General features: G+C 50.8%; 79 protein-coding genes and 1 pseudogene. 42 read left to right on the top strand and 38 right to left on the bottom strand.

Annotated elements, in window-relative coordinates:
- Positions 1-170: EF-Tu C-terminal domain-related protein (locus DXV75_RS15470; protein WP_483964194.1), on the top strand; the 170-nt coding region annotated here is incomplete at its 5' end.
- Between the two features lie 106 nt (positions 171-276).
- Here the strand turns inward: DXV75_RS15470 and DXV75_RS15465 are convergent.
- Positions 277-516, bottom strand: coding sequence for a hypothetical protein (locus DXV75_RS15465; RefSeq protein ID WP_115594326.1), 240 nt, complete (start codon positions 514-516; stop codon positions 277-279).
- A gap of 304 nt (positions 517-820) precedes the next feature.
- On the opposite strand from DXV75_RS15465, the gene DXV75_RS15460 reads away from it, so the two are divergent.
- Both DXV75_RS15460 and DXV75_RS15455 read left to right on the top strand, forming a co-directional pair.
- Complete coding sequence (locus tag DXV75_RS15460) at positions 821-3,127, top strand: glycoside hydrolase family 3 N-terminal domain-containing protein (protein WP_220272540.1); 2,307 nt, start codon at positions 821-823, stop codon at positions 3,125-3,127.
- A 120-nt stretch (positions 3,128-3,247) separates the two neighbouring features.
- Positions 3,248-4,936 carry a carbon starvation CstA family protein gene (locus DXV75_RS15455; protein ID WP_115594324.1) on the top strand — a complete coding sequence of 563 codons (1,689 nt, stop codon included), beginning with the start codon at positions 3,248-3,250 and terminating at the stop codon, positions 4,934-4,936.
- Positions 4,937-4,979: 43 nt separating this feature from the next.
- Here the strand turns inward: DXV75_RS15455 and DXV75_RS17330 are convergent, their stop codons facing one another.
- Positions 4,980-5,204, bottom strand: a complete 225-nt coding sequence (locus tag DXV75_RS17330; RefSeq protein WP_483964193.1) for an FAD:protein FMN transferase — start codon at positions 5,202-5,204, stop codon at positions 4,980-4,982.
- 259 nt (positions 5,205-5,463) lie between these two features.
- On the opposite strand from DXV75_RS17330, the gene DXV75_RS15445 reads away from it, so the two are divergent.
- Positions 5,464-6,528 (top strand): CNNM domain-containing protein, encoded by a 1,065-nt coding sequence (locus DXV75_RS15445; protein ID WP_115594322.1) that lies wholly within the window; start codon positions 5,464-5,466, stop codon positions 6,526-6,528.
- Between the two features lie 47 nt (positions 6,529-6,575).
- Here DXV75_RS15445 and pdsS read toward each other — a convergent pair whose 3' ends face one another.
- Positions 6,576-8,744 carry a proteobacterial dedicated sortase system histidine kinase gene (gene pdsS, locus DXV75_RS15440; RefSeq protein ID WP_115594321.1) on the bottom strand — a complete coding sequence of 723 codons (2,169 nt, stop codon included), beginning with the start codon at positions 8,742-8,744 and terminating at the stop codon, positions 6,576-6,578.
- Positions 8,745-8,749: 5 nt separating this feature from the next.
- Positions 8,750-9,439, bottom strand: a complete 690-nt coding sequence (gene pdsR, locus DXV75_RS15435) for a proteobacterial dedicated sortase system response regulator (RefSeq protein WP_115594320.1) — start codon at positions 9,437-9,439, stop codon at positions 8,750-8,752.
- Positions 9,440-9,739: 300 nt separating this feature from the next.
- Between pdsR and pdsO the strand changes: the two genes are divergently transcribed.
- From pdsO to trmB, 4 genes are all read left to right on the top strand, one after another.
- Positions 9,740-10,459: a sortase-associated OmpA-like protein PdsO gene (pdsO, locus tag DXV75_RS15425; protein WP_115594318.1), complete on the top strand. Its 720-nt coding sequence runs from the start codon at positions 9,740-9,742 to the stop codon at positions 10,457-10,459.
- Positions 10,460-10,724: 265 nt separating this feature from the next.
- Positions 10,725-11,657, top strand: coding sequence for an ABC transporter ATP-binding protein (locus DXV75_RS15420; protein WP_115594317.1), 933 nt, complete (start codon positions 10,725-10,727; stop codon positions 11,655-11,657).
- Positions 11,658-11,667: 10 nt separating this feature from the next.
- Positions 11,668-12,441, top strand: a complete 774-nt coding sequence (locus DXV75_RS15415) for an ABC transporter permease (protein ID WP_115594316.1) — start codon at positions 11,668-11,670, stop codon at positions 12,439-12,441.
- Between the two features lie 3 nt (positions 12,442-12,444).
- A complete protein-coding gene (trmB, locus tag DXV75_RS15410) occupies positions 12,445-13,128 on the top strand; it encodes a tRNA (guanine(46)-N(7))-methyltransferase TrmB (protein ID WP_115594315.1) in 684 nt (227 codons plus the stop codon).
- A gap of 13 nt (positions 13,129-13,141) precedes the next feature.
- On the opposite strand, the gene DXV75_RS15405 is transcribed toward trmB, so the two are convergent.
- Positions 13,142-13,870: an EAL domain-containing protein gene (locus DXV75_RS15405; protein WP_115594314.1), complete on the bottom strand. Its 729-nt coding sequence runs from the start codon at positions 13,868-13,870 to the stop codon at positions 13,142-13,144.
- A 454-nt stretch (positions 13,871-14,324) separates the two neighbouring features.
- Here DXV75_RS15405 and panP point away from each other — a divergent pair, with 454 nt between their 5' ends.
- The gene (panP, locus tag DXV75_RS15400) at positions 14,325-15,950 is read left to right on the top strand and encodes a pyridoxal-dependent aspartate 1-decarboxylase PanP (protein WP_115594313.1); all 1,626 of its coding nucleotides are present in this window, start codon (positions 14,325-14,327) and stop codon (positions 15,948-15,950) included.
- Between the two features lie 57 nt (positions 15,951-16,007).
- Here the strand turns inward: panP and panC are convergent, their stop codons facing one another.
- The 7 genes from panC to sfsA all read right to left on the bottom strand — a co-directional run bounded on the left by panC (position 16,008) and on the right by sfsA (position 21,993).
- The gene (gene panC, locus DXV75_RS15395) at positions 16,008-16,856 is read right to left on the bottom strand and encodes a pantoate--beta-alanine ligase (protein WP_115594312.1); all 849 of its coding nucleotides are present in this window, start codon (positions 16,854-16,856) and stop codon (positions 16,008-16,010) included.
- A 3-nt stretch (positions 16,857-16,859) separates the two neighbouring features.
- Positions 16,860-17,657: a 3-methyl-2-oxobutanoate hydroxymethyltransferase gene (panB, locus tag DXV75_RS15390; protein ID WP_115594311.1), complete on the bottom strand. Its 798-nt coding sequence runs from the start codon at positions 17,655-17,657 to the stop codon at positions 16,860-16,862.
- Between the two features lie 43 nt (positions 17,658-17,700).
- A complete protein-coding gene (folK, locus tag DXV75_RS15385; RefSeq protein WP_115594310.1) occupies positions 17,701-18,210 on the bottom strand; it encodes a 2-amino-4-hydroxy-6-hydroxymethyldihydropteridine diphosphokinase in 510 nt (169 codons plus the stop codon).
- Entirely contained in the window at positions 18,197-19,507 is a 1,311-nt protein-coding gene (pcnB, locus tag DXV75_RS15380) for a polynucleotide adenylyltransferase PcnB (RefSeq protein WP_115594336.1), read from the bottom strand. Before pcnB ends, folK begins: the two co-directional genes overlap by 14 nt.
- Positions 19,508-19,607: 100 nt before the next feature.
- Entirely contained in the window at positions 19,608-20,516 is a 909-nt protein-coding gene (gene gluQRS, locus DXV75_RS15375) for a tRNA glutamyl-Q(34) synthetase GluQRS (protein WP_115594309.1), read from the bottom strand.
- A 106-nt stretch (positions 20,517-20,622) separates the two neighbouring features.
- Positions 20,623-21,072: an RNA polymerase-binding protein DksA gene (gene dksA / locus DXV75_RS15370; protein WP_115594308.1), complete on the bottom strand. Its 450-nt coding sequence runs from the start codon at positions 21,070-21,072 to the stop codon at positions 20,623-20,625.
- Positions 21,073-21,291: 219 nt separating this feature from the next.
- Positions 21,292-21,993 (bottom strand): DNA/RNA nuclease SfsA, encoded by a 702-nt coding sequence (gene sfsA, locus DXV75_RS15365; protein ID WP_115594307.1) that lies wholly within the window; start codon positions 21,991-21,993, stop codon positions 21,292-21,294.
- 128 nt (positions 21,994-22,121) lie between these two features.
- Here sfsA and pepB point away from each other — a divergent pair, with 128 nt between their 5' ends.
- Entirely contained in the window at positions 22,122-23,405 is a 1,284-nt protein-coding gene (gene pepB / locus DXV75_RS15360; protein ID WP_115594306.1) for an aminopeptidase PepB, read from the top strand.
- Positions 23,406-23,451: 46 nt separating this feature from the next.
- On the opposite strand, the gene DXV75_RS15355 is transcribed toward pepB, so the two are convergent.
- Positions 23,452-23,634 carry a helix-turn-helix domain-containing protein gene (locus tag DXV75_RS15355; RefSeq protein WP_115594305.1) on the bottom strand — a complete coding sequence of 61 codons (183 nt, stop codon included), beginning with the start codon at positions 23,632-23,634 and terminating at the stop codon, positions 23,452-23,454.
- Between the two features lie 214 nt (positions 23,635-23,848).
- On the opposite strand from DXV75_RS15355, the gene DXV75_RS15350 reads away from it, so the two are divergent.
- Complete coding sequence (locus tag DXV75_RS15350; RefSeq protein ID WP_115594304.1) at positions 23,849-24,457, top strand: YhgN family NAAT transporter; 609 nt, start codon at positions 23,849-23,851, stop codon at positions 24,455-24,457.
- A complete protein-coding gene (locus DXV75_RS15345; protein WP_115594303.1) occupies positions 24,454-25,035 on the top strand; it encodes a YjaG family protein in 582 nt (193 codons plus the stop codon). The genes DXV75_RS15350 and DXV75_RS15345 overlap by 4 nt, the downstream gene beginning before the upstream one ends.
- On the opposite strand, the gene rsmD is transcribed toward DXV75_RS15345, so the two are convergent.
- A complete protein-coding gene (gene rsmD, locus DXV75_RS15340) occupies positions 25,028-25,627 on the bottom strand; it encodes a 16S rRNA (guanine(966)-N(2))-methyltransferase RsmD (RefSeq protein ID WP_115594302.1) in 600 nt (199 codons plus the stop codon). The genes DXV75_RS15345 and rsmD overlap by 8 nt on opposite strands.
- An 87-nt stretch (positions 25,628-25,714) precedes the next feature.
- On the opposite strand from rsmD, the gene ftsY reads away from it, so the two are divergent.
- From ftsY to ftsX, 3 genes are read left to right on the top strand one after another with little or no spacing between them, the layout of a single operon-like run.
- Complete coding sequence (gene ftsY / locus DXV75_RS15335; protein WP_115594301.1) at positions 25,715-26,983, top strand: signal recognition particle-docking protein FtsY; 1,269 nt, start codon at positions 25,715-25,717, stop codon at positions 26,981-26,983.
- 39 nt (positions 26,984-27,022) lie between these two features.
- On the top strand, positions 27,023-27,712 hold the full coding sequence (gene ftsE / locus DXV75_RS15330) for a cell division ATP-binding protein FtsE (protein ID WP_115594300.1): 690 nt from the start codon (positions 27,023-27,025) through the stop codon (positions 27,710-27,712).
- The gene (gene ftsX, locus DXV75_RS15325; protein WP_115594299.1) at positions 27,709-28,689 is read left to right on the top strand and encodes a permease-like cell division protein FtsX; all 981 of its coding nucleotides are present in this window, start codon (positions 27,709-27,711) and stop codon (positions 28,687-28,689) included. The genes ftsE and ftsX overlap by 4 nt, the downstream gene beginning before the upstream one ends.
- Positions 28,690-28,718: 29 nt before the next feature.
- On the opposite strand, the gene DXV75_RS15320 is transcribed toward ftsX, so the two are convergent.
- Both DXV75_RS15320 and DXV75_RS15315 read right to left on the bottom strand, forming a co-directional pair.
- The gene (locus DXV75_RS15320; protein ID WP_115594298.1) at positions 28,719-29,957 is read right to left on the bottom strand and encodes an EAL and HDOD domain-containing protein; all 1,239 of its coding nucleotides are present in this window, start codon (positions 29,955-29,957) and stop codon (positions 28,719-28,721) included.
- Positions 29,958-30,130: 173 nt separating this feature from the next.
- Positions 30,131-31,381 carry an EAL and HDOD domain-containing protein gene (locus DXV75_RS15315; protein ID WP_115594297.1) on the bottom strand — a complete coding sequence of 417 codons (1,251 nt, stop codon included), beginning with the start codon at positions 31,379-31,381 and terminating at the stop codon, positions 30,131-30,133.
- 362 nt (positions 31,382-31,743) lie between these two features.
- On the opposite strand from DXV75_RS15315, the gene rpoH reads away from it, so the two are divergent.
- Positions 31,744-32,598 (top strand): RNA polymerase sigma factor RpoH, encoded by an 855-nt coding sequence (gene rpoH / locus DXV75_RS15310; protein WP_115594296.1) that lies wholly within the window; start codon positions 31,744-31,746, stop codon positions 32,596-32,598.
- 71 nt (positions 32,599-32,669) lie between these two features.
- Here the strand turns inward: rpoH and DXV75_RS15305 are convergent, their stop codons facing one another.
- From DXV75_RS15305 to pip, 3 genes are all read right to left on the bottom strand, one after another.
- Complete coding sequence (locus DXV75_RS15305; RefSeq protein ID WP_115594295.1) at positions 32,670-33,593, bottom strand: bifunctional GNAT family N-acetyltransferase/hotdog fold thioesterase; 924 nt, start codon at positions 33,591-33,593, stop codon at positions 32,670-32,672.
- A 138-nt stretch (positions 33,594-33,731) separates the two neighbouring features.
- Positions 33,732-34,169 (bottom strand): D-aminoacyl-tRNA deacylase, encoded by a 438-nt coding sequence (gene dtd, locus DXV75_RS15300; protein WP_115594294.1) that lies wholly within the window; start codon positions 34,167-34,169, stop codon positions 33,732-33,734.
- Positions 34,166-35,140: a prolyl aminopeptidase gene (pip, locus tag DXV75_RS15295; protein ID WP_115594293.1), complete on the bottom strand. Its 975-nt coding sequence runs from the start codon at positions 35,138-35,140 to the stop codon at positions 34,166-34,168. The genes dtd and pip overlap by 4 nt, the downstream gene beginning before the upstream one ends.
- Before the next feature lie 153 nt (positions 35,141-35,293).
- On the opposite strand from pip, the gene DXV75_RS15290 reads away from it, so the two are divergent.
- Together DXV75_RS15290 and DXV75_RS15285 are read left to right on the top strand one after the other, a co-directional pair.
- The gene (locus DXV75_RS15290; protein ID WP_115594292.1) at positions 35,294-35,530 is read left to right on the top strand and encodes a hypothetical protein; all 237 of its coding nucleotides are present in this window, start codon (positions 35,294-35,296) and stop codon (positions 35,528-35,530) included.
- A gap of 1 nt (position 35,531) precedes the next feature.
- Positions 35,532-36,182 carry a DUF2959 domain-containing protein gene (locus DXV75_RS15285; protein ID WP_115594291.1) on the top strand — a complete coding sequence of 217 codons (651 nt, stop codon included), beginning with the start codon at positions 35,532-35,534 and terminating at the stop codon, positions 36,180-36,182.
- Positions 36,183-36,184: 2 nt separating this feature from the next.
- Here DXV75_RS15285 and DXV75_RS15280 read toward each other — a convergent pair whose 3' ends face one another.
- Positions 36,185-37,066, bottom strand: a complete 882-nt coding sequence (locus DXV75_RS15280) for a virulence factor BrkB family protein (protein ID WP_115594335.1) — start codon at positions 37,064-37,066, stop codon at positions 36,185-36,187.
- Positions 37,067-37,182: 116 nt separating this feature from the next.
- Entirely contained in the window at positions 37,183-38,067 is an 885-nt protein-coding gene (gene metF / locus DXV75_RS15275) for a methylenetetrahydrofolate reductase (protein WP_115594290.1), read from the bottom strand.
- Positions 38,068-38,215: 148 nt separating this feature from the next.
- Here metF and metJ point away from each other — a divergent pair, with 148 nt between their 5' ends.
- The gene (metJ, locus tag DXV75_RS15270; RefSeq protein WP_115594289.1) at positions 38,216-38,533 is read left to right on the top strand and encodes a met regulon transcriptional regulator MetJ; all 318 of its coding nucleotides are present in this window, start codon (positions 38,216-38,218) and stop codon (positions 38,531-38,533) included.
- Between the two features lie 71 nt (positions 38,534-38,604).
- On the opposite strand, the gene DXV75_RS15265 is transcribed toward metJ, so the two are convergent.
- Positions 38,605-39,846 carry a malic enzyme-like NAD(P)-binding protein gene (locus DXV75_RS15265; protein ID WP_115594288.1) on the bottom strand — a complete coding sequence of 414 codons (1,242 nt, stop codon included), beginning with the start codon at positions 39,844-39,846 and terminating at the stop codon, positions 38,605-38,607.
- Positions 39,847-40,287: 441 nt separating this feature from the next.
- Positions 40,288-40,500, bottom strand: a complete 213-nt coding sequence (rpmE, locus tag DXV75_RS15260; protein ID WP_115594287.1) for a 50S ribosomal protein L31 — start codon at positions 40,498-40,500, stop codon at positions 40,288-40,290.
- 264 nt (positions 40,501-40,764) lie between these two features.
- On the opposite strand from rpmE, the gene priA reads away from it, so the two are divergent.
- The 4 genes from priA to hslU all read left to right on the top strand — a co-directional run bounded on the left by priA (position 40,765) and on the right by hslU (position 45,691).
- Entirely contained in the window at positions 40,765-42,933 is a 2,169-nt protein-coding gene (priA, locus tag DXV75_RS15255; RefSeq protein WP_115594334.1) for a primosomal protein N', read from the top strand.
- Positions 42,934-43,050: 117 nt separating this feature from the next.
- Complete coding sequence (locus DXV75_RS15250) at positions 43,051-43,629, top strand: SPOR domain-containing protein (RefSeq protein ID WP_115594286.1); 579 nt, start codon at positions 43,051-43,053, stop codon at positions 43,627-43,629.
- Positions 43,630-43,780: 151 nt separating this feature from the next.
- Positions 43,781-44,305, top strand: coding sequence for an ATP-dependent protease subunit HslV (gene hslV / locus DXV75_RS15245; RefSeq protein WP_115594285.1), 525 nt, complete (start codon positions 43,781-43,783; stop codon positions 44,303-44,305).
- A 57-nt stretch (positions 44,306-44,362) separates the two neighbouring features.
- Positions 44,363-45,691, top strand: a complete 1,329-nt coding sequence (hslU, locus tag DXV75_RS15240) for an ATP-dependent protease ATPase subunit HslU (RefSeq protein WP_115594284.1) — start codon at positions 44,363-44,365, stop codon at positions 45,689-45,691.
- Positions 45,692-45,807: 116 nt separating this feature from the next.
- On the opposite strand, the gene DXV75_RS15235 is transcribed toward hslU, so the two are convergent.
- Positions 45,808-46,068 (bottom strand): helix-turn-helix domain-containing protein, encoded by a 261-nt coding sequence (locus DXV75_RS15235; RefSeq protein WP_115594283.1) that lies wholly within the window; start codon positions 46,066-46,068, stop codon positions 45,808-45,810.
- 322 nt (positions 46,069-46,390) lie between these two features.
- On the opposite strand from DXV75_RS15235, the gene DXV75_RS15230 reads away from it, so the two are divergent.
- The gene (locus tag DXV75_RS15230) at positions 46,391-47,935 is read left to right on the top strand and encodes a hydroxymethylglutaryl-CoA reductase (RefSeq protein WP_115594282.1); all 1,545 of its coding nucleotides are present in this window, start codon (positions 46,391-46,393) and stop codon (positions 47,933-47,935) included.
- Between the two features lie 66 nt (positions 47,936-48,001).
- Here the strand turns inward: DXV75_RS15230 and DXV75_RS15225 are convergent, their stop codons facing one another.
- The 5 genes from DXV75_RS15225 to DXV75_RS15205 all read right to left on the bottom strand — a co-directional run bounded on the left by DXV75_RS15225 (position 48,002) and on the right by DXV75_RS15205 (position 55,755).
- Entirely contained in the window at positions 48,002-51,337 is a 3,336-nt protein-coding gene (locus DXV75_RS15225; protein ID WP_115594281.1) for an amidohydrolase family protein, read from the bottom strand.
- Between the two features lie 111 nt (positions 51,338-51,448).
- Entirely contained in the window at positions 51,449-53,014 is a 1,566-nt protein-coding gene (locus DXV75_RS15220; RefSeq protein WP_245953257.1) for a response regulator, read from the bottom strand.
- A 63-nt stretch (positions 53,015-53,077) separates the two neighbouring features.
- Entirely contained in the window at positions 53,078-54,226 is a 1,149-nt protein-coding gene (locus DXV75_RS15215; protein WP_115594279.1) for a hypothetical protein, read from the bottom strand.
- Positions 54,227-54,358: 132 nt separating this feature from the next.
- On the bottom strand, positions 54,359-54,817 hold the full coding sequence (locus tag DXV75_RS15210; RefSeq protein WP_115594278.1) for an NfeD family protein: 459 nt from the start codon (positions 54,815-54,817) through the stop codon (positions 54,359-54,361).
- Positions 54,814-55,755, bottom strand: coding sequence for an SPFH domain-containing protein (locus DXV75_RS15205; protein ID WP_115594277.1), 942 nt, complete (start codon positions 55,753-55,755; stop codon positions 54,814-54,816). The genes DXV75_RS15210 and DXV75_RS15205 overlap by 4 nt, the downstream gene beginning before the upstream one ends.
- 273 nt (positions 55,756-56,028) lie before the next feature.
- Between DXV75_RS15205 and DXV75_RS15200 the strand changes: the two genes are divergently transcribed.
- Positions 56,029-56,727 carry an SDR family oxidoreductase gene (locus DXV75_RS15200; protein ID WP_115594276.1) on the top strand — a complete coding sequence of 233 codons (699 nt, stop codon included), beginning with the start codon at positions 56,029-56,031 and terminating at the stop codon, positions 56,725-56,727.
- Between the two features lie 202 nt (positions 56,728-56,929).
- Here DXV75_RS15200 and gorA read toward each other — a convergent pair whose 3' ends face one another.
- Complete coding sequence (gene gorA / locus DXV75_RS15195; protein ID WP_115594275.1) at positions 56,930-58,279, bottom strand: glutathione-disulfide reductase; 1,350 nt, start codon at positions 58,277-58,279, stop codon at positions 56,930-56,932.
- 168 nt (positions 58,280-58,447) lie between these two features.
- Between gorA and prlC the strand changes: the two genes are divergently transcribed.
- The 7 genes from prlC to DXV75_RS15160 all read left to right on the top strand — a co-directional run bounded on the left by prlC (position 58,448) and on the right by DXV75_RS15160 (position 65,737).
- Positions 58,448-60,484 (top strand): oligopeptidase A, encoded by a 2,037-nt coding sequence (gene prlC, locus DXV75_RS15190; RefSeq protein ID WP_115594274.1) that lies wholly within the window; start codon positions 58,448-58,450, stop codon positions 60,482-60,484.
- Complete coding sequence (locus DXV75_RS15185) at positions 60,481-61,170, top strand: DNA-3-methyladenine glycosylase I (RefSeq protein ID WP_115594273.1); 690 nt, start codon at positions 60,481-60,483, stop codon at positions 61,168-61,170. The genes prlC and DXV75_RS15185 overlap by 4 nt, the downstream gene beginning before the upstream one ends.
- Before the next feature lie 66 nt (positions 61,171-61,236).
- Complete coding sequence (gene ubiE, locus DXV75_RS15180) at positions 61,237-62,028, top strand: bifunctional demethylmenaquinone methyltransferase/2-methoxy-6-polyprenyl-1,4-benzoquinol methylase UbiE (RefSeq protein WP_115594272.1); 792 nt, start codon at positions 61,237-61,239, stop codon at positions 62,026-62,028.
- Positions 62,028-62,669: a ubiquinone biosynthesis accessory factor UbiJ gene (locus DXV75_RS15175; RefSeq protein ID WP_115594271.1), complete on the top strand. Its 642-nt coding sequence runs from the start codon at positions 62,028-62,030 to the stop codon at positions 62,667-62,669. Before ubiE ends, DXV75_RS15175 begins: the two co-directional genes overlap by 1 nt.
- Positions 62,670-62,672: 3 nt before the next feature.
- Complete coding sequence (ubiB, locus tag DXV75_RS15170; protein WP_115594333.1) at positions 62,673-64,319, top strand: ubiquinone biosynthesis regulatory protein kinase UbiB; 1,647 nt, start codon at positions 62,673-62,675, stop codon at positions 64,317-64,319.
- Positions 64,320-64,661: 342 nt separating this feature from the next.
- On the top strand, positions 64,662-64,871 hold the full coding sequence (gene cspE, locus DXV75_RS15165; RefSeq protein ID WP_115594332.1) for a transcription antiterminator/RNA stability regulator CspE: 210 nt from the start codon (positions 64,662-64,664) through the stop codon (positions 64,869-64,871).
- A 167-nt stretch (positions 64,872-65,038) separates the two neighbouring features.
- The gene (locus DXV75_RS15160; RefSeq protein WP_115594270.1) at positions 65,039-65,737 is read left to right on the top strand and encodes an aldo-keto reductase family protein; all 699 of its coding nucleotides are present in this window, start codon (positions 65,039-65,041) and stop codon (positions 65,735-65,737) included.
- A 39-nt stretch (positions 65,738-65,776) separates the two neighbouring features.
- On the opposite strand, the gene DXV75_RS15155 is transcribed toward DXV75_RS15160, so the two are convergent.
- Positions 65,777-66,745, bottom strand: a complete 969-nt coding sequence (locus tag DXV75_RS15155) for a PLP-dependent cysteine synthase family protein (RefSeq protein ID WP_115594269.1) — start codon at positions 66,743-66,745, stop codon at positions 65,777-65,779.
- Between the two features lie 118 nt (positions 66,746-66,863).
- On the opposite strand from DXV75_RS15155, the gene DXV75_RS15150 reads away from it, so the two are divergent.
- From DXV75_RS15150 to DXV75_RS15140, 3 genes are all read left to right on the top strand, one after another.
- Positions 66,864-67,337 carry an Lrp/AsnC family transcriptional regulator gene (locus DXV75_RS15150; RefSeq protein WP_181898447.1) on the top strand — a complete coding sequence of 158 codons (474 nt, stop codon included), beginning with the start codon at positions 66,864-66,866 and terminating at the stop codon, positions 67,335-67,337.
- A 37-nt stretch (positions 67,338-67,374) separates the two neighbouring features.
- On the top strand, positions 67,375-68,559 hold the full coding sequence (locus tag DXV75_RS15145; protein WP_245953256.1) for an acyl-CoA dehydrogenase: 1,185 nt from the start codon (positions 67,375-67,377) through the stop codon (positions 68,557-68,559).
- A 181-nt stretch (positions 68,560-68,740) separates the two neighbouring features.
- The gene (locus tag DXV75_RS15140; protein WP_115594268.1) at positions 68,741-69,166 is read left to right on the top strand and encodes a DUF6524 family protein; all 426 of its coding nucleotides are present in this window, start codon (positions 68,741-68,743) and stop codon (positions 69,164-69,166) included.
- A gap of 23 nt (positions 69,167-69,189) precedes the next feature.
- Here the strand turns inward: DXV75_RS15140 and DXV75_RS15135 are convergent, their stop codons facing one another.
- Positions 69,190-70,428, bottom strand: a complete 1,239-nt coding sequence (locus tag DXV75_RS15135) for an NRAMP family divalent metal transporter (protein ID WP_115594329.1) — start codon at positions 70,426-70,428, stop codon at positions 69,190-69,192.
- A gap of 385 nt (positions 70,429-70,813) precedes the next feature.
- Between DXV75_RS15135 and DXV75_RS15130 the strand changes: the two genes are divergently transcribed.
- Positions 70,814-72,871: a methyl-accepting chemotaxis protein gene (locus DXV75_RS15130; protein ID WP_115594267.1), complete on the top strand. Its 2,058-nt coding sequence runs from the start codon at positions 70,814-70,816 to the stop codon at positions 72,869-72,871.
- 50 nt (positions 72,872-72,921) lie between these two features.
- On the opposite strand, the gene DXV75_RS15125 is transcribed toward DXV75_RS15130, so the two are convergent.
- Positions 72,922-74,949 (bottom strand): methyl-accepting chemotaxis protein, encoded by a 2,028-nt coding sequence (locus DXV75_RS15125; RefSeq protein ID WP_115594266.1) that lies wholly within the window; start codon positions 74,947-74,949, stop codon positions 72,922-72,924.
- A gap of 261 nt (positions 74,950-75,210) precedes the next feature.
- On the opposite strand from DXV75_RS15125, the gene DXV75_RS15120 reads away from it, so the two are divergent.
- Together DXV75_RS15120 and DXV75_RS15115 are read left to right on the top strand one after the other, a co-directional pair.
- A complete protein-coding gene (locus tag DXV75_RS15120; protein WP_115594265.1) occupies positions 75,211-75,657 on the top strand; it encodes a GDP-mannose mannosyl hydrolase in 447 nt (148 codons plus the stop codon).
- Positions 75,658-75,850: 193 nt separating this feature from the next.
- On the top strand, positions 75,851-77,542 hold the full coding sequence (locus tag DXV75_RS15115; protein WP_115594264.1) for a methyl-accepting chemotaxis protein: 1,692 nt from the start codon (positions 75,851-75,853) through the stop codon (positions 77,540-77,542).
- Between the two features lie 97 nt (positions 77,543-77,639).
- Here DXV75_RS15115 and DXV75_RS15110 read toward each other — a convergent pair whose 3' ends face one another.
- Genes DXV75_RS15110 through DXV75_RS15100 form a run of 3 tightly spaced genes read right to left on the bottom strand, consistent with a single transcriptional unit; the run spans position 77,640 to position 78,817 of the window.
- Positions 77,640-78,260 carry a DUF1294 domain-containing protein gene (locus DXV75_RS15110; protein WP_220272539.1) on the bottom strand — a complete coding sequence of 207 codons (621 nt, stop codon included), beginning with the start codon at positions 78,258-78,260 and terminating at the stop codon, positions 77,640-77,642.
- A gap of 46 nt (positions 78,261-78,306) precedes the next feature.
- Positions 78,307-78,570 carry a Txe/YoeB family addiction module toxin gene (locus DXV75_RS15105; RefSeq protein WP_115594263.1) on the bottom strand — a complete coding sequence of 88 codons (264 nt, stop codon included), beginning with the start codon at positions 78,568-78,570 and terminating at the stop codon, positions 78,307-78,309.
- Entirely contained in the window at positions 78,563-78,817 is a 255-nt protein-coding gene (locus DXV75_RS15100) for a type II toxin-antitoxin system Phd/YefM family antitoxin (protein WP_115594262.1), read from the bottom strand. Before DXV75_RS15100 ends, DXV75_RS15105 begins: the two co-directional genes overlap by 8 nt.
- Positions 78,818-79,071: 254 nt before the next feature.
- Here DXV75_RS15100 and DXV75_RS15095 point away from each other — a divergent pair.
- From DXV75_RS15095 to ltrA, 4 genes and pseudogenes are all read left to right on the top strand, one after another.
- Positions 79,072-79,308 (top strand): annotated as a pseudogene (locus DXV75_RS15095) (IS110 family transposase); the annotation flags it as partial.
- 9 nt (positions 79,309-79,317) lie between these two features.
- Positions 79,318-79,776, top strand: coding sequence for a transposase (locus tag DXV75_RS15090; RefSeq protein ID WP_115594327.1), 459 nt, complete (start codon positions 79,318-79,320; stop codon positions 79,774-79,776).
- 42 nt (positions 79,777-79,818) lie between these two features.
- Positions 79,819-80,025: a hypothetical protein gene (locus DXV75_RS15085; protein ID WP_115594261.1), complete on the top strand. Its 207-nt coding sequence runs from the start codon at positions 79,819-79,821 to the stop codon at positions 80,023-80,025.
- A gap of 836 nt (positions 80,026-80,861) precedes the next feature.
- The gene (gene ltrA / locus DXV75_RS15080) at positions 80,862-82,196 is read left to right on the top strand and encodes a group II intron reverse transcriptase/maturase (protein ID WP_115594260.1); all 1,335 of its coding nucleotides are present in this window, start codon (positions 80,862-80,864) and stop codon (positions 82,194-82,196) included.
- 68 nt (positions 82,197-82,264) lie between these two features.
- On the opposite strand, the gene DXV75_RS15075 is transcribed toward ltrA, so the two are convergent.
- Together DXV75_RS15075 and DXV75_RS15070 are read right to left on the bottom strand one after the other, a co-directional pair.
- Positions 82,265-82,903 carry a LysE family translocator gene (locus tag DXV75_RS15075; RefSeq protein WP_115594259.1) on the bottom strand — a complete coding sequence of 213 codons (639 nt, stop codon included), beginning with the start codon at positions 82,901-82,903 and terminating at the stop codon, positions 82,265-82,267.
- A gap of 134 nt (positions 82,904-83,037) precedes the next feature.
- Complete coding sequence (locus DXV75_RS15070) at positions 83,038-83,472, bottom strand: DUF695 domain-containing protein (RefSeq protein ID WP_115594258.1); 435 nt, start codon at positions 83,470-83,472, stop codon at positions 83,038-83,040.
- Between the last annotated feature and the right edge of the window lie 188 nt (positions 83,473-83,660).

Below are 83,660 nucleotides of genomic sequence, written 5' to 3'. Positions count from 1 at the left end.
CTGGTGCTGTAGAGCTGCCAGAAGGCGTAGAAATGGTAATGCCTGGCGACAACCTGAAGTTCGTTGTTGAGCTGATTGCTCCAATCGCGATGGACGAAGGTCTGCGTTTCGCAATCCGTGAAGGTGGAAGAACCGTAGGCGCTGGCGTAGTTTCCAAGATTATTGAATAATCTAAGCTACCAACAGAGTCAAAGAAAGGTCACTTAGGTGGCCTTTTTTGTGCCTTGGGCTCCCTGTGACATTGTCTGGTCTGTGCTAAGGCCTGGCCAGGGAAATTTACTTTTCTGTATTGGGATTGTTGGCCGGAAGGTCGTTGCAAACGGCACAGTACATACCCTTGCGGTAATAGTAGATGCGTGTTCCGGCAAATACTGATACCGACAATACCGACCAAAGCAAGCCAAATTCCAAGCAGTATCCGATATCCTTGCCTTTCAGAAACTGAATCCCGCCGAGAACCACAAAAGCCAATGGCAGTGCCAAGGCATATTGAATAACCCACTTTCTTACTGCCATAACCCATCCTTCAAGCTAACAATTTTTTTCGGCTTTTTGCACGAAAACAGCACACCAAAAAAGCGCTAGTCCATTATCCTGCTGCATTCAAGATTATTGTAGATGCGCCGCTTGAAAAGCATGCGTTGATTTTTTGTGTAACGAATCTGAAAGGCATTATGTGAAATCAGTAGCAACGGTACCAATAGCAAGTAGCGTACTTTTTATGACTGAATATGAGTTTTAATGATCTATAGATCTTGGATTTGGTTGCTTGTGGTGGTTTAATGGAGTGATAATAAAACGTTAAAAAGGGTGACGATTCGTGCAGTTAACTCAATACAAACACCGAGGGCTCAGACACTTAATGGAAGTCGTGTGCGCTTCTCTGTGTCTGTTCGGATGTGTGGCTTCTTTTGTGGCGACTTCAATGCCCCTTTCTGAACAAAAGGAAGCTGAGATTGATCTCAAAGTGGAATCCCTGCTGAGTCAGATGACGCTGGAGGAAAAAGTCGCGCAAATGCGGATATTTCACGCCAGTCTGGGCGTTGAGCATTCCGAGGACAGCAAGTTGGTGCTGTCTGATGTAGTAAAGCAGAAGCTGGCATTAGGTATTGCAGGCATTAAAAATCCTGGTGAATTTCTCAGTCCGGAACAGGCCAGCCTGCACAACAATCAGTTACAGAAATACATTATCGAAAATAGTCGATTGGGCATTCCTGCCATGTTCATTACCGAAGCTTATAACGGGGTAGATGCAACCGGAACAACCCGCTTTGGACGGCCGATGAATATGGCCGCAACATGGAACCCGAATCTGGTGAAAAGGGTATGGGACACAATCGGTCGAGAAGCCCGGCTCAGGGGGCTGCACATGTGTCACTCGCCGGAGGCGGACATTATGCGCGATCCACGATTTGGGCGTATGAGTGAAGGGTACAGTGAGGACACCTTCCTCACTACCCAGATGGTGGTTGCGGCTGTAACCGGCGTGCAGGGCGATTTTACGGGCCTGATGGACGGTACCCATATCGGCGCTGTTACAAAACACTTCGCGGGTTATGGCCAGGTGGAAGGCGGGCGTAACTTTGCTTCCATTCAGATTTCTGAACGCACACTAAAAGATGAAATTTTACCACCGTTCAAAGCTGCCGTTCAGCAGGCGCACACTCTGGGCATTATGGCTTCACATGGTGATCTTAATGGGATTGCGAGCCATGGAAATCGTGCTTTGCTAACGGATTTACTGCGTGATGAATGGGGCTTTCAAGGCTATACGGTATCCGATTCAAACGATATAGCCCGTCTGCACTACTTCATGGGGGTTGCAGAAACACCCGATGATGCTGCCTTAATGGGTCTGAATGCCGGGCTGGATATTGATCTGTACGCAGAGGATGCCTATGCCTATTTGCCCAGGCTGGCAAAAGGTAAGCCTGACATAATTGCACAGATCGATGAGGCAGTGCGCCATGTGTTGCGGACCAAGTTTATTCTGGGTTTGTTTGATAACCCTTACATTGATGTCAGCAAGGTGCCTGGCAATGTGCGAACTCCAGCATCGCTGGCGTTGGCGCATGAGGCAGATCTGGAATCCATCATTCTGCTGAAGAACGACAGGCACACCTTACCGTTGAAGCATGCTGAAAAAGCGACGATTGCTTTAATCGGCCCTTTGCTGGGCGATCAAACCGAACTTCATTTCAGAAAGGTATTGGGAGACAAGGTTGCTTTCGTCATCGAGCAGGGCTTTGAGCTGACCGATCAAAACAAATATGAACCCAAGGTGTTACCTGATGAGGTGAATCGGGCCGGACTGGAACGGGCCGTCGATGCTGCCAGTCAGGGTGATGTGGTATTACTGTTTCTGGGCGGGGATGAATACACCTCCAAAGAGGCCTATTTTGCCCGCGGGTTGGGTGACCGTGCCAGTATTCAGCCTGTGGGGTTGCAGAACGAACTGGTGCGCCGGGTTAAAGCTCTGGGCAAACCTGTGATCGTGGTATTGAAGCATCGCAGAACGCTGGCGATAACGGAGTTTGCTGAGCATGCCGATGCGATCCTGGATACCTGGGACCTCAGTGAACAGGGCGATCTGGCTGTCGCCAAAATGGTAGTTGGTCAGGCTGTACCGTCCGGTAAGCTGCCCGTAACCGTGCCCAAACACATTGGCCAGTTGCCATTTCATTACAGCCAGAAAAACATCAATTTTAAAAAGGCCTATATGTTTATGGGTGGAGATCCTCTCTATCCATTCGGTTTTGGCTTAAGTTACGCAGATTTTGAATATTCTGAGTTGGTATTGTCCAGCAGCCAGGTGAAGGCAGGAGAATCCTTTGAGGCTTCTGTAATGGTTACCAATACTGGTGATTACACTGCCAAGGAGGTGGTGCAATTGTATATCCAGGATATGATCGGTTCGGTGATCCGACCTGCCAATGAACTCAAAGGCTTTGAAAAAATTGAGCTGAAACCCGGGGAAAGTCGTCGTGTCAGCTTTACCGTGACGCCAGATCTTCTTGCCTTTACCGGCAAGGACAATGTGACCAAGGTTGAGCCGGGAGATTTTCGGCTGCAAGTGGGCACGTCTTCCGCGTCTGGCGTGTTTGCGCAGTTTAAGGTTGTTGAATAACCTGGCAAAACAGGATGACTCGCTGGTTAAGACAGTTGAACAGAATCGGTCTACACTGTAGGGATTCATGTTTACCGAAGCTGCTGTTAATTAGAGCTTTTCAACAATCGAGGCGAGGCTATGCAGTCAATCACCATTGTTTTGCTGGGTATAGTGGGAATGTTACTGGGATGGCTGTTCTATTCCAGATTTATTGCCACTCGCATTTTTCAACTGGATAACCGATTCGTTACCCCAGCACATGAATTGCGGGACGGTAAAGATTTTGTGCCGACTAACAAGGTGGTTCTGTGGGGCCACCATTTTACTTCTGTCGCCGGCGCCGCACCGATCGTCGGGCCAGCGATTGCAGTTTACTGGGGTTGGGTACCTGCGGTGCTGTGGGTGGTTTTCGGAACCATCTTTTTTGCCGGCGTACACGATATGGGAGCCTTGTGGGCAAGCGCCCGGCACAAAGGCAAATCCATGGGCGCGCTGTCTGAAAATGTGGTGGGCAAACGCACTCGCTCGTTGTTTATGATAGTGGTGTTTCTGGTGCTGTTAATGGTCAATGCGGTATTCGGAGTGGTGATTGCGAATTCCTTTGTCGCCCAGCCTAACGCTGTATTTCCTGCCTGGACCGCCATAGCGGTAGCGTTGGTAATTGGCCAGTTCCTCAAGCGTCAGTTTCCGCTTGTTCCCCTTTGTATTATCGGTATAGCGATTCTGTATGCGTCGGTTTATGCCGGCAGTTACATACCGCTGAGTCTGCCGGAATCCATGTTTGGTCTGTCAGATAAGGCCAACTGGATCATCATTCTGTTCGTTTACGCAGCGATAGCTTCTCTGCTACCGGTCTGGATGCTTCTTCAGCCAAGGGATTTTATTAATGGGATGCAACTTCTGGTTGGTTTGTTGCTGCTGTATGGCGCTGTGTTTCTGGCTATGCCGGATATTACTGCACCTGCCTTTAACACTTCACTTGCAGAAAGTACTCCCAGCATTATTCCATTGTTGTTTGTTACCATTGCCTGCGGTGCAGTGAGTGGATTTCATGGCATTGTCGCTTCCGGCACCAGTTCAAAGCAACTGGATAAGGAACCCGATGCCCGTTTTGTTGGTTATCTTGGGGCGATTGGTGAGGGCTCACTGGCGCTGATCACCATAGTCGCAGTCAGCGGGGTTGCCCTGGCGGCGTCGCCCCAGGAATGGCACGAAATATACAGCCACCTGGGTGCAGGCAGCGTGAATGCATTTATTACCGGTGGTGCAAATCTCATTCAGCAGGGTTGGGGGCTTCCGGTTGACTTTTCCTCCACCATACTGGCCGTGATGGTGGTATTGTTTGCCGGCACCACGATGGATTCGGGGGTGCGTTTGCAGCGTTACATCATTCAGGAATGGGGCGATATTTACCAGCTTGATTTCATGAAGAATGGCAGTTTTGCAACTCTGCTCGCAGTTGGCTGCTGCCTCTTGCTGGCGTTTGGTGCAGGAGGTTCCGACGGTAGCGGTGGGATGATCATATGGCCGTTGTTTGGCTCGACCAATCAGATCCTGGCCAGCCTCACTTTGCTGGTGATATCCGTCATGCTGATAAAACTGCACAGGCCGGCTATCTATACACTGGTGCCGATGATGTTTGTTCTGGTCATGGCTTTTTTGGCCGGCCTTATCAAACTTAAAGAGTACTACCTGGCTGGTAATTACCTGTTGGTGGTGCTGGATGCGGTGGTATTGATTGTCAGTGTACTGGTGATGCTTGAAGCCGGCGCGGTGATCAGTAAATTCCGTCTTGCGAAAACATCCGGGCATACTTCCCAGCTGTGAGCAGTAAATGCAAAATATTCAGGGGCCTGAGTACTTCTTGCGGTTACTCAGACTGACCGCTTGGTTGCTCGGAGTTTGGCGCCCTTGAGCATATGAAACACAAACAGGGCACTGAAAAACAGGCCCGCGGCGGTGTGTATGACGGCATTCCACACCTGGCCCTCCAGGCTGCATTGATCCACCCTGCCTTGATGCCCGCCAGTTTAAGAGCCCGTACGCCCAGATCAACAGCATACCCCTTGGCAATACCGTCCAGGGTAATTAGCACCGGACGGCGCAGCGGCAAAGCTGAGCAGGAGTATATTGCGAAGCAGCGTGTTCATAATAAAGTGTCATTCCATTTGATTTTTTCAAATGATAGTCATTGTCATTTGTATTCGCAACGGGTTTTTTGTTTATTTATTATTCGGAAAACGCGTCACAAAGCCATTTCGTGGCGCATGTGGGAAATGTACTTGTAGTCTCGGGGCAGCACTTCATAATGGGGTTTTACATTCGGTATGTGAAACTTCGATCGGGCAGCGGGAATGCTACTATTAATTGTTTACATCATGATTGCTCTGGGATTCTCTTTTCTGTGTTCCATCGCGGAAGCGGTGATTTTGAGTGTGTCCTCTGCGTACATATCCGTGCTTGAAAAGGAGAAGCGGCCCAGCGGTCAATTGCTTCGCTTGCTCACTGACGACATCAACCGCCCGTTGGCAGCCATACTGACACTCAATACCATTGCCCATACAATGGGTGCTGCGGGCGCGGGAGCGCAAGCCGCGAGTGTATTTGGTGAGACCTATCTGGGGGTTATCTCGGCGGTACTCACTTTACTGATTCTGGTGTTCTCTGAAATTATTCCCAAAACACTTGGGGCAGTATACTGGCGTAATCTGGCTCCGGTGACGGCGTATTTTCTGAAGTATCTGACGTGGCTTCTCACTCCTTTTGTGAAGATGTCTGAATGGCTGACCAAAGGATTTAAAGAAGACAGCCCGCTGCGTGGCCTCAGTCGTACTGAACTGCACGCCATGGCTGAGTTATCAGGTCAGGAAGGCCAGTTGGCCCAGCACGAGTCGTCCTTTCTGCAAAGTTTACTGAGCTTGCACGAGCGTAAGGTCAAGGATGCAATTACCCACAGAACCTCGGTGTTTTCGGTCTCTGAAGAGATGAGTGTTGAAGCTTTTTTTCATAAGCACGGCCACATTGAATACTCGCGAATTCCGGTATTTGAGCAAGGCGATTCGGAAAACATTACTGGGTTTGTGCTGCGCTCCGATTTACTGGTTTCCCAGGCTCGTGGCAACGGAAGCAAGTTATTGTCCGAATATCGCAAGGCTATGATTACGGTCCTTGGCAGCATGCCATTGTCGGCGACCTTCGACCATTTTATTCAGAAACACGTGCACATGCTGCTGGTAGTTGATGAATACGGTGGGCTGGAAGGGATCCTTACTCTGGAGGATTTACTTGAGGAGTTGCTCGGAGTTGATATTGTGGACGAAAAAGATTCCGCGGTAAGCCTGCGGCGTTTTGCCTCAATGATGGCAAAACGCAGAGAAAGAATGCTGCTTAAAAACGCGCCGGATTCTGACCTGCCTTAACCGGGGTGAGGTGCAGGCACTGATCCGGATCAGGCAAAGTGTGCCGGCTACCCGGCAGCCGGAAAGGATAACAAGGCGCGAACACCGCTGCCGTCCGGCAGATTTTCGAGCTGAAGGTTGCCATTATGAAAGCGGGTGATCAGGTTTGCGATGTACAACCCCAATCCAAGATGGGGCGCCTGGGACTGTTGAGGAGAAACAGAACTCTTTCGTATCGAGACCATGGATTGCAGCAGCTGATCGCCCATCCCTTCGGGAAGTAGCGGCCCGGGGTTTGAAATGCTCAGACGTATTTGCCTGCCCTGCCGGCGCAGATCAATGGAAATGGTGTCGTTAATATTGCTGAACTCTGCCGCATTGGTGACGATTTTGTCCAGCAATTGGGCAAGCAGTTCGGCCGAACCAGTCAGTTGATACTCGCCCTGAGCTATGGCGAGGGCAAAAGTTCGGTTTGGGTAGGCTTGTTGGTAACCACCCGCGCAGCCCTCTACAACTCTCCTGAGCTCGAAAACTTCCGGATCTTCCAGTGCCAGCGTCTGTTCCAGACGGGTGGCTTCACTCATACTGTTGAGAATACGGCTCAGGCGGTTAATTCCCTGTTGTGCCCGCTCAATGAGTTCTGGTTGCTGGTCATTGGGAACGTGGGGAAGTGCGTCGAGAGAAGAACGCACGATCGCCACAGGTGTGCGTAACTCGTGTGACAGCCGTGCAGCCATTGCTTCCAGATAGGAATTGTACTGTTGCAACCGGTTGAGTACACCACCAAATGCGCGGGACAAATCGCCAATTTCGTCCCGCTGACGGGACTGCGGCAACTGGCCAACAATTTTGCCATGGTCGTCGATTACGGCTTCGGTATTGTCACGCAGTGTGCGGATCCGGCTCGAAATCCGATGAGCAAACAGGAACAGGGCTGCGGTGCCTAGCAGCATTACCGCAAGGATGACATGAAACAGCTTTTCCAGCGCGCGGTTTCGCAGTGAACGAATACCATGGGTGGTTTGCTCGACCACTACCGCTCCCATGACCTGCCCATCAATGAAAATGGGGTAGGCTGCAGACAGGATCACCGCTTTGTTGTCCGGGCTCAGGCGCCAGAGAGAGTCCGGGTGACCGCCAAGCGCAGTGGTGATGTCCAGACCCGCCAGAGCGTAAGCGTCCTGCAGTTCGTCGACAAAATCTGCCGGAGGGCGGGTCAGAATGTGATAGTACAGTGGAAGCAACCAGTGGGATTCTATCCACTGCCACAGCGGCAGTTCACTGGCCGGGGAAGGAGGAGGTCGATATCCGGGAGCACTGCGAATATCGCCGGCCCGGGCAAGCACCCGTTTGTGCTTGTCAACCACCCAGACGCGGGAGTCGGCGTAGCGTATGCCGGACAAAATGCGCTCTATTTCCGGCGATGGAGTAACTACCGTGCCCATGCCTTCCAGACGGGCGGGATCGGCAGTCCCCATCGCGTATTGTTTTATTCGCTGTGTGGTGTCGTCAACGTCAACCAGCGCAAAAGCCAGTGAACCGGAAGTCATGGTGAGGGGGAAGCGTAACTCAATGTTGTACCCTTTAGGCGTTTCTTGCCATCGGCCCTGAATGGCTAACGCATTGCCAGTGGCACGATAGGAGTTGGGGTTATCGTTAAGGCGAAATGCGTTGACCCAGCCGGAAGCGTAGGGCGCGATGATATACCGCTCGAGATCGCCCGCTCTGGGTTTCAAACTGATTAAAAGATGATCGCCATTGTCCACACTCAGGCTGTCAGGGCTGCGCCAAACAACGCTGTTGTCATTGACTTCGAACATGGCATAAAGGTAATCGCCGTGGCGCCCCACCATATGATCATAACTCAGAGTGACGGCTGTGCCCTTGCTGGCAAACTGCGTCACAATTTGGGAGTCGGTGTAGGTTTGGCTAAGCTCGCGAACAGACTGCCAGTCATTCAGTTTGCCATCTAATTGAATCGGTGCGTCTATGGTCGGAGCATACAAATCGGTGCCTGGCCGTACGTTTTGTAAAAACGCCGCCTGACTGTCGAATAACGCTGGCCGTTCATGCAGAGCAGTGGCGACTGCACGTGCGGTGCCAATCATGGTTTGCTCCTGGCCAATGCGCAGGTACTGTTCCACTTCCCATACATATTTGTAGCCAAGCCAGGGAATGGTGAACAAAAACAGCGATAAAACTGCCAGTTGAACGCGAATACTGAATCGAAACTGCACGTGTGTCAGGCCTGCCAGCGGTAACCCATACCGTATACGGTATCGATGTGATCAAACGACGGGTCCAGCTCGACAAATTTCTTTCGCATCCGTTTGATGTGAGAAGTGATGGTAGAATCATCAACTACCATGCGTGATTCGTCCATTAGCTGCTGCCGGCTTTTTACGTGCCCAGGGTGGCGGATAAGGGCGTGTAGCATCCAGAATTCCGTTACCGTAAGGGAGACCGGAATGCTTTGCCAGGTTACCTTCATACGGCTGACATCCACATTCAGATGGCCTATGCGAATTTGCTCGCTGTGTTCCTTGGGGGCGGCAAGTAAATCGGTGCGGCGAAACAGGGCTGCGATGCGAGCCAGCAGGTGGGCCATACTGATGTCTTTGGTCAAATAGTCATCCGCACCCATGCGCAGGCCACAAATGGTATCGACATCGTTGTCCCGGGCGGTAAAGAAAATGATGGGAAGAGATTGTGATAACTGCCTGAGTTGCTGGCACAGCATGAAGCCGCCTTCCATCTCTTCGTTCAGGCCAATATCAATGATGGCCAGATCAGGCAGCTCCCGGCTGAAGGCTTCTGTAGCCGAGGGACGGTCAGCATACGTCTGCACCTGGTAACCCTGGTTTTTAAGCGCAACAGTGTAATTTTCCCGGATAGCGGCGTCGTCTTCTACGAGTGCAATGGTTCTTGGCATAACATCAACCCATCTGATTGCTTTTGTTGGGGCACTATATCCTATCAGTGCGGAGTCCGCCCCGAGTGAGGCACAAAATCCTCTGATCTGCCATCATTTTGCCACAATTGCCCGCCTGGGATTTGCGCCAGACAGAGTCATAAACTGGTCTGAATATGACATAAAAAAGCGTTAGATAGCCATAAGTTACTCAGAAGATCGCCACATTTCAGCGGTTTACTGGATACATCCGGTAGCTGAAGCACAAGTGTCGGCCGCCCTTTTACTTAACCCCTTTTGGTTGGATATTGGAGATTCATTATGAAAAGCATTCGTCGTACTGCCATCGTTGTCATTGCAGGTTCAGGCCTCCTGGCGTTGCCTGTCTCGGCAGCAAAGGCTGAGTCTGAAAAGGTTAAACATGCCACAGCGGTGGGTTTGGGGACGGGAGCGGTGGTCGGTACGCTGGTGGCCGGGCCTGCAGGGGCGATTGTGGCAGGGCTCATTGGTGCCATGATTGGGAAAGATACTGCGCAGGAAACCGAGCTCGAGTCCAGTCGGTTTGCGCTTAACGCTGCCCAGAAAGACTTGTTGACCATGCGCGAATCCCTGCTCGCCATGCAGCAGGAGGTTCGCCTGCAAACCACCCGGGTATCGCTCGACCAGGTTACATCCGAGCAGGTTATGAGTGTTCAGAGCAGCCTGCAGTTTACCACGGGCTCCTACACCATTGAACCTGCCTATCATGAGCAGCTGGAATTGGTTGCGAAGGCACTGAGAACGCATCCTCAACTGCGCTTGCAGCTAACCGGGCATGCAGACAGCCGCGGAGACGAGAAATTCAATCAGGCCCTTTCCATGCAGCGCGCATTGAGTGTTAAGGGGTATCTGACCGATTTAGGGGTTAATGCTGAACAAATCCTCACAGTTGCAGTGGGGGAAAAAGGCAGCCGTAGTGAAAACACCGAACAGCTATTCTTTGACAGAAAAGTTGTTCTGCAGCTGTCTGAGGACGAGCAGGTGCTTACTGCCAGCCGCTAATTTGAACCACGCAAAAACATTTTGAACATTTAACTTTGCCCCACCGCACTTGCCCATTCTCCTTACCCAGGTAATGGGCTTTTTTTAATTGCCTGGCTCACCAGGCGCACAACCACCAATTCAACCCGGCGGGGTTGAAATGTGTGAATTCACCTACACTTAACACATTCGGGCGTGATATTGGAGAGTGCCACCTGGTGGCCGTCATTGTCTCCTTCATTGGCTCTTGTTACAGGGCATCAAAACTCAACTTACAGGCAGAAATATGAAGGCGTTGGATATTTCGGGGCTGCGAAAAACTTATCGTGGTGGTGTAGAAGCGCTGCGCGGGGTCAATTTGGTGGTGGACGAAGGGGACTTTTTTGCGCTGCTGGGGCCAAATGGTGCAGGCAAATCGACCACCATTGGCATAATCAGCTCGCTGGTCAATCAGACTGAAGGTGAGGTCAGTGTGTTTGGCCATGATCTTCGCACCCAAAAAGAATTAGCCAAATCCTGCATTGGCCTGGTGCCGCAGGAGTTCAATTTCAATCAGTTTGAAACCGTGCTGCAAATCGTTCTGAACCAGGCCGGCTATTACGGTGTGCCGCGTTCGGTGGCCAAAGAGCGGGCCAAAAAGTATCTCGCGCAGCTGGATTTGTGGGAAAAACGCAACGCCCGGGCCCGTGAGTTGTCCGGTGGCATGAAGCGCCGGCTGATGATTGCCAGGGCATTAATGCATGAGCCGAAGTTGTTGATCCTGGATGAGCCAACGGCAGGGGTCGACATCGAAATTCGCCGTTCAATGTGGGGATTTCTCAAAGAAATCAACCAGCAGGGAATTACGATTATCCTCACTACCCACTATCTGGAAGAAGCAGAAATGTTGTGTCGCAATATTGCCATAATTGATAAGGGCAATATTGTCGAGCACTCCAGCATGAAGGCCCTGCTGTCCAAACTCAATATCGAAACCTTTGTACTGGATATTGCAGAGACTTCCAAAGTACCAGATCTGGACGGTTTCGAGTACCGTATGATTGACTCCCATACGCTGGAAGTGGACGTGGAAAAAACCGAGGGGCTCAACCCGGTGTTTGCCCAGCTGACTGCGCAGGGTGTCCAGGTCATGAGCATGCGAAATAAGTCCAATCGTCTGGAAGAACTTTTTGTGCGGCTGGTGGAATCCGGGCGCCAGAATGCCAATAATCATCAGTAAGGGGAGTCGGATGTCAGCAGGTAACAACTGGGTAGCACTCAACACAATCTGGATAAAGGAGTGCACCCGATTTTTGAGGATCTGGATACAGACACTGGTGCCCCCAGCTATCACCATGAGCCTGTATTTTGTGATTTTCGGCAATCTGATTGGTAACCGGATTGGGGAAATGGGCGGATTTACCTATATGGAGTTTATTGTTCCAGGGCTAATCATGATGTCGGTCATCACCAACTCTTACGCAAACGTATCCTCTTCCTTTTTCAGCGCCAAGTTTCAGCGAAATGTCGAGGAACTGCTGGTGGCGCCGGTGCCAACCTGGGTAATTATTGCTGGCTATGTTGGGGGTGGTGTCGCAAGGGCGTTGCTGATAGGCATTATTGTCACACTGGTGTCGCTGGCGTTTGTGGATGTACAGATCCATCATCTCGGAGTGATTGTGCTTACGCTCCTGCTTACCTCAACCCTGTTTTCAACCGCCGGGCTGATCAATGCGGTATTTGCCAAAACCTTCGACGACATCAGTGTGGTGCCCACCTTTGTGCTGGCACCTCTGACCTATCTGGGCGGGGTGTTCTATTCGTTGAGTCTGCTGCCCGAATTCTGGCAGTGGGTGAGCAAGGCTAACCCGATTGTCTACATGGTGAATGGTTTCCGTTATGGTTTTCTTGGAGTATCCGACGTTAATGTGGGCGTTTCGATTGGTTTGCTGATTGGATTTAACCTGGTGCTTTATGCGGTTGCCTATTCATTGTTGAATGCAGGTAAAGGGATCCGGAGCTAACCAATGACAGCTTCGATTGGCAATTCCCGCGGCATTACCACCAATCAGACCGGCGTACACGACAAGCTTGATGAACTGGTGAAACGCTATCGGTCTGGCGCAAGTCAGCGCCCGGTCAGTGAACATACCCGGGAGACTTTTGCACAGGCCGAGCAATGGCTGGATGGATGGAGTGGCACCTTGATCCTCGATTCCTGCTGCGGTGTGGGGGAGAGTACTGCCAATATTGCCGCCCAGTTTCCGGAGGCCAGAGTGCTGGGGTTGGACAAATCCGCTGCCAGGGTTGATAAGCATGGCTACTATCAGCAACCGGACTCCGATAATTACCGGGTGATACGTGCTGACGTAAATGATTTCTGGCGCCTGGCCAGACAAGCTGGCTGGAAGGTGCAGCGCCACTATCTGTTGTACCCCAACCCCTACCCGAAAAGTGCACAGGTTCAGAAACGCTGGCACGCAAGTGCCGCCATGGTCGATTTAATGGCGTTGTGCCCCCATATAGAAGTTCGAAGTAACTGGCTGATTTATCTCATGGAATTCGCCCAGGCAGCTTCTCATTACGGGTTGGTGAGTAATCTGGCCGAAATTCGTTCCCAGGCATCAATGACCCCGTTCGAACGAAAATACCGTGCCAGCGGCCAGACCTGCTGGCAATTGGTGTGCTCCCCGGAGGAAGCGCAGGATTAGCGCGGTACATCGGCTACCGGTAAGGATTGGAGAATGCCTGGGGCAGGGGTTGGCTGAATACATACCCTTGTGCGTAACGAATGGGTAACTTATGCACGGTATCCAAAAGTGTCTGATCTTCAATGTGTTCTGCAATCAGGCTAAGTGAGCGAGCTTGCGCCCGTTTGCACAAATGGTCAACAAATTCCCTTACCACAGCCTGATGCTTATACTCCCGGATGAGTCCGCCTGCCAGCTTTAACCCCCGAATGGGTAAAGTGAGCAGCTTTTTGGTATTCACCGGAGAGCTGCCAACACTGTCGATAAACACCCCCAGGCCATGCTGCAACCCCCTCTCTACGAATGCCTGAACGTCGTCAAAGTGCTGCATCGCCGTTGTAGCGCTTATTTCCGCACTGACTCTGGAAGGGTTCGGATAATGTTTCAGCTGATCAAAGATAAAATTGATCAACGGCTCATTAACAATGTCTGCCGCATTCAGATTGATGTTCCAGGCAACGCTTTTGTTGTGGAAGTAATTGGCGCTTTGAATGAACATGGTTTCGGCCAGACGCTGCACATGGTTGTGTCTTTCTATCAGGTACAAAAAGTCGTTTGGCAGAAAGGTCTGGTTTTTACCCGCAACCAGACGGGCCAGGCACTCATAGCGCCATACCCGGGATTGATGTAAGTCGATAATTGGCTGGAAATAAGGAACGATATTGTCAAGTTCGACCTTATCCGTCACCTCTTGAATTGGCATACCTGCATTTTTCCTGAGACCTCTTATTGTGAATATAGCAGAGCGCGGCAAAATACCAATTCCCTTGGAAATCTGGTATAAGCTTAATGTGGCTCTACTCAGATGCAGTGCTAAACGCCCGGTTTTATAAATACTAAAATCCTCACAGGCAGGCCTTGGCGCGTGGGGCTTTCTGAGGTAAAGTTCGGCCCCTTGAAAGGGCCGTGCTAAGTTTTCACAACGTATAACAACATGGATGGTACAGGCATCGCACGCTTGTGCCGGCAGGTGGGTTAGGTCCTGGTTGTAATCGCCAGCTAATCTCCTGACAGGACAGGGTAGTTTTACTGTCATTTGAACAGTCAGAAGCTTTGGAATACCACGGGTGTCTTAAATAGGTTTGTGTGACCGGAATGCTGAATTCCCGGTTTACATTGTGTTGGTATGCCAAACGCGTAATTAAGAGGTGTGTTTAGTGGGTGAAGCTCAGGTCAGTCTAGAGCACTTGTTTCGGGTCTTTACCAAACCTGAGCACAAGGACTCAAAATTAGCACAAATCGAACAGCATCTTTCGGATAACATCCTGGATTTTCTATCTCAGCATGTGGTTACCAAAAAAACCTCGCTGGAAGAGATTGAGCAGGATTTTTGTCTGTCCCAGGTTCCTGAGTCACCAGAGTTTGTCTCTGCGCATGCTGAAAGCCTGCTGGATAAACTGGTTGCCCATTCTGTCAACACCTATTCTCCTACGTTTATCGGCCACATGACTTCGGCTTTGCCGTATTTTCATTTGCCTTTGGCAAAGCTTCTGGTTGGCCTGAACCAGAACCTGGTCAAGATTGAAACGTCAAAGGCGTTTACCCCACTGGAACGTCAGGTCTTGGGTATGATGCATCATCTTGTCTATGAACAGCCGGATGAATTTTACCAGCACTACCTTCACAGCGCCCGTCATGCTCTCGGAGCGTTTTGTTCAGGTGGCACCATTGCCAACATTACTGCGCTGTGGGTGGCCCGAAACAAAATTCTCGGCCCAAAAGGTGGCTTCGCAGGTGTCGCGAAGGCCGGACTGGCAGCCGCTTACCGTTTTTACGATATTCAGCAACTTGGTGTCATGTGTTCCCGGCGAGGGCATTATTCTTTGTCAAAGGCTGTTGATGCACTTGGTCTGGGGCGTCAGCAACTACTCACTCTGCCATGTCCTCAGCAGACTTTAGATCCTCGCCAGGCGCTGGAACACGGTAAGCGTTACCAGGAAGATGGCAACAGGTTGCTGGCCATTGTCGGTATAGGTGGTACTACCGAAACAGGCCACATCGATCCACTGGATGAACTCGCTGATGTGGCGAAAGAGTTGGGTTGCTGGTTCCATGTGGATGCCGCCTGGGGTGGCGCAACGCTCTTCTCTGAACAGTATCGCGCGCGTCTCAAAGGCGTAGAGCGGGCAGATTCGGTCACCATCGATGCGCACAAACAAATGTACGTTCCAATGGGCGCTGGCATGGCGTTATTCAAAAATCCGGAGGATGCCAATACGGTGCGCCATCATGCACAGTATATTTTGCGTGAAGGCTCCAAGGATTTGGGGGCCACAACCCTCGAAGGTTCGCGTAATGGCATGGCCATGATGGTCTACTCATCGTTGCATATTTTCGGGCGTCGTGGTTACGAGCTGTTGATTAACCAAAGCATAGAAAAAGCCAAGGCGTTCGCTCACATGATAGAACGTCACCCCGACTTTGAATTGATAACCTCACCTACTCTGTCGATATTAACCTATCGCGTCTGCCCTCAGGCCATACAGGAAAAACTTCGCACGGCCAGCAAGGAAGAGCGCCATCAGATAAATCAGAAGGTTGATCGCCTGGTGGTGAACGTGCAGAAACTGCAACGTGAAGCCGGGAAGTCATTCGTATCGAGAACCCGGCTGGAAACCCCCCAGCATCCTGATCGGCCCGTAACCGTATTTCGCGTGGTGCTGGCGAACCCTCTGACGAGCCACAATGATTTGGCCGCCATCCTTGCGGAACAGCATCTGATTGCAACCAATAACCGGGTCTGGCAGGATTTGGATGAAGGTAAGTACTCGCTAACGGCTTGATTGCCGCTATCCGGCAAGCCCGAAATGCTTGCGGGCGCCGGATGCCATCTCGCAGCGTTAAACTGCAACTTCCAGATTATCAATCAGACGTGTTGTACCCAAATAGGCGGCAATCAGAATTACCATCCGAGTATCGCTGCTTGTGGCTGGCATGAGGTTTTCCGCATTTCGCACTTCCACATAGTCGGTGCGGAATCCCGACTGATTCAATTGTCTGGAATAGTGCTCCGTAAGCGCTGCAAAGTCCCGACGTCCACTAATGAGTTCACCCTTGAGTTCTTGCATCAACAAATGCAGGCGCGGAGCAAGTGCACGCTGCTGAGCCGACAGATAACCATTGCGGGAGCTCATGGCCAGACCGTCGCTTTCGCGCTCGGTTGCTATGCCGTGAATTTCAACCGGTAATGAAAGGTCTTTTACCATCAGCCGGATAACCTGTAACTGCTGGTAATCCTTCTGGCCGAAAAAGGCTTTATCCGGCTGCACCATGTTGAATAACTTACATACGATGGTGGCTACTCCGCGAAAATGCCCCGGGCGACTGGCCCCGCACAACATCTCTGAAATGCCGGGAACTTCGACAAAGGTCTGCTGATCCAGGCCTCTGGGGTACATTTCAGCAACCGGTGGCAGGAAAACGGCGTCTACTCCAAGTGCTTCTAACCTGGCCTTGTCTTCTTCGATGGTGCGCGGGTAAGTAGACAGATCCTCGTTAGCCCCGAACTGCATTGGATTGACGAAAATAGATACGACAACGGTGTCGCACTGGGCTTTGGCGGCCTTTACCAGTTGAAGGTGACCGTTGTGAAGGTTGCCCATGGTCGGTACAAAACCAACCTTTTGATTACCCTGCTGCCATTGCTGGCGTTGTGAACGCAGAGCCTGGATAGTCTCTATTACTTGCATGGATCACTCAAAACTGTGTTCAGAAGACGGGAATTGCCCGCTTTTCACTTCCTGAATATACTGCTGGACTGCGTTGCGAAGATCGCCGGTTTCAGCCAGATAATTTTTCGAAAATTTCGGCATGTAGTTGGCGCTTACTCCCAGCATGTCATGCATCACCAGTATTTGTCCGTCAGTACACTTACCTGCGCCAATACCGATAACCGGAATGCTCAGACGCTCACTGATGGCTTTACCCAGACTGGTCGGTATGCACTCCAGGACCAGTAACTGGGCACCGGCTGCTTCCAGGGCCAGGGCTTCATCCACCAGCAACTGCGCTTTATCTTCTTCCCTTCCCTGTACCTTAAAACCACCAAATACGTGAACTGACTGAGGTGTCAGGCCCAGATGACCGCAAACGGGCACGCCGCGCTGAACCAGCCCTGTGATGGTGTCTGACAGCCAGCGCCCGCCTTCTACTTTGACCATACTTGCCCCTGCTGCCATTAGCTGAGCGGCATTGCGGTAGGCTGACTCGGGGGTGGAATAGGACATGAAGGGCATATCGGCAATCACAAAGGCGTATTGCGTGCCGTTTTTGACGCACCGGGTATGATAGGCAATATCGGTGGTGGTGACCGGCAGGGTGTCTTCTTCGCCCTGCAATACCATGCCCAGGGAATCACCGATCAGCAATACATCTATGCCCTGTTCGTCGAACAGTTTGGCAAAACTGGCATCATAAGCGGTCAGTGCGGTGATTTTGTCACCGGCCTGCTTTTTCGCCATCAAGCTTGAAACAGTTACCTTTTTCTTCATAGCTGGCAATTAACCTGGTTGTGTTTGGCGCACTATACGGATTTTAGCGCTGATTGGAAGATCGCAGTCGTCTGAGGCCGTCTAATGAACACTTGGCGACCCAGTTGGACAAGGGCTTACCGTCGGGCATAACCATGTTAGGTGCAATTTCGAACAGTGGTACCAGCACAAATTCACGCTCTGCCAACCCGTAGTGGGGGATTGTCAGATCATCCGTTGCCACAGTGTGATTGCCGTATAACAGGATGTCCAGATCGAGTGTTCTGGGGCCCCAACGCTCATCTTTACGCTCTCGGCCATGATGATTTTCAATGCCCTGCAATTGTGCCAGAAGATCATGGGGGGGCAGAGTCGTTTCCAGCAGGCACACTGCGTTTATGAAGTCAGCCTGGTTCTGTGGCCCCATGGGTGAGCTTGAATAAAAAGATGATGTACGTAACCGTCGGGTAGACTCGATGGAATCCAGTTCACTCAACGCAGTGCGTAAGTGCTCGCGGGAGTCGCCCAGATTGCTGCCCAGACCAATATAGACCTGCTCCTTATGCGTCGGCATTGTTCCCTCCCGAGGGGCGTCGCCGCCTTTTCCTACGGGGTTTCGGAGCGCCCCCTTCGTGCTTTCTCAGCTCATTCAGCATGCGCTTCTGAACGCCAGGTTCTGCGTGCTGGAACTGGGTCCACCAATCGGCCAGTTCCAGTGCCGAACCGCCCTCGACTTGTCCTCTCACAAGCAGGAAATCGTATGCGGCACGGAATTTAGGGTGTGAAAGCAGCTGGTAGGCGCGACGTCCAAAGCGCCGTGGTAACCGCTGCTGAAGAATCCAGATATCCCTGATAACGGTAGAGAATCGTTTCGGGATCATTATGCGCTGAGTCTGACGTTGCAGGACCTCAGTGGCTGCGATATTAAATGCGTCGTGTTCAGCAAGCCCGGATTCGAGGGCCAGTTTTTGCGTATATTCTTCCAGCGGATACCAAAGCATCGCGGCATACAGAAACGCAGGTGTGACACGCTGATCGCTGTTAATTCGCTCATCCGTATTGGCCAGCACCTGAGAGATAAACTGCATTTCGCGGCTTTTTGAGTCGTGCAGGTAAGGCTTTAGTTGCGGAAACAGAGGAGCGATCAGGCCATACTGATTAAGCAGTTTGAAAGTGAGTTCACCGTTACCGGACAAAAACAGCTTCAGGGTTTCCTCAAACAGGCGGGCGGGCGGTATGTTACCCAGCAGGTGCGCCAGTTCAGGGATAGGTGCGGCGGTGTCTTTATGAATGCTCATATTGAGCTTGGCGGCAAAGCGCACGGCTCTGAGCATTCTTACCGGGTCTTCGCGGTATCGAACCTGGGGGTCACCAATAAGGCGCACTTCACGTTTTTCAATGGCTTCGAGGCCATTGGCGAAGTCAGTAACGGTGAAATCTGCGACGCTGTAATACATGGCGTTAAAGGTAAAGTCCCGCCGCTCTGCGTCTTCCTCAATGGTTCCAAATACGTTGTCGCGCAGCAGTTGGCCCTGCTCATCCTGTTTGCCCAGATGGCTGCCCGATTCATCGCTGTCATCAGCGTGATGACCCCGAAAAGTTGCTACTTCAATGATTTCACGGCCAAAAACAATGTGAGCGAGACGAAAACGGCGGCCGATTAAGCGACAATTCTTGAACAAGCCCTTGATTTGTTCGGGGGTGGCATTGGTGACGACATCAAAATCTTTTGGGTGTTCGCCCAGCATCAGGTCGCGTACACACCCGCCCACCAGGTAGGACTGGAACCCACCTTTATTCAGGCGGTAAAGTACCTTCAGAGCATTTTCGCTGATATCGTCCCGGGATATGCCGTGCTCCGCGCGGGGAATAACAACACCCTGAAGTCCGGCAGCAGGCGACGGCTCCTTGCTAAGCACTCGTTTAACGGTTTTTAACACACGCGTAATGATGACTGGTACTCCCGGCTTGCTAAAGCCCGTTATGATAAGGTGAATCCCTTTCTGCGACAATAATTTCGCCGCATTGCGGTAAAGTTTTATATTCCCATTGTGACCTTGCCCAGGCAAGCAGTCCTGACAGCGTATCCTCCTTGTCGGGCCAGGGCGGAACCATATTCAAAAACGCCAGAGCCTGGCGCATATTAGCTTCCACTCTGTTCAAATCCAGCGCCTTTGCACGATTTTGTTTGCTGAGCTTTCTTCCCGGCGTGGTCGCGGCAACTGGAATGTGGGCGTATTTTGGGGGCTTTTCTGACAGGCGATGATACAGACTCAGATGGGCTGCGGTAGTGCTCAGAAGATCGCTTCCGCGCACAATGTGATTGACGCCTTGCGCAATATCATCCAGAACAACCACCAGATTGTAGGCGAACAATCCGTCCCGCCGCTTGATAATGGTGTCTTCCAGCGCGTGAGGATCATTAATTGTGACCAAACCCCGTATTGCATCCTCAAATCGGGTAATGGGCGTTTTTACACGCAGTCGAATGGCTGCATTTTGTGGACCGTGCCCTGCATCCCGGCAGGTACCAGGGTATGCACCTCCCTGCGCTTTGATCTGTTTTCGGGTACAAGTGCAGTAATAGGCGTCCTGGCTGGCAAGAAGCGCATCAACCGTATCAGCGTAGAGTGTGTGACGCTGTGACTGATACACCACCTCTCCATCCCATCCCAGTCCATGTGCTTCAAGCGCCTTTAGTATCAATTGGTCTGCGCCCGGAATGCAGCGAGGTTCATCGATATCTTCCATGCGGACAAGCCAACGTCCATTCTGTGATCTGGCATCCAGGTAACTGGCCAGGGCAGCAATTAGGGAGCCGAAGTGAAGGGGACCACTGGGAGAGGGGGCAAAACGGCCAATATAGGGGGCAGGGTTCACACAATCACCTGCGAATTAAAAGCGAATTTATAATGGCGTCCCGGGTTAGGCAGAAGTAACAGCATACTCATGCCTCCGTGCCCCGGGAGCGGTGCGCGCCGGAAGGTTAACCCTGCAGCTGCTTTTCCTTGATTTCAGCCATTGTTTTGCAGTCAATACACAAATCGGCTGTAGGGCGGGCTTCAAGTCGGCGGATACCGATTTCAATGCCGCACTGGTCACAAAACCCGAAATCATCAATTTCAATGCGCTTGAGGGTTTTTTCGATTTTCTTGATCAGCTTGCGTTCGCGGTCACGGGTCCGCAGTTCCAGACTGAATTCTTCTTCCTGGGCAGCCCGGTCAACCGGATCCGGAAAGTTCGCAGCTTCGTCTTTCATGTGCGATACAGTACGATCAACCTCTTCCCGTAACTGGTTACGCCACGCTTTCAGCAACAGACGGAAATGCTCCATCTGTGCATCGTTCATGTATTCTTCATCAGGCTTGGGCTGATAAGGCTCCAGCCCTGCCAGGGCTAACAAGCCCAGAGATTTCGATTCTTTTCCTGTTGGCATGTGCCACATCTCCTACACTACGACACCCACATGTCCCAAAACAATCGATTATCTATAGCAGACTTAACTGATTCGGGCAATGTATCGTGTTCAGTAACCTTTCCTCTGGTGTGTCAAAACCGACGAAAACACACCCCGAAGGTGATGCGCTCAATTAGCATCACGAAGGTAAAGCAAGGCGCAAATATGGCGTCACTTCGAAAAAAATCAACCTGTTTTTTATAATTTAACAGCTAATGCTTGATTTATTTGTATTTTTTGTTGATTGATTGTGCAGCCGGCAGCCAATACCTCAACGCCATGCGCCTGGGCATAGCCTACCGCATCAGCGTACTCTGAATCGATGTTCTGCGCCAGTCGGACCTCCTTTATACCGGTATGCTGAACACAGAACAGCAGGCGGCAACGCTCCCCCTGTTGTGCGAGTTTGGCCAACTCCAGGCAATGTTTAGTTCCGCGCTGGGTTCTGGCATCCGGGAAGTAGCCTACGTTTCCTTCCGCCAGGGTCACAGATTTGACTTCCATGAAGCAGGGTTTGCCTTCCAGCATCAGTTTAAAGTCAAATCGACTTTGTGCGCCGGGTGGCGTAACTTCGGCTTTCCAGCTGTCGACCCAATTAAAATAGGGAGCCACCTTGTTATTTAGCGCTTCCGCTACCAGTTTATTGGCGTTGTGAGTGTTGATTCCGATAAAGTTGTGCTGGAAGTCTTCAGCCAGCTCCCAGGTATACCTGAGTTTGCGTTTGGGGTTGTCAGAGTGGCTGAGATAGACCGTAAACCCCGGTTCGGCGCATCCTGTCATGGCCCCGGTGTTCGGGCAGTGCGCCACTACCACGCTGCCATCTTCAAGCTCTACATCGGCGAGAAAGCGTTTGTATCGTTTAATCAGGGTGCCTCGTAACAAAGGCGATGAAAACAGCATAGATGTCTCTTGGTTGTTTGGGAGTCATTAACAGGGGCGGCATGTCATAGCAGAGCAAAGCCGCCGTGAATATTTTAACCGGCGCTTAATAAAGCGGCGTTAGTTTAGCAAGTGATTAAGGATTTGGTATGTCGGAATTTGTAGTTACGTTGAGTGAACAGAAAGCGCCCCGGGTATGGGGCGAAAAGGCAAGTCTTAGCATGGACGGACAAGGCGCAGTGATTCATTTATCAGAAGGCCGTGATCCATGCCGGACGATTCAGCAGTCAGCACGAAAACTCGACGGGTTGAATTTGCCCCGTGTTCGGCTTGGCGGTGATTGGACGTTTGAGCAGCAATGGGCATTTGCCATCAGTTTTACCCGCGCGCGCTTCCCCGCAGATCTGGATTTCGCAGATAGTAATGACAAACCGGACCTGGAGCGTCAGTACGCGGCTTTGTTGTTCACCCGCCAGCTGGTTAACGAAACACCTGAGGACCTCTCCCCACAAACTCTGGCGGAGCGGGCCGCAGTCTGGTTGTCTGAAGTCGGCGGAGATGCGGTTTCCTACCGCACCATAGTGGGGGAAGATCTTAAAAAGCAGGGCTGGGTGGGCATATACAACGTCGGGCGGGGCAGTGACAGACCCCCGGTAATGTTAGAGCTGGATTACAACCCCAGCGGCGACCCTGATGCACCAGTAGATGCAGCTCTGGTCGGGAAAGGGATCACGTTTGACAGTGGTGGTTACAGCATTAAATCCAGTGAAGGGATGCTGGATATGAAATGCGATATGGGTGGAGCTGCGACTGTGACCGGCGCTCTTGGACTGGCTATCAGTCAGGGGTTGAAGAAAAGGGTGAAATTACTGCTCTGTTGCGCTGAAAACCTGATAAGTGGCCACGCCTATAAACTGGGTGACGTGCTGACCTACAAAAACGGAATTTCCGTGGAAATCGTGAATACTGATGCAGAAGGTCGTCTGGTTCTTGCAGACGGATTACTGGCGGCCACTGAAACCCAAGCGCCACTGATTATTGATGCGGCGACCTTAACCGGAGCTGCAGTTGTCGCCCTGGGTAACGATTACCATGGCGTTTTCAGTATGGACGACGATGCACGCCAGGCCATGCTGGACAGTGCAAGAAGTGAAAACGAACGGTTTTGGCCGCTGCCGCTGGAAATCTGGCATCAGGAACGTTGTCCTTCTGCATTTGCAGATACTGCCAACAGCCGGCCAATGAAGGGCGGCGGTGGTGGTGGCGCGTCTAACGCGGCGGGCTTTCTGTCACGCTTTGTAAACGCCAAAGGCTGGGTTCACCTGGATCTGGCGGCGGCCTATCATGGCAGTGCGACTGCCGAAATGCCTGTTGGCGCTTCAGCCATGGGCATTCGCAGCATCGCAAGGATGCTCCACACTTATCCTGCCTGACGGCTGAAACACGGGCTCCCTGTGTCCAAAGGGAGCCCCGGAAACTTCAAATGCCCCCTAGGCGTTCAGCGAGTTGTTTGTAACGTTCTACATCCTCGCGCTCGAACAGGGGGTTGCCAGCGGTGTCTTTTTGTCTGGCGACCAACAGGCTTTCCCGCGCCAGCCGTGTGACTCGAACATCCTGAATGGACAAAAATTCCGCTACTTCTTTCACCGTCATCAAAGTCATTATTATTATCCTTATTAAATTGTGGGAAAATCCAACCCCAACAACCTGTTATACTCTGAGCTTGAATGCCGTTCAATGGCAATGCCCGAATTGATAGTAGCGACTCCTGCTGCTTCGGGCAATCTTGTGAAAAAGCGGCCATAAATTTCGACGTGCTGGTTTTCAGGCGCAGTAACCTTTTGAATTGATTGAATCTAGGTAGGAGATAGAGCACATGGACACCTGGTCCGCTGCCGTTATGCTGTTCCTGATCATGGACCCGTTGGGTAATTTGCCGGTGTTCATGTCGGTGCTGAAAATGATCGAGCCGAAGCGGCGACGGATGATCCTGATTCGGGAACTGCTGTTTGCCGCGGGTATTTTATTTATTTTTCTGTTTAGTGGTCAGGCGGTGCTGGATTTTTTGAATGTTAAACAGGAAACCGTCAGTATTGCCGGCGGAATCATTCTGTTTCTGATTGCACTGAAAATGATTTTCCCTCAGGCAGGGAACCCGAGTGGGCTTGCGCTTGGTGAAGAGCCCTTTCTGGTGCCTCTGGCTATTCCTATGATTGCCGGGCCTTCGACCCTGGCAGCACTGATCCTGTTATCAAACCAGGATCCTGACAGAATGCTCGACTGGTCGATTGCCCTGGGCTCAGCCTGGCTCATCAGCTCGGTGATACTGATGTTTTCCGGCCTGTTTCATCGTTTGCTGGGCGAGCGGGGCCTGACGGCCATGGAAAGATTGATGGGCATGATCCTGGTGATGATTGCCATACAGATGTTTTTAGATGGCGTGAGCCAATATTTTGTACAAGCTACATCGGAGTCCGTCCTATGACTGGCAAAAAGTTAAATACCTTCGCTCGAGTCAGGGCGCTCAGTGGGTGGCAGGCAGTGGCGTTCAGCGCAGCCTTGTTGGAAAGAATGCTGCCGAATTATCAGTTGTTTTGTGAGTTGACCGAATTCGGTGACGCCAAGTTGTGTCGCGGTTGTCTGGATTTAGTCTGGGAGTCTGTGGTCGCACCGAAGAGCAAAATTAATTTTGCTCTTCAGCTGGAAAAGGTTGAGGAAGTCACTCCCGATACCGCCGATTTTGATTCGTTTGGGGTGTATCCCGCGATCGACGCCTGCATGGCACTCGCAGCGCTGGTTAATCTTATTCTGAAGGAAGATGAACAGGGCGCCGTGGTGGTCAGTAAACTGTCACAGGGAAGTGTAGAGGCGTATCTTCTGGCCAGCGAAGAGGCGGACGATGACAGCGTCAAACAGCATCCGCTGATGCAGTTTGAAGTGGCGATTCAAAACGAATTGCTGGACTGCGCCGAACGGGGCCGTAACCCGGCTGAAACCGCACGCGCGCTGAAAGCCATTGCGCTGGAAGAGGGTATTTCCAACATAGGTCTGGAAATTAGTTAACGGAACCGTCCCGCATTATCAGGCAGTAGCAAACCTGGCTGCTGCTTTTTTGACGCAAGATGCTGTAGCCGCCAGGTAATGAGGGCAATGGGAGAGCGGCTTCCTGTTCCAGGTAGATAAAACCGCCTGGCGTAACCAGCTCACGGCTTGTAATGCTGTCAAGTGTTGGAGCAACCAGGCCCATATGAAACGGAGGGTCGACGAATATGATTTCAAACGGCCCGCTCAGCTGAGGGAGTATGTTCAGGGCGTCACCGATGTGTACCTGACTATTGGCTTCCAATGTTTGCAGGTTGCGTTTCAGGTTTGTGGCGGCGGCCTTATCGAATTCAATGAAAGTGCAGTGTTCGGCGTAGCGCGAAAGTGCCTCTATTCCCAATCCGCCTGAGCCGGCAAACACATCCAGGCACCGGGCTCCGGCGATATCCTGCATCAGCCAGTTGAAAAGTGTTTCCTTGTTGCGATCAGTGGTGGGCCTTAGCCCCTCAACATCGGCTACCGGCAGTTTACGGCCTCGCCAGCGCCCTGAAATGACTCGGACACTGCCGTTTGGGGTGTTACGGGACTGGGGTGTTTTGCGCGCTCGCTTCATAGGGGCTGACAATGCTATCATGGCTGCCTACAATAGCCGGCCAGTGTAGCCGAATTTGCCGTGATTTAATAAGGATTTGTCCTAAACATGTCGAAACTTTTTGGCTGGTTCAACAAGAACAAGCAAACCGAAAAAGATCAACCGCAACAAGATCCCACGTATCCGTCCGAAGAACATCAGGCTGAAGCGGTTGAGTCGTCACAGCCGGGATCTACCCAGACTGCCGAAGTACAGGCCAGCAACGAACCCGTCCCGTCCGATTTTGTCCAGGTCGTTGATACACCTCCATCCGCTCAGCCCATCGAACAGTCAGCGCCTGAGCCTGAAACCACGCAGTCGTTTTGTGCGGTTGAGAGTACGGATGAAGATGTAACGGAAAACAACGAAGTGCCAGAGGCTGCGGTCAAAAAGTCGTTCTTCGGGCGACTGAAAGCCAGTCTTAGCCGAACGCGAGTGAATCTTGGCAGCGGTTTTGTCAGTTTATTCAAAGGTAAGGCCATTGACGATGAGCTATACGAGGAACTGGAAACCCAGTTGCTGGTAGCGGATGTGGGCATGGACACTACGCAGAAAATCATTCGCCAGTTAACTGAATCGGCGAAGCGCTCACAACTGAAAGATGCCGAAGCTTTGCTTGATATATTAAAGGAGCAGATGCGTGAAATGCTCACCGGTGTCGCCTGTCCGTTGTCTGAAGCCATGGCACGGCACGACCGGAGCGAAGGACCGTTCGTGATCCTGATGGTTGGTGTAAACGGCGTGGGTAAAACCACCACAATCGGTAAACTGGCCAAGCAGTTCCAGCAGCAGGGCAAGAAGGTAATGCTTGCTGCGGGCGATACCTTTCGTGCCGCTGCAGTCGAACAGCTGCAGGTTTGGGGGGAGCGCAATCAGATCCCGGTTATTGCCCAGCCCACCGGTTCAGACAGTGCGTCAGTTTTGTTTGATGCACTGCAATCGGCAAAATCTAAAGGTGTTGATGTTCTGATAGCGGATACGGCAGGACGTTTGCAAAATAAGGACAACCTGATGGAGGAATTGAAGAAGGTTGTTCGAGTGATGAAGAAAATCCTTCCCGATGCGCCTCATGAAGTCATGCTGACACTGGATGCGGGCACAGGGCAAAATGCCATCAGTCAGGCCAAATTGTTTAACCAGGCGGTAGGTCTGACCGGACTGACACTGACTAAACTGGATGGGACTGCAAAAGGCGGTGTGATCTTCTCTATTGCTGACCAGTTTGGTATACCTATCCGTTATATCGGTGTAGGGGAGGGGATCGATGACTTACGAACGTTTGATGGCGATGAGTTTATTGATGCCCTGTTTAGTGTCAGTGATGCTGAAACTGCCTGAACCAAACTGAAATGCCATTGATCGAAGCAGGATGAAACCATGATCAAATTTGAGCAGGTGAGTAAAACCTACCCGGGTGGACAGCGTGCACTGAGTAAGGTGAATTTTCACATCGAACCCGGTGAGATGGCGTTTCTGACCGGGCACTCGGGGGCCGGAAAAAGTACCCTGCTCAAACTGATTAGCATCATGGAGCGCCCGACGGTTGGGCGCGTCCTTATCAATGGGCATGACCTCAATACCATTACCCGTAGGCAAATTGCTTATATTCGCCGTGATATTGGCATGATATTTCAAAGCCATCAGTTATTGATGGACAAAACCGTGTTCGATAACGTGGCTTTACCGCTTGTTATTGAAGGCTATACCCACAAAGAGACCACCAAGCGGGTGCAGGCGGCGTTGGATATGGTGGGTTTACGGGAAAAAGCCCGCGCTCTTCCCATCATGCTGTCTGGCGGTGAGCAGCAGCGGGTAGGCATTGCCCGGGCTGTGGTCAATAAGCCCCCCTTGTTGCTGGCTGACGAGCCTACCGGAAATCTTGATCCTAAACTGTCGATGGAAATTATTCGCCTGTTCGAAGATTTTAACCAGGCTGGTGTATCTGTTTTCATTGCCACGCACGACCTGGGGCTGATAGCTCGCATGAAATACAGGACATTAACATTGCGCAACGGCCAGATGATCACGGATGGCCTGACGGAAGATTTCGGGGAGAACTGGTCGTGAGCCTGTTGTTCAAAGGTCGGCCGCAGGGCGCCAGTGACGTACGTATTGGTTTTGCGCAGTCGGTAAGCATGTTTTTTGTCAGTCACTTACGCCAGGCCCTGGGCAGTCTGGGCGAATTGTGGCGCCAACCTGCAGCATCCATCATGACGATTGCTGTTCTGGGGCTTAGTATTACCCTGCCCAGTACCTTGTACATACTGGTAAAAAATACCGAGAAAATCAGTGCCGGGTGGGAACAGGCATCGGAAATCTCACTGTTTCTGAAATCTTCAGTGTCTGAAGCCCAGTCGCAGCAATTGCTGACCCGTCTGGGTACCTGGCCAGAAATTGACAGTCTGACCTTCATACCCGCAGATGAGGCTTTGAAGGAGTTTCAGCATTTATCCGGTCTGGGTGACGCCATCGCGTATCTGGAGGCAAACCCGTTACCGGATGTGGTGCTGGTGACGCCAGTAGAAAAACACGCCACCCCACAGGCAGCCAGGTTGCTGCTTAATAAGCTTAAAGAGCAACGTGAAGTAGATATTGGCAAGCTGGATATAGAATGGCTCGAGCGTCTGTACGGGCTGCTGGATGTGGCCAGAGAACTGGTCACCCTGATTGGCAGTTTATTGTTTATTGCGGTGGTACTTATCATTGGCAACACCATACGCCTGAATATTCTTAACAAAAGGGATGAGATCCTGGTAATGAAGCTGGTGGGGGCCACCGATGCCTTTATTCATCGCCCATTTTTGTATACCGGCTTCTGGTACGGCTTGCTGGGGGGGCTGATAGCCTGGTTTGCGGTTATCCTGATTCTGTGGTGGATGGATTCCAGTATTCAGGCGTTTGCGGCTTTGTATCAAAAAGATTTCAATATTACCGGGCTAACCGGAGCAGCCCTGCTGACCATGCTTGCATTGTCTATCGCGCTTGGTCTGGTCGGTTCATTGATTTCAGTTCAGCGCCACGTCAGGGAAATTGAACCCAAGTAGTGCCATGGCGCTCAGAGCGGATTAGCGGATTAGCGGATTACGGGTTTGGGGAAGTGAGCTGAAATGGTACTTCGGACCCCATTGCCCCAGACGATGGCCTGATTATAAAGGCTGTGCAGGTGCTTTTGATCAATGCCCATGCTTTTTGACTGTTTGATCACATTCAGCCATAGCGCACCTTCAAATCCTCTCACCAGATTGGTGTACTGATTAAACTCAGGAGATCTGCCCATCAGTGCATCGTTGACTTCTTCATCCAGTGGTAATTGTTTGAGGATCTCCGACATTTCCCTGTCCAACAGGGCATCAAGCAGCGAAAACAGTCCAACCAGAAAGCCTACGGGAGGATCGACGCTCAACCTGCGCTCCTGCGCGAGCAGATCAAAAAATTTGGCTCGCACCAGCGACATATGGATAAGCTCCAGTGGTTTGTCGTCTCCCAGATTGGCCAGAGACAAAAGGGCAATAAACTTCTTGATTTCAACTTCACCCATGTAGTTGAGTGCGTGCTTGAGAGAGCTAATTTTATATCGCTTGTTGATGGTGGGGTTATTGATGAATTTCAGCAGCAGATAGCTTAATGCTGCATCCCGTTCAATGATTTGATTGATACGGTTCAGATCAAAACTGCTTTGGGAACTGGCACCGATCAACTCGACCAGGTTCATTTTGGAAGCGGGAAGCTGACGCTGGATCCTGGCTTCGGGTTGGGCAAAGAAATACCCCTGGAAAAAATCGAAGCCTAAATCCCGGCAGGTATTAAAATCCTGATAAGTATTCACCTGTTCGGCGACCAGTTTGATCCTTGAATTCAGAAAGCGCGGAATATTTTTTTCGATTTGTTCGTAACGGCCTTGGGAAACGTCGACTTTAACAATATCTATCAGCGGAAAGATGGGGTGTTTACCGCTTAACATCATAGGGTCATCAATAGCAAGCTTGAATCCCAACTGCTTGATGTATTCGCAGGCTTCGATCAGGCCAGACTGATTGGACGGGTTCTCTGCGAGTTCGACGACAACGGACTCCGGATTGAGAGTAGTGGGGAAGCGCGAAATCAAAGTGTCTGTATTAAAGGTGATGAACGACGTTTTGCCACCACTGATGTCATCCAGACCGAGCGGATGAAACCGTTGGGCTATTTGAGAGGCCTTTTCTTCATCATGCTCCGGATAACCGCCGGCGCTGCCATCACGAAATAACAGTTCATAGGCATAAACGTCCTTATACCTATCCAATATCGGCTCACGAGCTACAAATGCAAACATACGACCACTGAGTCCTCTAGATCTAACGCATCATCTTAACCGACAAATTTTCGATTAATGGCTTCCTGCCTGATTTTTCGGCAAATCACCCTGTTTGTGTATTTTTACCACTGTTGTCCTCTTTTTTTAAGAGGGATTCGGTGATTATACCTGTGTATGTAAAAATATTCCTGTTATTTCATTTCCGCTTCGGTATCGCTGGCAGAGGGCTCCACTGATGTACCCACAGAATTGGCCCAAATCACGGCCTGCTGATAGAAATGATGCAGCCTGCGTTGATTGAGTTGATGTTTGTTGGCCAGGATTCTTACTCCTTTCCAGTTTGCCTGCTCGATATGTTTCACCAGTTGCAGGCAATCCAACAGCACATTGGGTTCACCGCAAAGAGCTTCTTTCACTGCTTCACCGACAGGGACTTTGCTCATTAATTCCTGCATGGGGGTGGCCATAATGGCATCCAGCATAGAGAGCAACCCGGTTAAAAATCCGGTGGGTGGGTTTTCCTGTAAATTCAGTGCCAGCGAGACTTGTTCACAAAATTTTGCCCGCACCAATGACATTTGCAATAAAGCAGTTGAACTGTCATTACACAGGTTTGCCAGAGAAACCAGGGCAATAAATTTTTTAATTTCCACTTCGCCCATAAACGCCAGGGCATGCTTGAGCGAACCGATTTTGTGGCGCTTGTTTACCAGTGGATTATTGATAAACCGAAGCAGCAGATAGGTTAATGATACGTCCCGCTCCACTATGCGGTTGACTTGCTCATAATCCAGCGAACCTGAGCCGCTGATGGCAAGCAGTTCCAGCATGGTTAGTTGGGATGGGCCAAGTTTGCGATGGCGCACTACCTCAGGCCGGGCAAGAAAGTAGCCCTGGAAAAAATCAAACCCCAAAGATTTGTAGTACTCAAACTGCTGATGGGTCTCGATTTTTTCAGCAACCAATTGAATGTTGCGTGCCTTTAAAGCAGGAATTGTAGCTCGCAGTTGCTCTTCGCTGATGGTGGTGATGTCAAACTTCACAATGCTGACAAAGTCGAGGAATGGAGCCCACTTAGGCAGGGCATCGTAGTCGTCCAGTGCCAGTGAGTAGCCCATTTCGTAAATGTGTTTGCACGCTTCAATCAGTTGCTCGTCAACCTCTACGGTCTCAACAATCTCAATGACGACCTTGCCCGGGTGAAGTGAGGTTGGAAAGTGATTGATCAGGGTGTCGCGGTGAAAATTGATGAATGCAGGATGACTGCCTACTACTTCCTCCAAGCCAGCGGACAAGTGGCTGCCTGCCAGTATTTTTGATGTTGCCTCATCGGGGGAAATGTCTGGAAAACAGTTGTCTTCGCCGTTTCGAAAAAGAAGCTCATACGCATAGACTTCCTGGTTCGCGTCAAATATCGGTTGTCGCGCCACATATGCAAACATGGTGTCCTCACTGCACTGGTATAGGCCAGCAGTCCTGTGCTTCGCCTTACTGATTCGAGTTACTTTAACTGAATCTGAAAATAAGTGAAGGGCCCGCGGGTAATTGGCCTCCCTCGGCGAGCAGCGGTCATCTGCGACAAAGGGGCTGTCAAAGGCAACAGATTGTGGTATAGACTGGGGCTATTAGCGATTTGAACTTATAATCTGCCGGTGGCAATGAAACTTTTTATGCTGTTGCCGGTCTTGTATTTGAGACAAAGAACCCTATTTCCTAATTCCCGAAGCTGTATGACGCGGGAAAATGGACTCGAAAGGCACCGCGTTTTTTGTTAGACTGGGGTGCTTGGATAATTGAGGTGAATATGAGCAAAAACATGCATTCCATGGCACTTTCCGTACCACACAATGGTAGCATCGAAGGTTACATTCAGGCTGTCAGCTCTATCAATATGCTGAGCGCCGAGGAAGAGCGTGAACTGGCACTGCGTTTGCGGGAAGACGATGACATCGAAGCGGCGAGAAAGCTGGTTATGTCACACCTGCGCTTTGTGGTGCATATCGCCAAATCTTACTCCGGTTACGGTTTACCGCAGGCTGACCTGATTCAGGAAGGTAACATCGGTTTGATGAAAGCAGTAAAACGTTTTGACCCCTCCGTGGGCGTTCGTCTGGTGTCTTTTGCGGTTCATTGGATAAAAGCTGAAATTCACGAGTTTGTGCTCAAAAACTGGCGCATTGTGAAAGTTGCTACTACCAAAGCGCAGCGCAAACTGTTTTTCAATTTGCGCAAAGCGAAAAAGCGCCTTGGCTGGTTCACCCACGAGGAAGTGCAGACGGTGGCCGAAGAACTGGGTGTCAGCACCAAGGAAGTGCTGCAGATGGAAGCCCGCATGAGCAGCCAGGACCAGGCCTTTGATCTGAGTGCTGACGACGACGAAAGTGGAAGTTTTGCTCCGGTACAGTATCTGGAAGACAAAAGTGCCGACGTTGAGATGGACGTAATTAATAACGATTGGGATGCCAACGCCAGCAAGCGTTTGTACTCTGCAATCAAAACGCTCGACGAGCGCAGCCAGGACATTATAGAGACCCGCTGGTTGGCTGATAACAAAATTACCCTGCAGGATCTTGCTGATAAATACCAGGTATCTGCAGAGCGCGTACGCCAGATAGAAAAGAACGCCATGAAGAAACTTCAGGCGGCAATGACTGCGTAAGCGCAAAGTCAGCATGAAAAAAGCGCCATTTACGGCGCTTTTTTTGTGCTGGTTGTCCCATCCTGAACGGTTTAAGTGCGTTTTGCGTCGCTTGCTTCTTTGCCGGGCAGAATCCAGTAAACCCCTTTGAACTCGGCCACGGGGGTATCGTCATCGAGTATATTAACCTGCAGCGTTATTTTGCACTTCTTGTTACTTTCCAGGATAGAAAACTTGCCGCTCAGTGATTCAATGTTGCATTTGGCCCGTGGACGCATGGTGATGGGCTTGTGGTAATGAATGTCACCGTCACCAAGGACAATGTCGCCTTCAAGCTGCTTTTCTTTTAGCTGAAGGAAAATCATGCCCCATCCGGTTAAGGTGGCCAGTGAAAAAATACTGCCCGCGAACATGGTTCCGTGCACATTGATGTTCTTATTCAGTGAGGCGCGGGTTTCCAGAGTTTTACCGGTGTACTGGTGCAGTTTAATGCCCATGTGTTCGGTAATGGGGATGGTTTCGCTCCATGTCTTTTGCAACTCTGTGCACCATTTGGGATGCAGAACCAATGAGCTGAGGTCGGTGAGCTTCTTGACCATTTGCTGGCGTTTAAGCAAGCCAAGTTCGGTTGGGGCTTCCCGTTCAATCACGAAGCCACAGGACGAAAAAAAAGGAATGGAAATTTCCCGGCTGTTGGTGACTGCACGAATCGCTCCCTGGTCCCGTGCGACGGCCTCAAGGGCCCCGAGCATCATCTGGCCAAGGCCTCGACGATGGTAGGCGGAATGCACCGCAATGTGCCTGATTTGGGCCTCTTCAGCGGTGTTCATGTGGACCCGGCCACAGGCCACCACCTCGCCCTCGCTATTGACAATCATGCGATGCTCGGCAACCTGTTCGTACTCGTCTTTTTCTGAACCGGGCGGAAAGTTCCAGGGCTGACGCAGATACTGCCATCGAAACGCGAAGTACTTTTCAAACTCCTGATCGTTTTTTGGGGTGACGACTCTGAACACGGCAATCTAATTTGTATTATCAGGCAATACTCTCATTAGAACTCATGGCGAGGCGGCTCACAAGCCCTAAAGCAATTCTAGGAGTAAAAGGCCCTGTGCCGAAGGCACAATTGTTACCGGCGGAATGTAAGGTTCGGGCTAAACCTGAAAATGGAAGGTGACGGGGCCATCGTTAGTCAGCGCGACCTGCATATCCGCACCAAACTCACCGGTTGATACCTTTAGCCCCTTGCTTTTCAATTCTTCTACAAACGCCTGATAGATTTGCTGCCCGTGCTGAGGCGATGCGCCACGGGAGAAACCCGGGCGGTTGCCTTTTTGAGTGTCGGCTACAAGGGTAAACTGGGAAACCACCAGGATCTCACCACCAACCTGTTCAACGTTGAGGTTCATTTTGCCTTCCGCGTCACTGAATATTCGATACTGACTGATTTTGCGGGCCAGTTTTTCGATTTGTTCTGCTCCGTCATTTCTCTCCACGCCAAGTAGCAGCAGGATCCCATGACCAATTTCACTTATCTTTTCCGAGCTAACGGTGACACTTGCCTCCCGGACCCGCTGGATTAATCCAATCATGTGCTATTTTCCTCAATAAATCTGGCCATATCCCGTGTCGCCCGGCACAGAGCGTGTGCAATACCCGGTTCCGAGGTACTGTGACCACAGTCTGCAACGATCTGCAACTGGGCCGCGGGCCATCCACGGACAAGCGTATCTGCGCCTTCGAGTTTGCAGATCATATCGTAACGGCCATGAATGACGGTGGCAGGAATTGTAGCAATGCGGTGAATGTTGTCGAGTATGTAATTGTTTTCAATGAAACAACGATTTATCAGGTAATGGCACTCCAGTTTTGCCAGGCTGGTCATCAGTGGGACGGGATAATGGGCAGTAAATTCACCGGTGCCTGGGGGTAATACAAGCCGGGAGAGTCTTTCCTCCCAAAGATACCAGCGCTTGAGCGCTGCAACGCGGCTTAACTCACATTTCTGCCGGAATGCATTGTGGTAGTGCTGGCAGATGCTGTCGACGCTGGGGCTATCGATGCCCTGTATGAACTGGCGGTAATATTCAGGAAACATATGGGCAGCCCCCCCGTTGGGGCCAAGAAACCACTCCCGGTCTTCCTGACGACCAAGAAATACGCCCCTAAGTACCATGCCTCGCACTGTATGGGGATGTTGAATGGCTGATAACAGTGCCAGAGTTGCCCCCCATGAGCCCCCAAACAATACCCATTGCTCGATTCCCAGATGTTGACGTAGTCGCTGGATATCCTCAAGACTGTGGGCCGTTGTGTTGTTTGTGAGGCTGCCGAAAGGCTGGCTGCGACCGCAACCGCGTTGCTCGAACGCAATGATACGATAGCGGTTTGCATCAAAAAAGGATTTGTAATTGGGTGACAGCCCTGCACCGGGGCCGCCGTGCAAATACAAAACCGGGATACCGTCCGGAGCCCCGCTTTGTTCATAGTACAGCGAGTATCCGTCCTCGGTATCCAGATACCCGTTCATATAGCTGCTTGTATCCGGATAAAGTCGTTTCATTTTATTTCAGTACGTTGTGAATGACAGGGATTTGGTTTAGCTTTAACAATTATCTGCCGCGTTTCTGGTTAAACCTGATGGTTATACCTGATGCCAGTTTGGCTTCAATTTAACGCGCGTCAAATTAACTGCTACTAATGTGAGGAAGAATGTATGTCAGGTCAAGGATCCGGTGGGAATGTGATTGCTGCGATTTGTAATTTTTTTATCCCGGGGCTCGGGCAACTGGTGCAGGGGCGAATTCTCTCCGCACTGATGTTTTTTCTGATATGCGCCGTCTGTTACGGTCTGGCTGCAACGGTGATTTTCATCTTCCTGTGGCCGATTGGTGTGATTTTTCACATTTGGTCAATTATTGATGCCGCCCGCTATCGGGGGCCCGGATTCTGAAATGAAACAACACAACTGGATTGCAGCCAGCATTTTGGCGTTCGCCCTGACATTGGGCGGGTGCCAGTCTGCCTACTATGCAGCCTGGGAGCAGGTGGGCGTAGAAAAACGCGACATACTCGTTGACCGGGTTGAGGAAGCCAAGGAATCTCAGGAGGATGCTCAGGAGCAGTTCAGTTCGGCGCTGGAAGAGTTCAGTTCATTGATCAATTACGATGGTGGTGAGTTGGAGCGGGTCTACAACCGTCTGAACGATCAGTACGAAGACAGCCGTGCCGCTGCTGATGAGGTATCCTCCCGTATTGATAAAATTGAGAGTGTTGCAGAAGCTTTGTTTGAGGAGTGGAACGAAGAGTTAGAACAATACGACAGCGCAGAGTTAAAGCGGGCCAGTGCCGGGAAGCTTCGGGATACACAGGGGCGCTATAAGTCCCTGATTCAGACTATGCGCAAAGCGGAACACAGCATGGAACCGGTACTCAGGGCTTTTAATGACAATGTGCTGTATTTAAAGCATAACCTCAATGCCAACGCCATTGGTGCCTTGCAGGGGGAACTGTCGTCCATCGAAAACGATGTGCAAAGCCTAATCAGTGAAATGAACTCAGCAATTGCCGAATCAGACGCCTTCATTCAGGCAATGCAGAATTAGGCTTATTCTGTGGGCAGGTCCCGGGGGTCCTGTTCTGTTACCTGTTCGTCAAAGGCGTCTGCCAGGCTACAGGTAAATTCTGCTCCCAGCAGTACAATGATCCACGAAATATACACCCACAGAAACAGAATGGGGACCACTGCCAGTGCACCGTAAATGATCTGGTAGGACGGAAAGTTGGTGATGTAGAGCGCAAACCCTTTCTTGGTCACTTCGAACAGGATGGTTGCGAGCAGGGCTCCGGAGAGGGCCCGCGAGGCTCTCACATGGCGATTCGGAACCAGCATGTACAAAATAATAAACGCCGTAAAAGCGGTAAAACTGGGCACCAGCTTGAGCAGAAACGTGCCCAGCCCGGGGGTGTATTCTTCGGCAAATGTCGCTAGCCCGACCAGATAGGAACTGACTACCACACTCGAGCCCATCAGCAGGGGCCCAAGGGTTATGACCATCCAGTAAATGGCGAAGGTATACACGGCAGGGCGATCGCTGGGGGTACGCCAAATCCGGTTTAACGTCTTATCGACGTTGGAAATCAATAATAAAGCTACAAACAGCAACGACAGAATACCAATGGCACCCATTTCTGAGGCATTGCCGACAAAATCCCCGATGTACTGATGCACCACATCGCTGGCTGTAGGAACAAAATTGTTGAAAATGAAGTGCTCCAGTTTGCTGCGGGCTTGAGCAAATACGGGAAATGCAGACATGATGGTGAAGGTCACCATGATAAAGGGTACTAGCGACAACAGGGTGACGTAGGCAAGATGGCCTGCAGACACGGCAATGTTGTCGCTGCGGCAACGGGCAACAAACACCTTGCTGAACCTGCGAATGCGAGGCCAGGTTTGAGACCAGAGTTCCTTCCAGTTGATGTCCAACACCCGCGATTCCTTTTAACGATTACCCTTACTTTGTGCAAGTGTAACTGCTTGGCCTGGCAGGGCAAACGCTTTTTGCTGAAACGTTCCTTGTGGATGCAGGGTGCGCCGTGGTCTTACCCGGCGCGCAATCCCAGCATGTGGCAGATGGCGTAACTGAGTTCACTGCGGTTAAGGGTGTAAAAGTGGAAGTGTTTCACTCCTTCCTTGGCGAGCACTTTTACCATGTCCATGGCGATATTGGCACCGAGCAGGTTACGGGTAGTCTGGTCGTCAGCATCCAGCCCTTCAAACATCTTGTGCAACCAGCCCGGTACGTGCACATTGGTAAAGCCGGCAAATTTTAGCAATGTCTGGTAATTGGTGACCGGCAAAATGCCCGGAACGATGTCCAGATCGATGCCCGCTGCTGCAGCTCTGTCGCGAAAGCGCAGAAATACACTGGTATCGAAGAAGAACTGGGTGATGGCTTCGGATGCTCCCGCTTCCGCTTTGCGTTTGAGGTTGAGCAGGTCAAACTGCGCATTGGGTGCCTCCGGATGTTTTTCCGGGTAAGCCGCAACGGAAATATCGAAGTCAGCAACGTCCTTGAGTAATGCCACCAGATCGGAGGCGTACATTTCCGTTTTATCAACACCGGGTGGTAAGTCGCCACGCAGTGCCACGATTCTGCGGATACCTGAATCCCAGTAATCTTTTGCAATCTGTCTGAGCTCGTCACGGCTGGCGTCTACACAGGTCAGGTGAGGCGCCGCTGACACGCCAGTCTGCTGCTGGATACGCTTGACCACATCATGGGTGCGATCCCGCTCGCCGCTGTTGGCACCATAGGTTACTGACATGTAGGACGGTTTGAGCGGAGCCAGACGCTCCACAGATTTCCACAGGGTCTGCTCCATCTTTTCCGAGTTAGGCGGGAAGAATTCAAAGGAAACATCGATGTCACGCAGCTCTGATAAAGACTGATTCAGGGCGTCGATCCCTTGCGCGTAGGAAACCATGTATTACTCACTCTAATGGACGTTTAGACGTCTAAACTACGGAATATATGTCTAGACGTCAAGCGGTTTACACTGCTCAATTGACCTTTTCGCCACATTGTTTAGAATTTCTGTTTATAACTTAGGAAACAGTAGTCCGAGAAATCCAATGGCAGAATGGAACGGTAAGTACATACACCCTTACGCCGAGCACGGCAAAAAGAGTGAGCAGGTTAAGAAGGTTACGGTATCTATCCCGATCAATGTGCTCAAGGTACTCACCGATGAGCGTACCCGGAGACAGATCAATAACTTACGTCACGCCACTAATTCAGAGTTGCTGTGTGAAGCGTTTTTGCACGCCTTTACTGGCCAGCCACTGCCTAACGATGACGATTTACGCAAGGACAACCCGAATCGCATTCCAGCGCAAGCCCGCGAAATAATGCATGCGATGGGGATTGAAGCGGAGTCGGAGGAAGAGTAAAAAAATGGGCCTTCGGTATATTCGAACGAACGCGGGCTTCGGCCCGCGTTTGTATTCAGGTTTGCTGTCGGCTAACCGTATTGTGGTGGCAGACTCTCCAGGCGTGCCACACCCGAATCAATAGCAGCCTGTGCCACAGCTCGCGCAATGCGCTCGCACAAACGCGGATCCATCGGTTTGGGGATGATGTAATGCTTACCAAATTCCAGTGATGTGCAGTTGCTTGCTTTTAGTACCTGCTCAGGTACCGGCTCTTTTGAAATGGCCCGCAATGCTTCAACCGCAGCAACTTTCATTTCGTCGTTGATCGCTGTTGCCCGCACATCCAGTGCCCCTCTGAAAATGAACGGGAAACACAGTACATTGTTTACCTGATTGGGGTAATCGGAGCGGCCGGTTGCCATAATTAGATCGGAACGCACTTCATGTGCCAGCTCCGGTTTAATCTCCGGATCAGGGTTGGAGCAGGCAAACACAATCGGGTTATCAGCCATGAGTTTAAGTGTTTCTGGCGGTAATACATCAGGGCCGGAAACGCCAACAAAAATGTCTGCACCGTCCATCACATCTTCCAGTGTGCGTTTGTCGGTATTGTTGGCGAACAGCTTTTTGTGTTCGGTCAGGTCATCGCGGCGGGTGTGGATCACTCCTTTGCGGTCGAGCATATAAATGCGTTCACGCTGGGCACCGCATTTTATCAGCAACTCCATGCAAGCTACAGCAGCAGCACCGGCGCCCATGCACACTATTTTGGCTTTTTCTACCTGCTTGCCCTGAATCTCGAGCGCATTCAGCATGCCCGCTGCGGTAACAATGGCCGTGCCGTGCTGGTCATCATGAAACACCGGGATCTTGCAGCGTTTTATCAGTTCCTGCTCAATTTCAAAGCATTCCGGGGCTTTGATATCTTCCAGGTTGATGCCGCCGAATGTATCGGCGATGTTTGCTACGGTATTGATGAATTCTTCCGTTGTACGGTGTTTTACTTCAATGTCGATGGCATCCAGACCGGCAAAGCGTTTGAACAGCAGGGCTTTGCCCTCCATAACCGGCTTGGAAGCCAGCGGGCCCAGATTACCCAGGCCAAGAATGGCCGTGCCATTGCTGATAACCGCAACCATATTTCCTTTGGCGGTATAACGGTAGGCGGCATCAGGGTCTTCGGCAATCTCCCGGACCGGCTCTGCTACTCCAGGGCTGTATGCGAGCGCCAGGTCGTCGACACTGTCGGCGGGCTTGGACAGTTCAACACGTATTTTTCCCGGCGTGGGGTGGGCGTGATAGTCGAGGGCGCGTTGTCTTAAGTCTGACATTATTGCAAGTGTCCTTTATTGTGTAGGGTACATACGTCTGCGCTGCCAGCCTGACTGGGCCGAACAGACATCGGGTAAGGTCAGTTGAGCTTACCGGGGCATGCAGGCAGGAAAAAATCCAGGGCAGTTTTTTACTAACCTTAGCCCATACACACTGTACCATGCAGCATTCACCGAGCATATCTGATCAGGGGGACGCATCTTAGACCGTTCGGTTTTAAGTCATACACAACCGGCAGACGCACCGCCTGGGTGAGTACCTGTTGTCATTCGCTCTAACAAATAATGTAGCCATTCCAGTGCCGCTCATCTAACGCTGTATCGCAATGTTCATCATTTATAAGAGTTATGAGTGATGAAGGGGGTATAGCTGAAATGTATTTTGAGGCAGACACAAAAAAAGCGCCGAAAAGGCGCTTTTTTGACGAATCGGGACGAGGCTTATTTTTTGCCCAGTGCACCGAAACGCTTCTTGAAGCGGTCAACACGACCACCGGTGTCAACGTTACGTTGCTTACCAGTGTAGAACGGGTGACAGCTTGAACATACGTCCAAATTGATGTCTTTGCCCATGGTTGAGCGCACTTTGATTTCGTTACCGCAAGAACATGATGCAGTAATTTCGTTGTATTCCGGGTGGATACCTTGTTTCATGGATTACCTCAAAAAAATAAGGCCGTATCGCTATCCAGCCCGAAGCTGAACACCATACGCAACTTAAGTTCAATGCAAGTCCGGTTTCCGGCCTTGCCGTAAAGAGGCGCGCATATTAATGTATGATGCCTTTCCGATCAAGGGCTTTGTGGTGATTATTTGAGCATGGTTTGCGCACAGATGGCTGTTGTGTCCGAACAGCGTTCCCCGGCTTAAACAGAGACTTTGGGCTCAATTAACAATGTGGTATTGAATCAAAACAGTATGGTACTGACAGACGTAGCCGTTCCCGTTCCGCTTCGACAATCTTTTACCTACCGGGCTCCCATTAAATTGCAGCCGGGGGTAAGGGTGTTGGTGCCATTTGGAAATCGCCGCCTGGTTGGCATTGTGGTAGGAGAGGCGTCGGCAGTGCAAGCATCGGGCAAGCTCAAAGACATTGCTGAAATTCTTGATGAACATCCGGTACTGAACGGCACCCTTCTAAGGCTGGGGCTGTGGCTGTCACAATATTATCACCATCCTGTGGGCGAGGTGCTGCATACCATGTTACCGGTAAAACTGCGCCAGGGGGTGCCCTGTGAACCTGAACCGGAAACCTGCTATCGGTTGAACTGCGAGCTGGCCGAACAACGTACAGCGCTAAAGCGGGCTCACAGACAACTCGCCTGTCTGGAGCATCTGCGCGACGGCGCTCAAAATGCAGTGCAACTCAAAGCCAGTTTTTCCCCGGCAGTGATTAATGCCTTGCTTGAAAAACAGCTTATTGTTGCGTTTGATAAGGCTGTTGAGCCGCAGGACTGGCAACAGAATCTCAATCCAAATGGCCAACCTGTTCCGGATAGCGAACAGGCGCTGGCTATTACCGCCATAAACCAGTCGGCCAATCGTTTTGCTCCTTTTTTGCTGGAAGGCGTGACCGGAAGTGGCAAAACGGAAGTGTACCTGCAAGCCATTGAACCGGTTCTCAAGTCGGGCAAACAGGTGCTCATTCTGGTGCCGGAAATCGGCCTCACTCCACAAACGGTGAACCGGTTTCGAAACCGGTTTGGCATCGAAGTGGGAGTGCTGCATTCTCAGCTTAGTGACAGTGCTCGTCTCAGAGTCTGGCAGCAGGCAAAAGATGGAGAGCTTGGAATTATTATTGGGACCCGCTCAGCGATATTCACGCCATTGTGCCGGCCGGGCATGCTGATTGTGGATGAAGAGCATGATGAGTCGTTCAAGCAACAGGACGGGTTGCGCTATCACGCCCGTGATCTGGCGGTAAGGCGTGCGCAGGCTGAGAATTTACCGCTGGTGCTGGGTTCTGCGACGCCCTCGCTGGAATCCCTCAACAATGCGTTGACCAAAAGGTACGGGCACCTGCAACTTACCAGGCGTGCAGGCGGAGCTCAGACCACGAGACAGCATATACTCGATATTCGTGACCAGCCTATTAATTATGGCCTTGCGGAGGGAATGCTGACAGTGATGCGCCAGCATCTGGAGCAGGGCAACCAAGTACTGGTGTTTGTGAACCGTCGGGGGTATGCGCCAGCATTATTGTGCCACCATTGTGGCGATACCGTTACCTGCCAGAGATGTGAACGACCGTTTACTGTGCACCGTGCTCACCAGCGGCTGCATTGCCACCACTGTGGTGCGGTAAAACCAGTCCCCCGGCAGTGTGGTCATTGCCATAGTAACGAACTGGTCACCGCCGGAGTTGGCACTGAGCAACTGGAGCAGGGGCTGAGCCGGTTGTTCCCCAATGCGCCGCAAGTGCGCATTGACAGTGATTCGGTGAGAGGCAAGGACAAGCTGGATGGTATTCTGGAGGCCATCAACCAGCAGAAATTCCAGCTGTTGATAGGGACACAGATCCTTTCTAAGGGCCATCACTTTCCCCACGTTACCCTGGTAGTGGTGGTGGATTGCGATGGGGCGCTTTTTAGTGCGGACTTTCGTGCGGCTGAAAAGCTTGCGCAACTGGTAACCCAACTGGCAGGCCGTGCTGGAAGAGCCAGCAAGCCCGGGGAGATGTGGCTGCAGACACACAATCCCCAGCATCCCTTGTTGCAGGATCTGGTCAATAACGGGTATGCTCATTTTGCCCGTCACGGTTTGCTTGAGCGGCAGTGTTCAGGTCTGCCCCCATTTCAGTCCCAGGTTGCTTTTCGGGCCGAGGCCATTCAGGCAGAGCAGGCCTATGATTTCCTGTGCCAAGTGCGGAGTCTGACCGATGGCGAAGCTGAGGTGCAGCGCCTGGGGCCCATGCCCTCATTGCTGGAAAAGCGCCAGGGACGATTCCGTTTTATATTAATATTGCAATCCGGTCAACGCGGGCCTTTGCATCGTTTACTGCATCGGTGTCTGCCTGCTGTCACAGCTCTGCCACTGGCAGCTCGAGTGCGCTGGTCGGTCGATGTGGACCCGACGGATTTTAGCTAGCTGGAGTGTTAAAGATGCTTCGTTGCTGAAAGAGTAAGCAGCAATTTGCGAGTGTTCCGGTTACACTTGGCAGCGCAAAAATCCGATTAGTATTCAAATGGGAATGAGTGCCCGTATATGGCTCAACGTGATTATGTTTCTCGTGGTCGTGCGCCACAAAATAAAAATAAAAGAAAGCCACAGACTAAGTCCAGACAATCGCCACGGAACACAGGGCCGGCCCGGCCTCCCGTTCCGTGGATGAGGTTAGTGGTTGTATTGTTGCTGGCATCGGGCCTGGGATACTTTTTGTGGTCGATTAATGGGGCTTCCAGGACACAGGCGGATGCCCCAGCGTCCATTACTCAGGCGCCGCAGCAGGAAGAATTACCTGAACTGCCTGAAGAGGAGTGGGAATACATCAAAACTCTGCCGGGTTACGAGGTGGAAGTGGAAGTGGAAGAACTGGAGCAGTCTGACAAGCGCTATCTGTTGCAATGTGCTTCGTTCCGAACTCGTGCGCAGGCCGATGAAATGAAAGCCAAAATTGCTTTCCAGGGTCTGGAAGCACAGATCCGCCTGAGTTCAGGAACCAGCGGTGACTGGTTCAGGGTGATCCTGGGGCCATTCGACTCCAAACGCGACGCAGAACGAGCCAAACATACACTGCGCAAGGTGAACATCTCTGATTGCCAAATCTGGTATTGGAATCTCTAAACCTCAATCCGGGTTTCACTAAACCGGAGGCAAATTGGCATTTACGCGGGGCTTGAAAATCCCGCATGCCCCCCCACTTTAGCTTCATCGAATTTAATTTAGCCCCGGGCAACGGCTTGCCCGGGCTGTTACCCATAATCGGGAGAGTTCTGTGACAACTATCGTATCGGTGAGAAGAAACAATCAGGTGGTCATGGCAGGTGACGGCCAGGTTTCCCTGGGCAATACTGTAATGAAGGGCAACGCAAAAAAGGTTCGTCGTCTTTATCACAACAAAGTCATAGCCGGATTTGCCGGCGGCACGGCGGATGCGTTTACTTTGTTTGAGCGTTTTGAAAGTAAGCTTGAAGCGCATCAGGGGCATCTTACCCGGGCTGCTGTGGAACTGGCCAAAGACTGGCGAACCGATCGTATGTTACGAAGGCTCGAAGCACTGCTGGCAGTGGCAGACGAAACCGCATCTTTCATAATTACTGGCAACGGTGATGTGGTACAACCGGAACAGGATCTGATCGCTATTGGTTCCGGCGGACCGTACGCCCAGGCTGCCGCCACAGCACTGCTGAATAACACCGAACTTTCTGCCCGTGAGATTGCCGAAAAGAGTCTTAGTATTGCCGGTGACATCTGTGTATTCACCAACCATAACCAGACCGTAGAAGTGTTGGATTATTAATTTGGGCTCAGGCCCGGGTAGGGGCTTTTCCGTACCCAGTTTACAAAAGGGTTTTCCATGTCTGAAATGACACCAAGAGAAATTGTTCATGAGCTGGACCGCCATATTATCGGTCAACAGGACGCAAAACGTGCGGTTTCCATTGCATTGCGTAATCGCTGGCGGCGTATGCAACTTCCCGAAGAGTTGCGTCAGGAAGTGACTCCCAAGAACATCCTGATGATCGGCCCAACGGGCGTGGGTAAAACTGAAATTGCCCGCCGGCTGGCCAAGCTCGCCAATGCGCCTTTTATCAAGGTGGAAGCAACAAAATTTACCGAAGTGGGCTATGTCGGTAAAGAGGTTGAATCAATCATCCGTGATCTGGCTGACATCGCTGTCAAAATGACCAAAGAGCGGGAGATGGCCAAAGTTAAGTATCGGGCAGAAGAAGCGGCGGAAGAGCGTATTCTGGATGCACTTATCCCACCGCCGGAAAATGTCTGGGGACAAAAGGAAGAAGTGGAGGACCGGGGAACCCGTCAGAATTTTCGCAAGAAGCTGCGGGAAGGTGATTTGGACGACAAGGAAATTGAAATAGATGTGTCGTTACCGCAGGTTGGTGTAGAGATTATGGCACCTCCTGGTATGGAAGACATGACCAACCAGTTGCAGAGCATGTTTCAGAATTTGTCCGGCTCACAGAAAAAGAAGAAAAAGCTCAAGATCAAAGACGCCAAGAAGCTGCTGGTTGAAGAAGAGGCTGCCCGGCTGGTAAACCAGGAAGATCTGAAAGATAAAGCCATCGAGTCGGTTGAGCAGCACGGCATTGTGTTTATCGACGAAATCGACAAGATTTGCAAGCGTGAGGGCAACACCTCTGCCGATGTGTCCCGGGAGGGTGTGCAACGGGATTTGCTGCCTCTGGTTGAAGGTTCTACCGTTAGCACCAAACACGGAATGGTAAAAACCGATCACATTCTGTTTATTGCTTCTGGGGCTTTCCAGATGAGCAAGCCTTCGGATCTGATCCCGGAACTGCAGGGCCGTTTACCCATTCGGGTGGAACTGGCTGCATTAGAAGTGGCTGACTTTAAACGCATTTTGACGGAGCCCAATGCCTCGTTGACGGAGCAGTATCGAGCGTTAATGGCCACCGAAGGTGTGTCTGTTGAGTTTACTGAATCCGGTATCCAACGGATTGCAGAAGCGGCCTGGCAGGTCAATGAGCGCACGGAGAATATTGGTGCCCGGCGTTTGCATACGGTTTTGGAGCGCTTGATGGAAGAGATTTCCTTCAGCGCCTCGGAAAAACAGGGCGAATCCTTTGTTATTGACGATAACTACGTTAACAGCCATCTTGAGTCACTGGTTGAAAACGAAGATCTCAGTCGCTTTATTCTCTAGTTCTTAACAAGAAGATGGCCGCAGTTAGCGGCCATTTTTTTGGCTATCACAGTGTCACTTTCCGGCTTCAGGCTGGCATTCCCGCGGCATAGTCCTGTGTAATCCAGGTCAGCCCGTTATCTGTTCATAAATGCTGTCAGCGCAGGCTCGTACAGGTGCCGGAAATACACCGCCATCAGGCTTGCCCGGTTACGAATTTCCAGTTTCCGGTAAATATTGGCGCAGTGAAATTTTACCGTTCTTTCGCTGATAAACAGCTGGTTGGCAATTGACTTGTTGGGCAGCCCTTCCAGAATCTTGTGGGTAACCTGAAGTTCCCGCTTTGAAAGTTGAGCCACTTTTTGTTCCAGACTGCAGTTGCTTTTGGTGATTTCCATATGTTGCTCCTATTCGGCTAGCTGTGAATGGAATCGGGCATTACTTCGTATTGCCTTTTTCCGGTCAGTATCCTTACTGACAGCACCAGACTACTTTAAAAGTCAGTTCAATGGCTTCAAGACTCAGGACGAGGGAGAATTTAATGCTTCAAATCGGTGATTTGTCCCATTTTTGAAACAGATGTCCCAAATTTGACAGCGCTGAATTTGCCGACAACTATAGGATTTGAATAAGCAGCGCAATTCAGGAACCGATTGCCTGCTGCGGTTAACTGTCAGGTTAACCCGCTACTTTAAAAATAAATCGAATAAAGGAATTCTCATGTTTGTACCCAAAATGCTACTCAGACAGCTGTATACCCATGGCAGCCTCACCAAAACGCCGGACGGCATCTGCTTTACCCTGAAAAACCGGTTAAAGGATGCTGTAATTCGGGAAATCCAATTTGTGAGCCTGGACGGCGAAATCTTCTCTCCTGATCAGATTCTGGTCCAGACCGGATCTGAGTCACAAATCAAAGCCAGTGAACTGAACCAGCGCGGGCCAACGCCTTTTGCTTTGCGCGAGGAAATTACGCTCACATTGCAGATCGATGCCGAAGTCAGCCCTGAAAAGCGCAACCTGGAAGTGTGTTTTGTAGCGTCGCCGTTTGGCAAGCTGAGCTTTGATGTTCAGGACAATGTGTCTGAATCCGGCAGCAGTACCCGACATATTCCCCGCGATGTACACGATGACTATCAGCCGGAAATCATTGCCGAGAGGCAACGCTACTTTGAGTCGTTCAGCCAGCACACACTGGATCATGTTGGTCGTTACTCTGTTGATCCCGGCAGCCTGAAAGGAAATATCGAACATTTTATCGGAGTGGCCCAGGTTCCTATCGGTATAGCCGGGCCTTTGCATATAAATGGCGAGCATGCCCAGGGAGAGTTTGTAGTGCCTTTGGCGACTACCGAAGGCACGTTGGTGGCGTCGTATAACCGTGGCATGAAACTGTTGAATATGAGTGGCGGGGTGACGGCAACCGTGGTTGACGATGCAATGCAGCGCGCGCCTGTTTTTGTATTTGAGAATGCCCGTGGTGCGAGGGACTTCGTGGCCTGGGTGAATGCCAATATTGAGACTATCCGCGAGCAGGCCGAGTCCACATCGTCAGTCGCGAAGCTGACCTACATTGATAACTTCCTGTCGAATAAATTTGCCTTCTTGCGTTTCAATTACCGAACCGGAGATGCCGCAGGGCAGAATATGGTAGGCAGGGCAACTTTTGCTGCCTGTGGCTGGATTCTGGACCACTATCCCGGGGTCCAGAATTTTTATCTCGAATCCAATTTCGCCACAGATAAAAAAGCATCCCAGATAAACATCATGCGCACCCGGGGAAAAAGGGTAACTGCCGAAGCGACTATTAAACGCGAGCATCTGCTCAACGTAATGCGGGTGGAGCCCAAACAAATTGATTATCACGGGCGCGTGGCCGGAGTCGGGTCGTTTTTATCCGGGGTGAACAATACCGGACTGCATTCACCCAATGGCATCACCGCCATGTTTATCGCCACAGGGCAGGATGTGGCGAATGTGTCAGAGTCTTCTGCAGGAATTATGTACTCGGAATTGACCGATGAAGGGGATTTGTATATTTCGTTGACTATACCCTCTCTGATTGTGGCGACCTATGGTGGCGGCACCGGAATTGGTACTCAAAGAGAGTGCCTGGAAATGCTGGATTGCTATGGGCGTGGCAAGGTTTACAAATTTGCAGAAATCGTGGGCGCTGTGGCACTGGCAGGGGAAATATCACTGGCGTCGGCAATTTCCTCTTCCGACTGGGTCTCGTCTCATGAACAGTACGGCAGAAACCGCTAGCCTGCCCCGGAAATAAAAAAACGCCCCGGAATATCAGCGGGGCGTTTTATTTAAGCGCTTACTATCTCAGTGTTGCCAGTGATATTTATGCGCTTTGGCGCTGACTTCAGAGCGGGTTTCTTCCGGCATAAAGGTCGCATTGTCCTGTTCGAAGAAGAAGGAGGGACGTTGCTTACTGCTGCCGATTTCGTTCATTGTCGCAGCATCGTATATTCGCCCGTTAAGGACGGTATACGAAACATACTCGCTGCGCCGAATATCAGACAGCACTGTGCCGTCGGTTACTACCAGGTCGGCCAGCTTGCCGGTTTCGATACTGCCAATGTCGCCACTCATGCCCAGATGGCGTGCTCCGTCTATGGTACCGCCGCGCAGTGCTTCCCAGGGGGTGAAGCCTCCCTGAGCCATATGCCATAACTCCCAGTGTGCTCCCAGCCCTTCGCGCTGGCCGTGGGCACCAATGTGCACAGTCACGCCCTGATCGCGCAGTTCTTTGGCATATCGGGCAACGGCAAAGTGATTGTACTGGTTGTCCGGAGCCGTTGGCCGGCGAATGGCGCGTTCATCCAGCAGGAAGGACGGTGTATACCGCAGCAGGCGGGCATTCTTCCACACCTCGGTACGATCATACCAGTATTCCTCACCCATCAGGCCACCATAGGAAACGACAAAAGTAGGGGTGTAACCGAATCGGGTTGCTTTCCACAGCTGGGAGACGTCGTCATAGCCTCTGGGAATGGGCAGGCTGTGCTCAAGGCCCGTGTGCCCGTCAACCAGCATGGTCATGTTCTGCTGGAATTTACCGCCGCCCTCCGGCACTACCATCATTTGCTGATTATGAGATGCCCACAGTACCTGCTGGCGCTGATCACGGCGTGGCTGGTTGTAGCTTTTTACCGAAATGGCTCCGCTTTCCTTCAGGCGCTCTACGTGGAAGAAGGCGTCCTCGTAGCTGTTGATAACCGCTTTGTAGCCCAGGGATTCAGCGCCGTAGAGAATTGCACCGGTTGAATAAATCCGCGGAGCCAGGATGTTGCCGGTGCGCTGCAGTTCGGCTGCGGCGAAAATCTCAGTGGTATCATTGGACGGATCGTGGATGGTGGTAACGCCAAAGGCGAGATTAGAGTACTGGTTCCAGTTCTGCTGTGGGATGATCTCATTGCGACCCTGAGCACCATGGGCGTGTGTATCAACCAGCCCGGGGAGCACCGTTTTGCCGCTCACATCCAGAATTTGAGTATCATCGGGGATAGCGACATTGCCCATCTTTCCTACTGCTTCAATGCGGTTATCCTTTATTAGCACCACCCCGTTTTCAATGACTTCCTGTTGCCTGTCGGCGTCGCGCATGGTCACTACCGTGCCACCAATTAGGGCTTTGTAGCCTTTTGGCTTGTCGGCATCAACCTGAAAGGACAGATCCATCCCTTCCTCTTCCGGCTCGGGCAGAGGGTCGGGGCTGCCTTCGACAAATTTGAACGCATCCTTCAGAGCACGCTCAAAATAATAAGGGCCATGGAACCAGCCAACAGAATCGTTGCCGGGGCTCCAGTTGAGGTATTCCCCAGCCTGGGCAGATAGTTGTCTGACTGGCAGAGACGTCATATCCGGGCCGAGATTCAGGGTTTTGCCATTGTCTAAAAACGGTGCGGCGTAGGTTTTGAACTGGTGAACAAAGGCAACCCATTTGCCGTCGTGCGATAAGCGGTATTCACTGATTTTGTCAGCGCCGTACAAATGGGTACGCTTGTCTTCGCCGTTGAGGTCGACGCTGCTCAACTGGGTTTCGGGGTAGGGTTTGCCACTTACCGATTCGGTGAAGTAAATCCGCTCACTGCTACCGGCGAAATGTGGCTCGAATCCGGAGTCGGCAACTTTGGTTTCAGTGTCGGAATCCAGGTCAATGACGTACAACCCGGGGTTTAGCGAGTATCTTGGAGCGAGCAGGTACCCGCCGGTGAATTTGCGATAGGTGACTTTTTTACCATCTGGCGAAAAGCTGGGTTCCACATAGTGACCGGGCTGCTTGGTGATGACTTTGCCTTTGCCGCCGCGGGCAGGCACGATGCGAACCTGCCCCAGCTCCTGATCGTTCCAGCTGGTGTACACAATGTATTTGCCGTCGTTTGAATATCGGGGAAAGTATTCGTCGTGATCGCTCTGTTTGGTCAGGCGGTGGATTTTGCCGGATTTTATGTCACGCACATACAGCTTGCCCAGTGCCTGGAACAGCACTGATTTGCCATCTGGTGATTTCTGTGACCAGCGGATCATGCGCACATCGACTTGGTCCGGAGCCACAGCCACATTAAAACGTAGTGCATCGGCAAACTGGACTGTCGCCTCTACCGATACCGGGATGTCGCTAATATTGAGGTTGTCGATGTTGATTTTATGAAAGTTACCGGCTGTCCAGTAAACCAGTGCGGAAGAATCCGGCAGCCAGTCAAAATAGGCAAAGTAGCCCTCCGAACCAAAGCCTTCCTGCATGTCCCTCTCCAGTGTCAGAGTCAGAGCTTTTTCTTCACCATTGGTGAGGTCTTTGACGAACAGGCCGGTTTTGTTTTTTACCCGGCGTACAAAAGCCAGATACTTGCCGTCGGGGGACGGAGTGGGGACAACGGCACCGCCGGTACCACTGACAAAACGGCTCTCTTCACCGGTTTCGCGGTCATAGCGGGTGATGGCAAAAATGCCCTCAAGCGGGTCCCGATTATAGTCAAAGCGGCTGCCGGGCACGGTATTTTCGGTGTAGTAGAGGTACCTGCCATCGTGGGAAAACACCGGGTCTGCTATGTTTTGCTGATCACGCTGGCCGTTTACCCGTTCTTTTATGGCAACACCATCACCACCGGCTTTGTGATACATCCAGATCTCACCGGCGGGAATGCTGCGGCTGGACATAATGCCTTTGGTTGCAACCAGATAATCACCATCCGGGCTCCATTTGGGGCTGTGAATCAAATTGGCCTTTTCCTGGGATATCTGTTTCAGGTTAGTCCCGTCGGTATTCATTACCCAGATGTTCGATACTCCCCCGCGGTCAGAGATAAAGGCAACTTGACTGCCATCAGGGGAAAAAGAAGGGTGGATATTCCAGGCAAAATCCTGGGTCAGGGGCCTGGCGTCACCGCCTGTCACATCAACCAGGTAAATATCTCCCAGCATATCAAACACCATGGTTTTGCCGTCGGGAGAAATATCGAGGCTGGACCAGGTAGTCTGTTCGGTGCGAATGGTAACAGCATTCAGTTCGAATGGCGGGTTAAGTACATCCCAGTTTTCGGTATCGTAGCCGGATGTGCTATCTGTCGGGTTCTGTGCGCTGGCAGTGGCAGGCACTATTCCAAGCAGCACGGCGAGCGCTGAAGCGCCCAGCCAGTTTCGTGTGGCAGTCGTCATTTTAGTTATTCCAAGCCAAAGAGTGTCTGAAAACCAATAAGGTAATAGGCCAGTAATCAGATTGCAAAAGCGAAGCGTTGAGTTGCACAATCGCTGCTGTGTGACCCGGTGTCAGTGCAGATCGGGATATTGTCGGCGGATGGCGGCAAATTCACTGATGTGGTCAATCAGAATATCGACCAGTCTGGGTTCAAAGGCCTGCCCGCGTTTTTGTTCAAAATAGCGAATGATATCGTCCATAGGCCAGGGCTGCTTGTAGCAGCGACGGCTGCCAAGGGCATCAAACACGTCTGCAACCGCGGAAATTCGCCCGGCGATGTGAATGTCTTTGCCGGCCAGCCCCCTGGGGTAACCCCCTCCGTTCCAGCATTCGTGGTGCTCAAAGGCAATTCGTGCTCCGAGTTGAAGGATGGGATTGGCGGAATCTTTTAGCATCTCATACCCAATTTCGGCGTGAGTGCGCATGATGTTTGACTCCTGGGAGGTATGACGACCGGGCTTGTTCAGAATGACATCAGGAATACCCACTTTGCCGACATCATGAAGGGGTGAGGCCAGTCGAATCATTTCCGCTTCCTGTTCGTCCAGTCCATAGTACTTGGCCAGCAGATAGCTGCAGTCTGCCACCCGGCGTACGTGGCTGCCGGTTTCCTTGGAGCGCACTTCCACCGCTTCGCCGATGATATACGACAGTTCCTTTTGGGATTCCCGAATGGTTTCCCGGAGTTTGAGGTTTTCGTGAGCCACCGCAAGGTTGTGGGTGAAATAACCCAGCAGGTGATGCTGAACGGGCAGCAAAGGCCCCTCATGGGCTACATAAAGCAGACTTTCGGTGCCTTTTTGTGTGGCATAGTAACCCACAAAGCAGTGGGGAGACTGAATTGAATGTTTTTGTTTTAGCGCCAGCTCCAAGCCGGTTCGAATGTGGGGCTTAACATCCTGAATATCAGTTGCAAAACCCAATGTGGCGTTGGGGTTGGCGGCCAACAGCGTTAAATCAGACAGCGCGCCAGTCTGGCTTTCACTGGTCGCCGCACAACAAACAATATTGTGTGCTTCGAGTTCCAGTACCACTGCAATCTGGTCCAGCAGACTGCTGGCAAACTGTTGCAGGGAATCGCATTCAATAAAATGGGTAGTGGCCGCAATGATTTTTTCCAGCCCCAGGCGGTGATGCTCAAGTGTGCTGATATCCCGAAAGCCGCGCAGCGCGGTGTACAACATTGATTTAAGCCGCAAGGCGGTTAATTCGGTTTTACTTTTATAGTCGTTAATATCGTAATCCCGAATGACATTTTCTTCAGGCGCCTCTCCTGGCTGGCCGGTACGAATGATGAGGCGGATGGCGTGATTGTTCAGTTTTTCTCTGATCCAGCGGATGAGTTCCAGGCCGGCGTGATGCGTTTCCATTACCACATCTATCATGGCAACGGCGATTTCATGACGCGGAGCCTGCTGCAGAATTTTCTGTGCCTGCCCGGCAGAGCGGGCAAACAACAACTCAACTTTGCGCCCATCAAAGGTGAAATCCTGTAATACAAGTTGAGTGACGTGATGAACTTCTTCTTCGTCGTCAACCAACAGAATAACCCACGGGGGCGATTGCGCTCCCTGCTCGTCCGGCTCATCGTCCTGGGCGAAAACCAGCTCGTCATCCTGCATGAAATACCATCGCATTATTGCCACAATACTTTGAATATAGAATAGGTTAGTAAGTTGTGCTTAATTCCGGTTGGCCTATTAGTCAGCCGTGCTTGAGAGCGTTGAAATTCGCTGAAGGGTGCCGTTGCCACAATGTGTGCGGTTGAGCGCATTCCATACGCGCTCGCTGGTTGCTACTTTCACAACGCTTGCAGGATCGGATAAGTACACCAGAGGCATAGGTGTTGTTGACGGGCATTTTCGTACACTGACTCTGTCGTCATAGTTAAAACGCAGCTTGGTAATATCAAGGCTGGGCGACACGGTGCCGCCGGAGTTGGCAAACAAAGGCAGGTTGTAAACCCGGCCTACATACCGGTTACCCTGCGTGATATCAATGTTGTTGAGGGTGGCGGTAACGGGCTCCTTGTCTGACCACCCAAACTGGAACGGGGATCCATTCTGGTTATGCACAATCCTGACGTTGCGGATGACCATATCCCGGTAGATTTTGATACTGTCGTCCCAGGTATCAATGAACACGTCCTCAATCAACGTTCCTTTTCCACCGCCGATGCCATCTGAATTGCTTGAGTAATCAGGGGCTGGCCGGGTATTGAGGATGTCGATATTGTTGATCTCCAGAGCCTGCCTGAAAGCGGTGATAGCATAGGTTCTGGGGTTTTCTAAAGTCATGTTTTTAAAACGATAATGGCCTTCGGTCGGGGCATCCAGTGCAACGCTGATAGCACCAAATAACCACTTTTCACAATCGTGAGCGCGATCGTCTCCGGCAACCGCTGCAGGTTGGGTTGGAGTCTTACAGGACGTGCCTTGGTCTTCCACACCATTTGGGCCTCTGGCCCAGGCTTTGGTATTAGTGCCAAAAATGCGAGAGGTTTTTCTGTTCCTGCCCTCAATAGTGATGGGCGCAGTGACCCGAAAATGACCATGTACGGTGACGTCTTTCTCGATAATGATGTGCCTGATTTCAGGCGCTACGGTCCAGTAAAAACCTTCCAGATCATCATCCATCTCTCCGTTGGTGAAACTTGAAAAGGTTACGGAACGGCTAATACGAAACGTGCCCCTGTCAGGTTCCCATTGTGCACCGGATCCGATCAGCGATGCAGGAGTACCCAGCGGAAAGGAGCGTTCTGTGGTGCTTTCTGCGCATCCTGTGTTGCTGAAAAAAAGGGTACACAGTATCAACTTGCCAAATTTGGATTGGCGGAACAGGCGGTGCATGAGGAGGATTCCGCAGCTTAGAGAGATTATGTAATACTATATTAATTTTTTGTGGAGGTGAACGTTGATAAGTAGCATGGCCCGCTCTGCCAACGGGCCAGTAAATTCTGAAAGCAGGAGGTGGTGGCGATACTAGCTATCCTGAGCCGCAATTACAAACACCCCTACCTGAACTTCGATTACCTTTACCCGGGTGCCTTTGGGGAGCGCGCTGTTACTGTGAAGTTTCCACTCTATGCCTGAATAACGGTAACTGCCCGGGTGTTGTGGAGAAACCGCGGCATCAAGCACAAAGCTGTGACCAACCATGTCGCTGGTAACCGGTTTTTTCTCGACCCGATTTTGCATTGTGTTCAGCGGTTTCCAAAGTATTAGCGCTGACAAAACGGTAATGAGGGACGTGCTCATAACCGCAGAGAGGACGCTGGCTGGGATCAGTGCCTGGTGAATCAACCCGGACGTAATGAGTAATCCAATACCAATGAAGAACAGGAAAAAAGTCGCAAAACCCAGCACCCACACTTCTATCGCCAGCAACGCCAGTCCGCTGACAGCCAGGAATTGCACCAGGTGCTCGTTTAACCAGTTCATGCGCCGCCCTTATTCATTTGCTGAATGATGCTGGTGGCCTGGGCGACCAGCGCACTGGCTTCGGTTGCGCCGTCGGGCAGCAGTACCACCGAAGATTCCTTGGCGATCGCGCGCTTGGCTTCAATTGCCTTGGTGGCCAGGTCCAATTGAATCGCCTTCTGGCCAGCTTCGGTGTTAGCGGCGTCACCTACCTCGCGCAACGCTTTGGCCTGGGCTTCTGCTACCGCCATGATTGCCCGGGCCTCACCTTCGGCTTTCAGGATCTGTTCTTCCTTCTCCGCTTCGGCGGCCAGCACCACGGATTGTTTTTCCCCTTCGGCGCGGTTGATGGCAGCCTGCCGGTCGCCTTCGGATTCCAGTATCTGCGCCCGCTTAACCCGCTCGGCCTTCATTTGCGCTTCCATCGCTTCCATTACCGAGTTGGGTGGCACAATGTCCTTAATTTCGTAACGCAGAACCTGGATGCCCCACGGGCCGGCAGCTTCGTTTATCGACGCAACAATATTGGTGTTGAGCAGATCCCGCTCTTCGAAAGTTTTGTCCAGTTCCATTTTACCGAGCTCTGACCGCATGGTGGTCTGAGCCAGTTGGGTAACGGCAAATACATAGTCGTCGACTCCATAAGTGGCTTTGTAGGGGTCCAGCACCCGAAAGTACAGCACGCCATCCACATGCAGTGAAATGTTGTCCTTGGTGATGGCGCTTTGCTCAGGCACGTCCACCGCTTGCTCCTTTAGTGAACGATCGGCAGCCACGCGGTCGATAAACGGCATGATAAAATTCAGGCCCGCTTCTTTGGTGGACTGGTACTTGCCAAATCGTTCAATCAGATATGCGCGGTTTTGCGGTACGAACTTAATCGATACCTTGACCATAATGATCACAAACACCAGAAACAGGGTTTGCGGGGTGAGTAAATAATCGAAAATTAAATCCATTCTGAAGCTCCTGAACATTCTCACTCAATGGGTTTTGAATTGACTGTGTTGGGAGCCAGTTGCCGTTGTGGTCATCGGCGCCAGTAGACAAATCAAACCAGTGGACGGACCATTAATACCAGCATTTGCAACAACTTGCACTGTATTTAGGGGGCGTTTTAGGTAAGTTTTATGGCTATCAATGATGCTGTCAGATTTAGCAGAACTAACCGCGTTGTTGTCGGCAATCTGCTAATAATGTACATATAAATTCACTATATAGGGAGGGAGAGCATGACAAGGCCCCTGTTAATTACCGGCGCATCGTCGGGCATAGGGCGTGAACTGGCCGTGCAGGCGGAACAGCGTGGTGTTTTTCTCAGCCTGTGCGGGCGCAATGAGCAAAAACTCGCACAGACGCAGGACATGTTGCAATACCCGCAAAAAGCGTTTTGCCGGGCATATTGTCTTACTGCTCAGGAAGCTCTTGACGAATTCGTTGAGCAAGCGGTGCAGCAACATGGGCCGGTTTCTGTACTGATTAACTGCGCGGGTTTGAATAACGTGCGCGCACCGGGAGCAGAAACCACAATCCAGCAGATGGAAGGGCTGATGCAGGTGAACTGCTATGCGCCCATCGCCTGCATTCAGGCTGTGTTGCCTTCCATGTTACAGCGGGGCTGTGGAACTGTAGTCAACGTTCTGTCAACGGTTTGTTTGTACGCAAACCCCGGCATTGCGGCTTACACCGCCAGCAAAGCTGCTCTTGATGGCTACACCAAGGTCATGCGTAAGGAACTGAAAGGTCAGAACATTAAGTTTATTTCGGTATACCCCGGGGGAGTGAACACCGAGTTTCGTGAAGCCGACCGCCCTCAGTATCTGGAAGCCGGTGAGGTGGCTAGGGCGATTCTGAATCTGCTGGATACGGCTGAAAAAACCCATATTCATGAGTTGGTTATTCGTCCTCAGGCCGAGGACAACTTTTGTTAGGTAGGCCTGCTGGCACTGTGACTTTCAGCGATTCCGTCATATATCGGGAGAACGCCATCGAAGGCACCAATGAAAACGGTGGCACCATTGTGCAATCCACCTAATTTATTGAAAAATAGCCTTTGTTTGAATAAGGTTTGATGGGTGGGAAGTGGGCTCGGAGCCATTCCGAAGCCCACGTCTAAACTCCAACATGGCGTGATCAGGTCATAGTCACAAATTCTTCCCCGCTGGTGGGATGGATGGCTACACAGTTGTCGAAATCCGCTTTGGTTGCGCCCATTTTGATCGCTACGGCAAAGCCTTGCAGAATTTCGTCCATGGCAAAGCCAATGCCGTGTAAACCAACCACTCTTTGTTCTTTACCTACACATACCAGTTTCATTTTGGTGGCCTGGCGATGCTGGGTCACTGCGGTATACATGGCTGCGAAGGAAGAGGTATATACACTGACTTCACTGTCACCATATGCGGATTTTGCCTGTTGTTCGGTCAGCCCTATGGTACCGATGGGCGGATGGCTGAATACCACCGTCGGGATCATGGAATAATCCATATGTGCCTCGCTCTGGCCATTAAACAGCCGTTCGCTGAGTAGCCGTCCGGCTTTGATGGCAACCGGGGTCAGTTCCGCCTTACCAATAATATCCCCCACAGCGTAGATGCCGCTGGCATGGGTATTCTGATATTTATCCACTTCAATATAGCCTTGCCCGTTACGCACAACAGAGGTGTTTTCCAGCCCCAGATTGCCGGTATTCGGCGTTCTGCCAATCGCCCAGATCAGGCAGTCCGTGGTGAGAGTCTCACCATTGGACAAATACACCGCCAACTCTGTCGCCGACAGCCGTTCTACCTTGTTAACTTCGGCGTGGGTGTGCAGCGTCGGGCCTTCCTGTTCGATGATTTCGACCAGGGTTTCATGCACGATGGGGTCAAAATGGCGCAGCGGCGCATGGCGGCGCACCACCAAGTGAGTTTGGGTACCTAGGCTGTGCAGCACTCCGGCGAGTTCTACGGCGATGTAGCCTGCCCCGATAACGACGGCGTTTTGGGGTTGTTCCTTAAGGGCAAAGAAGCCATCGGAATCAATGCCGAGCTCTGCACCCGGAATATCCGGAATAAGCGGCGTGCCGCCGGTGGCGATGGTAATGTGCGGAGCGGTGTAGCGCTCGCCGTCAACTTCAATGACGTGTTCATCCACAAAGCGGGCGAAGCCTTTTATCCAGGTGATCTTATTGGCAGCCAGTACTCTGTCGTAGGACCCGTGAATGCGTTCGATATAGGCCTCGCGGCTGGCAACAAGGGTTGCCCAGCTGAACTGGTTGACGGTGGTGTCAAAACCATAATCCGGGCCGTATTTGTGGATGGCTTCGGCTATCTGGGCGCCGTACCACATGGCTTTTTTGGGCACGCAGCCCACGTTTACGCAGGTGCCGCCAATGGCTTTGCCTTCTATCAGGGCAACCCTGGCACCGTGTTTGGCAGCGCGGTTTGCAGAAGCGATACCGCCACTGCCACCACCAATGCAAATGTAATCGAATTCTTTCATAGCCAACCCGCTTAGGAAGTGAGGGCGGTATTCTGACACAAAATCCTCAGTGCCGAAATGAAAGGGAAGCAGCAACACCTTGTCTGGACGCCCTTGTAAAAATGTGTGCGCACCCTTATTTCAAATGGCATAAGATGAAACCCAACTTCAAGGCAAAGTGAGAATTCAATGACCACACCGGCAATCGAACACACAGAGGGGCTGCCCATTTTTTCAGGTATCGACCCTGAGCACATCAAACCGGCAATAGAAAAAGCCATTGAAGCCTGTAAAAACACCATTGAGGAAGTGGTCGCGTCGGGCGACTACAGTTACCAGAATCTGGTCATGCGCATTGAGGAAATTGACGATCGCTTAAGCAAAATGTGGTCGCCGGTGTCACATATGAACTCTGTCGTCAGCAGTGATGAGCTGCGGGAAGCACACGACTCCTGTCTGCCTTTGCTGTCAGAGTACGGTACCTGGGTGGGGCAGCACGAAGGTCTGTTCAAAGCCTACACCCAATTACGTGAAAGCGAAGAATACGCAGGTCTGGAACAGCAGCAGCAAAAACTCATCGACAATACCATTCGTGATTTCACCCTTTCCGGTGTGGCGTTACCCGCCGAGCAGAAAAAGCGTTATGCCGAAATTCAGGCGCGCCTCAGTGAGCTTTCTTCCACGTTCAGCAACAATGTGATGGATGCCACCATGGGCTGGACCCGACACGTGGCCGATAAAGAGGAACTGGCCGGGTTGCCGGAATCGGCACTGGATGCTGCCGCCCAAGCGGCCCATGCCAAAGACCTGCAGGGCTGGCTTTTCACCCTGGACATTCCTTCCTACCTGCCGGTTATGCTGTATGCCGACAACCGGGCGCTGCGTGAGGAAATGTACCGGGCTTATGCCACCCGTGCGTCTGATCAGGGGCCCCAGGCCGGCCAATGGGACAACACCGCCATCATTCAGGAAACCCTGGCGCTGCGCAGCGAGTTGGCCCGGTTACTGGATTTTGACAATTACGCCGAGCGCTCGCTGGCGACCAAAATGGCCGAATCCACCGATCAGGTTGTCACTTTTTTGCGGGATCTGGCGCACAAATCCCGCCCCCAGGCTCAGCGGGAACTGCAGGAAGTGCTCGAATTTGCCAAAGCCGAACACAATGTTGAAAGCCTTGAAGCCTGGGACATTCCCTATTACAGCGAAAAACTTAAGCAGGCCAAATACACCATTTCCGATGAAATGCTACGGCCGTATTTTCCGGAGGACAAGGTGCTGTCCGGTTTATTCGAAGTGGTACATCGCCTCTATGGCCTGAAAATCATTGAGCAGCCCGGCATCGATACCTGGCACAATGATGTACGTTACTTCACCATTACCGATGACGCCGACGTGATGCGTGGCAGCTTCTACTTGGATTTGTACGCCCGGGCCAAAAAGCGCGGTGGCGCGTGGATGGACGAGTGCCGCGTGCGCCGCCATACCCTCAACGCCGACCTGCAGTTGCCGGTGGCTTACCTGACCTGTAATTTCAATGCCCCGGTGGGCGATAAGCCCGCCCTGTTTACCCATGACGAAGTGGTGACTCTGTTCCACGAATTCGGCCATGGCATTCACCACATGCTTACCAAAATGTCGGTGGCCGGTGTATCGGGTATCAATGGGGTTCCCTGGGATGCGGTTGAACTGCCCAGCCAGTTCCTGGAAAACTGGTGCTGGCAGGAAGAGGCGCTGAATTTTATTTCAGGTCATTTTGAAACCGGTGAGCCTTTGCCTGAAGCGTTGCTCGAGCGCATGCTGGCAGCACGGGATTTTCAGGCTGCCATGCAAATGGTGCGTCAGCTGGAGTTCAGCCTGTTTGATTTTGTGTTGCATCAGCAGGACGGTGCCAGTGTGGATGTGCAGACGGTACTGAACCAGGTGCGTGACGAAGTCGCGGTTATCACGCCACCACAATTCAACCGCTTCCAGCACAGCTTCGGGCACATCTTCGCGGGTGGCTATGCGGCGGGTTACTACAGCTACAAGTGGGCTGAAGTGCTGTCTGCCGATGCGTTCAGCCGCTTTGAGGAAGAAGGTATATTCAACCGCGATACCGGTAATTCCTTCCTCCACAACATACTTGAAATGGGTGGCAGCCGCGAGCCGATGGATTTGTTTGTGGCCTTCCGTGGCCGCGAACCCCAGGTTGATGCCCTGCTGCGCCATAACGGCATTCGCACGTGACTGCCGAACGTTTTGACAGCATCTACCAGCGGGCAGCGGAACGAAAAGGCGGCAGTGCAGCGCTGGAAAGTTTGCTGTCCGCACCGCTGAACAAACAACAGGTGGCGGCGATCAGCAATGACCGCTTCCTCTCGGCCATGACCAAGAAGGTGTTTCAGTCGGGCTTTGTATGGCGGGTGATTGAGCAGAAGTGGCCGGATTTTGAGGCTGCATTTTTTGCTTTCGACATTGAAAAAGTGTTGTTGATGCCGGATGAAATGCTCGAACAGAGAGCTACCGACCCCAAAATAGTGCGCAACTATAAGAAGATCATGACCGTGCGGGACAACGCGCTGATGATCCAGGACGTGAGTCAAAAGCACGGTAGCTTTGGTCAGTTTGTGGCGTCGTATGAAGCGCACAATATTACCGAACTGTGGCAGTTCCTCAAGGAGCACGGTGCCAGGCTGGGCGGCAATACCGGCCCTTACATGCTGCGCAGTATGGGGGTTGACACCTTCCTGCTGTCGCAGGACGTGGAAGATTATCTGCGTAAACATGAAGTGTTTAGCGGCAGCCCCACCAGTAAGCGAAGCCTGGCTGCCATCAATGCTCAGTTTGCCGAATGGCAGCAACAAAGTGGCCGTCCTTTACAACACCTAAGCCTGATCCTGGCCTACAGCTGGGGGACTAACCATTCCAATTAGCGCTGTTGCTGACCAGCGCTTTTGGGTACACTTCGGGCAATCATACACAGACGTATCAGGAAGGTTATGAGCGATAACCCGGTTGTTTCAGACAATTCGCCACAGGCAAACCATCAAGCCGATCAAACCCACTTCGGGTTCAGGCAGGTCGAAAAATCGAAAAAGGCCTCCATGGTGGCCGGAGTGTTCGACTCGGTAGCCGCCAAATATGACCTTATGAATGACCTGATGTCGATGGGTATTCATCGCCTGTGGAAGCGTTACACCATCGATTGTTCCGGTGTTCGTGCCGGGCATAAAGTGCTGGATCTTGCTGGTGGCACCGGCGATCTGGCAGCCAAATTTTCCCGTCTGGTTGGCCCGACAGGCTCAGTTACCCTGGCAGATATCAATCACTCCATGCTGACGGTAGGACGCAATAAGTTGCGTGATATGGGGCTTATTTCCAACCTGGATTACGTTCAGGCCGATGCTGAAGCGCTGCCATTTCCGGACAACAGCTTTGACTTGGTGACCATGGCGTTTGGCCTCAGAAATGTGACCGAAAAGCAGAACGCACTCAATTCCATATTCCGAGTGCTTAAACCCGGCGGGCGATTGCTGGTGCTGGAATTCTCCAAACCCCAATCGGAGCATCTGAGCAAGTTGTACGATATGTACTCCTTTCACATTCTGCCCAAAATGGGCCAGCTGGTGGCTAATGATGCCGAGAGTTATCAGTATCTGGCGGAAAGCATCCGCATGCACCCGGATCAGGAAACCCTCAAAGGTATGTTTGAAACCGCAGGGTTTGAGCAATGCGATTTTCACAACCTAACCGGTGGCATTGTCGCCCTGCATCGGGGCTTTAAGTTTTAATGCCGGCACAGTCGCTGTTAACCGCAACGCTCGAGCAGGGCCTCAACCGCCTGTTGGCACTGGACCCCGATTCGGCGGATCGTCTCGCGAAGTTGCATGGTTACCGGCTGCTGGTGTTTTTGGAGCCTTTTCGTCGGGGCCTGGCATTGGCCTTTTCCGACAAGGTAGATGTGCTGGCATTGGAACATGAGCACTCGGCCACCGTCGCACGGCTGGGCAGCAATGAATGCTGCATTAAAACCCGCCTTGACGTACTGGGAGAGTTGTCCCAAACCAGTCAGTTGACCCGTCTGATCCAACAGGGAGCCTTGCAGGTCGACGGTGAATTGCAGATCGCCCAGCACGCCAGTAACCTGTTTCAGAGTCTGGATATCGACTGGGAAGAGCAGCTTTCCCGTTATACGGGGGATGTGGTTGCGCACCAGACCTTTGCGCTTGCAGCACACGCCAAAGAATCGTTGCTTGGCGTACTTGACAGAATTAACGCTGGAGTTGGCAACGCCTTGGTGGAAGAGAAAACACTGGCGGCCCATCGACTGGCGGTTATGCACTTTTCTGATGAAGTGGATCGGTTAAGGGATGACGTGGAGCGTCTGGATGCCCGCTTTTCACAATTACAAAAGCAATTAAAAAATACATAAATGATGCGCATTGTCAGGTTTTATCACATCAATAAGGTGTTGCTTCAGCACGGTCTCGATGAACTGATCCCGGACCGCCTGCTGCCTTGGTATGCCAAGGCTACGAGAAAGAGTCTGTTCTGGATCCGAAACCGGCATCGGGATAAAAGCACTGGCGCCCGCATTACGCTGGCCCTGCAGTCCCTCGGGCCGGTCTTCATCAAGTTTGGCCAGATGCTGTCTACCCGCCGGGATTTGCTGCCGCCGGATGTTGCCAACGAACTGGCCAGGCTGCAGGACAAGGTAGCGCCCTTTGATCGCGAACAGGCAAAGCAGATTATTAAGCGAGCGCTGGGCCTGCAATCGCTGAGCGAGCTGTTCAGCAGTTTCGATTCTGCGCCACTGGCTTCGGCTTCCATAGCTCAGGTCCATGCCGCCCGGCTTCGCGACGGCGGGCAGGATGTGGTTGTAAAAGTACTACGGCCGGGTATACGCGCCACCATTGATGCAGATCTTGAACTGATGTTCACACTTGCCCAAGTGCTGCAGCGCTGGCTTCCGGACGGCAGGCGTTTGCGCCCGGTAGAAGTGGTAAAGGAGTATCAGAAAACGCTGATCGACGAGCTCGACCTGCTGCGGGAATCGGCCAACGGCATTCAGCTAAGACGCAATTTTGAAGGTTCTGAAACCCTGTACGTCCCGCATATTTACAGTGATTATTGCCGCAAGAATGTCCTTGTAATGGAACGTATCTACGGTATTCCCATTTCTAATGTTGATGCGTTGCTGGCGCAGAATACCAACATGAAGAAGCTTGCCGAGCGCGGGGTTGAAGTGTTTTTTACCCAGGTGTTCAGAGACAGCTTTTTTCACGCAGACATGCATCCGGGCAATATTTTTGTTTCCACCCATGAGCCGCACAACCCACAATACATTGCCATTGACTTCGGCATTGTCGGGACACTGAATCGGGATGACAAGCGCTATCTGGCTGAGAATTTTATCGCCTTTTTTAACCGGGATTATCGCAAGGTAGCACAGTTGCATGTGGACTCGGGCTGGGTGCCGGGTGACACCAATATTGACGAATTTGAAGTGGCGATTCGAACCGTGTGTGAGCCCATTTTCCAGAAGCCGCTGGCAGAAATTTCATTCGGAAACGTGTTACTGCAGTTGTTCAACACAGCCCGTCGCTTCAATATGGTGGTACAGCCGCAATTGGTGTTGCTGCAAAAAACCTTGTTGTACATCGAGGGGTTAGGGCGGCAACTGTATCCCCAGCTGGATTTGTGGCAAACCGCCAAACCGTTTCTTGAGAACTGGATGCGTGAGCAAGTGGGGGCGGCGGCCATGTTTAAGAAGGTTCGGGAGAATCTTCCCTACTGGTCAGAGAAGTTACCTGAAATGCCCGATTTGTTGTATGACAGCCTGCAGCAAATGAAGAAGTTTTCGCAGCATCAGGAGCGTGCCCAGCGGGTTATGATCGGGCTGCAAAAGCGCGCCAACCACGCAGCCCATTACCGCACAATTGGGGCAACATTGCTCATAATTTCAGCGATCTTGCCGTTATATGATTCTTTTTGGCTAATTCCGTCCGGGCTTGCCACAGCCGGATTAAGCTGTTGGTTTGTAGCCTGGCGCCTGGGGAAAGCCCCCCGGGTTGTGGAGTGATCGCGGCCAATTTTCAGGCGCGCAAAATCAATACTGATTCGGCGAGTTTACACGCCGATCTGCAATTAACTGATTCACGGGTGTATTTTTTTTGTGAATCAGTGATATAGTGGGCCTGAGACTGGTTATCCGGGGCTATGCAGTGAATTTGCCCGGGCTTGCCAATCTCAGTCTTTAACTAGACGGATTATTTTGTTTTTGCATTGATGCAAAGCCGCGCAAGTTACCCGGTGACTTGTTGTATGTCATTTGCCCATCCCGACGTAAGACCTGAATAACTCGCTCTAATTAAAGGCGCAAGTCTGCGCAAGCGCGCGAGTTTAAGTGATATTTGAGGTCTACATGTCTAAAGTTACAGGCACCGTTAAATGGTTTAACGCAGATAAAGGTTATGGTTTTCTGACGCAGGATAGCGGCGATAAGGACGTTTTTGTTCATTTTCGTGCGATTGTTTCAGAAGGTTACAAAACCTTGGCGGAAGGACAACGCGTCGAGTTTGAAGTAGAGCAAGGTCAGAAAGGTTTGCAGGCTGCAAACGTAACGGCGCTCTAACTGACGAATTTTTAAAGCAGGGTGGATTGCGGTCTGCCCTGCTTTTCTTCCCACCCATTCACAAATACCCCCGAATAACACCCTTCTGATACTACTGACTTAACAATATTGCCACCTACCTGACGGTAGTTAGCGGGCTATGGGATTTAATGCTGTGCAGGAGTATTATGCCGGTCAACGAATCAATGTATTATCCTGTTCAGAACGCCATAAAAAAGGGCATCAAAGTGCAAGTCTGGAAGCGTCACACGATTAAAGCGATGGGACTGATCATGATGTTGGTCCTGCAGAGCTATGCACTGGCTCAGGATGTCGCCGTTGCCAAATTGTTTTCCAATCCCATAACGGAATCCGATATCAGCCCCACCGCAGATGAACTCAGCCAACTGGCTCGGGTCAATAAGGCCACAAAGGACATGGCATTGGCGCAATATCGCCACGGGCGTTTGTCTGAGTTGATAATTGACGCAGTTCTGGCTGATTTTGCCAGCCGCCAGGGTATCGAAACTGATCCGATACTGAAGCAGCGTTTCGTAGACAAGTTCAGGGCTCAGTACCTGTCGGTTGAAGGAGGGCAGAATAGTGACAAGCCGAGCATCTCGGAAGTCGCTGAAAAGCAGGTCAGGCGCTGGCAAATCGACAAGGCTCTGTACGAGCAATACAGCGGTACGGTAATTTTTCAGCAAAGTAATCCGCAGTTTCCGGTGCAGGCTTACGCAACTCTGCTCAAAGAATACCAGCATGCGGGAAAGTTTGAGATTATGGACAATCGCTACAGTGCTTTGTTCTGGAAAGCGTTTGAGCCACCGTATGCAATTGAATTGCCTGCTGAGCAGGTGGATTTCAGCACGCCCTGGTGGCTCTAGGAGTTCTGGCCCTGGGGCGCACTGAAAACGGCTCAGCAATCAGTCAAACAGCGGTGTGGAAAAATAGCGTTCAGCGCCATCTGCGAGAATGACCACAATATTTTTCCCCCTATACTCAGGTTGGCTGGCCAACTGGCATGCGGCATAGGCCGTAGCGCCGGATGATATTCCTACAGCCAGGCCTTCGAGCCGCGCCAGTTGCTGGGCCTGGGCAATGGCTACCTCGTCTTCTACGGTAATGATGCGGTCGTAACACTGGGTGTCCAGTACTTCGGGCACGTGCCCGGATGACAGCCCCTGAATATTGTGTACCCCACTTCTGCCCTCACTGAGCACCGGGCAGCGCGCAGGCTCTACTGCAACCACCTCGAGATTGGGTTGGTATTCACGCAGAGTGTGAGCCAGCCCCGTCAGGGTGCCTCCGGTGCCGATTCCTGCCACAATAACGTCTACCTTACCTTGTGTATCACGCCATATTTCTTGAGCGGTTGAAGCCCCGTGAGCGTTGGGGTTGGCCTGATTGGCGAATTGATCCAGCGATACCGCATGGGGATTGAGTTCTACCCGCCGTTTGGCCTCATCAATAGCTCCTTTGGTACCCAGCGCTTTGGGGGTGGTGACCACTTGTGCGCCGTAGTGACGGATAAGCTTTTGCCGTTCTATTGACATATGTTCCGGGATCACCACGGTCAGCGGAATATTGAACAGTGCACATAACCAAGCGCAAGCCACACCGTTGTTACCGGAAGATGCTTCAATGATTTCAGTTTGAGGCGAAAAATCATCCGATTCAATTAATGCCTGCAACATGGCGTAGGCCGGGCGGTCCTTGATAGAGCCGGCCGGGTTAAAGTATTCCACCTTTGCCAGTGGAGCTGTGTACAGCTCTGCAATGTTGGCCAGCCGATTCAGACGCACCAGCGGCGTATTCCCAATGGTTTGGGTAATACTGTCATAAATGCGAGGTATGCGTTCTGAAATGGAGGAAGTGTAGTGTTCGTCAAACATAGTAATTCTTCTGATTGTTGCCGTTATCTCCAGAATGCCAGTTTGATAAGAATTGGGTTGCTCTTTGTGGGTCAGCTTTGGTACTTTTTTGGAAAATAATTCTATTTAATGGTGAAATATGAAAAATATTGCTCTGGATGATACTGATAAGGCAATTTTGTCCTTGGTTCAGCATGATGCCGACCTGGCGCTTAATGACATTGCCGAGCAGGTTGGCCTAACTTCAACTCCCTGCTGGAGACGCATCCAGCGTTTGCAGCAACACGGTGTTATCTCGAAAAAAGTGGCCTTGCTCAGTGCTGAAAAGCTGGGGCTTGCGATGACAGTGTTTGTGCAGGTCAAGGCTGGCAGACACGATGGCAAGTGGCTGGATACCTTCGCCCGTCACGCGTCGGCTTTTGAGGAAGTCGTGGAGTTTTACCGTATGTCTGGAGAATTTGATTATCTGCTCAAAGTACTGGTCTCAGATATGGCCAGTTTCGACCATTTTTACAAGCGTTTGGTCAATGGTATTGATCTGAATGACGTAACCTCAAGTTTTGCTATGGAACAGATCAAATATTCTACCTGCGTGCCCCTGAACCATTTATGATTTGTGCCACCCTGCACAATAATAAGAGGAAACCTCAGTGAGTACGATCAATCACGCCCCTTGGGACGATATTTTGTTGCTGGAACACCAGTTGTCTGATGAAGAACGCCTGATAAGGGATACGGCCCGAGATTTCTGCCGGCAGGAACTGCAACCGGGCATTCTTGAAGCGAACCGCAACGGTTATTTTGATACCGGCATTATGAGAATGTTTGCGAAGCTAGGTCTTTTGGGGGCCACCATTGATGAGTACGGCTGCGCCGGCGTGAATTACGTCAGTTATGGCTTGATTGCCCGTGAAGTAGAGCGGGTAGACAGCGGTTATCGCAGTGCCATGAGCGTACAGTCTTCGCTGGTAATGCATCCGATATACACCTTTGGCAGTGAGCAGCAAAAGCAGCGCTATCTGCCCAAGCTTGCCAGTGGTGAATGGATTGGCTGTTTTGGCCTGACTGAGCCGGGGGCCGGTTCCGATCCGGCCAGCATGGTTACCCGCGCGGTTAAGGTCGATGGCGGTTATCGGTTAACTGGCAGCAAAATGTGGATCACAAACTCCCCTATTGCCGATGTGTTTGTGGTGTGGGCCAAAAACCAGGCTGAAAATGACCAGATTTGCGGGTTTATCCTTGAGAAAGGAATGACAGGTCTGTCTGCCCCGGAGATCACTGGTAAATTGTCGCTCAAGGCATCCATCACCGGTGAGATAGTAATGGACAACGTGTTTGTGCCGGAAGAAAACCTGCTACCTGAGGTGCGAGGCCTGAAAGGGCCGTTCAGTTGCCTGAACATGGCCCGTTACGGCATTTCGTGGGGGGCAATGGGGGCGGCAGAATTTTGCTGGCACGCCGCGCGCCAATATGGGCTGGACCGGATCCAGTTTGGCCGCCCTCTGGCGCAAACACAGCTGTTTCAGACCAAGCTTGCAAATATGCAAACTGATATAGCACTGGGGCTTCAGGGCGCTTTACGGGTAGGGCGCCTTATCGACGAGGGGAAACTGGACCCCACCATGATATCCCTTATCAAACGAAACAACTGTGGTAAGGCCCTGGAGATTGCAAGAATGGCTCGAGACATGCACGGTGGTAACGGTATTGCCGATGAGTTTCACGTAATGCGGCACATGCTCAATCTCGAAACCGTTAACACCTATGAGGGTACCTATGATGTGCATGGCTTGATCCTCGGCCGGGCCCAGACTGGGCTTCAGGCCTTTTACTGAATAGATGACAAAAAAGAATGCCGCCTGGTGAGTATCACGGCGGCAGTTAAGTCTCATACCTTCGCAATATTGCTCGCCCCCCCGATCCTGCCATATTTGAAAACTCGCCGGATGGCGTATATACCTTGTTAATATTCGGCGCTTGCGTGAGCGCTTTGTCCTGTTAAAAGGAGTGTGAAATATGGCTTCGGCTTTTAACGCGGGGGGCTTTTTGCGCAGGGTGGCATTTGCGCTGGCGCTGGTACTGGGGACTTACAATCCCACGCATTACTCGTTCGTCAGTTGGGTTACCGCAGAAGGAGTTGAATTCGGGCCGGTGATACTGATCGTGGGGGTGATTTTACTCATTGCCTGGATAATCTACCTGCGCGCCACATTCATGTCACTGGGATGGCTGGGAATAGCGCTGGGTGCAGCCCTTTTGGGAGGCATAGTATGGTGGTTCGTAGACATTGGATTACTGAGTCTGCAATCCGAGCACGCCCTGAGCTGGATTATTCTGGTGCTCATCGCTGTCATTCTTGCTGTTGGAATGTCCTGGTCTCACATTCGAAGAAACATGACCGGCCAGGTCGATACTGATGATTTGGACGACGGGCGAGGCTAGCCTGAGGGGGGCGGCTTAGCGCGCTAGCCCCACCATTTCCAGGCCACAAACGCCAGTAAAAACCCAAACAGATAGATAAGCCCTGAGTAGGTCAGCATCTGCAGGACAATGCCGCCCTTCAGAGCCGGATCAAGCTCAGCCCGTTTGACCAGCCTGTGGTTGAGCCAGGCAAACATTGGGGTGGTGATAAACGCCAGTGTCATGGCAAAACTGAGCATTGGCAATAACGCTGATTTAAAAAACAGCACAATACCAAAGCTGACCACAGCAACCGCCACAAGCCAGCCGAGGAAGACTTTGTCAGGCGCTTTTTCCTGCCCTTTCAACAACGTCATACCTTCAGCCAGAGCACGGCAGTAGCCGTCGTAAACCGTCAGTGTTGACCCGAAAATGCATAAAAAGGCGATAAGTGCGACCAGATAGCGGGACCACTCACCAATAGTATGCGCGTAAAGGTTGATCAGTTGGCTGGAAAAGCCGATTCCGCCAGAAGCCAGCGTTTCACCGTTACCGTGCAATACAAGGGCTCCAAGAGCAAGGAACACCAGTGCCAGTAACAAGGTGATAAAGTACCCCAGATTGAAGTCGAACAAGGCCGATTGCGCAGTGACCGGGTTTTCATTGCATTGCTGTTTGAGCCACAGGGAGGTGAGGCAGGAGACTTCAATAGGCGCGGGCATCCACCCCATGGTAACCACAAGAAAACCAATCGTGGCGAGAGTCCAGGGAGAGGGAGACGTGAATTCAGGCGGCGCTACTGCGCCTTCGTTCCAGGCCATCAGCAGCGCAATTACCGTCGCCATGATCAATACCGCCATGATGGCCTTGGAGGCCCGGTTTATGGCACTGAAATGGCCAGCAATAATGATCACCAGAACCACCGCAAGCACCACTGAAGCCAGTGCCGCCATGGGAAGCTCAAAAGGTAAAAAGTAGCCCAGCAGGCTGGCGGCAAACATCAGTAATGCTGCGGTATTAACGACGGCGGCAACAATATTGAGCATAAAGCTAACGAGCAAATAGCCCTTACCCATATCACGATAGCCTTGCTGCAGCGTGTTGCGGGTGCTGTAGGTGTAGCTCACACTCGCGCGGAAAAAAGGGTACTTGAACAAGTTGACCGCCAGAATAAGCAACGCCAGTTGCCAGCCAAACTGGGCGCCAGCCTGCGTTGAGGCAACCAGATGGCTGCCTCCTACTGCTGCGGTTGCCATCAGAATACCCGGGCCCATCAACCGAATGAGCCTGCGAATATTTTCCATTGGCCCGGTTTGCCCGGAGATCACGCTTTGAGACAAAACATTCATCCTGTTGGTTACACGGTGAGCTGGTGGATTTGCTCAGCACTGTCATTGCTGCGCTAAATCTTATCGTATTGGCGAAAAAGCCAAACCGCTTGATTGAAAAAATCATTATTTAACAGTCAGTTTGAAATAGCCAGTGTGAATTTTTCAACGTGGTGATGCCGGTCTGCAGCCCGCGAAATAGGCGACGGGGCTAAAAAAGTATCTGTGAGCGCCGATAACTTCCAAGCTGTTAAATTTAAGTGACAGACTGGATCCATGTTGTTAATCTGTTCAGTAATCGTCAAATTCGCCCAAACTGGCTCAATCCTGCTCGCTGGAAGTCTTTCATAATGAGGTTTGTATGAATGTAATCAACCGGGTCAACATAAAAACGCGCATATTGTTGCTGGTCACCATTCCTGTGCTGGCTGCGTCATTGCTGGCTCTGGAGAAATTGAATGACGCCCGCGAAGAGCTTAACCGTGCAGAAGACATGGAATTTCTTCAGCAGTACGTGTACACCGCCACGCCTTTATTGTCAGCAATTCAACAGGAACTGCTGTATACCAAAATGTATCTTGGGCCTGGCAATCCGGAAGATCCGGTCGGGATGGAGTTTAAATCGGATATGCAGGAAAAGCGCCCGGCGGTTGATAAGGCCATAAGCGCCTTTGTTGAATTTACCCGGGATGATTCCCAGTATTCAGAATTTCCTCAACTGGCAGACGATATTAAGAATATCAATGAGGTGCTGGACAGACTGCCGTTTGTCAGGGGGCTGGCGGATCGGCGCCTGAAAAGAATTAGAAACGAAGATGAAAGCAACGGTGCCTATACCTGGACCAAATTGTCATTCCAGAATATCTCTGAAGGCCTGGTTCAAAGTATGAACCAGGTGGTGCTGTTGGCGGCCAAAAATGAACACCTTTCTTTGCCCGCCAACGCCTTCAAAAACCTGATCTACGCCCAGGATAATGCATTGCTGGCTTTCAGTGCGCTGTACCGTGGAATAGAGGAACCCCTGCATGTCAGTGCCTACAGCGATGTAATGAAGCGTTCCGCGATGGAAGAAACCTTTCTGGACAACTACCGGCGTTTTTCATCTGAAGACATGGTGAATTACCTCGGTGCAAACCTTACCAACCAGGAATTCTACAAATTTGCGCGCAAAACCTACGAGGATCTCAGGCGCAAGCCCAGCGATTATGTGAGTAAGGATGTGGGCATTGTAAAAGCCGAGTGGCTGGATGTTGGCCGGCAACTGGGGGCGGGTTACGAGCGCGTGCTGGATCACGCACTCGACAACTTTGACGCGATCAAAAACGCGCAGGTCGAAGATGCACAGCAGCAGGTCTATAACATTCTGATTATGATGGCTTTATTGTTAGCGGGCATTCTACTGATATCCTACAAAATCATCGTCAGTATTAATTTGCCACTCAGTATGCTGATGAATGATTTCAAAAAGCTGGCCGAAACCAAAGACATGACATTGCGCAGCCGTATTGAAGGCACCAACGAACTCAGTCTGGTTGGGCATGCCTTTAACTCCCTGATCACAACGTTTGAGCAGACGTTATCCAGCGTGCGGGAAAAAATCGTGTCACTGGACAGCGTATCCAAAGGTGTATCCCGCTCTATGAGCGACTCAATGACGTTGATAAATAAGCAGAGAGAGTCAACCGACAATATTTCTGTCGCAGTGAACGAGATGACCTCCACCATTCACGAAGTGGCCAAAATGGCGTCGGCAACCTCCGATACGGTGCAGCGTGTGTACGACCTTTCCGTGTCCGGCGAGGGTGATGCGCTGAAAACCAAGCAATCCATTGATGGGTTGATTGCAGAATTGGGTGAAACTAACGAATTGGTCTCCAATCTGAATGATGAGGCCGGCCAGATCAGCAATATTCTTCAGGTTATCAAGGGAATATCTGAACAAACCAACTTGCTAGCCCTGAACGCCGCAATAGAGGCTGCCCGCGCCGGGGAGCAGGGGCGGGGGTTTGCGGTGGTCGCCGATGAAGTGCGGAATTTATCCAAGCGCACCCAGGAGTCTACCGAGCAAATACAGGTGCAGATAGAAACCCTGATCAACGGCGCTTCTATGGCAAGCAATAAAGTGAACTCACTGCAAACATCCGGGCAGGCAACTGCAGAGATTGTCGAGCGCAGCACCAATGCGTTTGCGGTCATGAAATCTGAACTTGATCAAATCACCGATATGTCCGGTCAAATCGCAGTGGCGGCCCAACAGCAAACCAATGTGGCCGACGAAATCAACCAGCGCATACATGCTATTAAAGACGACTCTGATGTGATGTACAAACAAGGCAGCGAGACTCTGTCTTCCATAAAGATTCTGACCAACAATGGCGATGTGTTAATGGAAAATATCTCGGTGTTCCACTTTAACTGAAGGGGAACCTCGCCTCTCAAGAACGAGGGGCGAGGTGATACAATTTTCTTTTAAGCCGATATTTTGAACGCTGATACATACTGGTTCAATTCCGTTCCGGTGTTGTCCAGTTCCTTGCTGGCACTGGCGGTGCGATGAATATGGCTGTTCATGTTGTTGGCGTCTTCTTTTATTGCACAAACCTGGCGATTGACCTCATTGGCAACCTGGGACTGCTGTTCTGATGCAGTGGCGATTTGAGTGGAAATGTTCATGATGGCATCGAGCTCCTGCTGTAATACCTTGAATGCGTCCACACTTTCGTGCACCGCGTTGATGGTTTCAGAGCCTTGCGCCTGCAAACGCTGCATGCTCTCGGTTGCCCGTGCAGAGCCATTTTGAAGCGTTTCAATCTGACCGCGAATCTGTTCGGTGCTTTCCTGGGTTCGGCTGGCCAGGCTTCGTACTTCATCGGCGACCACCGCAAACCCCCGCCCCTGCTCCCCGGCGCGGGCAGCCTCTATTGCAGCGTTCAGCGCAAGCAAATTGGTTTGCTCGGCTATGGCCTGAATGACATTGAGCACATTCCCGATGGAAGCGCTATGGGCGTTTAACTCATCAACCTGGCTTTGAGTCTTGGCTAGTTCATCCGTGAGCTTTTGCATGATGACTTTGCTGGAATTCGCACTCTGGGTACTCTTGAGTGAAAGATCATGGGCGCGCTGGACAATGCCAGCGGTTTCCTGAGCGGTCCTGGCAACATCATTGATGGTTGTGGTCATTTCATTCATGGCAACGGAGACGCTGTCAGTGGCATTGTTTTGGTTGTTGGCCAGTGTCTCGCTGTTATTCATTGCCTGAGCCACTTCTTCAGTGAGTGCCCGCATACGCTGGCTTTGTGTTGTAACGCCCTGCAATGCGCCGTTAAAACTGTCTTGCAACCGATTAAATGCGCGCCCCACATCAGATAGCTCGTCATTGCTGGTGATCGAAAAGCGGTGAGTGACGTCTTTTTGTTCAGCAATGGTCTCAAAGGAAGTAACAAAGCTCCTGAGCGGAATGATAATGGAACGAATGATGGCGACTGAGATTAAAACAATCAGCCCAAGGGTCAGCGCAATAAGAATAAGGCGCCAAAGATAATTGTTGTTGGCCTGTTGCATCAGTGATGCGGTTTGCTGATTGATTTTCTCTACCAGCTTTTCCTCAACCTGGTGCAGTGACTTCATATGCTGAGTTGCCATTTCGAACCACTGTTCCGGTGTTTCTGATACCTGCTTACCGCCTGAAGTTGTGAAGCGGTTACGAAAATCGTTGATTTGTTTTCGAATTTCGCTATTCAGGTGCTGCGCGTTGAAATACTCGGTAAATTCAGGGTCTATGAATGCGCGAAACTGTTCTTCCAGTTTTATGCTGACTGAACCGCTGGCTTTTACCCGCCAGTAACGCTGGTAATCGATATTCGGACGATCCAGGGCACGAATTCCCAGGCCCCGCTCATTGGCGTACTCTACCTGCATTTGCGCAATGATGGCGAAGGCGTTGCTAAGCAGGGTAAGCTCTTTATTGGCAGAGGCAATTCTTACCACTTCCTCGTGGATCCGTTGTGCAACCCCGAGAATCTGTTGGTACCCATTTATGGCAAACCACCCGCTACCATCTTTGATTTCATGATTGTTAAACACCTCACGTGCAGGCGTTAGATCATCAAAAGCTTCGAAAAGCGTATTGATTTTGTTAGCCAAACCCGCTTCATCCAACTCTTCCTGATGTAAACTCACGAATTCCTTGAACGCTAGGATTGCGCGATCGGTCGCATTGCGCTGCCTATTTAGTCGTGCCTCGTATTTTGAGGCGGCGGCGAACATGGGCTGGCCGCTGGAATAGCCGTAAGTCAGGTCTCGCTCATACTGTACCTGGGCGGCGAGCATTTGAGTTTCGGTGGACAATGACATGATATTGGTCATTGACTTTAGCACTGCCTGTTGTTCGGAAAGTGCACGAAGCTCAATGATGGAGTTGATCAATATGATCAGCGTAGGCAGCGCAGCAAGTATCAGGATGCGGTGCCTTATTTTTATATTATTGAGTAACTTCATATTCTTACCTCGTGCTGGTTACTTCGCAGACGGCGGCGTGAACTACATCTTGGTAGGGCAGTGCACAGTTTGTTAAAATTATGTTTCTCTCTACATTAATATAATAATATAAGTGGAGGCAACTTTTTCATTCACTATCATCAAGATTTGGTTTCAGTTTCAAAGCGCGTCAACATTACAGAGCATTTCGCTATCCAGGTTTTCAATTACCAACCGAAGTTTGCTAGTCTGTTGTCTTTAATAGGGATTTTGGAGAGAGCTATGTTTCTGGATAAACAGCGATTTATTGACGTGCTGGAAAGTACACCGCTGGTTTCAATTGATCTTGTAATTCGAAACCGCAATGACTTTGTTCTGCTTGGCAAACGAGTGAACAGGCCTGCCCAGGGCTATTGGTTTGTACCCGGTGGCAGAATTTACAAGAATGAACCTTTAAAGCAAGCCTTCAAGCGCCTTACCCAGGCAGAAGTGGGTCAGACTTTGGAAATATCGGGTGCGTCGCTGCTCGGAGTGTACGACCACTTTTACGCGGATTGCGTTTTTAATGAGGAAGTATCCACCCACTATGTTGCCATCGCCTATAGCCTGAAGCTTGAATCGGTCAGCGAGTTACCGTTGGAACAGCATTCGGACTACCGGTGGATGCCAATTGATGAGCTGCTCGAAGCCGATGATGTGCACGAGCACACCAAGGCGTATTTCAGATAGCCTCTGCATTGGATTTAAAATGATTGATCTTGGCTTAAACGCTTGACTATTTTGATTGGTTTTGTAAAAGAATTGTTATATTCTGGGGGTGGTACTTTGGATTAGGGATAATTTGGTTAAAGGGATTTTCAGTAAGTCAGTTGTTAGTCGAACCGAATAACAATGTTGGCATGGGTTTGTTTTGGAGTTATCCATGTTTGGAAAGTTGAAGCTGTTAAGAAACCGATTAATTTTGATATCGGCTATCCCGTTGATTGTTATCTCGGTTGGTTTGAGCTGGAGTACTGTAACTGAGCTGGAATCCCTCAAGCAAAAGCAAATTGAGACAGAGCGCGCATCGTTGCTCCAGCAAAAAAAAGATGAACTTAAGGCTCTGGTATTGCTAGCGCTTTCTGCCATGAAGGAGACTCTAAATCAGCCGCCTTCCGAGCAACGCGATCAGGCAATCAGGGATTTTGTCTTTGATTTTAAATATGGCGATGGCACCTATTTCTTTATCAATAGCTACGATTTGTATGGTATTGCCAATGGTCGCGTTGGCCCTAAGCCGATTGAAAAGCTAAACATTAATCGCAGTAACCTGAATGGCAAACCCCATCCACTGGATGAAATGGTTAAAGTGGCGAAACAAGGTGGTGGTTATGTTCACTATTCAGCATTCAAAAAGTTAGGTGACGCTGAACAAGCGCCCAAGCTGGCTTATGCTGCAAACATACCCGGCTATGACTGGTTGCTGGGCACGGGTTACTTCATTGACGATATTGAGCAAACCATCGCCAAAAATGTGAACACCTTCGATATGATGATCAGCCGGCTGATGACGAAAACCGTATCACTGAGCCTGATTATTTTAGCTTTGTCCTGGGTTTTTAGTTTTATTTTCATCCGAAAAGCCTTAGTACCTCTCGCAAATATGAATACTGCGCTGCAGGATATTGCGCATGGTGAGGGCGATTTAACTCACAGGTTGAAGATAGAGTCTGATGACGAAGTGGGCTTGAGCGCAAAATCCTTTAATGACTTTTCCGAAAAAATCAGAAAAATTGTAATGACTGTGAGCAACGAGGCGAATGTGATCAATGATGCTACGTTGCAATTGGATCATTCCTCGCAAAAGAGCCTGCAGTTAGCGGCTGAGCAGAAGATTAAAACTGAGCATTTGAGCCAGGTGATTTATGAAATGGTAGCAAGTGCCCAGGAAATCACTAATAACGGGAATAAGGCAGCCAATGCTGCGAATGAAGCAAGTCAGGAAGCACTGAATACTTCACAGGCATTAACGGAAGCCGTAAGAAAACTGGAAGACCTCAATCAGGATATTAACAAGTCATCTGATGCGATGAATGAGCTGGAGCGGGAAACTGACGGGATAAGCGGTGTGCTGGAAGTGATACAGCAAATTGCGGAACAAACCAACCTGCTTGCTCTGAACGCTGCAATAGAGGCTGCACGAGCCGGAGAGCAGGGGCGGGGGTTTGCGGTTGTAGCGGACGAGGTCAGAACACTGGCAAGCCGCACGCAAAACAGTACTGAAGAAATTCGTACAATGATTGAACGGTTGCAGTCAGGTGCCCGTAACGTTGTGAGTGCGATGGAAGTCAGCAGAAAAACAAGTGAACAGGCCCAGGCAGTTGCCGAAGACTCTAAAACCGCTTTGGAACGAGTGAACAATTCAATTAAAGAGATCAATGAAGTTAACGCAGTGGTAGCAACCGCTGCTTCCCAACAAACCAGTGTTACAGAAGACCTGAACAGAAGCTTGCACGATTTATCTAAGCTGACTGGAGATACTGAGGAAGAAATGACCGTGGTTGCCAAAACCGGGAAAAACTTAAAGAGCAATGTAAATGCGCTTAACCATGAAATGGGCATTTTTACAGTGTGAGCTTTTAAAATTCACAATCATTAACTTTGTGTGAATTGCGCTGCACAGTTTTGGTGTCCCAGCGCCCGCTTTTAGGTGGCGCTACCAGATGCGACTGCTAGCCGACAATTGTTTCCAGGAACTGCTGACCTTGTTCACCTAAAAGCCAAACAAACACACAAATATTAGTTACAACAGTTGCCCAATATACCTGTTTGAATTCTTTCTTATTGGACTTGTGTCTCAACTTATTTTGCGCATAAAACGCACCAGGCCAACCACCGATTAAACCAAGTAAATGAAGGTGACTTTCCGGTGTGCGCCAGCGGCCATTTCGAGCCGAAGACTTATCATAAGCATATGCAATGAAAGCCAAAATGCTTGCCCCAATATATAAGTACAAAATCTCTACCGGCAATAGTTCCAACACCGTAATTGATATCAAAGTGACGCAAAAGGTAACAGATACCAAAGAACCAAATTTGCCTGCTTTCTGAGGCATGGCGGTTTTCAACTTGCGATCAGTAACCAAACTTATATTAACGGCTTTAAATTTCCCTTGGGGCTCTTTAACTTGTTCATATACGATTAAGTCACCCTCAACCGGTCTTCTGGTGCGTTTTTGAAAAGATTTAATATGAACAAAAGACCTGGTACCACCACCATTTGGTTCGACAAACCCAAATCCTTTATCATCATTCCAATTTGTTAATTTTCCCTGAAATCTCAACTTACGCATACTTTAGGCTATTCTCGCGCTGTTCCGGTTTGTCAGCTGCCGCCTACTAGTAATGGTAACGACAGGAGATAAAAGTAATTGCCGCATCATCCACGGCGTATACTAAACGATTGGTATCATCTATTCTGCGAGACCAGAAGCCGGAAAGGTTTTCTTTAAGAGGTTCAGGCTTTCCAATTCCATCAAACGGAGAACGCAGAACATCGGTAATTAGTTTGTTGATTCGTTTTAAGGTTTTCTTGTCTTGAGTCTGCCAATAAACGTAACTATTCCAGGCTTCATCAGTCCATGATAACAACCTGTTACTCATCAATAAGTTCTCGCTGAGTCGTTTTACCCGCTTTAAACTGTGCGATTGAACGATTCAAGTGTTCAGCGTTCGCTGGCGAACGAAGTAAATGAACGGTTTCCATAAGGCTGTTGTAATAATCCAATGACATCACAACAGCATCTTCAGAGTCACGACGAGTGATTATAGTAGTATCCGCATCGTTAATTACATTGTCTAAAACAGCTTTAAGGCCATTTCGAGCTTCGGTAAAAGAGACGATTCTCATTCTGTACCTCACTTGTACATTATATAAGACAAGTCTAGCTTGCAAGTGAGCACATGTACAGGATGTTGTGCATCACTTCGTCGTGGCAGCTAATGGGCAGAAACGTAGCGGTAAAATCGCGAAGAGTCGCTGCGTTGCTGTCCCAGTCACTGAAGGGAAAGTGTTAAGCGCATTGATACTGATTGAGCCTTCTCCCCCCAGCGAAGCCAACTGGCTAAGCTGGAATGTGACGAAACCAAAAAGGACTAGGCTCAATGCAATTCCATACCAATTTACATCCGTTTTACTGCGGTATCGATCTGCACGCAAGACTGTTGTAAGTCTGTATTCTGGGTCATGCGTTGTATATGAAAGCCATTCACGGTGGCAAAACCAAGAACGATTAGATTGATGCTTACAAAATTGCCAAACTCATCCGGGGTGGCAACTCTCCCCTGGCCTATGTCTATCCGAAGGAGAAACGGGCCATCCGAGACCTCATTCGTGCAAGGGAAGATGCCATGCTCGACCTTCGTCAGGCCCGTCAGCGACTAAAATCTTTTCTGCTTCGCAATGGTCACCCGTGCTCCGGAAGGCAGAATTGGAATGAGGCGTACAAACGCCACCTGGCCGACATCCACTTTTTACAGCCGGCCAAGAAAATCACCTTTCAGCACTACATCCACACAGTGACAGAGCGGCATGAGCGGTTGCAGCACATCGAACTGGAATTGAACGTGGTAACCGAGGCGTGGTGCTGGTATCCATTGGTGCAGTGGCTCACTGTACTTCGGGGTATTCGTTTTTTATCCGCCGTTACTCTGGTGGCAGAATTGGGGGATTTGCGCCGGTTCAGCAACCCGCGCAGCCTGATGAATTTTGTAGGGCTGACGCCCAGCGAGTATTCCAGTGGCGCTCGCCAACAACAAGGCGGCATTACCAAGTGCGGCAACACCCATGCACGACGTATTCTGATTTAAGCGGCCTGGGCTTACCGTCATGCCCCCAAGGTTTCGCTGGAAATGCAGAAACGCCAGCAGGAGCATTCGGTGGGTTTGCAGAATCGGAGTTGGGAAGCCCAGATGCGGTTGTGCCGACGCTTTGCTGCGCTTAAGGCGCGAGGTAAGGAATACAACAAAGTAGTCACGGCGGTAGCGAGAGAACTGCTAGGGTATAGCTGGGACATCGCGCAACGATTTGACCCTGAAATGGGGCCGGTTCAGGAGTAAAGTTTTTAAAAGTTAATCTGACTGGAGGCCTGTCTGCGGCAGCGGTGTGAGCAATCCTCGAGGGCGTTAAGCGTTGAGAATACGCGCACCTAGACTGAGGCAAGGCTCCAGCGGCGCAAACAAGTCATGGGAATAACCAAACTCCCGAATATCAGCAAGGTCAACCGCCGACATTGATTGGCCAAAGGCACCTTCAGTTGGATTTCATACACCGATTTGAATAATCGGTGGGAAGATCTGCGTGCTTATTGACAGCGGGAATCATATCAACGCCGCAAGCTGTCCAGCCCACGCAGTGGGCGATGCTGACTGGCCTTGTGTACGCCCAGCATGGGCATGAACTAATGAGGTGAAAGTCCTCTGTAGGAAGATCACCGTTGTTTAACACTTTGTTATTCAACGCTAACTACTAGCGAATGGCAAGGGCTAAATCGTGAGAGATAGTCTGGAGGAAGCCGCTAGCAAATCTGCGAGCTGATGAACAAGAACATCATATGAGGCGTAGGCTGAAGGTGAGTTGGCACAAGACAACGAAACCATGTGATCTAACGGCCACCGTAAATGATGCAGCAGTGCAGAGACAGTGCATGCTCTTATCTGGGGAGATCTGCTTTACGAGCGATCGGTAAACACCAGTGAGGCTCTGGTATACAAGTGCCTTGGCGCAGAGGAAACGCATCATCCACTGCGAGCGAACTTGATGCAAACCGATAGCGCTGTCTCAGGCGACTGTGGCGGTGATAAAGCAGAAGTCAGCAGACGGCATAGTAGCCAAATGCCCAGCATAATGGCTGGGACACGGCCAAGGCCGGAACATTTAGAACAAAGGAGGAGCCTTGTCAGACTTGAATACACGAATGCCGCCCGGTAATGACGTGACTCAGCGTAGTGATGAGCAGCCAGCCTTTAGTGCAGATCTACTCGAACTTATTCTCCAGCCTTCCAATATTGTGGCGGCCTGGAAACAGGTTCGAGCCAATAAAGGGGCAGCTGGCATTGATGGCATGACCATTGATGACTTCCCCGCTTGGGCAAACGCCGGAAACTGGAAACGTATTATGGCTGAGCTTCGCTCAGACCAATACCAACCTTCACCGGTGAAACGCGTTGAGATTGATAAACCTGATGGCGGAAAACGTCAATTAGGGATCCCAACTATCGTTGATCGTGTGATTCAACAAGCGATTGCTCAAGTCCTTACGCCTATTTTCGACCCAACCTTCTCAGATAATAGCTTTGGGTTCAGGCCAAATCGAAATGGGCAGCAAGCCGTGAAGCAGGTAAACAGCATTATCAAAACGGGACGCCGTTTTGCCGTGGATGTTGATCTGTCTAAGTTCTTTGACCGCGTTAATCACGATTTACTCATGACCTACCTTGGCTATAAAGTGAAAGATAAGCGATTGCTTAAACTGATTAAACGTTACTTACGAGCTGGGGTTATCGATAACCAGTTTTATAGTGAGAGTCGAGAAGGTGTCCCTCAGGGCGGGCCATTATCGCCGCTGTTGGCAAACATCATGCTCGACCCGTTAGACAAAGAGCTTGAGAAACGGGGTCACAAATTTGCCCGATATGCGGATGATTTTACCATACTGGTAAAGACGCCCCGTTCGGGTGAACGCGTGCTCAATAGTATTAGCAGATTCCTGAGTCACCGCTTGAAGTTGGTTGTTAATACAACCAAAAGCCACGTCGTTAAAACCAGTGAAAGCAAATTCCTTGGATTCACCTTCAAGGCAGGACGCATTCAATGGCACCTGAAGACCCTGATGAAGTTTAAACAGCAGGTTCGACGGTTAACGAATCGCAACTGGGGCGTATCGATGCATTACCAACTCTTTAAACTCAGTCAGGATTTACGAGGCTGGATAAATTACTTTGGTATCGCCAGTGGCTATCAACGCTGTGTAGAACTGGATCACTGGATCCGGCGCAGAGTGCGAATGGCTTACTGGCGTCAGTGGCGAAAGCCGCGCACCAAGGTACGAAACTTAATGAGACTGGGCGTGCATGTTCAAGCTGCGGTGGCGTGTGGTATCACCAGCAAAGGGCCATGGCGAAGTGCGAAATCCCCTGGGATCAATCAAGCGTTATCTCTTGATTACCTAAAATCCGAAGGGCTTTACTCACTACGTGATGGATGGATTGCGCTTCACTATCCTAAATGAAACGCCCTGTGCGGAGCCGCATGCAGGGTGTTGTGGGGGCTGGAGGCTAGATACCTCCGGCTACCCGATTAGCTGCTCTTCGCAAATGCCAATTTAGTGCCAAACCCAATAAATACAACACCTGTAACTGAGTTTAACCAAACTTTGAATTTAGGGTGGTTAGTTGCACTTTTAACCTTAGCAAGAGTGAATACCATTGCTGAAAACCATACAACATTAACTATTGAGTGTGCCGTAACAAGAGAATACGCGCTGAATGCGCTGCCATCTATGGGCATGAATTGCGGAAAAGCAGCGAGATAGAATATGGACACTTTTGGGTTAAGAGTATTAGTTAAAAAGCCTTCAAAGAACGCACCTTTTGTAGAGACTGTTTTTTGTTGCAACTCCGGTTCTGAATTATGTGTAACTGAATTTTGACTAACAGCGTTTCTGAGCGCCTTTACGCCCAGCCATATTAAATAAGTAGCACCCAGCATTTTAAAAACAAAAAAGGCGTTTGCAGACTGTACTATTAGAATAGATATGCCAAATATTGATAGCGTGCCATGGACGTAGAAAGCAGCCACAAAGCCTGCGACATTGGCTAGACCCGCGCGATGTCCAGATAGAGGTACTGTTTTGGCGATAAGAAACCCATTAGGGCCAGGAGAAATTACGAGCAACGTTGCAACAGCGATAAACGTAAGAATATTGTTTAAATCCATTTCAAATCTCCGAAAAAAGAACAAATACTAAACGGCAGCTAACGCTCCGCTTAGGAGCAATGTTGGTTGGTGTTAAATTTGGAGCTAGCGACAAGAACACCAACCGTAGTTCATTGTCACTCTAGAGCGGCTTGTTAGCTGCCTTTAAAATCCTCTAAAAGCTTAGTTAAATCAGACCACTCTTCATCTTTATAAAAATTAATTTCAATCGGGTAACTTGAGTGTGAAGATAAAGATTTATTTAAATTATTGATAAAAGCCTCTCTATCTGAAATATAAAAAACAAACTCCTTTAAATCATTACCCGTTGCGGTATAGGCAGGTAAATAAATACTTTCTTCGCCACTAATTTCTTCAAGACCATCTTCCAGTGCTATCATTTGTTCATTTTCGGAAGTAATAGGCATCCCGTTATTAGTTGAACCATCATATTTCCATGATATTACAGTTAACCAAGGTAACTTCTTTTGAATAGTGATATCGGGTAGCTGACTCATGAATTTATAAATAACAGGCTTACCCTTGATATTCATTTTACCAACAGTCCATGTATCTTCGGCTTGAGCCATCGTAATTACTCCGAGTAAGGTTAATATTATTAAAATATGCTTCATAAGTGACCTAGGCAGCTAACGCCCACATAAGTGGCAACAAAACGTAGCGGCGATTTTGGTTAAACTTGCGAAGCACAAAACTAAATCGCCGCGTAGTTTTGGCGTCCCAGCCAGCTTGCTGGCGACTTGATGTGCTTGTTAGG

The sequence above is a fragment of the Alteromonas aestuariivivens genome, from assembly GCF_003367475.1.
GTDB classification, from domain to species: domain Bacteria; phylum Pseudomonadota; class Gammaproteobacteria; order Enterobacterales; family Alteromonadaceae; genus Alteromonas; species Alteromonas aestuariivivens.
Note: the sequence above shows the minus strand (reverse complement) of the source record. Positions and strands in the feature narration are given on the sequence as shown.

Bases quoted from the DNA above. Each gene is read 5' to 3' on its own strand.
- rsmD (WP_115594302.1), bottom strand. From the start codon at position 25,627: ATGAAGCGAGCGCGCAAAACACCCCAGTCCCGTAACACCCCAAACGGC.
- DXV75_RS15315 (WP_115594297.1), bottom strand. From the start codon at position 31,381: ATGTTTGCATATGTGGCGCGACAACCGATATTTGACGCGAACCAGGAA.
- DXV75_RS15070 (WP_115594258.1), bottom strand. From the start codon at position 83,472: ATGGCTCAAGCCGAAGATACATGGACTGTTGGTAAAATGAATATCAAG.
- dtd (WP_115594294.1), bottom strand. From the start codon at position 34,169: ATGATTGGATTAATCCAGCGGGTCCGGGAGGCAAGTGTCACCGTTAGC.
- DXV75_RS15465 (WP_115594326.1), bottom strand. From the start codon at position 516: ATGGCAGTAAGAAAGTGGGTTATTCAATATGCCTTGGCACTGCCATTG.
- DXV75_RS15285 (WP_115594291.1), top strand. From the start codon at position 35,532: ATGAAACAACACAACTGGATTGCAGCCAGCATTTTGGCGTTCGCCCTG.
- DXV75_RS15225 (WP_115594281.1), bottom strand. From the start codon at position 51,337: ATGACGACTGCCACACGAAACTGGCTGGGCGCTTCAGCGCTCGCCGTG.
- DXV75_RS15075 (WP_115594259.1), bottom strand. From the start codon at position 82,903: ATGGATTTAAACAATATTCTTACGTTTATCGCTGTTGCAACGTTGCTC.
- DXV75_RS15345 (WP_115594303.1), top strand. From the start codon at position 24,454: ATGACTGGCAAAAAGTTAAATACCTTCGCTCGAGTCAGGGCGCTCAGT.
- DXV75_RS15265 (WP_115594288.1), bottom strand. From the start codon at position 39,846: ATGTCAGACTTAAGACAACGCGCCCTCGACTATCACGCCCACCCCACG.
- gorA (WP_115594275.1), bottom strand. From the start codon at position 58,279: ATGAAAGAATTCGATTACATTTGCATTGGTGGTGGCAGTGGCGGTATC.
- metJ (WP_115594289.1), top strand. From the start codon at position 38,216: ATGGCAGAATGGAACGGTAAGTACATACACCCTTACGCCGAGCACGGC.
- DXV75_RS15215 (WP_115594279.1), bottom strand. From the start codon at position 54,226: ATGCACCGCCTGTTCCGCCAATCCAAATTTGGCAAGTTGATACTGTGT.
- ubiE (WP_115594272.1), top strand. From the start codon at position 61,237: ATGAGCGATAACCCGGTTGTTTCAGACAATTCGCCACAGGCAAACCAT.
- DXV75_RS15155 (WP_115594269.1), bottom strand. From the start codon at position 66,745: ATGTTTGACGAACACTACACTTCCTCCATTTCAGAACGCATACCTCGC.
- DXV75_RS15235 (WP_115594283.1), bottom strand. From the start codon at position 46,068: ATGGAAATCACCAAAAGCAACTGCAGTCTGGAACAAAAAGTGGCTCAA.
- DXV75_RS15405 (WP_115594314.1), bottom strand. From the start codon at position 13,870: ATGCCAATTCAAGAGGTGACGGATAAGGTCGAACTTGACAATATCGTT.
- DXV75_RS15290 (WP_115594292.1), top strand. From the start codon at position 35,294: ATGTCAGGTCAAGGATCCGGTGGGAATGTGATTGCTGCGATTTGTAAT.
- DXV75_RS15160 (WP_115594270.1), top strand. From the start codon at position 65,039: ATGCCGGTCAACGAATCAATGTATTATCCTGTTCAGAACGCCATAAAA.
- priA (WP_115594334.1), top strand. From the start codon at position 40,765: ATGGTACTGACAGACGTAGCCGTTCCCGTTCCGCTTCGACAATCTTTT.
- DXV75_RS15085 (WP_115594261.1), top strand. From the start codon at position 79,819: ATGCAGAAACGCCAGCAGGAGCATTCGGTGGGTTTGCAGAATCGGAGT.
- hslU (WP_115594284.1), top strand. From the start codon at position 44,363: ATGTCTGAAATGACACCAAGAGAAATTGTTCATGAGCTGGACCGCCAT.
- DXV75_RS15355 (WP_115594305.1), bottom strand. From the start codon at position 23,634: ATGACTTTGATGACGGTGAAAGAAGTAGCGGAATTTTTGTCCATTCAG.
- folK (WP_115594310.1), bottom strand. From the start codon at position 18,210: ATGCCGACGCATAAGGAGCAGGTCTATATTGGTCTGGGCAGCAATCTG.
- DXV75_RS15150 (WP_181898447.1), top strand. From the start codon at position 66,864: ATGAAAAATATTGCTCTGGATGATACTGATAAGGCAATTTTGTCCTTG.
- DXV75_RS15140 (WP_115594268.1), top strand. From the start codon at position 68,741: ATGGCTTCGGCTTTTAACGCGGGGGGCTTTTTGCGCAGGGTGGCATTT.
- pepB (WP_115594306.1), top strand. From the start codon at position 22,122: ATGTCGGAATTTGTAGTTACGTTGAGTGAACAGAAAGCGCCCCGGGTA.
- DXV75_RS15415 (WP_115594316.1), top strand. From the start codon at position 11,668: ATGTCAGCAGGTAACAACTGGGTAGCACTCAACACAATCTGGATAAAG.
- sfsA (WP_115594307.1), bottom strand. From the start codon at position 21,993: ATGCTGTTTTCATCGCCTTTGTTACGAGGCACCCTGATTAAACGATAC.
- DXV75_RS15420 (WP_115594317.1), top strand. From the start codon at position 10,725: ATGAAGGCGTTGGATATTTCGGGGCTGCGAAAAACTTATCGTGGTGGT.
- DXV75_RS15110 (WP_220272539.1), bottom strand. From the start codon at position 78,260: ATGCGTAAGTTGAGATTTCAGGGAAAATTAACAAATTGGAATGATGAT.
- DXV75_RS15115 (WP_115594264.1), top strand. From the start codon at position 75,851: ATGTTTGGAAAGTTGAAGCTGTTAAGAAACCGATTAATTTTGATATCG.
- rpoH (WP_115594296.1), top strand. From the start codon at position 31,744: ATGAGCAAAAACATGCATTCCATGGCACTTTCCGTACCACACAATGGT.
- DXV75_RS15100 (WP_115594262.1), bottom strand. From the start codon at position 78,817: ATGAGAATCGTCTCTTTTACCGAAGCTCGAAATGGCCTTAAAGCTGTT.
- DXV75_RS15125 (WP_115594266.1), bottom strand. From the start codon at position 74,949: ATGAAGTTACTCAATAATATAAAAATAAGGCACCGCATCCTGATACTT.
- DXV75_RS15210 (WP_115594278.1), bottom strand. From the start codon at position 54,817: ATGAACTGGTTAAACGAGCACCTGGTGCAATTCCTGGCTGTCAGCGGA.
- DXV75_RS15350 (WP_115594304.1), top strand. From the start codon at position 23,849: ATGGACACCTGGTCCGCTGCCGTTATGCTGTTCCTGATCATGGACCCG.
- pip (WP_115594293.1), bottom strand. From the start codon at position 35,140: ATGAAACGACTTTATCCGGATACAAGCAGCTATATGAACGGGTATCTG.
- panC (WP_115594312.1), bottom strand. From the start codon at position 16,856: ATGCAAGTAATAGAGACTATCCAGGCTCTGCGTTCACAACGCCAGCAA.
- DXV75_RS15120 (WP_115594265.1), top strand. From the start codon at position 75,211: ATGTTTCTGGATAAACAGCGATTTATTGACGTGCTGGAAAGTACACCG.
- pdsR (WP_115594320.1), bottom strand. From the start codon at position 9,439: ATGCCAAGAACCATTGCACTCGTAGAAGACGACGCCGCTATCCGGGAA.
- prlC (WP_115594274.1), top strand. From the start codon at position 58,448: ATGACCACACCGGCAATCGAACACACAGAGGGGCTGCCCATTTTTTCA.
- DXV75_RS15200 (WP_115594276.1), top strand. From the start codon at position 56,029: ATGACAAGGCCCCTGTTAATTACCGGCGCATCGTCGGGCATAGGGCGT.
- DXV75_RS15175 (WP_115594271.1), top strand. From the start codon at position 62,028: ATGCCGGCACAGTCGCTGTTAACCGCAACGCTCGAGCAGGGCCTCAAC.
- DXV75_RS15130 (WP_115594267.1), top strand. From the start codon at position 70,814: ATGAATGTAATCAACCGGGTCAACATAAAAACGCGCATATTGTTGCTG.
- ftsE (WP_115594300.1), top strand. From the start codon at position 27,023: ATGATCAAATTTGAGCAGGTGAGTAAAACCTACCCGGGTGGACAGCGT.
- metF (WP_115594290.1), bottom strand. From the start codon at position 38,067: ATGGTTTCCTACGCGCAAGGGATCGACGCCCTGAATCAGTCTTTATCA.
- DXV75_RS15090 (WP_115594327.1), top strand. From the start codon at position 79,318: ATGCTCGACCTTCGTCAGGCCCGTCAGCGACTAAAATCTTTTCTGCTT.
- pdsO (WP_115594318.1), top strand. From the start codon at position 9,740: ATGAAAAGCATTCGTCGTACTGCCATCGTTGTCATTGCAGGTTCAGGC.
- cspE (WP_115594332.1), top strand. From the start codon at position 64,662: ATGTCTAAAGTTACAGGCACCGTTAAATGGTTTAACGCAGATAAAGGT.
- trmB (WP_115594315.1), top strand. From the start codon at position 12,445: ATGACAGCTTCGATTGGCAATTCCCGCGGCATTACCACCAATCAGACC.
- DXV75_RS15455 (WP_115594324.1), top strand. From the start codon at position 3,248: ATGCAGTCAATCACCATTGTTTTGCTGGGTATAGTGGGAATGTTACTG.
- DXV75_RS15105 (WP_115594263.1), bottom strand. From the start codon at position 78,570: ATGAGTAACAGGTTGTTATCATGGACTGATGAAGCCTGGAATAGTTAC.
- DXV75_RS15445 (WP_115594322.1), top strand. From the start codon at position 5,464: ATGCTACTATTAATTGTTTACATCATGATTGCTCTGGGATTCTCTTTT.
- DXV75_RS15320 (WP_115594298.1), bottom strand. From the start codon at position 29,957: ATGTTTGCATTTGTAGCTCGTGAGCCGATATTGGATAGGTATAAGGAC.
- DXV75_RS15220 (WP_245953257.1), bottom strand. From the start codon at position 53,014: ATGCGATGGTATTTCATGCAGGATGACGAGCTGGTTTTCGCCCAGGAC.
- DXV75_RS15230 (WP_115594282.1), top strand. From the start codon at position 46,391: ATGTTTGTACCCAAAATGCTACTCAGACAGCTGTATACCCATGGCAGC.
- ubiB (WP_115594333.1), top strand. From the start codon at position 62,673: ATGCGCATTGTCAGGTTTTATCACATCAATAAGGTGTTGCTTCAGCAC.
- rpmE (WP_115594287.1), bottom strand. From the start codon at position 40,500: ATGAAACAAGGTATCCACCCGGAATACAACGAAATTACTGCATCATGT.
- dksA (WP_115594308.1), bottom strand. From the start codon at position 21,072: ATGCCAACAGGAAAAGAATCGAAATCTCTGGGCTTGTTAGCCCTGGCA.
- DXV75_RS15135 (WP_115594329.1), bottom strand. From the start codon at position 70,428: ATGGAAAATATTCGCAGGCTCATTCGGTTGATGGGCCCGGGTATTCTG.
- DXV75_RS15250 (WP_115594286.1), top strand. From the start codon at position 43,051: ATGGCTCAACGTGATTATGTTTCTCGTGGTCGTGCGCCACAAAATAAA.
- panB (WP_115594311.1), bottom strand. From the start codon at position 17,657: ATGAAGAAAAAGGTAACTGTTTCAAGCTTGATGGCGAAAAAGCAGGCC.
- DXV75_RS15205 (WP_115594277.1), bottom strand. From the start codon at position 55,755: ATGGATTTAATTTTCGATTATTTACTCACCCCGCAAACCCTGTTTCTG.
- ftsY (WP_115594301.1), top strand. From the start codon at position 25,715: ATGTCGAAACTTTTTGGCTGGTTCAACAAGAACAAGCAAACCGAAAAA.